Origin of the sequence: Streptomyces sp. NPDC050759, assembly GCF_044456945.1 — a bacterium.
Lineage (GTDB): Bacteria > Actinomycetota > Actinomycetes > Streptomycetales > Streptomycetaceae > Streptomyces.
Genome location: NZ_JBITGI010000019.1, coordinates 38,335 through 153,677, shown reverse-complemented (window position 1 = coordinate 153,677; position 115,343 = coordinate 38,335). Strand labels below are relative to the sequence as shown.

Here is a 115,343-nt window from a genome sequence, read left to right as displayed (position 1 = left end):
AGGTCGGTGCGTCCGGCCACCAGCTTGTCGACGGCGACCGCGCCGAGGAGGGACTGCACACTGCACACCAGCGTGGTGGTGAGCACGGCGGCGGCGAGGCCGAGCAGGGGCCCCTCGGGCAGCCCGGCCAGGGCGTGGCTGCTCCAGGACGGCAGATCGACCTTGGGCAGGGTCAGCCCGGCGAACGAGGCGGCGGCGGTGGCTCCGGCGACGGCCACGAGCGCGGCCGGGATCCTGCGCAGGAGTTGTCCTGCCCGGCCGGGGACGCGTGGCCAGAGAAGGAGCAGCGCCAGGGTCAGCACGCTCACCGACACCGCGGCGGGCTGCAGGCGCGCCAACTGTGCGGGCAGGCCCCGGAGGTTGTCGAGGACGGAGCTCTGCGGGGTGCCGCCGAGGACGATGTGCAGCTGGGCGACGGCGATGGTCACGCCGATGCCGGCGAGCATGCCGTGCACGATCGCCGGGCTGACGGCGAGCGCGGTGCGGGCCACGCGCAGGCAGCCGAGGCCGAGTTGGACCACTCCGGCAAGGACGGTGATGGCGCAGGTGGTTCGCCAGCCGTAGCGATGGATCAGGTCGGCGGTGACCACGGTGAGTCCGGCGGCGGGGCCGCTGACCTGCAGCGGGGATCCGCCGAGTCGGCCGGCGACGATCCCTCCGACGGCGGCGGCCACGAGGCCGGCCTGGAGAGGCGCGCCGGTGGCGAGGGCGATGCCGAGGGACAGGGGCAGGGCGATCAGGAAGACCGCGATCGAGGCCGACACGTCGGCGCCCGCGATGCGGAAGCGGCGCGGCGGGGTCGGTGGGGGGCTGTGAGGTGGGTGGACGCGCCTCGTTGGGTTCGAGTCGCTCGGGTCGGTGGCGCGGGTGGGAACACAGGCTGACATTTTCCCGTCTCCTCCGGGGCAGCGCGGTCGCGGAACAGGTGGTCCCCCGTCGATGGCGGGGGTCGGGTCGCGGCCGTGGGTCACGGCGTGCAGCGGCGGGATGATTCAACGCTTTGTAAATGGATCGTAATACAGAGTAAAGGACAGGCAAGAACTTTCCGGGCAAATGGGTTAACAAATCACCTAGACGGGTGAAGTGGCAATTTCATCGGCTTGTCGTACTAATTCCTTCTCGAGTCCATGCGAACTTGGCGGCGCTGTCGTTGGCCCCGAGAGAAGGAAGAAGGTGGGCGGAACATGGCCGCCACCCACAGGATTGCCGCGGGAGCCGTGGTCGCCGCGGTCTGCGCCGCCTCGCTCGCCGGTTGCGCGACCGGCACCGACGTCTCCGAGGGAGGCGCCGCCGGCCCGCAGAAGGCGAAGCCCGGACATGCCCCGCCCCACCGGGTGTTCCGCCTGATCGGCGACGGCTCCACCGCCTACACCGGAGCGCAGCCGCACCTGCCCAGAGCCGAGCGCCTCAAGCCCGGCGAAAAGCCCCCGCAGTTCGTGGTGTTCTCCTGGGACGGCGCCGGCGAGGACAGCCAGAAGCTGTTCTCCCACTTCCGTGAGGTCGCCAAGGCGAACCACGCGACGATGACGTACTTCCTGAGCGGCGTGTACATGCTGCCGGAGGACAAGCGCGACGAGTACAAGCCGCCGCAGCACTCCCCGGGCCGCTCCGACATCGGCTTCAACGACGAGCAGGGCATCGCCGACACCGTCAAGCAGTTGCGCCTGGCGTGGCTGGAGGGCAACGAGATCGGGACCCACTTCAACGGCCACTTCTGCGGCAGCGGCGGCGGGGTCGGCCAGTGGTCGGTGGCGGAGTGGAAGGACGAGATCGCCCAGGCGAAGAAGTTCGTGAAGTCCTGGAAGACCAACACCGGGATGACGAAGGCCTCCCCGCTGCCCTTCGACTACGACAAGGAGCTCATCGGCGCCCGCACCCCTTGCCTGGAGGGCCAGAAGAACTTCATGAAGGCCGCCCGCGAGCTGGGCTTCCGCTATGACACCAGCGGTGTCAACGACCAGGTCTGGCCGAAGAAGAAGCAGGGTCTGTGGGACCTGTCGATGCAGCTCGTGCCCTTCCCCGGGCACTCCTACGAGCAGCTCACGATGGACTACAACTTCATGGTCAACCAGTCCGGCACCGCGACCCAGGGCGACCCGGACAAGTACGAGTTCTGGGGCGACCAGATGCGTGACGGCCTGCTCAAGGGCTTCCACCGGGCCTACGACGGCAACCGCGCGCCTCTGATCATCGGCAACCACTTCGAGTCCTGGAACGGCGGCACCTACATGCGCGCCGTCAAGGAGACCGTCGAGCAGGTGTGCAACAAGCCCGACGTGCGCTGTGTCTCCTTCCGGCAGCTGGCCGACTGGCTGGACGCCCAGGACCCGAAGACCCTGGAGAAGCTGGGCACCCTCGGCGTCGGCGAGGCACCGAAGCAGGGCTGGCCGGCCTTCCTGTCGGGCCGGCCGGCCCCGGCACCGAAGGGTGTGCCGGGGGCGCCGGCGGCTACGGACAAGAAGCAGTAGCCGTCAGGCCGTGGCGGTCGTGGCCGCCACCGCACTCTCGCCGAGCACGAACGAGGGGTCGATCTGTGCCGCCAGGTCGGCCCCCGTGCGCTCATTGCCCCAGGACTGGGCGTTCTTCAGGTGGAAGTGCACCATCTGCCGGGTGTAGCGCTCCGCGTCACGCAGCTCGTACGTCGCGTCGACGGCCGTCCGCAGCTGGTGCAGGGCGCGGCGGTTGACGTCCTCCAGGAGCGCGAACCGGGGCGGCCGGCCCTTCTCCAGGGCACGTACCCAGTCGGAGTGCCCGACCGTCACCACCAGGTCGTCCCCGACTTCGGCGCGGAGGAAGTCGAGGTCGTCCCGGCCCTGCACCTTGTTGCCGACGACCTTCAGGACGACACCGAAGTCGCGGGCGTACTCCTTGTACTGGCGATAGACGGAGACCCCCTTCCGGGTCGGCTCGGCGACGAGGAACGTCATGTCGAAGCGGGTGAACATGCCGGAGGCGAAGGAGTCGGAGCCCGCCGTCATGTCCACCACGACGTACTCGCCCGGCCCGTCCACGAGGTGGTTCAGGCACAGCTCCACCGCTCCCGTCTTGGAGTGGTAGCAGGCGACCCCCAGGTCGGCGTCCGTAAAGGGGCCGGTGACCATCAAACGGACGATGTCGCCGTCGAGTTCCACCGCCCGTGCGCAGGCCTCGTAGACCGGGTTGTCCTCGCGCACCCGCAGCAGCCGCGAGCCCTCGCCGGGCGGAGTCGTCTTGATCATCTCCGCGGCCGAGGCGATCCGCGGGTTCGTGCCCCGCAGATACTCCTTGATCAGCGGCAGCCGCTCGCCCAGGGCGGGCAGCTCGGCCGCCCGGCCCTCGTCCAGGCCGAGCGCCGGCCCCAGGTGCTGGTTGATGTCGGCGTCGACGGCGATCACCGGTGCTCCGGTGGCCGCGAGATGGCGGATGAACAGGGAGGACAGGGTGGTCTTGCCGCTGCCGCCCTTCCCGACGAAAGCAATTTTCATGTTCACAAAGAGTAGTAGGTCGATAGCTGTATGTGGCAGGCGTCGTGAAGAAGACCACTCCATCGAGGGTCAGGCGGCTGGGTTGCGTAGGGTCGTACTCATGAGTACGACAGGCGCGAACGCCGATCCGCTGGCGGCCCTGGGCTCACTGCCCGGTGTGGCCGAGTCCGTGGAGTCCGTGCGCAAGTCCGTGGACCGGGTCTACGGGCACCGTGTCATGCGGCGCCGCAGCAATGAGATCACCTCCGAGGCGGCCCTGCGCGGCGCCCGCGGCTCGGCCGCGCTGTCCGGCGCGGACTGGGCCCTCGAAGAGGTGCGCCGGCGCTCCGACTTCGGCGTCGACGGCGAGGCGCGGATCATGGGTGCGGCGCTGCGGTTGACCGCCGAGGCCGGTCAACTGCTGTCCATCTGGCGGCAGTCACCCCTGCGGGTGCTGGCCCGGCTGCACCTGGTCGCCGCGGCGACCGATGGGGACGAGATCGGGCGTCCCCGTCAGGCCGGCGAGACCGTCGACGAGCCGCTCATCGAGCTGCCCCTGCCGGGTGCGTCCGAGGTCTCGGGCCGGCTGGAGGGCCTGTCCGAGCTGATCATCGCTGGCAGCTCGGCCCCCGCTCTGGTCTCGGCCGCCGTCGTGCAGGGAGAACTCCTCGCCCTCAGGCCCTTCGTGTCCCACAACGGCCTGGTCGCCCGCGCGGCCGCGCGGATCGTCCTGGTCGGCAGCGGACTCGACCCGAAGTCGGTCTGCCCGGCGGAAGTCGGTCACGCCGAACTGGGCCGTGCGGCCTATCTGGCGGCGCTCGACGGATACGTCTCCGGTACCCCCGAGGGCATGGCCGCCTGGATCGCCCACTGCGGCCGCGCGATCGAACTGGGTGCGCGCGAGTCGACGGCGGTGTGCGAGGCGCTCCAGCGCGGGGCGGCGTAAAACCCTGGAACAGGGTTGCGGCGGTACGAGGGCTCGTACCGCCGCTGGCATGTTCACCGGGTTACCAAGCGTCCTCGATGTATTGCCCATCAGGTCGGGACTTTGCCCGTCACCTGGTGCGGCTGGCCCGTAATCGACGGGTCGACGTCGCGTGGGTGCTCGGTGTCCATGCTCGGTCCGTGGGGCCAAATGCGTTTCTAAGGTGATCCTCTCGGATGTCCTTGGTCTCGCGGGCCGTTAACCCCTTTGTACTCCTGGACCGGAGCAAGCGGAACCCCTGGCCGCCGTTCTTTACTTTTATCCTCAAATAGGGGCCAAGTAGGTGGAATCGCCTCAGGCCACTGTCGCCCGCCGCCGATTCGCGTACCAGACGAGGCCTGCCGTCGCTGCCGCCGCTCCTATCGCGGCGACCGCGACGAGCGCCGGGCGGTGCGGTACGGCGAATCCGGGCAGCCGTTGCTTGAGCCGGACCGGCCGGTGGAAATCGAGAATCGGCCACCCGCGCGCGAGAGCCTCGCGGCGCAGTGTCCGGTCCGGATTGACGGCGTGCGCATGGCCCACGGCCTCGAGCATCGGCAGGTCGGTCGCCGAGTCGCTGTAGGCGTAGCAGCGCTCCAGGTCGTACCCCTCGGACTCCGCCAGTTCCTTGATCGCCTCGGCCTTGGTCGGGCCGTACGCGTAGTACTCCACCTCCCCGGTGAAGCAGCCGTCCTCGCCCACGACCATCCGGGTCGCCACCACCCGGTCGGCGCCCAGGAGTTCGCCGATCGGCTCGACGACCTCGGCGCCGGACGTGGAGACGATGACGACGTCGCGGCCGGCGGTGTGGTGCTCCTCGATCAAGGAGGCGGCCTCGTCGTAGATGATCGGGTCGATCAGTTCGTGGAGCGTTTCGGCCACGATCTCCTTGACCTGCTGGACGTTCCAGCCCCGCACGAGCGCGGACAGGTACTCGCGGGTGCGTTCCATCTGGTCGTGGTCCATACCGCCGACGAGGAAGACGAACTGGGCATATGCGGTCCGCAAGGCGGCTCTGCGGTTGATCAGCCCGCCTTGGTAGAACGACTTGCTGAACGTGAGTGTGCTCGACTTCGCAATGACCGTCTTGTCCAGGTCGAAGAAGGCTGCTGTGCGAGGCAAGGAGTGGTTTTCCACGAGCCCGAGCATAGGTGCAGCCCATTCGGCGTAAGGTGAGGCGCGTGGGTTTGCCTGAGAGGGCTCTCGGGTACACCATGGAAGTCACGGATCGTTCGCGACCGTGCTAACCCGGTCCGGCTCCTCCCCCCCCCGAGTCGGCCGTGGAGACGACCCCCACTCTCCCCCCCGGTGGGGGTCGTCGCATGTCCGGGTGGGTTTTTCCTCTTTCGTTCGCGGTCCCGCGACTGCCTCGAGGCGGCTTCGGCCGCCTCTTCCGTCTGCCCGTGATCCGTCACTGCGTGTAGTCGTCGCGCTGCTCTGCGGAAGTTTTGCACAGGCGCTGCGGGACTCACCGGTATGGGTGACGGCGATATTCACAACCGCCGAGTTGTCCACAGTTATCGACCAAGATCCACACGATTTCCGGGATCGCTGCACCGTGATTCCCACACGCCCCGCTCCAGCCGACTTCATGGCCGGTTCTGGTTAGTCGGGTGCGTTTGGCCGGTTCGTATCGGCCGTTCATATGGAGGCCGGTTGCCGGTTCTTCACATGTTTGGGAATCGCGGGGCCGAAGGGGCCGCGTGAGAGAGGCGCCGCGCGGGCCCTGTGAAGGACCTCGCGCGGCGCGGCGAAGGGGGATGGAGACCGTGACCGCAGCCGTCACACATGAGGGGCAGCCCGCCGCCGGAGGGCGACCGGGCCGACCGTTGATCGTCACGGAGGACGAGGACCTGCTCGACGACCTGCTGCGCCTGTGCGCGGCGGCCGGGGCGAAGGCCGAGGTGCATCACGGGGTGCCGGAGCCCAGAGGAAGCTGGGAGGCCGCCCCGCTCGTCCTGATCGGCGACGACGCGGCGCGGCGCGTGCGCGGGGCCGCACGCCGGCGCGGAGTGGTGCTCGTGGGCCGGGACCAGGACGACTCCGGGGTGTGGAAGCGGGCCGTCGAGATCGGCGCCGATCACGTCCTGATGCTGCCCGACGGTGAGCAGTGGCTGGTCGACCGCATCGCCGACGTCACCGAGGGCGTCGGCCGGCCCGCCCTCACCGTCGGCGTCATCGGCGGCTGCGGCGGGGCGGGAGCCTCCACGCTCGCGTGTGCCCTCGCCGTCACTTCCGCGCGTGAGGGCCTGCGCACCCTCCTCGTGGACGCCGATCCCCTGGGCGGCGGACTCGACGTACTCCTCGGCGGTGAGAGCACCGAGGGACTGCGCTGGCCCGCGTTCGCCGCCTCGCGCGGGCGGGTCGGGGGCGGTGCCTTGGAGGAGTCGCTGCCGCGGCTGCACTCACTGCGGGTGCTGAGCTGGGACCGCGGCGACCGCATCGCCGTCCCGCCCCAGGCCGTGCGGGCGGTGCTCGCCGCGGCCCGGCGCCGGGGCGGCACCGTCGTCGTCGACCTGCCCCGCCGCCTCGACGACGGCGTCGCCGAGGTCCTCTCCCAGCTCGACCTCGGGATCCTCGTGGTCCCCGCCGAACTGCGCGCCGTCGCCGCGGCCGGCCGCATGGCCTCCGCCGTCGGCATGGTCCTGCGCGACCTGCGGGTGGCGGTACGAGGCCCGTACGCACCCGGCCTCGACGACCGTGAGGTGGCCCGTCTGCTGGGACTGCCCCTGGTGGGCGAGGTACCGGTCGAGTCGGTGCTCCAGCGGCCGCGGGGAAGCGACTCACCTCCGGGGGCGGCCGTGCGGGGGCCGCTCGCGCGCTTCTGCAAGGAGTTCTGGGAGCGGGCGTTGGCGGAGGCGGGAGCGGCATGAACGTGTTCTCGGGATTCGAGCGGGCGGACGGCGCGGGGGACGGTTCTGCCGAGGTGTGGCGGCCGGGTCATCCGGTAGCCGGATCCATTGAGCGGTGGCGGTCGGGTGATTCGGTGGCGGGTTCTGTCGAGCGGCGGTGGTCGGGTGAGGTGCCGGTCGGTGCCATCGGGCTGCGGGCCGCCCCGGTGGTGGGTGCTCGTACGGCTTCCTCGACGCCCGGCGCGGACATGGCTCCCGGGCTGCTGGACGGCGTACGGCAGTGGCTGGCCGAGAGCGGGGCCGAACCGACGCCCGCGCGTGTGGCGCAGGCACTGCGGGAGCAGGGACGGGTCCTCGGGGACGCTGAAGTGCTGGGCGCGGCCGAGCGGTTGCGGTCCGAACTGGTCGGCAGCGGGCCCCTGGAGCCGCTGCTCGCCGACCCGTCGGTGACGGATGTCCTGGTGTCGGCGCCGGACCGGGTCTGGGTGGACCGGGGCGGCGGACTCGAACTGACCACCGTCTCCTTCCCGGACGCGGCCGCCGTACGGCGACTCGCGCAGCGGCTCGCCGCAGTGGCGGGGCGGCGCCTCGACGACGCGCGGCCCTGGGTGGACGCGCGGCTGCCGGACGGGACCCGGCTGCACGCGGTGCTTCCTCCGGTGGCCGTCGGCTGTGCCTGTCTGTCGCTGCGGGTCGTACGCCCGCGTGCGTTCACGCTGGACGAACTGGTCGCGGCCGGCACGGTGCCGCCGGGCGGAGACCGGGTTCTGCGGGCGCTGCTCGACGCGCGGCTGTCCTTCCTCATCAGCGGCGGGACCGGCACCGGAAAGACGACGCTGCTGAGTGCGCTGCTGGGGCTCGTCGGGCCGGGCGAGCGGATCGTGCTCGCGGAGGACTCGGCGGAGCTCAGGCCGGACCATCCGCACGTCGTACGGCTGGAGACGAGACCCGCCAACCAGGAGGGCGCAGGCCTCGTCACGCTCGAAAACCTGGTGCGACAGGCGCTGCGGATGCGGCCCGATCGGCTGGTCGTGGGTGAGGTGCGCGGGCCCGAAGTGGTGCATCTGCTCGCCGCCTTGAACACGGGCCATGAGGGCGGCTGCGGGACCGTGCACGCCAACGCGGCGGCCGATGTCCCGGCCCGTCTCGAGGCGCTGGGCACGGCGGCCGGGCTCGACAGGGCAGCGCTGCACAGCCAGTTGGCGGCCGCGCTGTCGGTCGTCCTGCATCTCGTGCGTGACCGGGCCGGGCGGCGGCGGATCGCCGAGGTGCGGGTGTTGGAGCGGGACTCCACGGGGCTGGTGCGGACTGTGCCGGCGCTGCGCTGGGGAGCGGAGGCGTTCGCGTACGAGCGGGGGTGGGAGCGGCTGCGAGGACTGCTCGGGGACGCGATGCGGGGGCCGTCGGGGGAGGGCGGGTGACTTGGGCGGGCGCGGAGCGGGAGGACGACGACGAGATGGCTCGGACGACGGGAGGACGTGGTGATCGGGATGGGGGAGATGTCGGTGGGGTCGACGGGTGTGGTCGTGGGGTGCCTCGGGGTGGCCGTGTGGCTGTGGGGCGGCCGGCGTTCCGGGGCACGGCGGGCGCAGGTGCTGCTGGCGAGCGGCGATGTGGTGGGGGTCGGGCCTCCGCCGTGGCGGCGACTGGTGGGGGAGCTGAGGCAGGTTCGTGGGCGACTCGGGTTCGAGTGGTGCGCGGCGGTCGCAGGGCTGGTGATCGCCGTGTTGGGGGCCTCGCTGCTGCCGGCCGTCGCGGGAGCCGCCGGGGTGCCGTTGCTGCGGCGGGTGCGGCTGGCCCGGACGGAGCGCCGGGTGCGTGAGCGGCGGGCGGACGAGGTGATCGCGCTGTGCGCGATGGTCGCCGGCGAGGTGAGGGCGGGGCGGCAGCCGGGGGAGGCGCTGGTGCGGGCTGTGCGGGATTTCGAGGGCCCGGGGGACGGTGGGGCCGGATCGGGTGGGTTCGGTCCTGGAGTGCCGGAGTTCGGTGGGCTGGGGGAGACGCAGGCCGCTGTGTTGGCGGCGGCCCGGTTCGGCGGGGATGTTCCGGGGGCGCTCGCGGCGGCGGCTCGGCGACCTGGGGCCGAAGGGCTGTTGGGGCTTGCCGCGTGCTGGCGGGTGGCCGTGGACCAGGGCGCGGGGCTCGCGGCCGGGCTCGATCGGCTCGAAGGCGCGCTGCGGGCCGATCGGGACCAACGAGCCGATCTCCGCGCCCAGTTGGCCGGAGCCCGGTCCACGGCGTGGATGCTCGCCGCGTTGCCGGTGCTGGGGCTGGGTCTCGGTGCCGCTCTCGGTGCCGACCCCCTGCACGTCCTTCTGCACACCGGCTCCGGGCTGGGCTGCCTGCTGGTCGGCGGCCTGCTGGAGGGCATCGGGATGTGGTGGGCGACGCGGATCGTACGGGGAGCCGAGGCGGCATGAGCGCGGAAGTTGTCCACAGGCTGGGGGCGGTTGTGGGGGCGGCACTGGTGATCGCCTGGCTCGCCCGGTGGGCCGCGGCCGCGCGGCATGAGCGCCGAGTGCGGCGGCGGCTCGGGGAGTTGCTGGCCGCTGCGCAGACCACGGCCGAGGGCCCGCGGTTCGAGGCTCGGGATCTCGTGCGGCGGTGGCTGCCCGTGGTCGGCGTCGGGTGTGCCGGGTGGGTGCTGGTCGGCGGATTCGCCGGTGTCGTGGTCGGGCTGGTCGTCGCGGCGGGCTTGTGGCGGTGGCGGCTACGGCAGACGGCCGGCGTGGGGGCCGAGGAGGCCGACGCGCGCCAAGCGGCCCGGCAACTGCCGCTCGCCGCCGACCTGCTGGCCGCCTGCATCGCGGCCGGCGCCGGTCCCGTGATCGCGGCACAGGCCGTGGGTGAGGCGCTGGGCGGTCCCGTGGGTGAGGGACTCGTGCGCGGGGCGGCGGAGGTAAGACTCGGCGGCGAACCGGGCGAGGCCTGGCGGAGGCTCGCCTCGACACCGGGCGCCGGGGCGCTGGCGCGGCTGCTGGAACGCGCCGATGTGACGGGGCTGCCTGCGGCCGGACCGGCTGCCGCGCTCGCGGCGGACGCTCGCGCCGACTGGGGACGCACCGCGACGGCACGGGCGCGGCGGGCGGCCGTGCTGGTCACCGCGCCGGTGGGGCTGTGTTTCCTGCCCGCGTTCATCGCCGTGGGCGTGCTGCCCATCGTGATCGGGCTCGCGGGTGGAGTGCTGGGAGGGGGTGGGCGATGACGGTCGGCGGCCGGTGACCCGGCGGACAAGTAAGTCAGGCGATTGTTCAACAGGACTGATCCTTACGGGGGTTGAGATGTACAAGGCGGTATGGGCGCGGGTGCGTGCCCTGGTGTCCAGGACGATGAGCGGGGCGCGGTCGATGCGCGAGGACAGGGGGATGGTGACGTCCGAGTACGCGATGGGGATCGTCGCGGCGGTGGCGTTCGCGGTGGTGCTCTACAAGGTGGTGACGAGCGGGACCGTCAGCGCGGAACTCCAGGCCATCGTGAAACGGGCGCTCGATGCGAAGGCGTGAACGAGCGGGAGACCAGGGGTTCGTGACGGCCGAGTCGGCCATGGTGCTGCCCGTGCTGGTGATGTTCGCGATGGCGCTGGTGTGGGGGCTGCTCGTGGTGGCCGCGCAGATCCAGTGCGTGGACGCCGCCAGGACCGGCGCCCGCGCGGCGGCCCGCCAGGACCCCGCCGAGGCGGTCGTCCGGGTGGCCCGGGACACGGCACCGCGCGACGCGCAGGTGACGGTCGCCCGGGAGGGTGACCGGGTCCGCGTGGTCGTCGTGGCCAAGCCGCTCGCGTTGCACGGCCTGCCCTTCGAGGTGCGGGAGGAGGCCGTGGCATGGGCGGAGGAGACGGTGGGTGAAGGAGGATGAGCGGCGGTTCGACGAGGAGCGGATCGGCGGAGCGCGGGGTTGCGGTTGCGCGGCCCCCCGCCGTGCGGTCGGCGAAAGGCCGGTTCGCGGAAGCCGGCCTCACCGGTGCCCGCCGTGCCGTCGCCCGGTTCGCGGAAGCCGGCCTCACCGGTGCCCGCCGCGCTGTCGCCCGGTTCGCGGAAGCCGGCCTCACCGGTGCCCGCCGCGCTGTCGCCCGGTTCGCCGGCGTCCACCTCACCGGCGCCCGCTCGGACCGTGGTTCCGCCACCGTCTGGAGTGTCGGTGCGATCGCGGTGCTGTGCGTGGTGTTCGGGGTCGTGCTGGCCCTCGGACAGGCCGTCGTCGTACGGCACCGGGCGGCCGGGGGCGCGGATCTCGCGGCGCTCGCGGCGGCGGACCACTGGGCCGACGGGCCCGTGGTGGCCTGCGCCCGGGCCGAGGGGGTGGCGCGGGACCAGGGCGCGCGGCTCGTGCGGTGCGCGATGGTCGGCGAGATCTCGGATGTGACGGCGGCTTCGGGGCGGGGGCCGTTCACGGCGGAGGTCAGGGCACGGGCGGGGCCCGCGGGCCCGGTTACGTCGCAGGCTCCGCTTCCGCCGGAGTCCCAGGGGGCGCCGCGGTCCGGCGGTCCGGCGGCTCCTGGAGCCCCCATCTCGGGATCCATAGGGGGCCAGACGCCGCTGGCTCCGGCGGCGCCCAGGTGAGGCGAAGGCTTGGGTTCTGTGTCGGGGTCCCGGTGAGGTCAGGGCTTGGTCCTCCCTCGGCCCCGCGGTGGCCCGGGCTCGGGACCTCCGTCGCCATCCCTGTGCGGCCCGGGCCCGGCTCCTCCGTCGGCGCCCCAGGTCTCCCCGCCGCCGTTCGCTCCATCGGCGCCCCGGTGAGGCCAGGCTAGGGCCTCTCCTTCGGCAGCCCGGGAGGCTCCTCTTCGGCCTGCTCCTTCGGCAGCCCGGGAGGCTCCTCTTCGGCCTGCTCCTTCGGCAGTCCGGGAAGCTCTGTTTCGGCCTCCTCCTCCGGCAGTCCGGGAAGCTCTGTTTCGGCCTGCTCCTTCGGCAGTCCGGGAAGCTCCGCTTCCGCCCCCTCCTCCGGCGCTCCCCGCAACAGCACCGTGAGCAGCCGGACCGCCCCCCTCTTGTGCAGCGGGTCGTTCCCGTTGCCGCACTTGGGGGACTGGATGCAGGACGGACAGCCGGCGTCGCACTCGCAGGAGGCGATGGCCTGGCGGGTGGCGGTGAGCCAGGCGCGGGCGGTGTGGAAGGCGCGCTCCGCGAAGCCCGCGCCGCCCGGGTGACCGTCGTAGACGAAGACCGTGGGGAGCAGCGTGTCGGGGTGGAGGGGGATCGACACGCCGCCGATGTCCCAGCGGTCGCAGGTCGCGAAGAGGGGCAGCAGGCCGATCGAGGCGTGTTCGGCGGCGTGCAGGGCGCCGCCGAGAATCTCCGGGTTGATCCGGGCCTCGTCGAGCTGGTCCTCGGTGACCGTCCACCACACCGCGCGCGTACGGAGCGTGCGGGGAGGGAGGTCGAGTTTCGTCTCGCCGAGCACTTCACCTGTGATCAGACGTCTGCGGAGGAAGGAGACCACCTGGTTGGTGACCTCGACGGAGCCGTAGCACAACCTGCCCTCGCCCCAGGGGACTTCGACGTCCGTCTCCAGGACGGCGATGGACGTCGTGTCGCGGGCCACCGTCGAATACGACGGGTTCGCCTCCTCGACCAGTGCCACCGAGTCCTCCAGGTCCAACGACCGGACCAGGTACGTACGGCCCTGATGGAGGTGGACCGCGCCCTCGTGGACGGTGGTGTGGGCGGAGCCCGCGTCGACCGTGCCGAGGAGGCGGCCGGTGCCCGACTCGACGATCTGGACGGGGCTGCCGCCCTCCCCGCGGATGTCGGTGAGGTCGGCGGCCCGCTCCCGGCGGGTCCAGTGCCAGGCCTTGGTGCGGCGGCGCAGCAGCTTCGCGGACTCCAGCTGCCCCAACAAGCTCTCGGTCTCCGGCCCGAACAACTCCATGTCCTCATCGGTCAACGGCAGTTCCGCCGCGGCCGCGCACAGGTGCGGGGCGAGGACGTACGGGTTGTCGGGGTCGAGGACGGTGGACTCCACAGGCTGGTCGAAGAGGGCTTCGGGGTGGTGGACGAGGAAGGTGTCCAGGGGGTCGTCGCGGGCCACCAGGATCGCCAGCGCCCCCTGGCCGGCTCGTCCGGCCCGGCCTGCCTGCTGCCACAGGGACGCGCGGGTGCCGGGGTAGCCGGAGATCAGTACGGCGTCCAGCCCCGAGACGTCGATGCCGAGTTCCAGGGCGGTCGTGGCGGCCAGGCCCAGCAGCTCTCCTGAGTGCAGGGCCTGTTCCAGGGCGCGGCGCTCCTCCGGGAGATAGCCGCCGCGGTACGCCGCCACACGGCGGGCCAAGGAGCGGTCGATCTCTGCCAGTCGCTCCTGGGCGATCACGGAGATCAGCTCGGCGCCGCGCCGGGAGCGGACGAAGGCGACCGAGCGCACGCCCTGTACGGCGAGATCCGTCAGGAGATCGGCCGTCTCGGCGGTGGCCGTACGGCGGACCGGGGCGCCCTTCTCGCCCTGCATCTCGGTGAGCGGGGGCTCCCAGAGGGCAAACACCAGTTCGCCGCGCGGTGAGGCGTCGTCGGCGACCTCGACCACGGGGAGGCCGGTGAGGCGGCGGGCGGCCACCGACGGCTCGGCGGCGGTCGCGGAGGCCAGCAGGAAGACGGGGGAGGCGCCGTAGCGGGCGCAGAGGCGGCGCAGACGGCGCAGCACCTGGGCGACGTGGGAGCCGAACACGCCTCGGTAGGTGTGGCACTCGTCGATGACGACGTACTTGAGTGCCTTCAGGAAGGAGGACCAGCGGGAGTGGGACGGGAGTATCCCGCGGTGCAGCATGTCGGGGTTGGTCAGCACGTAGTTGGCGTACTGGCGGATCCATTCACGTTCCTCGAACGGCGTGTCGCCGTCGTAGACCGCGGGGCGTACGGAATTGGCCAGCGGTTGTGAAAGTTCCTTCACCGAGCGGCACTGGTCCGCCGCCAGGGCCTTCGTCGGGGACACGTAGAGCGTGGTGGCGCCGCGGCCGTTCGGGGCCTCCGAGCCCTCCAGGAGGGTGGAGAGGACCGGCACGAGGTACGCCAGGGACTTGCCGGAGGCGGTGCCGGTGGCGACGACGACGGACTCGCCGTCCAGGGCGTGTTCGGCCGCGCGTGCCTGGTGGGCCCAGGGGTGCTCGATGCCGCAGGCCTGGACGGCTGCGATGACCTCCGAGCGGATCCGGTCGGGCCAGACGGCATGGCGACCCTCACGTGGGGGCAAGTGCTCCGTATGAGTGATGCGCGCAGCCCGGCTCGGCCCGGCGGCGAGCCGGTCCAGGACCGTGCTCGGCGTGGGGCGGGGACCGGCGTCCGTCGAGGGTCGATCGGATCGGAGATTCTTGGCCATCGGCACCGAGTGTGTCACTGGCGTGACGGACAATGGGACCAAGGCGTCGTGCACGCCTGCCGGTAAGTGATTGAATGCCATCGCGGCTGGCGAACCGTCCCGGGGGCTCTGCCGAGGTGTCCCGAGGGGCGACCGCTCGATAGCAAGGTGCTGGAGGATCCGTGGACCTGTCCCTGTCGACCGAGACCATCGGCGATCGCACGATCGTCAGGGTCGGTGGCGAAATCGACGTATATACCGCGCCCAAGCTGCGCGAGCAGCTGGTCGAGCTGGTGAACGACGGCAGTTTCCACCTTGTCGTCGACATGGAGGGCGTGGACTTCCTCGACTCCACCGGGCTCGGCGTACTGGTCGGCGGACTGAAGCGGGTGCGTGCCCATGAGGGCTCGCTGCGCCTGGTCTGCAACCAGGAGCGCATTCTCAAGATCTTTCGTATCACCGGCCTCACCAAGGTGTTCCCGATCCACACCTCGGTCGAGGAAGCGGTGGCGGCGACCGACTGACCCGTTCCCGGGCCCGTGCCCGGGGCGACAGCAGGACGCCGGCAGAAGCAAAAAGAAGGGGTCCGGGCTTTCGGCGGCCCGGTCCCCCGACAGCACGCCCGTAGTTCCGAGGGGGACGCATGGCCACCGTTGAACTCCGTTTCAGCGCGCTGCCCGAGCACGTCAGGACCGCCCGACTGGTGGCGGCAGCGGTGGCGCGCAGGTCCGGAGTGGACGAGGCCGTCCTCGACGAGGTCAGACTCGCTGTCGGCGAGGCCTGCACTCGTGCCGTCGGACTGCACCAGAGCGGCGGCATCACCGCGCCGGTCCAGGTGCTGCTGATCGACGAGGAGAAGCAGTTCTCCATCGAGGTCGGCGACGAGGCGCCGCGTTCGGCCCCGGGCGACCGGGCTCCGGGCGCCCTGGGTGAGGACCCCGACATGGAGACCGAGGAGGACGAGATGGGCCTCGCGGTCATCAGCGGCCTCGTCGACGATGTCGAGGTCACCGCGGGGGAGCACGGCGGACAGATCCGTATGACCTGGCCGACCACGCCGCCGGCCGCAGTGCTTCCCTGATTTTCACCCGTTCGCATCAGATTTCTGTTCGACATGCGGAAGGCCCCACCACACCGGTGGGGCCTTCCGCATGTCGGCGTGAGCTTCCTGTGCCTACAGTGGTCTGGTGCGATGCATATCGTGAATTGGTTCACGATCTAGATATCGGCCATGAATGCCCCCAGAGCATTACTGCTTTCAGGTTCTGTAAAAGGAGAATTCCGTTTACCGCGCCCTGTTTTGATCAGGACGGGGTACCTACAATCCGTCCACATCTTGAGCTCAGCCCAAGCGTCAAGGAGGACGAATGGCGGGGCCTTCTACCCCTGATCAGTTGGACCAGCCCACGACAACCCTCGCGGCCGCGGTGCTCACCGACGACAACCGGGTGCTGATCGCGGTCATCGCGGTCGTCGCCCTGGCGGCGCTCGTGGTGGCGGGGGTCCTGGTACGCCAGGTGCTCGCGGCCGGCGAGGGCACCGACAGCATGAAGAAGATCGCGAAGGCCATCCAGGAAGGCGCGAACGCCTATCTGGCACGCCAGTTGCGCACGCTCGGCGTATTCGCCGTCGTCGTGTTCTTCCTGCTCATGCTGCTGCCCGCGGACGACTGGAATCAGCGCGCAGGCCGATCCGTGTTCTTCTTGATCGGTGCCGCGTTCTCGGCGGCCACCGGCTATATCGGCATGTGGCTCGCGGTGCGCAGCAATGTGCGTGTGGCCGCGGCGGCGCGAGAAGCCACTCCGGCGGAAGGCGAGCCGGAAAAGGATCTCACCGCCGTCTCCCACAAAGCCATGAAGATCGCTTTCCGTACGGGCGGCGTGGTCGGCATGTTCACGGTGGGGCTCGGTCTGCTGGGCGCCTCCTGTGTGGTGCTGGTGTACGCGGCCGACGCGCCGAAGGTCCTGGAGGGCTTCGGTCTCGGCGCGGCGCTCATCGCGATGTTCATGAGGGTCGGCGGCGGCATCTTCACCAAGGCCGCCGACGTCGGCGCCGACCTGGTCGGCAAGGTCGAGCAGGGCATCCCGGAGGACGACCCGCGCAACGCCGCGACCATCGCCGACAACGTGGGCGACAACGTCGGCGACTGCGCGGGCATGGCGGCCGACCTCTTCGAGTCGTACGCCGTGACCCTGGTCGCCGCGCTGATCCTCGGCAAGGCGGCCTTCGGCGACGCCGGACTCGCCTTCCCGCTGCTCGTTCCGGCGATCGGCGTGATCACCGCGATGATCGGCATCTTCGCGGTCGCGCCGCGCCGCTCCGACCGCAGCGGCATGTCCGCGATCAACCGCGGGTTCTTCATCTCCGCGGTGATCTCGCTCGTGCTGGTCGCGATCGCCGTCTTCGTCTACCTCCCGGGGAAGTACGCCGACCTCGACGGCGTCACCGACCCGGCGATCAGCGGCAGGGACGGCGACCCGCGGATCCTCGCGCTCGTCGCGGTGGCGATCGGCATCCTGCTCGCCGCCGTCATCCAGCAGCTGACCGGCTACTTCACCGAGACCAACCGCCGCCCGGTCCAGGACATCGGCAAGACCTCGCTCACGGGGCCCGCCACCGTCGTCCTCGCCGGTATCTCGATCGGTCTCGAGTCGGCCGTCTACACCGCCCTGCTGATCGGCCTCGGCGTCTACGGGGCGTTCCTGCTCGGCGGCACCTCGATCATGCTGGCGCTGTTCGCGGTGGCGCTGGCCGGCACCGGCCTGCTCACCACGGTCGGTGTGATCGTCGCCATGGACACCTTCGGGCCGGTCTCCGACAACGCCCAGGGCATCGCCGAGATGTCCGGCGACGTCGAGGGCGCGGGCGCCCAGGTGCTCACCAACCTGGACGCGGTCGGCAACACCACCAAGGCCATCACCAAGGGCATCGCCATCGCCACCGCGGTCCTCGCGGCATCGGCGCTCTTCGGGTCGTACCGTGACGCGATCACGACCGGCGCGCAGGACGTCGGCGAGAAGCTCAGCGGCGAGGGCGCGCCGATGAGCCTGATGATGGACATCTCGCAGCCCAACAATCTCGTCGGCCTGATCGCCGGCGCGGCGGTCGTCTTCCTCTTCTCGGGGCTGGCGATCAACGCGGTGTCGAGGTCGGCGGGTTCCGTGGTGTACGAGGTGCGGCGGCAGTTCCGCGACCATCCCGGGATCATGGACTACAGCGAGGAGCCGGAGTACGGCAAGGTCGTTGACATCTGCACCAGGGACGCCCTGCGTGAACTCACCACACCCGGTCTGCTCGCCGTGCTGGCGCCGATCTTCATCGGGTTCACCCTCGGCGTCGGCGCGCTCGGCGCGTTCCTCGCGGGCGCGATCGGCGCGGGCACTCTGATGGCGGTCTTCCTGGCCAACTCCGGCGGTGCCTGGGACAACGCCAAGAAGCTCGTCGAGGACGGTCACCACGGCGGCAAGGGCAGTGAGGCCCATGCCGCGACGGTGATCGGCGACACCGTCGGCGACCCCTTCAAGGACACCGCGGGGCCCGCGATCAACCCGCTGCTGAAGGTGATGAACCTGGTGGCGCTGCTGATCGCCCCGGCGGTGATCAAGTTCAGTTACGGCGACGACAAGAACATCGGCGTACGGATCTTCATCGCGGTCGTCGCGTTCCTCGTGATCGCCGGCGCGGTCTACGTCTCCAAGCGGCGCGGCATCGCCGTGGGTGACGAAGACAACGAAAAGAAGGTGGCCAAGTCGGCGGATCCCGCGGTGGTTTCGTAGGTTCTGGCACGAGGCCCAGCTCAAGGGGCGGGGGGGGGGGGGGGGGGGGGCGGGCCCCCCCCCCCCCCCCCCCCCGCCCTGTGTCTGCGCGCCCCTCGGCCGTGAGGCTTCTCTCGCCTGGGGCGAACGGGGTCGAAAGGGGTCTATGTGTGATATTCGGTGCACGGGTGTGGTGCGTGTGCTGTGTAAGGTCCGGGGGCTGAGAGGCCACGGAAGGGACCGATCCGGTGAACAAGAAGCTCGCGGCCGCACTGTCCGGCAGTGCGGTACTGGTACTGGCGCTGACGGGATGCAGTGGCAGCGAGGACAACAAGGAACTCGACGCCTGGGCCAAGAAGGTCTGTGACCTGGTGCCGGCCCAGAACAAGAAGATCACGGCGGCCTACGACGCGATCACCAAGGCGGCCGAGGACACCGAGAGCACCCCGACGGAGCTCCAGAAGGCCGACTCCCAGGCCTTCCAGGACCTGTCCGACGGCTACAAGGCGCGCGCCACGGTCATCAGCAACGCCGGGGCGCCCCCCGGTGCCGAGGACGGCGAGAAGAAGCTCCAGACCGCCGTCAAGCAGCTCACGGCTCTCTCGGGCGCCTATGCCGATATGAAGACGCAGGTGGACGGGCTCAACACCAAGGACCAGGCGAAGTTCGCGACCGGCCTCAAGGACGTCTCGGCCGAGATGAAGAAGGTGGAGACGCAGCGCCAGACCGCGCTCGCCGCGCTGAAGGACCTGGAGTCGGGCGACACCAAGCAGGCATTGTCCGAGCAGTCGGGCTGCAAGCAGGCCTCGACGTCGCCGGGGGCGTCCGCGTCGGCGACGGACAGCTGAGCGCACTTCGGTTTGCCGACGACTGAGCGGGTCCCCGGGGCTACCGGTAGCTGAGCGGCCGCTGTGGCTGAGCGGCGCCGCGAGTGGCTCGGTGAGGCGTGCGGTGCGGCGGGCGCGGGCCACAATGGAGGGCGTGAGTACCTCCAGCCTGCCCACGCTGCCCGCCGTCCCCGCCTCCGGCCGTCCCGATGTCACCGCCCGGTTGCGGGAGGCCCTGATCGGGGCCTCCTTCACCGCCGACGGCCTGCTAGAGCTGCTCGGCGCGCCCGCGTATGCGGCGCTCGCGCGCAGCGAGACCGTGCCCGCGCTCCGGGCGACCCGTGGGGACACCCCGCTGGCGGTGCTCGTACGCCTGTTCCTCCTCCAGCAGCCGGTGCCCTACGCGCGCGTGGCGGACGTCGTGCCCGTGGACGCGTGTCTGGAGAGCGGCTGGCTGGTCCGTGTCGGCGGCGCTGAGGTGGCCGCGACGGTGGATGTACGGCCGTACGGCGGACCCGACGGCGAGGACTGGTTCATCGTGTCGGACCTCGGTTGTGCCGTCGGCGGCGCGGGCGGCATCGGCAGCCGTGACGAGGGTGTCGTCCTCGGGGTCGGCGGTGCCTCCACGACCCTGGCCGGTCTCACCGTCCGTACCCCTGTCGCCTCCGCCCTGGACCTCGGTACCGGCTCCGGGATCCAGGCCCTGCACGCCGTACAGCACGCCACGCGCGTGACGGCGACCGATCTCAACCCGCGCGCGCTGCACATCACCGCTCTCACGCTGGCGCTGTCCGGAGCCCCGGCGGCCGATCTGCGGGAGGGCTCGCTGTTCGAGCCGCTCAAGCAGGGCGAGACGTACGACCTGATCGTGTCGAACCCGCCCTTCGTGATCTCGCCGGGCGCGCGGCTGACGTATCGCGACGGCGGGATGGGCGGGGACGATCTGTGCCGCTCGGTCGTTCAGGGGGCGGGGGAGTTGCTGAACGAGGGCGGGTTCGCGCAGTTCCTCGCCAACTGGCAGCACGTCGAGGGGGAGGACTGGCAGGACAGGCTCAGGTCGTGGGTGCCGCGCGGGTGCGACGCGTGGGTCGTGCAGCGCGAGGTGCAGGACGTCACGCAGTACGCCGAGCTGTGGCTCAGGGACGCAGGTGACCACCGGGGCGACCCGGCCGAGTACCAGGCGCTCTACGACGCGTGGCTGGACGAGTTCGAGGCGCGCAAGGTGAGGGCCGTCGGCTTCGGCTGGATCACCCTGCGCAGGACCGGCTCCGCCATGCCCTCGGTCACCGTGGAGGAGTGGCCGCACCCGGTGGAGCAGCCCCTCGGCGACACCGTCAGGGCGCACTTCGAACGCCTCGACTACCTGCGCGCCAACGACGACGCGGCCCTGCTGGAGGCCCACTTCAGGCTGGCGCCCGAGATCATCCAGGAGCAGGTCGGGCTGCCCGGCGCGGAGGACCCCGAGCACGTGGTGCTGCGTCAGCACCGCGGGATGCGCCGGGCCACCAAGGTGGACACCGTCGGCGCGGGCTTCGCCGGTGTGTGCGACGGCTCGCTGAGCGCGGGCCGCATTCTCGACGCGATCGCCCAGCTCATGGGTGAGGACCCGGTCATGCTGCGCGACCGTACGCCCGCGCAGATCCGACTGTTGGTGGAGCAGGGATTCCTCGAGCCCGCGTGACCTGACGCCGACCGGCCGGCCACTGCTGAGGCAGGCTCGACCTCCTGAGGCCCCTGTGTCCGCTCTGGCGGGATTGCCCCGGAAAAGGGCTCCTGTCAGTGGCAGGTGCGAAGCTACCTTCGAGAGACAGAGCTGACGCGTTCTCGGGGGAGGCGCGCTGTCTCGGACCCGGTGCCCGGGTCCTGGGGGGAGGCGTGATGGCGGGGGAGACGCCGGATCAGGGCGAAGGCAGGACCATCAACGGCCGGTACCGGCTGCTGCGGACGCTCGGCGCGGGCGGCATGGGCCGTGTCTGGCTGGCCTACGACGAGGAGCTGGCCTGCGAGGTCGCGATGAAGGAGATCGCGCTTCCGGAGACGCCGATGGACGCGGGTGAAACGGCCCAGCGCATGGCCCGGGCCCGCAGCGAGGCCCGGCACGCCGCCCGGCTGCGCGGCCATCCCCATGTGGCGACGGTGCACGATGTGGTGGTCCACGAGGGGCTTCCGTGGATCGTCATGGAGCACGTGCCGGACGCGGTCGACCTCCAGGCGGTGGTACGGCGTTCGGGGCCGCTGTCGCCCGAGCAGGCGGCCCGCACCGGCCTCGCCGTCCTCGACGCCCTCACCGCGGGGCACCGCGTCGGCATCCTCCACAGGGATGTGAAACCGGCCAACATCCTTCTGGCGCCGGACGCTTCGGGCGACCCCTACGCGCGCGTGCTGCTCACCGACTACGGCATCGCCCTCCAGCCCGAGTCCCGCGAGCCCCGTCTCACCGCGACCGCCGGCATCCTCGGCACCCCGGGTTATCTCGCGCCGGAGCGCGCCCGCGGCGAACCGCCCACCCCGGCTGCCGACCTGTTCTCCCTGGGCGCCACGCTGTACGCCACCGTCGAGGGCCGCGGCCCCTTCGATCGCCACGGCGAGTTCGCCACGCTGACGGCCCTGCTGGGCGAGGACCCCACCCCGCCCGCCCGGGCCGGTGAACTCACGCCGGTGCTGATGGGGTTGCTGGTCAAGGATCCGGTGCGCAGGTTCTCGCCGGAGACGGTGAAGCGGGGGCTGGAGCGGGTCGTGCAGGGGGCTTGGGGCGCCGGGGGCGTGTCGGGGCCGGGATACGGCTCCTCGGCGGGAGGGTTCGGGCCGCCTGCCGGTGGCTGGGGGCCGGCGCCGGGGACTACGCAGACGCCGCACACTCCGGTGGACGCGGCGGGTGTCGGTTCCGCGGGAGGTGGCGGTCCTGCCGACGCGAGCCCTGCCGGAGCAGGTGCGGCCGACACGCGCCCGGGCTCCGGGGATCCGGCCACGCCGGGGGCGACACCCGGCTCGGCGCCGCCGTACAGCGCATGGCCGCCCGCGGGAGGGCAGGCGCCGGAACCGGGCAACCCCTATGCGCAGGGGGCGGGTTCGCCGTACGCAGGCGAGGAGGGCTCGGTCGGCCAACAGGTGCGGGAGGAGGCTTCGGCGGATTCGTATGCGCGTGGCGAAGCCAATGCGGGGCCGTATGCGAACGGGGGCTCCTCGTCACCGTACGGCGGCGGGGGTCCGGGCTCCCCGTACGGCGGCGCCGGCCCGGGCTCCCCCTACGGCGGTGGCGCTTCGGCGCCCTACCCGAGCGGTGGTTCCGCGCAGCCGTACGGGAGCGGGACGCCCGCCGGGTACGGCGGCCCGGGTGCGCCCGGCAGCCCCACCGTCGCCGGCGCACCCACGGCCTTCGGCGCACCCACGGCCTTCGGCGGACCCGTCGGTCCTGGCGGGCCCGGGGGCCAGGCGCCGTTCTCGTTCGCTCTGCCCCCGCCCCCGCCGCGGCGCCCCGCCGCCAAGAAGCGCCTCGCGCTCGTCGCTCTCGTCGTCGGTGTGCTCCTCGTCGTCGCGGGCGGTGTGTGGGGAGTCATGGCGCTGACCGGGGACGACGGCAGGAAGGACACGGCGACCAAGTCCTCGCCGAGCACGAGCGCGCGTTCGTCACAGGGGGCGTCGCCCACCGGGCCCGTGCTGCCGTACGGCGAGGTGGTCGGGCTCGACGAGCCCCTGGAGACCGGGGACTGCGTCCAGGCGGTCTGGTCGGGGACGCCGTTCAAGTCGGCGCCGAACCTGGGGGTCGTGGACTGCGCGGACGACTGGCCGGACGGCCAGGTGGTGGCCGTCGACACGGCCGCCGACTTCGCCGACGCCAAGGCCCAGGGCGCGAAACGCTGCGCGAACCTGAGCCGGGCCGTCGTGGACGCGCTGCCGGACGCGGCCGGGTACGCCGTCGTGCCGACCGAGGAGGGCTTCGGTGCGGCGGGCAGCGGTACGGCATGTCTCGTACTCGGCCGCCATGCCGCGATAGGCGGTGAGGTGGGCCGCTTCAGGGACCTGGGCACCGACTTGTGGGTGGGTCAGATGAGCGTCGGCGACTGCTGGGTCTACCAGCAGCTCGAGGACGGCTACAAGGCTCCGCTCACCGACTGCTCGAAAGCCCACACCGACCAGGTGATCGGCACCGTTCAGGCCCCGGCCGAAATGAGCTACAAGAAGGGCACCGACAACGCGACCAAGTTGTGCGGCAACAAATTCGAGTCGACCTGGGCGCCTGCCCAGGAGCGTCTCGTGTACGGCTGGGTGGCCGACGAGGACGACTGGAAGAAGGGATTCAACAAGATCGTGTGCACGGTCAGCCTGACCGACAACAAGAAGTCGAGCGGGAAGATACCCCCGCCCGGAGCGGTCTGAATCCGGTCGGTTTCCGCGCCGAATCCGGTCGCGCCCCCTCGGAGAAGCGCGGGATCCGGGTGAGAACCGAGCGAGAACCGGACGGGATCCGTGGGCGACCGCGGTGGCCCGTGGGACGGCCGGGGTGGCGATCCGGCGGTCGTCCGGTGACCGGTCCGGGGGATTCCGCGGTCGTGTCGGTGCGGCGTTCACCCGGGGTTCGTCTGTCCGCCGCCCGCGCGTGCCAGTCTCCATCGAAGGTGCACGCGCGGGCAGGAGAAAAGGGGCACGGGGAGCCATGGAGAGCGGACCGGCGATCTTCGCGGGAATGGTGTTCGCCCTGTTCGGAGGAGGGCTGCTGGTGTGGACCGCGGCCCGGGTGCGCCATCGCGAACCCGTCGCCCACGGTGTGAGTCCCGTCGCATCCGCGACCGTCGCGACCCTCGCCGCGCTCCTCACGCTGGGCCTCGCCGCATGGTGCTTCACCCGCCTCTAGGACGGCTCCCGGGACGTCTGCGCGAGCGGGTCGACCAGTAAGGGGGAGATCACCCTCCGGATGAGCCCGAAAAGGCCGGTGGGCACTCGAGGCGGCAGGAATGGCGGTAGTCGGGTTACCGTTCGAGTGGCCGTTGCGGGCTTTTCCCGTTTGACACGGGGGCGGGATGTACCGTCACACTCCGCAGCGTCAGCATGACCCGACCCCGGGAAACCAAGGCCTGGGGAGACCCCAGCGTCGACCGGAGAGAAGAGCGAAGTTGTCCCCGACCAGCGAGACCGCAAAGGGCGGCCGCCGACTCGTCATCGTCGAGTCGCCTGCCAAGGCGAAGACGATCAAGGGCTATCTCGGCCCCGGATACGTCGTCGAGGCGAGCGTCGGGCACATCCGCGACCTCCCCAACGGCGCCGCGGAGGTGCCCGAGAAGTACACCGGCGAGGTCCGCCGCCTCGGCGTGGACGTCGAGCACGACTTCGAGCCGATCTATGTCGTCAACGCCGACAAGCGGGCCCAGGTCAAGAAGCTCAAGGATCTGCTGAAGGACTCCGACGAGCTCTTCCTCGCCACCGATGAGGACCGCGAGGGCGAGGCGATCGCCTGGCACCTCCAGGAGGTGCTCAAGCCCAAGGTCCCGGTCAAGCGGATGGTCTTCCACGAGATCACCAAGGCCGCGATCCAGGCCGCCGTCGCCAACCCGCGCGAGCTGAACCAGAAGCTGGTCGACGCCCAGGAGACCCGCCGCATCCTGGACCGCCTCTACGGCTACGAGGTTTCGCCGGTCCTGTGGAAGAAGGTCATGCCGCGCCTGTCGGCCGGCCGTGTCCAGTCGGTCGCGACCCGGCTCGTGGTGGAGCGGGAACGCGAGCGCATCGCGTTTCGTTCTGCCGAGTACTGGGACCTGACGGGCACCTTCGCGACCGGCCGCGCGGGGGACTCCTCGGATCCGTCGTCGCTGGTCGCCCGCCTTCAGACCGTCGACGGCAGGCGGGTCGCGCAGGGCCGCGACTTCGACTCCGTGGGACAACTGAAGAGCGCGAACACCCTTCACCTCGACGAGGCGAACGCCCGCGCCCTGGCCGCGGCCCTGGAGCAGACGCGGTTCGCGGTCCGCTCGGTCGAGTCCAAGCCGTACCGCCGCTCGCCGTACGCCCCGTTCCGTACGACGACCCTCCAGCAGGAGGCCTCGCGCAAGCTCGGCTTCGGCGCGAAGGCGACCATGCAGGTGGCCCAGAAGCTGTACGAGAACGGCTTCATCACCTATATGCGTACGGACTCCACCACCCTGAGCGACACCGCCATCACGGCGGCCCGCGCCCAGGTCACGCAGTTGTACGGCGCCGACTACCTGCCGTCGTCCCCGCGCACCTACGCCGGGAAGGTCAAGAACGCGCAGGAGGCGCACGAGGCGATCCGCCCCTCGGGTGATCGTTTCCGTACGCCCGCCGAGACCGGCCTGACCGGCGACCAGTTCAGGCTCTACGAGCTGATCTGGAAGCGCACGGTCGCCTCGCAGATGAAGGACGCGACCGGCAACAGCGTGACCGTGAAGATCGGTGGCACCGCCGCCGACGGGCGGGACGTCGAGTTCAGCGCTTCCGGCAAGACGATCACCTTCCACGGCTTCCTGAAGGCCTACGTCGAAGGTGCCGACGACCCGAACGCCGAGCTGGACGACCGCGAGCGCCGGCTGCCCCAGGTCGCCGAGGGCGACGCCCTGAGTGCCGAGGAGATCACGGTCGACGGGCACGCCACCAAGCCCCCGGCCCGCTACACCGAGGCCAGCCTGGTCAAGGAGCTCGAGGAGCGCGAGATCGGCCGCCCGTCGACGTACGCGTCGATCATCGGCACGATCCTCGACCGCGGCTATGTGTTCAAGAAGGGCACGGCCCTGGTGCCGTCCTTCCTGTCCTTCGCCGTGGTCAACCTCCTGGAGAAGCACTTCGGCCGCCTCGTCGACTACGACTTCACCGCCCGCATGGAGGACGACCTCGACCGCATCGCCCGCGGTGAGGCACAGGCCGTGCCGTGGCTCAAGCGCTTCTACTTCGGCGAGGGCTCGGGCAACGGCGGCGCGGCGGAGGCCGGCAACGGCGACGGGGACCACCTCGGCGGTCTCAAGGAGCTGGTGACCGACCTCGGCGCCATCGACGCGCGCGAGGTGTCGTCCTTCCCGGTGGGCAACGACATCGTGCTCAGGGTCGGCCGCTACGGCCCGTACATCGAGCGCGGCGAGAAGGACTCCGAGAACCACCAGCGGGCGGACGTCCCCGAGGACCTGGCGCCCGACGAGCTGTCCGTGGAGCTCGCGGAGGAACTGCTGGCCAAGCCGAGCGGTGACTTCGAGCTCGGCGCCGACCCGGTGACGGGTCACCAGATCATCGCCCGCGACGGCCGCTACGGCCCGTACGTCACCGAGGTGCTCCCCGAGGGCACCCCGAAGACCGGCAAGAACGCCGTGAAGCCGCGTACGGCCTCGCTGTTCAAGTCGATGTCGCTGGACACGGTGACCCTCGAGGACGCCCTGAAGCTGATGTCGCTGCCGCGTGTCGTCGGCAAGGACGCCGAGGGCCAGGAGATCACCGCGCAGAACGGCCGCTACGGGCCGTATCTGAAGAAGGGCACGGACTCGCGCTCGCTGCAGACCGAGGACCAGCTCTTCACGATCACCCTCGAAGAGGCGCTGGCGATCTACGCCCAGCCGAAGCAGCGTGGCCGGGCCGCCGCCAAGCCGCCGCTGAAGGAGCTGGGCACCGACCCGGTCAGCGAGAAGCCGGTCGTGGTCAAGGACGGCCGCTTCGGACCGTACGTGACCGACGGGGAGACCAACGCGACCCTGCGCTCCGGCGACAGCGTCGAGGAGATCACCCCGGAGCGCGGTTACGAACTGCTCGCCGAGAAGCGGGCGAAGGCGCCCGCCAAGAAGACGGCGAAGAAGGCGCCCGCCAAGAAGGCCCCGGCCAAGAAGACCGCGGCGAAGAAGACGACCACGGCCGCGAAGAAGACGACGGCGAAGAAGACCACCGCGAAGAAGGCGACGGCTTCCAAGACGGCGTCCGAGGACTGAGTTCGGTCCTCTCCGGCCGTGTCCGGCTCTCTTTCGGGTCGGGATTCGTCCCCTGAGGCTTCGCCATGCGAACGCCCCGGCATCACTTTGGTGTCGGGGCGTGCGCACCTGCGGACGCGCTCGCCGGGCTGTCGGTGGCTCCCGATAGGCTGAATGCATGACGCGTGCCGAGCAGCCAACGGCCCTTGACCCGGCCCCCGACGACGCCCTGGTCGCGGACTCCCGCGAGCGCGCCGTCCGCGCCCTGCTGCGCAGGCCCCAGCTCAAACGCCTGTGGAGCGCCCAGCTCGTCGGCGGGATCGGCGACACCCTCGCGCTTCTGGTGCTGGTACTGCTGGCCCTTCAGGCCGCCATCGCCCAGGGCTCGTTCGGCGGCGGCTACCGGGGCGTGGCGTTCGCAGTGGCGACCGTCTTCGGTACGCGCATCCTGGCGACGCTGCTCTTCGGCGCCGTCCTGCTCGGCCCGCTGACCTCGCTCACTTCGCACGAGGGGCCGCTCGACCGCCGGTGGACCATGGTCGGCGCGGACGGAGTCAGGCTCGCCCTGCTCATCGTCGCGCCGCTGTGGATCGACTGGACGCCGGACAACGCCCTCGCGATGCTCCTGGTGACCGCCTTCGTGACCGGGGTCGCCGAGCGCTTCTGGACCGTGTGCCGCGAGAGCGCGGCGCCCGCCCTGCTGCCCGAACCTCCCCCGGAGGGGGCGACGGTACGGCCGCTGCCGGACCACCTGGACGCACTGCGCCGGCTGTCGCTGCGGACGACCTTCGTGGCGATCCCGCTGGCCGGTGCCGCGCTCGTCGTCGCCGGCCTGCTCAACAACCTGCTGGGTTCCGGCCTCGACTGGTTCGGCCAGCACCAGGCGGCCCTCGCGTCGTACGTCGCGGCCGGTCTGTTCGCCGCGTCCCTGTCCGTGCTGACCTTCCTGGAACTGCCCGGCACGCGCACCCCGCGCGCGCGTTCGCCGCTGGAGGGGCTGCGCCGGCCCAAGACGGGCACAGGCGTCGAGAAGGGCCGTACCGGCGCGATTCCGCTGCTGGTGGCGGCCTGCGCGGCCGTCGCCGGAGCGATCGCGGCCGCCGTGGCCGTCGCCGTGCTGCACGCCAAGGACCTGGGCGGCGGCCCGGTGATGTACGGCCTGATGGTGGCCGCGCTGACCGGCGGTGTCGTGGCCGGTGTCCGTACGGCACCCAAGGTGCTGGTCTCGCTGTCGCGGCGCCGGCTGCTCGCGCTGGCGATCGCCTTCACCGGCATCGCCCTGCTGGCCGCCGGGCTCGTCCCGGACGTCACCACCGTGCTGCTGATCGACGTGCTGGCCGGTGTCGGCGCGGGTGTGGCCGCCAACACCGGGCACACCCTGCTCGACCAGGAGACCGAGGAGTACCGGCGGACGCGGACCACCGAACATCTGCACGCGGTCGTGCGGGTCGGCGTGGCGCTCGGCGCGCTGGTCGCCCCCGTGGTGGCCGCGGCGATCGGTCCTCACCGGCTGGTGAACGGCAAGTTCGTGTTCGCGCACGGCGGCGCCGCGTTCACCCTGATGCTGGTCGGCGCGCTGCTGCTGCCGGTCGCCGCGCTGGTGCTGGCCAAGGTCGACGACCGGTCCGGCGTCCCCCTGCGACACGACCTGCGGGACGCGCTGCTCGGCGGCGACGACCCGGTGACCGTGCCCGCCGACAATGGCTTCTTCATCGCGCTGGAGGGCGGCGACGGGGCCGGGAAGTCCACCCAGGCCGAGGCGCTCGCCGAATGGATCCGGGCCAAGGGCCACGAGGTCGTGGTGACGCGCGAGCCGGGGGCGACCCCGGTCGGCAAGCGACTGCGGTCGATCCTGTTGGACGTGTCGAGCGCCGGGCTCTCGCACCGGGCGGAGGCACTGCTGTACGCGGCGGACCGCGCGGAACACGTGGACACCGTGGTCAGGCCCGCGCTGGAACGCGGTGCGGTCGTCATCTCCGACCGCTACATCGACTCCTCCGTGGCCTACCAGGGCGCCGGACGCGACCTGTCCCCGACGGAGATCGCCCGCATCAACCGCTGGGCGACGGACGGTCTGGTGCCTCATCTGACCGTTCTGCTGGACGTGTCCCCGGAGATCGCCCGCGAGCGGTTCACCGAGGCGCCGGACCGGCTGGAGTCGGAGCCGGCGGAGTTCCACGCGCGCGTGCGGTCCGGCTTCCTCACGCTGGCCGCCGCCGACCCCGGGCGGTACCTGGTCGTGGACGCGGGACAGGAACCGGAGGCCGTCACCACCGTCGTACGGCATCGGCTCGACCAGATGCTGCCGCTGTCCGAGCAGGAGATCCGGGAGCAGGAGGAGGCCCGGCGCAAGGCCGAGGAGGAAGCGCGCCGCAAGGCCGAGGAAGAGGCCGCGCGCAAGGCCGAGGAGGAGCGCCTGGAGCGTGAGCGCCAGGAGCAGCTGGCCCGGCTGAAGGCCGAGGAGGAGGAGCGCAAGCGGCGCGAGCTGGAGGAGGCCCAGCGCCGCGAGGCCGAGCGGCAGGCGGAGGAGGCCCGGCTGCGGGCCGAGGAAGCGCGCAGGCGGGCCGAGGAGGAGCGGGTACGCCTCCTCGCCGAGGAGAAGGCGCGCGCCGAGGAAGAAGCACGGCGCAAGGCCCAGGAAGAGGCCGCCCGCAAGCGGACCGAGGAGGAGGCGCGACTGCGTGCCGAGGCCGAGGAGCGGCGGCTGGAGAAGCAGCGCAAGGCCGAGGAGGCGTTGCTGCGGGCGGAGGAGGCCCGACGGCTCGCCGAGTCCGCGGCCGCGGCGGCGGAGGCGGGGCCCAAGCAGGCCGCCGCTCCCGCGGCGGGGATGGACGCGGCGACCGTGCCCACGCCTGTGGTGACGCCGACGAACGCGTCGGGCGGGCCGGTGGACGAGACGGCTGTGCTGCCCCGGGTGCCCATGGAGAAGGACGACGAGGATGCGTCCGCAGACGGGACCTCCGGTGGGTCCACCTCCGACGCCGAGGTGACGGCCGAGCTGCCGCAGCCGCCGGTGCCTCCGGGTGCGGCGGACGAGACCGCGGTGCTGCCGCCGGTGCCTCCGGGTTCCGCCGACGAGACGGCCGTGCTGCCCCCTGTCCCGCCGGGGGCTGCCGATGAGACCGCGGTGCTGCCGCCGGTGCCTCCGGGTTCCGCCGACGAGACGGCCGTGCTGCCCCCTGTGCCGGGGGACGGGCCCTCGGATCGGGTGCCGCCGGGGTACTTCCGCGACGAGGAGCGGACCCGGGAGCTGCCGCAGGTCGACGAGACGGGGACGCCTCGGCGGAGGGCGCGGTCGGACTGGGCCGAGGAGACGCCGCTGGACGATCTGCCCACGCTCGCCGATGAGCTGCTCGGACCGCATGACGACGAGTACGGGGATGATCGCGGCCGGCGTCGGGGGCGGTAGCGGTCGTTCTGTGGGTGCGGGTGCGGGTGCGGGTGCGGGTGCGGGTGCGGGTGTGGGTGCGGGTGCGTCGTGGCTGGTCGCGCAGTTCCCCGCGCCCCCAGGTGGGTTCAGCCGGCCATGCTTCGGCTGCATCCACTCAGGGGCGCGGGGCTGGATCCATATGCGGCTCCGCCGCGTGGGCGCGACCAGCCCCCACCGGCCCGCAGCCGACAACCGACCGTCGGTCCGTTGTCAGTGGTCGCCCCCACAATGGATCCCGTAGCGCGGAACATGACGAAAGGGTGGCGTGACCCATGACCGTATGGGACGACCTGGTCGGCCAGGAAAGGGTGAGCGAGCAGCTCGCGGCCGCCGCTCGGGACGCCGACGCCCAGGTCACCGCCGCCACCACCGGCACCCGGCCCCCCGAGGCGTCGAAGATGACGCATGCCTGGCTGTTCACGGGACCGCCCGGAGCGGGCCGGAACCAGACGGCGAGGGCCTTCGCGGCCGCGCTGCAGTGCGTCAGTCCGGACCGCGCTCTCGGAGGAATCCCCGGCTGCGGATTCTGCGACGGATGTCATACGGCACTCATCGGCACCCACGCCGACGTCACCTCTGTGGCCGCCGTCGGCACCCAGATCCTCGCCGACGACATGCGGGACACCGTCCGGAAGTCGTTCACCTCGCCGGCGACCGGCCGCTGGCAGATCATCCTGGTCGAGGACGCCGAGCGGCTGAACGAGAAGTCGGCCAACGCGGTCCTCAAGGCCGTGGAGGAGCCCGCCCCCCGTACCGTCTGGCTGCTGTGCGCGCCGTCCATCGAGGACGTCCTGCCGACGATCCGCTCCCGCTGCCGCCACCTGAACCTCAGCACCCCCTCCGTGGAAGCCGTCGCCGACATGCTCGTGCGCCGGGAGGGCGTCGAGCCCGCCGTTGCGATGGCCGCCGCCCGTGCCACCCAGGGCCACGTCGACCGGGCCCGCCGCCTCGCCACCGACCCGGCCGCTCGCGAGCGCCGCGCCGCCGTGCTGAAGCTGCCCCTGCGCGTCGAGGACGTCGGCGGCTGCCTCAGGGCGGCGCAGGAACTCGTCGACGCGGCGGCCGACGACGCCAAGCAGCTCGCCGAGGAGATGGACGGCAAGGAGACCGAGGAGCTGAAGGCGGCGATGGGCGCCTCCCAGGGCGGCCGGATGCCCCGCGGCACGGCGGGCGTGATGAAGGACCTGGAGGACCGACAGAAGCGCCGCCGCACCCGCACCCAGCGCGACAGCCTCGACCTGGCCCTGACCGACCTCACCGCCTTCTACCGCGATGTCCTCGCCCTCCAGCTCGGCTCACGGGTGGCGATCGCCAACGCGGACGCCGAGGACGCCCTGGAGCGGCTCGCCCGCGGCAGCTCCCCGGAGACCACGCTCCGCCGTATAGAGGCGATCGGCGCCTGCCGTGAGGCTCTCGACCGCAATGTGGCCCCGCTGCTCGCGGTGGAGGCGATGACAATGGCGCTCAGAGCGGGTTGACCACGTCACTCGTACGAGGCTTTGTTTACACGGATTGTCATCAGTAAACTGCACAGAGTTACTCTCGCCTGATGTACACCAGGCGCAGCTCCCGCTTCCTCCGCACCGGCGGCACTCTTCTGGCTGCCGCGCTGCTCACCTCCGCCTGCTCCGCGGGTGCTTCGACGAATGCGGCCACCTCGGCCGCCGACGTGGCGCTGGCCGCACTGCCACGCTCGACACCGGCCGCCCTCACGCCGTACTACGGACAGAAGGCGCGCTGGCACAGCTGCGAGGTCCCCGGTTTCGAGTGCGCCACGCTGAAGGTGCCGCTCGACTACGACAGGACGGCCGGCGGGGACGTCCGGCTCGCCGTCGCCCGCAAGAAGGCCACCGGGCCGGGCAAGCGCCTCGGGTCACTGTTCGTGAACCCGGGCGGACCGGGCGCCTCGGCGATCGGCTACCTCCAGGCGTACGCCGGGATCGGCTACCCCGCCGCGGTGCGGGCCCGCTACGACATGGTCGCGGTGGATCCGCGCGGGGTCGCCCGCAGTGAACCCGTCAAGTGCCTCGACGGGCGGGACATGGACACGTACGCCCAGACGGACATCACCCCCGACGACGCGCGCGAGACCACCGAACTCGTCGATGCCTACAAGAAGTTCGCGGAAGGGTGCGGCGGGCACTCGGCGAAGCTGCTGCGGCACGTGTCGACGGTCGAGTCGGCCCGGGACATGGACATCGTGCGGGCGGCACTCGGCGACCCGAAGCTGAACTACGTGGGGGCGTCGTACGGGACGTTCCTCGGGGCGACCTACGCGGGACTGTTCCCCGGCCGCTCGGGGCGGCTGGTGCTGGACGGCGCGATGGACCCCTCGCTGTCCGCGCGCCGGCTGAACCTCGACCAGACGGCGGGCTTCGAGACGGCGTTCCAGTCGTTCGCGAAGGACTGTGTGCAGCAGCCGGACTGCCCGCTCGGCACGAAGACCACGACGACCGCGCAGGCCGGCCAGAACCTCAGGACCTTCTTCGCCGAGCTGGACGCGCACCCGGTCCCCACCGGTGATGCGGACCGCCGCAACCTCGGCGAGGCCCTCGCCACGACCGGCGTGATCGCGGCGATGTACGACGAGAGCTCCTGGGCCCAGCTGCGGGAGGCGCTCGGCTCGGCCATGAAGGAGAACGACGGAGCCGGGCTGCTGGTCCTCGCCGACAGCTACTACGCGCGGGGCGCCGATGGCCGCTACGGCAACCTGATGTCCGCCAACGCGGCCGTGAACTGCCTCGACCTCCCTCCCGCCTACGACAGTCCGGAGGCGGTCGAGAAGGCCGTCCCGACCTTCGAGAAGGCGTCCCCCGTCTTCGGCGAGGGCCTCGCCTGGGCCTCCCTCAACTGCGCGTACTGGCCGGTCGGGCCCACGGGTGAGCCGCACCGCATCAAGGCGGAGGGCGCCGCCCCGATCGTCGTGGTCGGCACCACCCGCGACCCGGCCACCCCCTACCGCTGGGCCCGCGCCCTGGCCGCCCAGCTCTCCTCGGCCCGCCTGCTCACCTACGACGGCGACGGCCACACCGCCTACGGCCGCGGCAGCACCTGCATCGACTCCGCGATCGACGCGTATCTGCTCCGCGGCACCCCTCCGGTGGACGGGAAACGCTGCTCCTAGCCCTGGTCGCAGGACCGTCCGGGGGGCCCCGGGGGCTGGTGCGGAGCACCCCCGGAAACTGTGTAGACTTACCGACGTTGCTGACCGCACCATGGTGCGGACGGCGTGCCGCCTTAGCTCAGATGGCCAGAGCAACGCACTCGTAATGCGTAGGTCTCGGGTTCGAATCCCGAAGGCGGCTCTATGGTGAACCCCAGGTCGGGCCTTTGACCTGGGGTTTTTATTTCAGATGACCTTGGAACCTCGACAAATCAGGCACTGTCCGCCCGTGCATCGTAATGCGTAGGTCTCGGGTTCCAATCCCGAAGCGGCTCCGAGAAACTCCAGGACTCACTCGCCGGGACCTGTGGTTTTCCTTTTCTGCCGATATTCAGGGGCCTCCGGTGGCCGAGCGGTGGCCATTCGTGCAGCGGGCGTGCTGCGGTGGTGGCCGGGCTGCGTGTGGAGCGGTCCGAGATGCTGTCGGGTTCCTGTAAAGCGCCCGACGAGAGTAGTGCTCACCCAGTTGTGTGCCGTCACTGGTTGTCATGGTGATCTGGGCGTAGATGACAGGGACCTTCAGGTCGTCGAGCCGGGTCGGGCGGGAGCCGTCCGGCAGGACGGCGAGCGCGCCCGAGCGGCGGTGAAGGGGCTATCCCGAACCCGCCGGATCGGTGGAGATGGCGGCCGATCCGGTCGGGCCGCCCTTTCGCTGAGCCTCCACGGATTTTGCCAAACTATGTTCAGTATCACATCCAGCAAGAGTATTTTGCCTGATATGCCGCATTGATTTCAATGGATCTTCACCTAGTTCTTACTTAGCCTCCTTCTTGACCATCTTTCTCAGTGTTTTCTCACTGAATCCTTGTTGGAAGTGTGAATGCGGGGGCGCGTGCTGACGCGAAGACATGGCCGGACACTGACCTTGGCGCTGACGCTGGTAACGGCAGTGGGGGTGATGCCGGCGACAGCAGCTGTCGTCGGCACCCCAACGGCTCCGTTACGGGCGGCCTCGGCGGCCGGGCAAGGAAACGACCCAGGGGCGGCGACGACCACGGAAGATGCTCTGGCCGAGGCGAAACGGTCCGGCAAGAGCGTCGAGGTTGTATCGCTCCGGGCGGAGAGCAGCGACGTCTATGCGACGTCCGACGGGAACCTGGAGGCGCGTGAGTATCTGCGCCCCGTGCGGGCCCGAGTCGGGGGCGAGTGGAAGCCGGTCGACACCGACCTGGCGAAGACCTCGGAGGGGACGGTGGCCCCGGGCGCGACCACCATCGGGCTGGAGTTCTCCGCGGGTGGGGACGCGCCCCTGGTGCGGATGGAGAAGGCAGGGCGTGAACTGGCCTTGTCCTGGCCGGGCAAGCTGCCCGCTCCAGTCCTCGTCGGCGCCACGGCGACCTACCGGGATGTGCTTCCGGACGTTGACCTGCGGATGGAAGCCCAGGAGGACGGCTTCACCCAACTGCTCGTCGTCAAGTCCGCCGAGGCTGCGGCGAGCGAGGAGCTGACTCGGTTGCGGCTGAAGCTCTCCGCCGACGGCCTGGACGTCCGTGAGACGTCCGAGGGCGGCCTGGAAGCGGTCGACGAGGGCGCCGGGAGCGCGGTGTTCGAAGCGCCCACGCCCGTGATGTGGGACTCCAGTACGACTGTGGGGTCCAAGGAGACCGCAGCACCGAAGCAGCCGGCGTCGGCGAAGTCGCTGTCGGCCGCGGCGACCGAGGACGGCCAGGTGGAGACCTCGAGCGCCGGTCCGCGGGCCGCCGTCTCCGGCGACGAGCCCGCGGCCGGGGAGTCCGCGAAACTGGCCCCGGTCGGGGTGGACATTCCCTCAGACGGCAAGGAGGTGGTCCTGACCCCGGACACGAACGTGCTGAAGGGCAAGGACACCGTCTACCCGGTGTTCATCGACCCGCAGTGGTACTCCCCGCGTGCCTCCGCGTGGACGATGGCGTCGAAGTACTGGGCGTCGTCGCCGCAGTGGAAGTTCAACGGCGAGAGCAACGCCGGCCTGGGCTACTGCAACTGGTCCTACTGCCAGCCGAACGACACGAAGCGGCTCTTCTACCGCATCCCGGTGTCCAAGTTCGCGGGCAAGACCATCCTCCAAGCCGAATTCGTCGTACGGAACGAGTGGTCGGCGTCGTGCGGTGCACGCAGCGTGGAGCTGTGGCGGACGAAGGACATCTCCTCGTCGACGACCTGGGACTCGCAGAACGAGAGGGGCTTCTGGATCGATCATCTGAAGACAGAGTCCTTCGCCTACGGATACACCGGCTGCGCCGCGAAGGACGCGGAGTTCGACGTGAAGTCGGCGGTGCAGTCGGCGGCCACGGCCAAGTCGGCGACGATGACGTTCGGCATGCAGGCCGCCAGCGAAACCGATGCCTATGGGTGGAAGCGGTTCTCCGACAAGGCGTATCTGCGGGTGAAGTACAACCGGCCGCCGTCGCAGATCAGGATGTCGCAGCTCACCATGGAGTACGGCGGCACCTGCAAGAGGCCGGCCGACGCACCGCGCGTGCGCACCCTCGGCAAGATCTACGCCAACGGCGTCACCGACCCGGACGGCGACACCGTCGCCGTGCAGGTCGAGGCGGCCTGGGACACTGGTGACGGCAAGGGCGTGGTCGCCCGCTGGAAGCCCGCCCGGACCGGCTACAAGAAGTCCGGCTCCGGCTTCTCGCTTACCCTGCCCTCCTCCCTGCCGGAGAACAAGCAGATCAGCTGGTACGCGCGCAGCTACGACGGGGCGCAGTACTCGCCGTGGTCCAGCACGGGCGATCCGACGGGCTGTTACTTCAGCTACGACACGAAGGTGCCGAAGGCCCCTGCGGTCACGTCCGTCGAGTATCCGGCCTCGGACCCGGAAAACCCGGACGACCCGTGGTTCGACGGGGTCGGCAGATACGGCTCGTTCGAGCTCAAGGCCGCCGACACCGACGTGACGAAGTACTGGTTCGGCATCAACGGCGACCCCACCTCGAAGAACACGATCACCACCTCCGCGGGCGCGGCGAAGGTCGCGAAGATGCTGCCGGCCAAGCCCGGCCTCAACTTCGTCACCGCCCGGGCGTTTGACGCCGCGGGCAACGGTTCCGAGATCCGCACCTACCAGTTCCGGGTCAAGTCGGGGCAGCTGGAGCGTGCCCGGTGGTCGATGGACGAGGCGGCGGGGGCCACTCAGGCGGCGGGTGGCGCGCCCGAGGAGCCCGCGACCCTGCACGGCGGAGCGACGCCGGGCGTGGAGGGCAGGTTCGGCAAGGCGGTGCGGTTCGACGGCGTCGACGACTACGCCAGCACCGACCTGGCCACCGTCAACACCGACGTCAGTTTCTCGGTGTCGGCATGGGTGAAGCTGTCGGCGATGCCGTCGGAGGCGGCGATCGTGGCCTCCCAGCGCGGCAACAATCAGCCGGGCTTCGAGCTGTACTACTCCAAGGGGTACGACCGCTGGGTGTTCAACCAGTACAGCTCCGACACCGCGTCCGGCACCCCCGTGCGGGCCATGCAGGCCGCCGCGGGCGGGGTCAGGGTCGACGAGTGGACCCATCTGGCCGGCGTCTACTCCGCAGGCGAGAAGGCGCTGAAACTGTATGTCAACGGGACGCTGGCCGGGACCACGGCTTACACCACACCGTGGAACGGCCGACGCGGCATGCTCATCGGTGCCAGCACCCCGGGCGGCACGCCCGCGGCGTTCTTCCCCGGGGCCATCGACGAGGTGAAGACCTTCGAGAAGTCCCTGTCGGCGGCTGAGGTGTCGAGCCTCCACACATCGAACACGAGCGGCGGCCGTCCGGCCCGGATGGTTTTCCACCTGGACGACCCCGCCGACGCGACCGAGCTGAGCGCGCGAGCCGACGTGAGCCCCGCGATCCTCAAGGGCGGCGCCACGACGGGCGCGGCCGGTGTGGACGGCAACGCGCTGACCCTGGACGGGACCGACGACTACGCCACCACGGGTGGCCCGCACATCAACACCTCGTACAGCTACGCCGTCTCGGCCTGGGTGAAGCTGCCGAAGACCAAACCGACGCACGCCGCGAGCGTCGCGTCGCAGATCGGCGCCACGGTGACGGGGCCGGAGTTGTACTACTCCAGTTCCTACGACCGCTGGGTGTTCAACCAGCACAGCGCCGACACCGGCGACTCCACGGTGGTGCGGGCCATGCAGCCCGAGGGCACCACCGCGTACGGCGGTGAGTGGACGCATCTGGTCGGCGTGCAGGACACCGTGGCCGACACGCTCTCGCTGTACGTCAACGGGACCCTGGCCGGCACCACTGCCACGACCTCGACCTGGTACGCCGGGGGCGCGGTACAGATCGGCGCCAGCGCGTTCGAAGGCGTGCCCACCTCGTTCTTCCCCGGCCAGATCGACGACGTACGCCTCTTCGACCGGCCGGTGTCCGCCGACGAGGTGCAGCAGCTGTTCAAGCAGCGCGCGCTGCTCAACGCCCGCTGGAAGCTGGACGGCGTCAGCGGCATCGCCTCGCCGGACGACGCGGGCCGGGCGGCCGCCCTGTCCCTGCAGGGCGGCGCGAAGATCGGGGCCGGGTTCATGGAGGGCGGCCTGGAGCTGGACGGCAAGGCCGGCTATGCCACCGTCCCGGCGGTGCCCGTCGACACGAGCGCCAGCTTCACCGTCACCGCCTGGGCCCAGGCCGCCTCGATCCCCACGCAGAACGCGTCGGTGGTCAGCGCGGAGGGAACCAGCCAGAGTCCTTTCGCGGTGCGCTACGTCCCGGACCCGACGGATCCGGAGGGCCTGGGCAGCTGGGAGATCGCGCTGCCGAACAAGGATGCCGCGGACGGCACGACGGCACGCCTGGCCAACACCGAGTTCAGCGGCGTGACCGCCTGGAACCACCTGGCCCTGGTCTACGACGGCTTCGCCAAGCAGGCCCGCCTGTACGTCAACGGCATCCTCCAAGAGGCCCCGTGCGAGGACGCTGACGGTACGGCGGACGACGCCTCCTGCGAGGACCTGATCGCCTGGGGCGAGAACGTGCTCACCACCAAGGCAGGCAAGTCGCTCCAGGTCGGGCGGACGAAGGTCGGTACGACAGGTGCCGAGTACTTCCCCGGCGTGATCGACGACGTCTGGTTCTTCCAGGGAGCGCTCGACGACAGCCAGGTGGGCGAACTAGCCGGTTCCTGGTTCGACGTGCCCACCCAGGTTCCGGCCGGCAGCTGACGCCCGCCACGGGCGGTGCGCCGGGACGACCCGCCCGCACCGCCCGTTCTCCCCAGCTCACTCTGCCCTTTCAACAGCGGCGCCGCCGTCCCGCCGTACGCGGGACCGGCGCCACGCAGCGATGGACGGCATACGCATGAGACGCAAACCCCCACGTTTCTCTCCCACAGCCCTGCACCGGCCGGTGTCCCTGGTCGTGTCGACCCTGATGCTCGGCGGACTGATCCAGGCCGCCGCCTCTCCCGCCGTGGCCGCCGGCGGCCACCCCCTGCCCGGTGTACCCAAGGCCGACAAGACGGTCTCCGGTACGAACGGTCTCAAGGCCAAGCCTCGTACCCTCACCAAGACCCCCAAGACGCCGGGCAAGTCGCCGAAGGGCGCCTGGCCCAAGGTCGGCACCGCCACGGTGGAGCTGCCCGAACGCGCCACGAAGGTTCCCACCGCGGAGCGGGCCGGTGCGCTGCCTCTGGCGATCGCCCCGGTGAAGAAGGCGCAGGAAGCCGCTCAGGGGACGGTCGAGGCCGGCGTGCGAGGCCGTGACCAGGCCCAACGCGCCGGGATCGACGGCCTGTTGTTCACCCTGGAGGCCAAGGACCGCCCCAACGGCGTCACCGGGGCCGACACTGTGTCGACCGCCGCCGGCAAGGTCGCCGTCACCGTCGACTACGCGGACTTCGCGGAGGCTTACGGCGGCGGTTACGCTTCCCGCCTGCACCTCGTGCAGCTGCCCGCCTGTGCCCTCACGACCCCCGCCAAGGAGGCGTGCCGCAAGGCCGCCCCGGTCGCCGCCCGCAACGACACCGCCGGGCAGACCCTCACCGCGAACGCGGTGAGCCTGCGCTCGGGCGGGCTGACCGTCCTGGCGGCCGCCGCCGAGACCGGTGGCGAGAAGGGCGATTTCAAGGCCACCTCCCTCTCCCCGTCGGCGACCTGGACCACCAACCTCAACACTGGTGACTTCACCTGGTCGTACGACATGCCGGTGCCCGACGTGCCCGGCGACCTCACCCCCGAGGTGGGCCTGGACTACTCCTCGGGCTCGATCGACGGCCGCACCGGGGGCACCAACAACCAGGGCTCCTGGGTGGGCGACGGCTTCGACCTGTCGCCCGGCTTCATCGAGCGCCGCTACAAGCCCTGCGCCGAGGACGGCGAGAAGCACGCCGACGGCAACAAGCCGGGCGACCTGTGCTGGTCCTACGACAACGCGTACATCTCCTTCAACGGCAAGGGCGGCGAGCTCGTCCCGGCCGGCAAGGACGAGTTCAGGCTCAAGCAGGACGACGGCACCCGCATCGTCCGGCTGGCCGACACCGCCCGCGGCAACGGGGACGACGACGGCGAGTACTGGCGGCTGACCACCCCCGACGGCACCGCCTACTACTTCGGCTACCACCGTCTGCCCGGCTGGACGAGCGGCAAGGAGACCACCGACTCCACCTGGACCGTGCCGGTCTACGGGAACAACACAGGCGAGCCGTGCCATGCCTCCGACTTCGCCGCGTCCTGGTGCCAGCAGGCCTGGCGGTGGAACCTCGACTACGTCGTGGACACCCACGGCAACGCAATGGGCTACCACTATGTCAAGGAGACCAACTCCTACGGCCGCAACCTCAAGGCCGACGACGACACCCCGTACACCCGCGGCGGCTACCTCGAGCGCATCGACTACGGTCTGCGCTCCTCCCGGATGTTCGCGGACAAGCCGTCGGCCCAGGTCGTCTTCGACAATGCCGAGCGGTGCCTGCCGCAGGACGGCGTCACCTGCGCCGCGGACACCATCGACACCAAGTCGTCCTACTGGTACGACACGCCGTGGGACCTCAACTGCAAGGCCGACGCCAAGTGCGACAACGGCCGCCTTTCGCCCTCCTTCTGGACGCGCAAGCGGCTGACCGGGGTCACCACCCAGCTCCTGAAGTCCGACGGCACCTACGGCAAGGTCGACTCCTGGGCGCTCGGACACCGCTGGGGGATGGCCGACACCGACTATCAGCTGCTCCTCGACAGCGTGCAGCACACCGGCCACACCGGTTCCACGCCGATCACCCTGCCGAAGACCACCTTCGCCTACACCCAGCTCGCCAACCGGCTCGACAGGATTGGCGACGGCTACGCCCCCTTCATCAAGGCGCGGCTGTCCACCGTGGCCGACGAGTCCGGCGGCCAGATCGACGCCAACTACTCGGCGCCCGCCTGTGACGGGGACGCCCTGCCGACCCCGCAGAACAACACCACTCGCTGCTTCCCGCAGTACATCGGCGGCGACAGCACCGACGCCCCCGACCTCGAGTGGTTCAACAAGTACGTCGTCAGCTCCGTCGTCGCGACCGACCGCACCGGCGGCGCCCCGGACCAGGTGACCGCTTACGAGTACCTCGACGGCGCCGCCTGGCACTTCGACGACGACGATGGCCTCACCAAGGAGAAGTACAAGACCTGGTCCCAGTGGCGCGGCTACGGCCACGTCCGGGTCAAGAACGGCGGCCAGGGTGGCGCCGCCGCCATGAAGTCGCAGGAGGATCACTACTTCCTTCGTGGCATGGACGGCGACCGCAAGGACACAACGGGCGGTGCCAAGTCCGTGGCCGTCTCCCTCGACTCCGGTGAGGGCGACCCGATCGTCGACCACGCGTCGGCTGCGGGCCTCGAGTACAAGACCGTCACCTTCGACCGGCCTGACGGCAAGGTGATCGGCAAGACCGTCAACCGCCCCTGGCACCACGAGACGGCCAGGAAGACCCGCGACTGGGGCACCGTCACCGCCGACTTCACCGGCGTCTCCGACAGCCAGGCGTGGACCTCCCTGGACGACGGCGCCGACGCCAAGTGGCGCACCACCTCCAGCTCCGTCACCCACGACACCGTCGCCGGCCGGGTCACCCAGGTCGACGACCGCGGCGACACCGCCACGGCGACCGACAACCAGTGCACCCGCACCACGTACGCCACCAACACCGACCGGAACATCCTGATCCTGCCGTCCCGGGTGGAGACCGTCGCCAACGCCTGTGACGCTGCGGTCGACCGGAGCAAGGACGTCATCGACGACATCCGCACCGCCTACGACGGCGGCGCCTATGGCGCGGTGCCGACCAAGGGGGACGCGACGGCCACCGCACCCCTGAAAAGCCACAACGGCACCAAGGCGGCCTATGTGGAGGCCGGCGCCACCTACGACGACTACGGACGCGAGCTGGCGGTCACCGACCTGACGGCCGACGTCACCGTCACCGGCGACGCCGCCCCCGTGCGCACCGTGCGCACCGACGGCCGTACCACCACGACGGCCTTCGTCCCGACCACCGGACTGCCTACCCAGACCAAGACCACCACGCCGCCGGCGAACCCGGCCGATCCCACCACGGCCCAAACCGTTGTCAAGGACCTCGACCCGCTGCGCGGACTGCTCCTGAAGCAGACCGACACCAACGGCAACGTCACCAACTACGCCTACGACGCGCTCGGCCGCTCCACCAAGGTCTGGCTCGCCGACCGTGCCACCAGCGGCGTGCCGACGTACGAGTACGCCTACACGGTCACCGAGGGCAAGCCGGTCACAGTCGCCACCAAGCTGCTCAACAACGAGGGCGGCCAGATCACGTCGTACAAGCTCTACGACGGCTTCCTGCGGGAGCGCCAGTCGCAGGCCCCGGGCCCGGACGGCGGGCGGATCATCTCCGACCTCTTCTACGACGAACGAGGCCTGATCGCCAAGACGTTCGCCCCGTACTACACCACCGGCAGCCCCGTCACCGAGCTGTTCAAGCCCGCCGACGCGCTGTCCGTGGAGACCCAGACCCGCACCGCCTACGACGGTCTGGGGCGCGCGATCGAGGAGAAGCAGATCGCCGGGAACGGCGACGGCGGCACCGTTCTGAACGCCACCAAGACGATCTACGCCGGTGACCGCACCACGGTGATCCCGCCGGTCGGCGACACCACCGTCACCACCCTCACCAACGCCCGCGGCAACGTCACCGAACTGCGCCAGCACCACGACCGGGCACCCGAGTCGGCCTACGACACGACCACCTACGACCACACTCCGTCGGGCGAACTGCTGAAAGTCACCGACCCGGCCGGCAACAGCTGGAGCCACACCTACGACCAGCGCGGCAACCAGCTCTCCATCACCGACCCCGACAAGGGGCGCACCGACACCAAGTACGACGACCGCAACCAGGTGATCTCGAGCACCGACGCCGGCGGCACCAGCCTCTTCAACAGCTACGACGGCCTGGGCCGCAAGACCGAGCTGCGCGAGGGCTCCGCCACGGGCAGGCTGCGGGTCAAGTGGACCTACGACACCGTTGCCGGAGCCAAGGGCCAGCTCGCCGGCTCCACGCGTTATGTCGGGGACGCCGCGTACACGACCTCGGTCACCGCGTACGACAAGCTGTACCGGGCCACCAAGACGGCGACCGTGATCCCGGCGGACGAGGGCGCGCTGGCCGGCACCTACCAGTCCGGCACCGCCTACAAGCCCTCCGGCCTGGTCGCCTCGCTCAGCTACTCCGCAGCCGGCTCCCTGCCGGGCGGCTCGGTCAGCTACACCTACGAGGACCAGACCCTGCGGCCGATCTCGGTGTTCGGCCAGGGCATGACCTCCTCGGCCACCTACAGCCAGACCGGCAAACCGCTGGTGTACGGCTTCGGCTTGACCAGCGGCGGCAAGAAGACGCAGGTCACCAACACCTACGAGTACGGCACCCAGCGCCTGGCGACCTCCCGCGTCGACCGTGAGGAACAGCCCGGAGTCGACCAGTACGTCACCTTCCGCTACGACCAGGCTGGCAACGTCCTCTCCCTGAACGACGTTTCTCGCACCGGCAGCGACAACCAGTGCTTCACCTACGACTACCTGCGCCGACTGACCGAGGCGTGGACGCAGGGCGACCAGACCTGTGCTGCTGCCCCATCCGGCGCCAAGCTCGGCGGCCCGGCCCCGTACTGGCAGTCGTACACCTATGACAAGGCCGGCAACCGGCTGACCGACACCCAGCACCACACCGCAGGCGACACCGCCAAGGACGTCAAGCGCACGTACGAGTACCCGGCCCCCGGTACGCCCAAGGCCCACACGCTGACCTCGGTGACCACCCAGGGGCCGGCCGGGACGAGCAGGACGGACTACAAGTACGACCTGACCGGCAACACCACCGACCGTGGCAAGCAGCACCTGGACTGGGACGCCGAGGGACTCCTCGCCAAGGTCACCGAGCCCGTCGAGGGCAAGCCGGACAACGTCACCGAGTACCTGTACGACGCCAATGGCAATCGGCTGATCTCCCGCACCGGTGCCCGCACCACCCTGCACCTCGGCCACACGGACGTCACCCTGGACAAGGGCGCGGCCAAGGCCAAGGCGACGCGCTACATCGACCTCGGCAGCGGCCACCAGGCTGTCCGTGCCGACGACGGCACCTTCACCTTCACCCTCGCCGACCACCACGGCACCGGCCTGCTGGCCGTCGCCGCGGCGGACCTGGCCCTCACCCAGCGCAGGGTCCTCCCGTTCGGCGGTGCCCGAGGCACGGCTCCGGCCGCCTGGCCGAGCACGAGAGGCTTCGTCGGCGGCATCGACGACGCCAAGGACACCGGGCTCACCCACCTGGGCGCCCGTGAGTACGACCCGCAGACCGGCCGGTTCCTCTCCGTCGACCCGGTGATGAACCTGTCCGACCCGCAGCAGATGAACGGGTACACCTACGGCAACAACAACCCGCTGGTGTACGCCGACCCGGACGGCAAGTTCTTCGGCTTCCTCAGCCTCGTCAAGGCGCTGCAGAAGGCCGTCGCCAAGCTTTTCAACAGAGTTCCCAACAAAAACCCGGGATTCATGCAGCGGCGGGTGGGAGCTCCGTCGGTGAGCAACGGAAAGCTGCGCGGGGCGCTTCAACAGATCTACCCCAAGGCACGTGCGAAAGAAGTCTTCGGCAACGGAAAGATGTCGACGGCGATCATCCACGAGTTCAACACCGGTAAGAGCCTTGAGGGCAAGACACAACTGCACGTTCAAAAGGGTTGGGAGACGATGCAGTCCCTCTCGGACGTCCTGGACAACGACCGTAAGGCAAGGGAGACGGGGAAGAACACCAAGAAGTGGCTCCTGTCGGACAAGGATCTGGCGGTCGCCAAGGCCGAGGCCCGGGAGCTGTGGGACGCGCTGAACTCGCGCGACGTCACGGGCAACATCAAGAAGAGGATGGACGCCGACGCGAGCATGAAATCCGCCATCAAGACGAACTTCGACGCTGTAATGAAGACGCCCGCCGTCAAGGACCTCACGGGTCAGGACTTCACGCCGCCCACGAAATTCAAGGGGCCCGCCCCCGTCGGCCAGCCCACCCGCCTGCGCGGCTTCTCCCGCACCCTGGGCGTCGCCGGTGGCGTCCTGTACGCGGCCCAGGCTCCCTCCTACGCCCATGAGTACGGCGTGGGCGGAGGCGCCTGGGAGATGTTCAAGGACATCATCGACCCGGTCGGAGCCCATGACGCCATAGTCGACCCATTCGTCGACCAGGGCGGAGGATCATCGGTCTGCGACCCGTCGAGCGGCAACTGTGCCTGACCGTTCGCCGAGCTGACCATGGGGGCCTGTTGCGCACTGCGTGTGGCAGGCCCCCCATGCCTGTACGGCACGCCATAACCACCAGACACCGAACCGGGAAAGACATGAGTGAAATCCCCGTCCGTGACGTCCCCGCCCTCCTGCTGCACACGGTGCCTGAATCGGCGCGGTTCATTGCCGAGAAGTACGGTCTGCCGGCGGAGCAGGCAGTACTGACTGAGGACGCAATCGTGGGCCTGTACAGACTACTGGCCGAGTGCTTCACGGAACCGGTGCTGATGTCCCAGTTGCAGAGCTCAGCCCCCGACACGGAACTCCTCCAGCGATGCTGGGGCTTCGTGGAGTCGATTGTGGACCATTCCTCGGAACACGTGGGAGGCGCTGTCTACTTCGAGGTACTCGAACAGCTCCTGAACCCTGGGACACTGATCGAGGACTCCTGGCCGTACATGAAGGAGCGGACGCGCGCACGGACCGTCAGGATGCTGGATTCCTACGGCGTCTACCTGCCCGGCATCAACCGACGGTAGGACTCGCAGCCGCACGATGACCAGGGCCGTGTCGTCGGTATGCCGCGGGCGGCTCCCTCCGTCAGAACGGACCCGAGGGACGCTCTGGGGAACAGCCAACCGGCGAGGTCTGCACCGGCCACGCTGGAAGGAGCCATCTCTGGAGCGACCCGAGGGAGACCTGGCACGCGTACGAAGGGATTGTGAGAGGCCGACAATCTCAGTGACCCTGCTTCCTGTCACCAGTGGTGGCCTTGCCGGTGGCCAGCCGGTGGCCGGACGCTTTTGGACGGTGCGGCATCGGGTGGCACGGGTCAACCTGCTGCACATGCTGTGATCAGGCGGAACGTCACTCAGCAGCACGACCAGGCACTACACAACCCGATCACTCATGGTCTCGTAATGCGTAGGTCTCGGGTTCGAATCCCGAAGGCGGCTCCATGGTGAACCCAGGTCGGGCCTTTGACCTGGGGTTTCTTGTTTGGTGCGTTTCTGAGTGGCCCCGGACGCCGCCCGACAGCGCGCCACCTTCCCCTTGGTCGCGGTGGTGCACGCCGGTGGGCGCGTACCACCGCGACGACACCTCAGCCGGCTTGTGCTCCAACCGGACGGTTGGCCCTCACGCTCCAGCGTCCGTCGACGCGGGTGAGGCGGATGGGGTGGTCGAAGCACTTGCTGATCTGGTCGCTGGTCAGGACCTCGTCGGCGGGGCCCGAGGCCAGACAGCGCCCGTCACGCAGCAGCATCACGTGGGTCGTCCCTGGAGGGAGCTCCTCCAGGTGGTGGGTGACCAGGACTGACGCGAGATCTGTGTAGGTGTGCTGCAGTGTGTCGATCCGTTCGATGAGCTGTTCGCGGCCTGCGACGTCCAGACCGGTCGCGGGTTCGTCGAGCAGCAGGAGTTTCGGACTGGGCATGAGGGCCCGGGCGATGAGTGCACGGCCCCGTTCCCCCTGGGACAGGGTCGGCCACCGCGCCCCGTGGCGATCGCTGAGGCCGAGCAGTTCGATGAGACGGTCCGCCCTCGCGAACTGTTCGGGTGTCGGGTTCCAGCGCGGAACACGCTCGATGGTGTTGGTCAGCCCGGTCAGGACGACGTCCTGGACCTTGAGGGGGGAGCGCAGATCGTGCCGTGGGTTGACGTGGCCGACGTAGGAGCGCAGTTGGCGCATGTCGACCCGTCCCAGCTGGTGGCCCAGCACCTCGACAGTGCCGCGGGTGGGGTGCGCGAGCGCGCCGAGAAGACTGAGCAGGGTGCTCTTGCCCGCCCCGTTGGCGCCGAGCAACGCCCAGTGCTCGCCGGCTCGTACGGTCAGTGACACGTCGCGCAGAATCCGATCGCCGTCGCGGACGACGTCCACGTCTTCCACGCGGAGTACCGGGTTTGCGTTCACGAGGAGGCCCGTCCGGAACGGTTGACGGCAGCCATGACGGAGTGGACCGATGCGGTCAGGACCGAGGTGTCCCAGCCCGCACCCCAGCAAGTGACGTCGTCCACGCGGCACTCGGCGTAAGCGATTGCGGGACTGCCTGGTCCTGTGGCGGTGGCGTGCTCGGTGTAGCTGAGGATGTCGACGGTGATGCCGACGGTACGGAGGGCATCGGCGAGGGCGGACAGCGGTCCGTTGCCGGTGCCCCGGCAGGAGTGTTCCTGCCCGTCGGCGTGCAGCGTGCAGGTGAACCGGTGCTCGCCGGGTACGGGCTCAGTGGTGTTCCAGGCGGCCAGGGTGACCGGGCCGTCCAGGGCAGGGGTGACGTAGGTGGTTCGGAAGAGTTCCCACAGTTCCTTGGGCGAGAGCTCCGAGCCGGTGGCGTCGGTGAGGTGCTGCACCGCTTGGGAGAAGTCCGGGCGCATCGCCCGGGGCAGATCCAGGCCGTGGTGGGTGTGGAGGAGGTGCGCGATGCCTCCCTTGCCGGACTGGGAGTTGATGCGGATGACTTCCTCGTACGTGCGGCCGATGTCGCCCGGGTCGATGGGCAGATACGGCACCGCCCACGGGGCCTCTTCGGCGGGGACGCCCTGCTCGGCGGCGTGCTGGGCGTGGTGGGCCATGCCCTTGGCGATGGCGTCCTGGTGGGTGCCGGAGAAGGCCGTGTGCACGAGGTCGCCGCCGTAGGGGTGGCGCGGGTGGACGGGCAGCCGGTTGCAGTGCTCCACCACCTCGCGCACCGCGTCGATGTCGGAGAAGTCGATCATCGGGTTTACGCCCTGCGCGTACAGGTTCAGGGCCAGGGTCACCAGGTCGACGTTCCCGGTGCGCTCGCCGTTGCCGAACAGACAGCCCTCCACGCGCTGCGCCCCTGCCAGGACGGCGAGTTCGGCACAGGCGACGCCGGTGCCGCGGTCGTTGTGCGGATGGACCGACAGGATCACGGACTCACGGCGCGCCAAGTGGCGGTCCATGTACTCGATCTGATCCGCGTACACATTGGGGGTGGCGATCTCCACCGTCGCCGGCAGGTTGTGGACCACCGGCCGGTCCGGGCTCGCCTCCCACAGCTCGGTCAGGCTGTTGCACACCTCCAGGACGAAGTCCGGCTCCGTGAGGTTGAAGACCTCCGGCGAGAACTCGAACCGGATGTCGGCACGTGGCCGTTCTTCGGCACAACGCAGCAGGTAGGTCGCGGCGTCCCGGATGAGTTCGTGAACTTCGGCGCGGGAGCGGCCCAGGACGACGTCCCGCCATGTGGGCGCGGTCGCGGTGTAGAGGTGCACGAGGGTGCGGGGGAGCCCTTCGACGGAGGCAATGGTCCGGTCGATCAGGTCCCGTCGGGCCGCGGTGAAAACGGAGACGGTCACGTCGTCGGGAACGGCGCCGCTGCTGGCCAGGTGCCGTACGAAGTCGAAATCGGTCTGGCTGGCGGAGGGGTAACCTACCTCGATCTCCTTGAAACCCATGGTGACCAGGAGGTCGAACATCCGGCGCTTGCGCTCGGTGTCCATCGGCTCGGCCAGCGCCTGGTTGCCGTCGCGCAGGTCGACCGGCACCCACAGCGGGGCCTGCTCGATCCGGCGCGAGGGCCAGGTCCGGTCGGTCAGTGGCAGGGCGACTCGCTGGTGTGCGGGCTGGTAGCGGTGATGCGGCATCGCGCTCGGACGCTGGGGGTTCCAACGCGGGGCATCCACCGGGACATCACCGGAGGGGGTGCGCAGGGTGGGGAACATCGTGTTCTGGAAGGAGGAAGCCATCGTGCGGAACTTCTTTCAGTCGGCCATCCGAATGACCGGCGCAGCCCGGCACCCCGCTGCGGGGTGCCGGTCATGTCAGGCCCCGCAGCGGCAGCCGAGGAGAAGGAGCTCGTGCAGCAGCATGGGGGTACGGTAACGACAACTCAGCTCCTCAGACAACCTGAGAGGTGTGGTGTAGGAAGGTGAACCGCACATGCCACTAGGTGCCTTGCGGCCGTCCCCCTTGGTCGAGCAGGCCACTGAACACCTGCGCGAGCAGATCACCGGCGGTGAGTGGGCCGTGGGAGCGAAGCTCCCCGGCGAGACCGCCCTCGCCAAGACCCTCGGCGTGGGGCGCTCTACCGTCCGTGAGGCCCTCCGCGCACTGGCCGGCGCCGGGCTGGTGCAGGCGCGCCAGGGATCCGGAGTCTTCGTCATCGCGACCAAGCCCAAGGAGGACTGGTCCACCCGGCTCCGCCAGGCGGTCATCACCGATGTCTACGAAGTCCGGATGCTCGTCGAGGTGGAAGCAGCGCGGTTGGCCGCGCAGCGCCGAACCGAAGAGGACATCGTCGCCCTCCATGAGGCCCTGGCCGGGCGCCGTGCCGCCGCGAACGCCGGCAACGCCGAGTTCGTCGAGGCCGACATCGCCCTGCACGAGGCCGTGGTCGCCTCGGCACACAACCCGGTGCTCACCGGCTTGTTCACCGAGTTCGTACCCGTGCTGCAACGACGGCTGCTGGATCTGGTCGAACTGCTCGGCCTCCGCTCCGACAATCCGAACCATGGCGACGAGGGACACGCCGTACTGGTGAACGCCGTTGTGCAGGGAGACGCCGAGGCCGCCGGACGCGCGCTGAGGGACGAGCTCGAGCAGACACTCGCACAGCTCCACTCCCTCTGACCCGCGTCGTTCTTTCGGAGAAAGTCGGAGAAAGTCGGAGAAGGGCGGTAGCCATGCTCGATGCCGAACCGGGTCACAGCCTGGGGACGGCGGTGGCCACCTCATGGCGCACAGCCGCTGCCGCCCCGGAGCCAACCCTCGCCGTTTGTGAGAAGACGACAACCCCGGTGCCCCGGGCTCTTTGCCGGCCGAGGCGCCCTTCCCAACCTGTTGGAGGTCCTCGCGGTGTGCCGGGAGGCGGCAGGGCTTGAACGGAGGACGCAGCATGAGCGACGCGAAACTGATCACCGGCGGAGGAGTGAGCTTAGGCGCCGCAGCGCTCGCGCCGTGGAAAGCACTCGGTAAGCGCACGGGCGGAGCAGTCATTCCCAGCCAAGATGGCGCCGCCGTCGGCGTGGGTGTGATCGTCTTTCTCTCCGTCCTGGAGATCGTCCTGGTCGACCTGCTGTTGTCCGCGCCGTGGGCCCGCTTGGTGGCCCTCCTCGCCGGGCTGACGGTGGGATACCTGATGACGGGGTTCGCCGTGGCACTCAGCGCGTATCCGCACCGAGTGGCGGGCGAGACGCTGACGGTGTCCTACGGCGCCTCCTTCCACGCCCGGGTGCCGTTGAGCCTCATCCGTGACGTGACGGTGCGGCGTGCCCTGTCCGACCAGCAGCGGACAGCGGTCGTCAACGAAGGCGTCCTCTCGGTCCCGGTCATGTCCACCACCAACCTGGTGCTGGAACTCCGTGAGCCCGCCCGGGTCGAAGCGGGCCGGACCGTCGGCGAGGTGCGGGAGATCCGCATCCACGCGGCGGATCCGAGCAGCGCCGTGGCCTCGGTTCGCGAGGCCCTGGAGGGAAGGACAGCTAGGGAGGACGCCGTAGAACCCCCGGCCAAGGCGCCGAGCCAGGTGCCGACGTGGCTGCGCCGACTGCGGTGGGCCGGACTCCTCGTACTGCTGATCGAGATCCTGCTGGTGACCACGGGGCTGCTGGACTGGCGCGTCGCCGCAGGCATCCTGGTCGTGACCGAAGGCACCCTGTCGGTGCTGGGGCTGCTGTTCGGCGCGGCGTTCGTCAGCCAGTACCGCAGGCTCCGCCGTGCCGGACGAGGACGGCGGGCGGCCCTCAGCGAGGCGTTCTCCTCCCTCCTGCCCCCTCCCATCGCGGAGATGGTGCGCCACGAGCTGTCCGTGTGGGGGATCATCGCGCTGGTCGTCACCTTCCGCAGCCAGGCCCGGCCCGGCGACAAGGCCCTGGGGCGGACCGGCGTCGACCGGCGGTCGGGTGTCCTGGCCCTCCTGCTCGTGGCGGGCGCGGTCACGCTGCCCGCCCTGGCGGGGGTGAGTCCGCTCACCGTCGTCGGGACCCTCGTGCTGCTGTATGCGGCCGCCGTGGCCGCCGCCTTCGCCACGGCGGGCAGGGTGCGGCCGCACACCTTGGGCCCCGAGGACGTCGTCCTGCGGTGGGGCCTGCACCACAGCGCGCGGATCCCCCTCACGGTCATCGATCAGGTACATGCCGCGGGTCGCCCTGACGGCCTCTCGGCCGAGGACGGTTTCCGGGTGCCGGGCCGGGCATCGAGCGCCCTCGCGCTCCACCTCGACGAACCCGTCGAAGTCCCTTTCCGCATGGGCGTTCTGCGGCAGGTCACCACCATCCTGGTGCCCCTCGCCGACGCCACGGCCGCTCGCGCCCTCATCGAGGGCCGTCACAGTGAGAAGGCCCAGTGAGAAGGCCCAGTGAGAAGGCACAGTGAATGCCATAGTCCCTGCCGGCGAATCCGGCAGGGACGCTTACGCCCGCTCCTTCACACGTCCACCGGACGAGCGGCGCCCGTCGGGGTCGCACCCCGCACACCTGTCAGCACCCGCAGCGGCGAAGTGTGCACCGGCGGGTCGTACGAGGGCAGTGGGAGTGGGTCGAGCAGCGCCGGCGCCGTGGGCTCGGGTATCCCCATGACGTCGTAGAAGATGCGGCGCAGACGGGCGGCTGCCTCACCCGGGGCAGAGGTCGTGAACTCGGCAGAGCCGCTCATGGGTCGGTGCGTGGCCGGCAGAGCATCCAACTGCGGTCGCAACGGCGCGTACGGGTCCAGTCGTGGTGCCTTCCGTACGAAGTCGGCTACCGGCGAATCGGCGGCCAGCCCTGCGAGGGCACCAGGGCCATGGTCATGCCAAATATGGGGATGCAGTACTGCTGCGATCCGGTGCTCGTCCGCAGCGAGTTCGGCCGTCAACTTCGGCAGCAGAAGCGGCAGTACGTCGTCGTCGCCGCTGTCCCGTAACCGGCACCGCACCCCCGCCCAGGACATCGCGTTGGCGGGGCGGTCAAGGTCTCGGCGGGCAAGGGCCGGCGGGCGGGGAGTCCGGCCGGCGCCTACGTTCGAGCGGTACGCCGGGCTCGGGCGACCCGCTCAACTCGGTCGGCGGCCCCGCTCCGCCCCGCCGTCGAACACATGCCGCACCAGTACCCCGTCCTTCTTCGGCACCGCGAGGTCGTACGTCCCCGTGCCCGTGACGGGTTGCTTCCGTCCCAGAGTCGTGTCGTCGCCCCGGCGCTCAAGGATGACGTTCGTCCGCCGTCTCGCCCGGGGCCGGGGCGGGAGCGTCCCGCAGTTCCTCCTCGATCTGCTGGATGAGCGGGTGGTCCGTGGGATGCACCCGCAGGTAGATGTCCCGTGCCGTGGTCAGGTCCTCGCGCCAGCGGAGCGGCTGGTCCCCGCTGCCCTTGCGGATCAGGGCCCGGCGGTGGCGGGCCTCGGCCACGTAGGGGTGCTGGGAGCCGTACTTCTCGGTGTAGATCCGGATGGCGTTCTTGACCTCCGTCAACGCCGCCTCGCTGTTGCCCTGGTCGTGGAGGAGATGCGAGTAGCGGACCAGGGCGCAGGCCCGGTCGGGATGGTCCCGGTCCCCGTCCATGTGGGGAGCGGACAGCACCTGGTCGAAGATCCGTTTCGCCTCGGCGAGGAGACGCTCGGCTTCCCGTTCCCCCGGCGAGGAACGCTCACGCGCGGGGGAGCGCCGGTCGTCCCGTCCCCGGTAGCGCGCCGCCCGCCGCCTGAGCGTCTCGCCCAGGTGCACGGACGAGGAGAGCACGATCGGATGGCTCACCGCGTACCCGGCGCACTCCAGGACCTCCAGCGCGCTCCTGAGGTGCTGCTCGGCACCCTCCAGGTCCTCGGAGTCCAACAGGGCGAGCCCGAGCGCCTGGTGGACGAACGCCGTGCGGTTGCGTCGCGCGGGCTCGCCGTCTCCCGGTGCCCGCTCCAGCAGCTGCAGTGCCTCCCGGTGCAGGTTCAGTGCCTCACCGAGCCGCCCCTGCCGCCAGCGGACGAGGCCGAGGTCGCACAGGCCGTCGGCGATCTTCACCGGGTCGGTCTCGGACAGTCTCCGCAGGCGCAGCAGCGTCTGGTCCGCGGCCTCGGACGCCCCGTCGAAGTCACCGAGTTCGCGCAGGACCCGCCCCAGTTGCATACGGCTCTCCAGCGTGCGCGGGTCGCGGTCGCCGTCGAGGCGCAGCCGTATCTTGAGCGCGTCCTCGGCGAAACTGCGCGCCTCGGGCAGCTCGGCACTCAGCACCTTGAGCCGGCTGAGGGACACCAGGGTGTTGGCGACGAGCGAGTTCTGGCGGCCCCAGAGATTCTCCCGCTGGCGGAGGGCGTCCATCAGGAGCCGCTCCGCCTCGGTGCGGTCGCCCTGCACCCGGAAGTACTCGCCCATGCTCTGCAGCAGGGTCGAGGTGTTCTCGTCGACGACCCCCAGCCTTCCGCAGTGGTCGAGCACCACCCGGGCGTGCGGCAGCAGTTCGACGCACTGGGGCCAGGTGCTCTCCTGCTCCGGGTCCTCCGGGAACCAGCCGTTGACCAGGCACGCCGCGGCGGCCGCGTGGAAGGTCTGTTCCGCGTCCGGCATCTCCTCGCGGATCACGGCCTGCACCTGGGTGTGCATCACCAGCTTCGCCTCACCCGTGAGCAGCGAGGAGTTCCTGGCCGTGTCCTTGATACGGCGGTCGCGCGACGGCTGTTTCACCCCCTCGGCGAGCGGTCTCGGCAGGAGGTCGGTGCGCTGTCTGTCGGCTTCGAAGAAGTAGCTGGGTATGCCCTGCGGCGCGAGGAAGGCGCACAGACGCAGCAGCAGCCCCGCCAGCGCGTCCTTCGTCTCGGCCTGGTTGAAGGAGTGGATCCAGGCCGGGGCACCGCTCGGGCTCGTCTCCGCACGGGCGGACTGATCGACCTGCGAGGGCAGGTCCAGGGCCTGGAGGTAGGCGTCTATGTCGGGCTCGTCGCGCAGGGAGGCAGCCGCGGGTTCCAGGGCCAGGGGCAGCCGTCCCAGCCGGTCGACGATCTTCGCCAGTCCGGCTTCGTCGTCGATCCCGCTCTCGTTGCGGAGGAAGGACACGGCCTCCTGCGCGGTGAACGCTTCCAGGGCGATGCGGTGGTGCGGAGCACTGCGCTGCCACACCGGGTTGACGGAGGTGATCAGGACCTGGCCGCCGTTTCCGGTGTCGGGCAGCAACGGCCGGATGGTGGAGTCGTCCTCCGCCCCGTCGTAGATCAACAGCGCCCTGATCCTGGGTAACTCGTTGGACAGCAGGTGCTGGAGCGTCTGTTCGGGATCGCGGTCCTCGTGCTGCGCCCGCGTACCCGTCTGCTGGTCGCGCAGGTCCTGGAGCCGGTGCGCCAGGGCGAGGAGACTCGCGCGGGCGGTGGGGGCATGGGCGGCCTCGACCCGCCAGATGACGTCGAACAGGTCCTCGTACCGGCGGGCGTACTCCAGGGCCAGCCGTGTCTTGCCGATTCCGCTGAGGCCGTGGATCGCGCAGGTGCGCCCGCCGCCCGAGACGTTCACCGTGCCGAGGACGGCGCGCAGCAGGGCGAGTTCCTCGCGCCGGGCCGCGAAGTGCGACACCGCCCGTCTGTCGAAGTTGGTGACCAGGGGGCCGAGGGCCGGATAGCGCGGTTCGACCTCGCCGACCACGTGGGAGGCCGTGTACTCCGGCAGGGGGACCGCGCCGGCCTGGTGCAGCCGCGCGTCGATGGTGGCCGCCGCGTCATCGGCCGTACGGCCGGCCAGCGTCAACACCTCACAACCGGCCCAGCGCGTCAACGGGGGATCGTGGTGCGTGGTCACCAGGGCGAGTACGGACTTGCCGCGAGCGCGGGCCACACGCGTGTGCTCGGTCGGGTGAGGCGTGTCGTCCAACGCCCGCGACACCATGATGAGTTCGTGATCGGGAGCGACCTCCGGGGGAGGCGGCACCAGCTGCTCCGCCGGCGCCCACGGCCGGGTGGAGGTGAGATACCCGATCCGCCTCAGCCGCCAGGCCAGCCAGTGCGCCCAGGGTTCGTCGCCGTGCGGATGGCTGATCAGCACCTGTGGCGGAGTACCCGCGGCACGCGCCCGTAAGGAGTTCCCCGAGTAGGCGCCGAGACCGGTGCCCGCGGCCAGCAGGCAGATCACCAGGAACTGCGCCCATCCGCCGACGAACTTGACCCCGGCGAGGGCGCCCGCGGCCACGGCCGCGCCTATGACGGCCAGCACCTGGTCCAGACGTCGCCTGCCCCGACTGTTACGGCGCATGGGATCCCCCCGCCCGACACCGTTCCCCCATGTGAGGCACCAATTATGGGGCGAAGAAGCGCTTTTGGCGCCCCCGTTGCACAACTCACCCACCGGTGGCTCGCCCGACCTCGCATGATGGCTGCGGCGGCGGCCAGCCGTTATCGTGACTCCCCATCAAGCGGCTGCCTCGGGTGTGTTCTCCGACGACCGCCCTCGCCGCTTGCGAGGATGCGACGACTGCCCGACGGGCCGGACCGGCATGGTCGCAGTGGGCCTCGCGGCGCTTTGGAAAGGTACTTCAGTGAACGACTCCGCCTCCCCTCAGACGGGCCGTCAGCCGTTTCTGGACGATACGGTCATCTGCCTGTCCGCGCCGTCGTTCGCGATGTCGTCCGAGGACGGACAGCTGCGGGGAACCGGGGTCGACGGCTTCTACGACCAGGACCGAAGGCTGCTGCACACGCTCAGGCTGCTCGTCGACGGCCAGGAGCCGGAACACGTCGCCCACCGTCCGGAGGGCTCCCGGGAAGCGCTGTTCAGGGCGGTGTGCCGGTCCTCGGAGGACCCGACGTCGGCTCCCTGGCTGCTGGTCGCGCGGGAGCGCGCCGTACGGCGTCCGCACCAGGGCGAGCCGGGCGATGTCGTCGTGGTGCAGAACGTCAGCGGCCGGACGGCCCGGTGCACCGTCTCGGTGGTGGCCGCCACCGATCTCGCCGACGTCGCCACGATCAAGGCGGGCCTGCCGGTCGACGACGTTCCCTGCGAGCAGGTGGAGGGTGTCGTCCCGGCGGTGCGGTGGCACAGCCCGCACGACAACAGCGAGGTCGTGCTGCGGATCGAGCCCGTACGGCCGGCCGAGGGCGGGCCGCTGCCGCGGATCACGCAGGTGGAAGGCCGGCCCGGGCAGGTGGAGTTCCGCTGGGAGCTGCTGCTGCGGCCGGACGAGGAATGGTCCGTACACCTGCTGGTGCAGGGCAAGACCACGACCGTGGCGGGCTATCCGGTGCCGCCACGGCAGGACACCCCCTGGCAGCGGGCGGAGGTGCACGGGCACGAGCGCATGGCCGCGCTGCTGGAGCGGGCTCTGGCCGATCTGGAGGCGTTGCGGCTCGCCGATCGGAACAGCTCCGCCGAAGAACGCGAGGATCAGTTCGTGGCCGCCGGATGCCCCTGGTTCCTGGGCCTGTTCGGCCGGGACAGCATCTGGGCGGCCCGCATGATGCTCCCGTTCGGGACCGGGCTGGCCCGCGGCACGCTCTGGGCCCTGGCCAGGCGCCAGGGCACACGCCACGATTCGTTCACGGACGAGGCTCCGGGCAGGATCCTGCACGAGTTGCGGCCCGCGGAGACGCGCCACGGGGACGGCATGGTGCTGCCCGCCCGCTACTACGCCTCGGTGGACGCGACTCCGCTGTTCGTCGTGCTCCTGCACGAGGCATGGAAATGGGGCCTCGCCGAGGAGGACGTCAGGTCGTTGCTGCCGTATGCCCGGGCCGCGATGGGCTGGGTCGAGCAGGCGATGGGCGCCGATGACCTGATCAGCTACGGCAAAGGCCGGGCGGACGGGCTGCTCCACCAGGGCTGGAAGGACTCGCCCGACGCGATCCGTGACGCGGAGGGACGGCGTGTCGACCCGCCCATCGCCCTGTGCGAGGTGCAGGGATACGCGTATCAGGCCGCCATGGGATACGCCGAACTCCTCACCGCGCTCGCGGGAGAGGAGAAGGAGGCCGAACGGTGGCGGGAACGGGCGGGGCGGCTGCGCGCCGCCTTCCACCGGTTCTTCTGGGTCGACGGTCCGGACGGCCGACGTTATCCGGCCATCGCCGTCGACGGGAGCGGGCAGCCCGTCACCGGCCCGGCCTCCAACATGGGGCACCTGCTGAACTCCGGCATTCTCCAGGACGACAAGGAACACCGGTGGGTGGCCGAGGCGCTCATGTCGGACGAACTGCGGACGCCCTGGGGAATCCGCACCCGTTCCGCGCAGCTGGCCGGATTCAATCCGTTCAGCTACCACGGCGGATCGGTCTGGGCGCACGACTCCGCCATCGCCGTGCACGGGCTCGCCACTACGGGTTTCGTCGAGGAGGCCGCGACGCTGCTGGGCGGCATGCTCGACGCGGCCGAACACTTCGACTACCGGCTGCCCGAGCTCTACGCGGCCTACCCGTCGTCCCGGTTCGGGCAGCCGGCGCCGTATCCCCCCTCCTGCCGGCCGCAGGCCTGGGCGGCGGCGTCCGCGGCACTGCTCTGTTCCGCGATGCTTCGGGTGGACGCCGACGTTCCCGGCCGACGACTGACGCTACGGCCGATCGCGCCCTCACTCATGGCACTGAATTCCCCCTACGCTGTTCGGGGATTGAGGCTCGGCGAACGCTCGGTCGACGTGAGTGTGGACCTCCACGGCGGCACGGAAGTGCTGGGTGTCGACGACGGGGAGTGGCGTATCGACGTATCCGGGTTCCGCACGACCTGACGCAGAACGGTCCCCGACGAGAGGGAGATACGTGACAGGCGGTGGGCCAACAGAAGCGCGGTGCTCCATAGCCCTCGTGCACTGGGCCTTTCCGCCTACGGTCGGAGGCGTCGAGTCACATCTGGCCGACTACGCCGCCCTGTTGGCGCGCAGGGGCTACCGGGTGACCCTGCTCACCGGCGAGCCCCGGCCCCAGGCGGTCGACCAGGTCGACATCCTCACCCACCCCCTGCTGCGGCTGGCCGAGTACCACCGCACCGCCCGGGACCGGGGACGGAAGCGGTTGACGCCGCTCGAACAGCGTCAGGCCGCGGAACTGCTGGACTGGCTCACGCGGACCGTGGACAGCCGTGGCATACAGCTCGTGCACGGACACAACCTGCACCACTTCTCGCCCGTACCGGCTCTGGCGCTGAGCCGGCTGCGGGAGCGTACCGGCACGCCGTTGCTGCACACGTACCACAGCATCTGGCCCGAGGATCCCTGGACCGCTCAGTTCTGCCGGTCGTGGGACGGCCACTACGTGGTGTCGGACTACCTCGCGTTCGCCTGCCGTACGCATCTGGGCATCCGCGCCCGGCGCACCTATCTGGGGATCGCCACCAGCCGCTTCCGCGATCTGCCGCCGGCCCGCGACAGCGGCTCCAGCACCGTGCTGCTGCCCGCTCGTCTCATTCCGGACAAGGGCGCGGAGCTGGCCGTCCGCATGGTGGGCCGCCTCCGGCAGACGGGCCTGTCCGTCCGCCTCGTGCTGACCAGCCCGCACGAGGTCGTGGACTGGCACGAGGAACAGCAGGGCTTCCTGCTGCGGCTCAACCGGCTGATCGACGATCTGAACCTGCGTTCCCATGTGGATCTGGTGCCTACCCCCAAGGAGCTCATGCCACGGCTCTACGCACAGTCCCACGTGGTCGTGTACCCGTCCGACTACCCCGAGCCGCTCGGGCTGGCCCCGCTGGAGGCGATGTCCGCCGGACGGCCCGTCGTCGTCACCGCGACGGGTGGTCTGCCGGAGGCCGTCATCCACGGCGGGACGGGGTACGTCGTGACGCCCGGGGATCTCGATCAGCTGGGTGAGCGGGTGCGGAGCCTGATCCTCGACCCGGAGCTCTCCAGCCGGCTGGGGCAGCAGGGGCGCAGGCATGTGGAGCGTCAGTTCAACCTCCACACCTACGTCGACAAGATGTCCACGCAGTACTCGGCCTTGGTGGAGGACCGCGTCGAGGGCCTGCCCCGGAGCGGGTAGGTCATCCGATGTCGTGGCCAGGAGGGGCGGGCCAGACGCCTGCCGCTGTTTACGCGTTACCGCCAATAACCGCCCGCCCGCTTTGGCGGTCCGCTGCCCTGCGCCGCCGATCGGGACCCGGCTAACGTCCCGGCATGAGGCGACGCAAGCGCATCGGAACAAGCCGTGCCGTGTCCTTACGACGCGTGCGGGACAGGACGATCCAGCGCCGGGAGGACCGCCGGTCCGGCGGCTGGCGCAGACGGTTCGGGCGCCGGGCCGAGCAGGCCCGGCCCTGGCTCCAGTTCCTCGCGGATCTCGCCACGCTGCTCGCGCGGGTGGTGCGGTAACCGGTTCGGGGACGCCTGGTCCGTGACGCCGTGTCCGCACGGACATCCTCCGCCCCGGCCGTCACCATGGGGTGGACGGGGCTGGACCAGTGCGCGGAGGAGCCGTATGTCAGGAACCGGACCGGCGGGCGGCTACTCCGCCACGCCCCTCGCCAAGAAGCTCGGCATCAAGGCGGGGCACCGGGTACGGCTCGACGGCGCGCCCGACGGGTGGGACATCCCCGGGCTGCCCGACGACTGCGAGGTCGCCGCCGGCGGTTCGCACGGCGCGGATGTCGTCCTCACCTTCCATCGCGAGTACGCGCGGCTCGCGGCCGAGGCGGACGGACTGGTCGCCGGCCTCGCGGACGACGCCGCGCTGTGGGTCGCCTGGCCGCGCAGGGCCGCCGGGCACGTCAGTGACATCACCGAGAACGCCCTGCGGGAGGTCTTCCTTCCGCTCGGTGTCGTCGATGTGAAGGTCGCGGCGCTGGGGGAGGACTGGTCGGGGCTGAAGTTCGTGCGGCGGAGGGAGAACCGGCGGGGGTGAGACACGGGCTGTTCGAGGGTCTCCCATACCTGAGAAGTCCTTACCGTGAACGGCTAGCATCGCGCCGGTTGATGCCCGTCGGACGAGGGGACGAGGTGGGGACATGGGCGCGCCGAGGATCGCCGTCGCCGTGGTGACCATGGGGAACCGGCCCGACGAGGTCGACGCCCTGCTGCGGTCCGTGGCCAAGCAGGACATCGCCCCGGCCCGGATCGTGATCGTGGGCAACGGCTGCCGGCTGCCCGAGTTCGCCGAGCGGCTCTCCCTGCCCGGCGAGGTCACCACCCTCGACATCGAGGAGAACCTCGGCTGCCCCGGCGGCCGGAACGTGGCGCTCGCCCGGCTGCGCGACTTCGGCGACGTGGACGTCGTAGTGGAACTCGACGACGACGGCCTGCTCGTGGACGCCGATGTGCTGCGCCGCGTACAGGAGTTGTTCGCGGGCGACGACCGTCTCGGCATCGTCGGCTTCCGTATCGCCGACGAGAGCGGCGAGACCCAGCAGCGGCACGTGCCCCGTGTCGGCGCCTCCGATCCGATGCGGGGCGGCTATGTGACCGGGTTCCTGGGCGGCGGGCACGCCTTCCGCATGGCCATGCTCGCCGAGACCGGGGACTGGCCCGCCGAGTTCTTTTTCGCCCACGAGGAGATCGACCTGGCCTGGCGGGCCGCCGACCGCGGCTGGCACATCCTGTACGCGCCCGAACTGCTGCTGCAGCACCCGAAAACCTCACCGGCCCGGCACGCCATCTACTACCGGGTCAACGCCCGCAACCGCGTCTGGCTGGTGCGCCGCCGGCTGCCCCTGCCGCTCATCCCGCTGCACCTCGGTGTGTGGACGGCGCTCACCCTGCTGCGGACCCGGTCGGCGAGTGGACTGCGCGCCTGGTTCGGTGGGTTCGTCGAGGGCCTGCGGGAACCGGCAGGCGAACGGCGGCCGATGCGGTGGCGAACGGTGTGGCACCTCACCCGGCTGGGACGCCCGCCCGTGATCTGAGGGCTCACGGTCCCGCGCATAGGACGAGGGTCCCGGTCGTTCACCTCCGCCGACCGGGACCCTCTCGCGTCCCACGGATCCGGCCGCGACGGCGACACTCCCCCGAGTTGCGCGTCGTACGCGCGCGCCCTCGGGCCAGATCCGATGTAGTGATCACATCAGGTTGCGCCAACAAATCGCTAACATTGGCCAATGCATCAACGTTTTGTGGTTCGCCGGTTGGCGTGAAGTAGACGGCAGCGATGGGGAACTGACTGTGTGCAGGGCCGGGAGCGGTAGCGGATTCCGGCAGCGGCCTGCGTCGGACGGCTGGCGGGAAACCGCCGTGGAGAGGGCGGAAATCCGCCAGAAGTGGGCGGCGTGATGGGGCGCGGATCGCAGTCGGGGCTGCGGTTCGGACTGCTCGGACCACCGATCCTGTACGACGGCCACGGCGGGGTGCGTGTCGTCGGCAGTCGCAAGCAGCGGATCCTCCTTGCCGCGCTGCTCCTCGAAGCCGGCCGGGTCGTCTCCGCCGAGGCCCTCAAGGACGCCCTGTGGGGCGGCACCCCGCCGGCCTCGGCGAAGGCCTCCCTGCACAATCACGTCTCCCGGCTGCGCCGGCTGCTCGACGACCCCGAGCGGCTGCAGGCGATGGCCCCCGGCTATCTGCTGCGCGTCGCGCCGGGCGAGCTCGACGTCCAGGTCTTCGAGAGCCACGCCGCCCGGGCCCGCGGCGCGCACGCCGACGGGAACTGGACCGACACCGTCCAGGCGTGCGCGGCGGCGCTCGCGCTGTGGCGGGGCGCGCCGCTCAGCGGGGTCCCGTCCGAACTCGCCGGATACGCCCTGGTGCAGCGCCTGGAGGAGGCCCGACTGCTCCTCCTGGAGTGGCACTACGACGCCGAACTCGCCCTCGCCGACACCCGCCCTGCCGCCCTCGTCCCCGAACTCTCCGCGCTCGCCGCCGAACACCCCCTGCGCGAGTCCTACCACCGCCAGCTGATGCTCGCCCTCCACCGCACCGGCCGCCAGGCCGAGGCCCTCGCCGTCCACCGCGACCTGCGCACCCACCTGGTCGAGGAACTCGGCGTGGAGCCGGGCCCGGCGGTCCGCGCGGCACATGTGGAGGTGCTGCGCGGGGGAGACGGCGGCGGGAGGGCCGAGGCCGGTACGCGGGGTGTGGGTGCTGTTCGGGACGACGGGGCTGACCGGACGGGAGGCGAGGGCGCGGCAGGCGCTACGCGCGAAGATGCTCCGCCCGGCCTCCATCCGTCGCACCTCGCCGCCCATCCGTCGCACCCTGCCGCCGAACCGCCGTCTTCCACCCGCGAGGCCGAGGCCCCCCTCCCTCTGCCCCGCCCCGCCCAACTCCCCCCACCCCCCGGACACTTCACCGGCCGCACCGCCGCCCGCGACGACCTCCGCGATGTCCTCACCCTCGGCGGCGGCCCAGCAGTCGGTGTCATCAGCGGCATGGCGGGCGTCGGCAAGAGCGCGCTCGCACTGCACGTCGCCCATGAACTGCGGGAACGTTTCCCCGACGGCCAGCTCTACGTCAATCTCCAGGGCGCCACCCCGGGAATGACCCCCCTCACTCCGGCCCAGGCCCTCACCGCACTGCTCCGCGACCTCGGCGCAGACCCGCGCAGCATCCCCGAACACCCGGACGCGGCAGCCGCGTTGCTGCGGTCACTGCTCGCGCCCACCCGCACGCTCATGGTGCTCGACGACGCCGCGAGCGCCGCGCAGGTACGGCCGCTGCTGCCGGCCGGCGCCGGCTGCGCGGTGATCGTCACCAGCCGTTCCCCCCTGACCGCCCTCGACGACGCCCACCGCTTCCCGCTCACCCCGCTCTCGGCCGAGGAGAGCGCGGAGCTGCTGCGCGCGGTGTCGGGCCGGGACGGCCGGGGAAGCCCCGGCGCCGACGGCGACCCCGCTGACCGCTTCACCCCCGTCACCTCCGATGCCGTCACTCCCTCTACGCCCATAGACGCCACCCACCCCCTCATCGAGCTCACCGGCCGCCTCCCCCTGGCCCTCCGCGTCGTAGCCGCGCGTCTGGCCGCCCGTCAGGCCCTCACCCCGGACGTCCTCGCCGACCAACTGGCCGCCACCGAGGACCGGTTGCGGCACCTGGAGTACGACGACCTCTCCGTCCGCCGCTCCCTGGCCGTCGCCCACGAAGCCCTCGCCGCCTCCGGTCGCCGCTCCGACCGCGACGCCGCCCTCGCCCTGTGCCGCATCGGCGCCCTGGACCTGCCCACCTACGGCGTCCCCCTCGTCGCCCGCCTCCTCGGCACCGACGGCACCGACCAGACCCGTGCCGAGGACGCGCTCGACCGCCTCGTCGACGTGGCCCTCCTGGAGGAGACGGCGTACGGCCGCTACGCCCCGCACGGCCTGGTCCGCGACTTCGCGCGGGAGCTCGCGGGCACCGAACACGCCCCCGACATCGCCCGCACCGCCCTGCGCTGGTACGCGGCCGTCGCCGAACGCGCCCTCACCGCGATCGTCGAACCCGGCCTCGACCTGGAGGACCGCCGCCGCCCAACCGCCGCGCAGCCGCCGGAGCACGCGGCCCATGTGCTGGCCATCCCGCCGTTCCCGTCCTCCGAGAAGGCCTTCGCCTGGGGCGAGTCGGAGCTGGAGAACATCGTCGTCCTGGTCGAACGGCACACGGACACCCCCGACGAGCGCACCGCCGCCCATGTCTCCACCCTGCTGCGCCTGCTCTCGCCCTTCCTCCAGCGCAGCGGCCGGGTGGCCGAGACGGAGGTCCTCGGCCGGGCCGCCCTCACGGTGGCGCGGCGGCTCGGCGACGAGGCCGCCGAGGCATGCGCCCTGGGCGACCTCGCCGGACTGCACTTCCTGACCGGCCGGCACAGCGAGGCCCTGGCCCTCAACGACCACGCCCTCGCGATCTGGCGGCGGCTCGGCGCGGACTCCTGGACCCGCCGCTGCCTCAACAACCGGGGTCTCCTGCTGGAAGGCCTGGGCCGATACGCCGAGTCGGGCGAGGCACTGCGGCAGAGCCTCGCCTACTCACGGCAGTTGAACGACCCCTTCGGCGAGGCGGTGACCCACAGCAACCTGGGCAACCTGTACGAGCACACGGACCCGCGCGCCGCCATCGAGCAGCACCGGCGTTCGCTCGCCATCGGCGAGGAGACCGGCAGCGTGGTCGTCCGGCACTCGGCACACTGCAACATCGGCTACGCCCACCTCACTCTCGGCGAACCGGCCGCCGCGATGGCGCACTTCGAGGAGAGCCTGCGCATCCTCGGCAGCCCCGGCGACTGGCACGGCGAGTCGCAGAGCCGCCTCGGCCTGGTCCGGGCCCTGCGCCTGATCGGCCACGGCGAACGCGCCGCCGCCGAGTGCGCGGAACTGCTGCGCCGCGCGGACGCCCGCGCCGACCGCTACACCGGCGCCCTCGCCCGCCACCAGCACGGACTCCTGCTGCGTGAACGGGGGAGAGCGGAGGAGGCCCACGAGCAGTGGCGGGCCGCTCTCGACGCGCTGGACGGGACGGACGAGAAGACGGTGCTCCAGGAGCTCATCGCGCTGCTCGACGACTCCGGCCTACGGTGATCACTTGGCGTCCGCATAGCACTCCACCACCGCCGTCGTGAACGGAAACCGCACCGGCGTCTCGCCGAAGGTCAGCCGCCCGGCCAGCTCGGACGCCTCCCGGATCGCCGCCACGACCGCCTCGGTCTCCTCCTCGGGACAGTGCACGATGACCTCGTCGTGCTGGAAGAAGACCAGTTCGGCCGCCATCCCCGCACACGCCTGCCGCAGCGCGGCGAGCAGCAGCAGGGCCCAGTCGGCGGCGCTGCCCTGCACCACGAAGTTCCGGGCGAACCGGCCGCGGGCGCGGGTGTTGGTGGAGGCGTACCCGGGCCCCCAGCCGTCTTCCACAGGGCGCTGGACCGGGTCGTCCTGGGGGATGCCCGCCTCCTCCGCGTCGCCCGCACCGGCCGCAGGCGGGCACGTCCGCCCCAGCCAGGTCCGCACCAGCCGGCCCTCCTCGCCCGCCCGGGCCGCGTCGTCGACGTACGCCACCGCCTTCGGGAAGCGGCGTCTGAGCGCGGCGAGGTTCTTGAGGCCGTCGCCGGAGGTCTGGCCGTAGACCGCGCCGAGTACGGCGAGCTTGGCCTGGCCGCGGTCGCCGGAGAAGGCCCGGTCCGAGACGGCCTGGTAGAGGTCGCTCTCGCGTCCCGCCACCTCCATGAGCCCGGGGTCGCGGGAGATGGCCGCCAGCACCCGCGGCTCCATCTGGTCGGCGTCGGCGACGACGAGCCGCCAGCCGGGGTCGGCGACCACCGCACGCCGGATGACCTTGGGAATCTGAAGGGCACCGCCGCCGTTGGTGACCCATCTGCCCGTGACGGTGCCGCCCGCATGGAACTCGGGCCGGAACCGCCCGTCCCGTACCCAGTCCTGGAGCCAGGACCAGCCGTGGGCGACCCAGATGCGGTACAGCTTCTTGTACTCGACCAGCGGCTTCACGGCCGGATGGTCGAGGGACTCGATCTCCCACCGGCGGGTCGACTTCACCTTGATGCCGGCCTGCGCGAACGCCTTGACGACATCGGCGGGCAGATCGGGCCGCACCCGGCGCCCGAAGGCCTCTGACACCTCGTCGGCGAGCTCGGCGAGACGCCGGGGCTCGCCGCCGCCGGCGTACCGCTCGCCGAGCAGTTCGTGCAGCACCCGGCGGTGGGTCTCGGCGCTCCACGGCAGCCCGGCGCGGTTCATCTCGGCGGCCACCAGCATCCCCGCCGACTCGGCGGCGGTCAGCAGGCGCATCCGGTCGGGGTGCGCGGTGGTGTCGTGCCGCCGCTGCTGGTCGGCGTAGACCTCGACGAGGTCGGTCAGCGGCAGATGGACGCTCTGCGGCTCGAACAGGGGCGACTGCGAGCCCGGTTCGGCCGCGCGCTGGGGTGGGTCGGGCGGTACGGGGCCGCCGCGCAGCCGGGCCAGGGCGGCGGCGGCCGAGCGGGGCTCGCCGTATCGCCCCGCGTGGCCGAGCAGGAGGGTCTCGGCGTCCTCGATGTCGTAGCACCGCTCCACCCGCACCCCCGCGGCGAGCAGACGCGGATAGACCTCGGCGGTGGACCGCCACACCCACCGCGCCACCTCCGGCCGCCCCCGCACGGCCCCAGCCAGATCCGCCTCCCACCGCACCGGCCCGGCGGGCAGCCCGTCGGGACCGAGGGCGGCGACCTCCACACCACCGTCCTCGGCCGGAGCGAGAGCCCAGCGGTCGGTCATGGTGGCGAGTGTGGCAGGAGGGTCTGACAACGGACCTTCCAACGAACCGGGTCCCTCAGCCCTGCTCCCCCTGCGGCTTCAGGTACCCCTCCAGCTCCTGGGCGAGGGCAGCCTCCACCGGGCCTTTCCCGATGCCGAGAGCGGACAGGACCCCCGTGCCGTTTTCGAACTCCAGCAGGGCCAGCAGGATGTGCTCGGTGCCGATGTAGTTGTGGCCCAGCCGGAGTGCCTCGCGGAAGGTGAGTTCCAGGACCTTCTTGGCGTCGGAGCCGTAGGGGACGAGCTCGGGGACCTCGTCGGCGGCCGGCGGGAGCGCCTCGGTCGCGGCCTGGCGGACGGCGTCGAGGGTGACCCCCTGCGCGACGAGCGCCTTGGCGGCGAGGCCCTCCGGTTCGGCCAGCAGGCCGAGGACGAGGTGCTCGGGACGGCCCTCGGGGTTGCGGGCGGTGATGGCCGCGTTGTGGGCCGACATCACGACGTTGCGGGCCCGCAGGGTGTACCGACTGAAGCCCTGGTCGGCCGCCAGGTCCGCCGACTCCTTGGGCACGAACCGCTTCTGCGCCGCCTGCCGGGTGACTCCCATGCTCCGTCCGATGTCCGTCCAGGACGAGAGGCATCCACGCGCGCGTGCTGCCGCCGCCGCTACTTCGGGGTGGACACCACCAACCGCACCGCCAGCCCCGTGAACACCGACCCGCTGAAGATGTTGAGCCCGCGCGCCACCCGCCGACTGCGCCGCAGCAGCGCCGAGAGCTTCCCGGAGAGCAGCCCGGTCAGGCCGTCCACGACGACGCCCATCACGGTGATCGTGAGCCCGAGCACCAGGAACTGCCCCCACACGTGGCCCATCTCCGGTGCCACGAACTGGGGCAGGAACGCCACGTTGAACAGGATCACCTTGGGGTTCAGCAGATTGGTGACGGCACCCTGCCAGAAGGCCCGCCGCATTCCGGGACCGGCCGGCTCCCCGTCCTCACCCGGCACCGAACGGTCCCGGAACGCCTTCACCGCGAGGTACAGCAGATAGGCCGCGCCCGCCCAGCGCAGCACGTGGTACAGCGTCGGCAGGGCCTGGAACAGTGCCGAAAGACCGAGCGCCGCCGCAAGCGTGTGCACGAACATCGCCGAGGCCACCCCGAACGCCGCCATCACCCCCGCGGCGGGCCCGCCCCGGCCGCCCATCGCCACGATGAACATCATGTCGGGACCCGGAGTGACACAGAGCGCGAAGGCGGCGACGAGAAAGGCCGCGTAGAGAGACATGTCCACCATGCCGCCATGCTCGGAGCGGCACGCGCGCGTGGGCGACCGATTTTCGGGGAGTGAGACGATCGCCCCGTGAGCAGCAGTGAGAGCAGCAGTAAGGGCGACAGCGCGAGCGACAGCCCGAGTGGCACCGTCGACCGCGCCTTCCGGGCCGCCCTCTATGCCGACGACGACACCGCTCTGGACACCGGCGCCTCCGTCCTCGCCGCCGATCCCGAGGCGGACGCCGAACTGGCCCGGCGTGGCACCGAGTTCGTGGCGCAGGCCTGGCGGCGTGGCTGGCAGCCCGCCGATGTCGTACGGATCGTGCGACGCGAACTGGACGACCCGCATGTACGCCTCGCCACGGCCCTGATCAGGGCGCAGGCCCCGGACGACCGCCCGCGCGGCCACCGCTGGGCCGCTCAGCTGGCCCAGCTGGAAGAGGCCGACGAGAACACCCCCCGCCCCGACCGCTTCACGCACGCCACCGCCGTACTCGAGCTGTACCGCCTGCTGCTGCGGCTGCCCGCGCTGGAACCGCTGGAGGAGCCCCGGCGGGCGCACGACGGCGACGACCGCATGCTGGGCCGTATCCGTGCCCTGCTCGCCAAGGCGGAAGCGACCGGCTACCCCGAGGAGGCGGAGGCCCTCACCGCCAAGGCGCAGGAGCTGATGGCCCGGCACAGCGTCGACGAGGCGCTGCTCGACGCCCGGGCGCCCGCGAAGGACGCCCCCGGTGCCTGCCGGATCGGGGTCGAGGCGCCGTACGAGCAGGCGAAGGCGGTGCTGCTCGACGCGGTCGCCACTGCCAACCACTGCCGGGCCGTGTGGAACGAACCGTTCGCCTTCTCCACGGTCGTCGGCTTCGAGGGCGACCTGGCGGCCGTCGAACTCCTGTACACCTCGCTACTCGTGCAGGCGCAGTCCGCGATGGCGAAGGCGGAAGCGGCCCAGCGTGCGGGCGGCCGGGCGCGTACAAAGACCTTCCGGCAGTCCTTCCTCGCGGCCTACGCCCACCGCGTCGGCGACCGCCTGCGCACCGCCGCCGAGGCCCCGGTGACCGACGACCTGCTGCCGGTCCTCGCCTCCCGCGAAGTCGCCGTCACCGACCGCTTGGACCGGATGTTCCCGCAGACCACCACGACCCGTCTGCGCGGTGTCAGCGACGAGGCGGGCTGGACGGAGGGCGCCCGGGCGGCCGACCGGGCGCAGGTCGGAAACCGGCCCCGGCTCAGTCCCCGACCGGGGAGAAGGCGCTGACCGAGGCGTTCGGGTCACCCGGGTTGTCGCTCCGGCCCTGGACGGGGCCGTAGGACCACTTGTAGCTCTTCGCGGTCCCGGATCCCGGCAGGGCGATGTTCAGCGTCTTCACGTCGAGGCTCGCCTTGGCGCCGGCCTCGCCGCGGGTGTACGTGAGGGTGAAGGTGGCGGCCGTGCCCTTGGCCAGGGTGAGCTTCGTGGACTTCGCGCCTTCCGCGGGCGAGAGGCTCGCCGACGAGTCCGTGGCGTTCAGGTCGATGCCGGGGAAGCCGTCCAGCGTGCACTCGGCGCTCTGGTTGGTGAGCGTGACGGGGATGTTGCCGGTGTCCCCGGCGGCGGGGGCCACGTTGGCGGGTCCGACCTCCACGTCCATGGCGCCGATCTTGCACGTGGTGCGGTTGCTCGGGCTCGCGGAGGCGCTGCCACCGCCGGAGACGGAGCTGTCGCTGGAGCAGCCGGTCAGGAGCAGGGCCGCGGCGAGGGCGGTGACGGCGAGGGGGGCGGCGCGCATGTGAAGTCCTCTGATGTGAGCGATCCGGTGCATGGATCATCACGCATGCCGGGACGCCACGGTTGCCCGCCCCCACCGACGCTTTCCGCTACGACCCCGAGGTCGTCGTCGGGAACCCGCTCGGCAGCTTGCCGCCGTCGGCCCGGGTGTAGGTCTCGGCGCCGATGCCGCCCTCCCAGTTCACCTTGAGGGTGTCCTTGCCGACCGACTGGACCGTCCCGTCCGCCCGGTCCTTGCTGCCGTCCGTGCACTTGAGGCGGATCTTGTCGGCACTCGCGGAGCCGCTGCACACCGTGCCGCCGGTGACGAAGAGCCCGGACTGGTCGCCGTTGACCAGCAGCACCACGGCCTTGCCGCCCGTGGTCGCCAGCCAGCTGCCCGTCACCTCGCCGGACGCGGACGAGGAGGACGTACCGCCGGTCCCGCCGGAAGCGGAGGCCGAGGCGGACGCCGACGGCGAGTCGGCCGTACTGGAGCTCGGCGACGGTTCGTCGTCCGAGCCTCCGCCGCTGCACGCGGTCAGGACGAGCGCGCCCACCAGTCCCGCGGCCGCGAGCCCGGCGCGCCGACGCGACGCAGTGCGCGAGATGATCGCCGTAGTCACCGGAGGCTCCAAGCTGTAGCGGTCGGCCGGACGGACCGCAGCAAGCTACCAGCACCACCCGTGAGTGTTACCAGGAGGATGTGCGGACACCTGGCAGATATCCCGCGTGGGCCTGTTCCCGCAGCCCCACCCGGGACAGCCCGAAGGCCCGGAAGTAGCCGCGCGGCCGCCCGTCCACCTGGTCGCGGTTGCGCACGCGCGTGGCACTCGCGTCCCGTGGCTGCCGTCGCAACTCCTCCTGTGCGGCCAGCCGTTCGGCGTCCGTGGAGGAGGGCCGGCGGAGGATCTCCTTCAGCTCGGCCCGCCGCTCGGCGTACCGCGCGACGGTCTCCTGGCGCTTCTCGTTCTTCGCGATCTTGCTCTTCTTCGCCATACCGGTCTCCCCTCAGATCCGCACACCGCGCGCACGGATCCGCGCCACGGCCGCCTCGACGCCGATCGTGTCGACGGTCTTGATGCCCTTCGTGCTCAGCCGCAGCCGCACATGCCGCCCCTCACCGGGCAGCCAGTAGCGCTTGGACTGGATGTTGGGGTCGAAGCGGCGCGAAGTGCGCCGGTGGGAGCGGGAGATGCGGTTGCCGAAGCCCGGCTGGGCTCCGGTCAGCATGCAGTGGGCGGACACGGGTGATGCACCTCTCTCGACGTGGATGTGTAAATGGAATTCATTTTCAGTAAGATAGCAGCATGGCACGCAACGAACTCCGCCCGGTCACCAAGCTCCGGTCCACCGCCGGGACCGGCTTCACCTATGTGACCCGCAAGAACCGCCGCAACGACCCGGACCGTATGACCCTGCGGAAGTACGACCCGGTCGTCGGCCGTCACGTCGACTTCCGAGAGGAGCGCTGATCCTCGTGCGCCAGGGAATCCACCCCGCCTACGGCCCCGTCGTCTTCCGCGACCGGGCCGCGAACTATGCCTTCCTGACCCGCTCGACTCTCTCGGCGACTGCGGGCGGGAAGACGGTCGACTGGGAGGACGGCCACACCTACCCGGTCGTCGACGTCGAGATCTCGAACGTCAGCCACCCCTTCTACACCGGCACGGCCCGGGTCCTGGACACCGCCGGCCGTGTGGAGCGCTTCGAGCGCCGGTACGGAAAGAAGGGCTGATGCTGTCCGTCGTGATCGTCGGCGGGCTGCACGCCGACGCCCGCAAGGCGGCCGTCGGGCAGCTGCTCGCCGACGTGCCGGGCAGTGTCGTCCTCCACCACGACCTGGCGACGGCCCCGGCCGGCACCGTCGTGCGGACGATCCGTGACACCACCGGCATCCTGTCCGCCGGCGAGACCCCCCTGGTCAACGACTGCGCGTGCTGCGCGCTCCGGGAGGACCTGGTCCCGGAGCTGCGCCGCCTGGACGCGGCCGGGACGCTCCGCCTCGCGGTCGTCGAGCTGTGGGACTCCGTCGAGCCCCAGGCGATGGCCGAGGTGGTCGCGGCCGGCGGTCTCACGGTCACCGGCGTGATCACCGCGGTCGACCCGGCACTCGTCCTGCCCTACCTGGGCAACGGCGACGACCTCGCCGAGCGCGGACTCGCCGCCGCGGCCACCGACCAGCGCACGGTCGCCGACACCTTCGCCCGCCAGCTGGAGTACGCCCCCGTCCTCGCCGTTCTCGACTCCCCGGAGGCCGACGAGGAGGACCGCGAGCTGCTCGCCCAGCTCCATCCGACGGCCCGCCGGGTCCCGATCGGGAGCGCCAGGACGACGGACCAGGCGGGCACCCGTTATCCCGTACGACAGTCCGCGCACTCTCCGCTGGCCCGGGCCGCCCTCGCCGGATTCGACGTGGAGTCCGCCGCGGCGGCCCAGCACCCCGCCTGCGCCCTGCTGCCCGCCGAGGCCGACGCGCACGGTGTGTCCACGCTCGTCTGGCACCGTCGTCGGCCCTTCCACCCGGAGCGGCTGTACGAGGCCCTGGAGGGCATCACCTGCGCGGCCGCACGCAGCCGGGGCCGGTTCTGGCTCGCCGACAAGCCGGACGTGCTGCTGCACTGGGACGCGGCCGGCGGTGCCCTGTGTGTGGAGAGCGTGGGCCCCTGGCTCGCCTCGCTGCCGGACGCGGCCTGGGAGATGGTCCCGCCGGTGCGCCGGGCGGCCGCCGCGATGGACTGGCACCCCGAGCACGGCGACTGCTGCCAGCACCTCGTCTTCACCTCGCCCGGTCTCGACCGCGACGGACTCGAACGGCTCCTGGAGTCCTGCCTGCTGACCGACGCCGAGTACTCCGCGGGGCGCGACGCCTGGAAACGGCTCCCGCCCGCCTTCGACACCCTCCTGGAGGTCTGATGCCTCGCAAGCCCGAGCGGGGGCCCGTCAAGAACCGGCCCAACCCGCTGGACGCGGCCAAGGTCACGTACATCGACTACAAGGACACCGACCTGCTGAGGAAGTTCATCTCCGACCGGGGCAAGATCCGCAGCCGCCGCGTCACCCGTGTGTCGGCCCAGCAACAGCGACTGCTCGCCCGCGCGATCAAGAACGCCCGCGAGATGGCACTGCTGCCCTACTCCACCAGGTGACGCCCTATAGGTAGGACTTTGCCTACGGTTGACTCGTAGGGAAAGCCCTACCTATTCTCTCTGCATGACCATCACCCACGCCTCCTTCGTCACGCTTCCCGTCTCCGACCAGGACCGCGCGCTGCGCTTCTACACCGACGTCCTCGGTCTGACCGTCACCGCCGACCGGGACCTGCCCCAGGGGCGCTGGCTCCAGGTCGCCCCCGAGGGCGCGCAGACCGTCTTCACGCTCTCCGGTCCGGGCATGGGCGGCTTCGAGCCCGGCTCGGCCCGGGGGATCATGTTGGTCACGACCGATGTCGACGCGGACTGTGCGCGGCTCACGGAGGCCGGGACCCCCGTTCAGGGACCCGACGAGCTCCCGTGGGGCCGCATGGCCTCCTTCACGGACCCCGACGGCAACGGTCTGATGCTGCTGACGGAGGCACACCAGTAGGAAGGCCGGCATGACCGCATCAGGGGCCGTCGAGGCCGGGACCACCGAGGCCGATGCCGACCGCGTCTTCGCCGCGCTGGCGAGCGCCGTGCGCCGCGAGGTGCTGCGGCTGCTGCGCGACGGCGGGCCGCAGCCGGTCCAGGCCCTGGCCGACCATTTCGACATGCGGCGACCGAGTCTGTCCGAACATCTGAGAGTGCTGCGGGAGGCGGGCCTCGTCACCGAGCAGCGCTCCGGCCGGCAGCGCATCTACCGGCTTGAGGCGGCCCCGCTCGCCGAGGTGCAGGACTGGCTCCATCCGTACGAGCGGTTCTGGCGCGGCCGGCTGAAGGACCTGGGCGCGCTGCTGGACCGTATGCCCGACGATGACGTGACATGAGCAACGCACCCGACGAGGACCTCACGGTCATCCGCGTCGACCAGTTCTTCCCGCACCCGCCGGCCAAGGTCTGGCGCGCCCTCACCGAGCCCGAACTGCTCGTGCAGTGGCAGATGCAGGGGGCGGAGGCGTTCCGGCTCGAGGTCGGACACCGGTACACCATGACCTCCGTCCCGCGGTCGAACTCGAACTTCTCCGGCACCGTCGAGGTGGAGGTTCTCGCGTTCGAGCCGCAGCGGATGCTGAGCCTCCGGTGGACCGACGCCGATCCGGCCAACTCCGCGGACTGGACCGTCACATGGAAGGTGGAACAGGAAGGGCGCGGAACGCGTCTCTTTCTAGTGCACGAGGGTTTCGATCCCGACGATCCCGCTCAGCCGATGGCCCGGACGATCATGGACGGGGGCTGGCGGACGCATGTGATGCGGGCTCTGGGGCACACGATGGAACGTATCTAGCGTCCCACACGTCACATCTGTAACCGCAGGAACACCCCTCGTGCACGTGCATCTGCTCATGCATCTGCACGTGAACAGAGCTATGATCCGGACCAGTTGACCGCTGCATCACTGGCCACAAGGCCACCGCACCACCGGGGAGCGACCTGTGGACCTCGACGTGTACAACGGCATGACGGCCACGGCTCTGCGCGGGGTGGCCTGGCAGAAGAGCCGGCACAGCAACTCGCAGGGTTCCTGCGTGGAGTTCGCGCGCCTGCCCGACGGAGGAGTTGCGGTTCGCAACTCCCGTTTCCCGGACGGCCCCGCGCTCGTCTACACGCGCGCGGAGATCGAGGCGATGCTCCTCGGCATCAAGGACGGCGAGTTCGACCACCTGATAGCGGGCTGATCCCCGGTCACCTGTGGGTGACCGGGGGTAACTGCGCCAGCGCACCGTGTAACGCGCGTAGAACCGTGGCCTCGTAAAAGGCCGCCAGGTATCACTCGGTGGAAGCCGCGGCCGGACCGGCGTGCGGCTGGAGCCGGAACAGCGCCCAGACCATCTTGCCGCTCAGAGTCCCCGCCATCGGATGCCAGCCCCAGCTGTCGCTGAAGGAGTCGACGAGGAACAGACCGCGCCCGGACTCCGCCGAGAAGTCGTCGGAGTCACGTGCGACCGGACTGTCCTGGCTGGGGTCGCGCACCGCGCACACCAGTCGCTCGGTCCACCGCATCAAGTGCAGCCGCACGGGCGGACTCTGCTCCCCGGTGTGCACGCCGTTCACCGGGACCGCGTGCCGCAGTGCGTTGGTGACCAGCTCGGAGACCACGAGACAGATGTCGTCGAAGTGGTCGCCCAGCTCCCACTGGTCGAGCGTTCTGCGGGTGAACCTGCGTGCGTCGCCCACCGCTTCGTAGCGGGCGGGCAGAGAACAGGCGGCGGCGTCGGACGCGGCCGCAGGATCCAGCGGCGGAAGGCCCTGCCGTAACGGCTCGAGCATGGTCGATCCATTCATCCCCATGCGAGGCACTCCCGGGAACTCGCGGTCGTTGCGATGCAGCGGTTGCGCGAGACCATGGTTTCGGATGAGCGATGCAGATGCAAGGTGCAGATGCACGTGCAGGTGACCGAATTGGGCCCACCCGTACCGCTTGTTGGCCATTTTTTCCGCCATCTTCTCCACTACTTCTTTCCTCTTCCTCCTCTCTACGCGTCTCGGCCCTGTGCAGAATCTTTGGCTTCTTTCCATATCTGTAATCGGACGAGTACTGCTCGGAGTGTTTTAGTGGCAGACTTCGGCCCCTGAAGACGTTGGGGAGGCTGGCGAACGTGAGCGCGGGAGAGCCCGGATCGGTGGTGCGGCGGATGCTGCTCGGCTCGCAACTCAGGCGACTGCGGGAAGCGCGGGGCATCTCGCGCGAGGCGGCGGGCTACTCGATCCGCGCGTCCGAGTCGAAGATCAGCCGGATGGAGTTGGGCCGGGTGAGCTTCAAGACGCGTGATGTGGAGGACCTGCTGACGCTCTACGGCATCACGGACGAGCAGGAGCGGAAATCGCTCCTGTCCCTCGCCCGCGAGGCCAACGTCGCGGGCTGGTGGCACAGTTACTCCGACGTCCTGCCGAGCTGGTTCCCCACCTATGTGGGCCTGGAGGGCGCCGCCTCCCTCATCCGCGCCTACGAAGTCCAGTTCATCCACGGCCTGTTGCAGACCGAAGCGTATGCACGTGCAGTCGTGCGGCGCGGAATGAAGGGCGCGAGCGAGGCGGACGTCGAGAAGCGCGTGGCGCTGCGCCTGGAGCGGCAGAAGTACCTCGCCGATGACAGCGGTCCCGAGTTCCATGTGGTGCTCGACGAGGCGTCCCTGCGCCGGCCGTACGGCGACCGCCAGGTGATGCGCGGACAGCTCCAGCACCTCATCGAGGTCTCCGAACGCCCCAACATCCGGCTGCAGATCATGCCGTTCGGCTTCGGCGGCCACTCCGGTGAGAGCGGCGCCTTCACGATCCTCAGCTTCACGGAGTCCGACCTGACGGACGTCGTCTACCTGGAGCAGCTCACCAGCGCGCTCTACCTTGACAAGCGCGAGGACGTCGCGCAGTACGAGAAGGCCCTGAAGGAACTCCAGCAGGACAGTCCGGGCCCGGACGAGAGCCGGGATCTGCTGCGCGGCCTCCTCCAACTGTCCTGACGAGCGGGATCTCCGCCCACACTCCCAGGGTTATCCCCAGAAGATTGCTCAGCGTGCCCAACTGGCGTGTCCCGCCAGTACGATGACGTGTGATCAGACCGTGACGTTGATCGTGTGTCTGCTAGTGATTTGGGGATCACATGTCGTCGTACTTCACCGACCTGGCCCAGCAGTACATCGACGGTGAGTGGCGCCCGGGTACGGGTTCCTGGGACATCATCGACTTCAACCCGTACGACGACGAGAAGCTGGCGTCGATCACGATAGCCACGGTCGACGAGGTCGACGAGGCGTACCGGGCCGCCGCCCGCGCGCAGAAGAAGTGGGCCGAGACCAACCCCTACGCCCGCCGTGCGGTGTTCGAGAAGGCGCTCCGGCTGATCGAGGAGCGCGAGGGGGAGATCGCCGAGGCGATCATCGCGGAGCTCGGCGGCACCCGTCTGAAGGCCGGCTTCGAACTCCACCTCGCCAAGGAGTTCCTGCGCGAGGCGATCAACCTGTCGCTGCGTCCCGAAGGCAAGATCATCCCCTCGCCGGTGGACGGCAAGGAGAACCGCGTCTACCGGGTGCCGGTCGGTGTCGTGGGCGTGATCAGCCCCTTCAACTTCCCCTTCCTGCTGTCGCTCAAGTCGGTCGCCCCCGCGCTCGCACTCGGCAACGCCGTCGTCCTCAAGCCGCACCAGAACACGCCGATCGTCGGCGGCTCCCTGGTCGCGAAGATCTTCGAGGACGCGGGGCTGCCCGGTGGTCTGCTCAACGTCGTCATCACCGACATCGCCGAGATCGGCGACGCCTTCCTCGAGCACCCGGTCCCGAAGGTCATCTCCTTCACCGGCTCCGACAAGGTCGGCCGCCACGTGGCCACCGTCTGCGCCTCGCACTTCAAGCGCTCGGTCCTCGAACTGGGCGGCAACAGCGCCCTGGTGGTCCTCGACGACGCCGACCTCGACTACGCGGTCGACGCCGCCGTCTTCAGCCGCTACGTCCACCAGGGCCAGGTCTGCATGGCCGCCAACCGCGTCCTCGTGGACCGGTCGGTCGCCGAGGAGTTCACGGAGAAGTTCGTCGCCAAGGTGCGGACGCTGAAGGCCGGCGACCCGCGCGACCCCGAGACGGTCATCGGCCCGGTCATCAACTCCTCGCAGGCGGACGCCATTTCGGGCGCCGTCGAGCAGGCGCTCGCCGAGGGCGCGACGGCCCTGGTGCACGGCAGCAGGACGGACAACCTGGTCGAGCCCTCCGTCCTGACGGACCTGCCCGCGAACTCGCCCCTCCTCAAGCAGGAGCTCTTCGGCCCGGTCGCCCTCCTCGTCACCTTCGACGGAGAGGAGGAGGCCGTCCGTCTGGTCAACGACACCCCGTACGGCCTCAGCGGCGCCGTCCACACCGAGAACATCGAGCGCGGTGTCGCCTTCGCCAAGCGGATCGACACCGGCATGTTCCACGTCAACGACGGCACCGTCCACGACGAGCCGATCGTCCCCTTCGGCGGCGAGAAGCACTCCGGCATCGGCCGCCTGAACGGCGACACCATGCTGGACTCCTTCACCACCACCAAGTGGATCTCGGTCCAGCACGGCCGGAGCGGCTTCCCGTTCTGAACCGGTTCGCTTTTCACGGGCCCTGGCGCGTCCTCTACCGCCTCGATCCGGAGACGCGCACGCTGGTGGCGTTCGCCGTGAAGTGAGGCCATAACCTGGACCGCATGTCAGCGATCCGTCTTCTCGTGCTCGGCGCGGTGCGCCAGCACGGGCGGGCCCACGGCTACCAGGTGCGCAACGACCTGGAGTACTGGGGCGCGCACGAGTGGTCCAACGCCAAGCCCGGTTCGATCTACCACGCCCTGAAGCAGATGGCGAAGCAAGGGCTGCTGATCGAGCACGAGACGGCGCCGTCCACCGCGGGCGGTCCGCCGCGCACGGAGTACGAGATCACCGAGGCCGGCACCGAGGAGTGCTTCAGGCTGGTGCGCGAGGCGCTGACCTCGTACGACCAGAAGATGGACGTCAAGTCGGCGGCGATCGGGTTCATCGTCGAACTGCCGCGCGCCGAGGCCGTGGCGCTGCTGAAGGAGCGGATCCGCGGGATCGAGGCGTGGCGTTCCTCCGTCACCGAGCACTACGTGCCCGAGGACGGTCCGGAGCAGCTCGGCCACATCGGCGAGATCATGAACCTCTGGATCCACACGGCCGACGCCGAGGCGGAGTGGACCCAGGGGCTCATCGCCCGTATCGAGGGCGGGGCGTACACGTTCGCGGGGGAGGGCGCCCCGTTCGTCGGTGTCCTCGCCGAGGGTGAGGAGAACCCGTACGCGACGGGGGAGCGGCACCCCGGGGACGCTCGCTAATCAAGTTTGACGAGTGTGGCCATCGGCGCTACTTTGAATGGGTAGTCAAGTTTGACTACAGCTGATCCTGGAGGGTGCCTCGATGACCGACGTGATCGTCGCGGAAGGCCTGCGGAAGCGGTACGGCGACCAGGCCGCCCTGGACGGGCTCGACCTGAGGGTCGCGCGCGGCAGCGTCCACGGCGTGCTCGGCCCCAACGGCGCGGGAAAGACCACCCTGGTCCGCGTCCTGTCCACCCTGTTGCGCCCGGACGAGGGCCGCGCCGAGGTGGCGGGCCACGACGTGGAGTGCGACGCCTATGACGTACGGCTGCGGATCGGCCTGCTCGGCCAGCACGCGGCCCTCGACGAGGAGCTCGGAGGCCGCCAGAACCTGGAGATGTTCGGCCGCCTCTACCACCTGAGCGCCCGCCACGCGCGCGTGCGCGCCGACGAACTCCTGGAGCGCTTCGGCCTGACCGACACCGGACGCAAGCCGGTCCGCGCCTACAGCGGCGGCATGCGGCGCCGCCTCGACCTGGCCGCTTCCCTCATCCGCGACCCGGAGGTGCTGTTCCTGGACGAACCCACGACCGGCCTCGATCCCCGCGGCCGCGCCGAGGTGTGGGCCGCGGTCCGCTCCCTGGTCGGCGGCGGTACGACGGTCCTGCTGACCACGCAGTACCTGGAGGAGGCCGACCAGCTCGCCGACCGCATCTCCCTCGTCGACCGGGGCCGGGTCGTCGCCGACGGCACGGCGGACGAGCTGAAGGCGCGAACCGGCGGCGACCGCATCGACGTGGTCCTGCGGGACGGCGGCCAACTGGGCGCGGCCGTCGCCCTGTTGCCTCTCGACGCGTCCGGGGTCTCGGTCGACCCCGACCGCCGGCTGCTCAGCGCCCCGGTCACCGACCGGATGGCGGCGCTCTCCGGTGTCGTACGGGCCCTGGAGGCGGCCGGAATCGAGGCGGAGGACGTGGTCCTGCGCCGGCCCACGCTGGACGAGGTGTTCCTGCACCTCACCGGTGACGACCACCGAGTGAAGGAGGCCGTGTGAGCACCTACGCGCTGACCGATTCCTGGACCATGACCCGGCGCGAACTCGCCCACTGGGCACGGCAGCCGGTGCGGGTCCTCGTCGGGCTGGTCTTCCCCGTGATGCTGCTGCTGATGTTCGGCTATCTCGTCGGCGGCGGCCGGGGCGTCGAGGGGGAGTACGTCGACTATCTGGTCCCGGGGATGCTCGCGCTGACCATGGCGTTCGGGCTGGAGGCGACCATGATCGCCGTCACCCAGGACCTCAACAAGGGCGTGATCGACCGCTTCCGGTCCATGCCGATGGCCAACGGGGCCGTTCTGGTGGGCCGTTCGGCCGCCGACATGCTCCAGTCCGTACTGAGCCTGGCCGCGATGATCGGCGTCGGGTACGCGATCGGCTGGCGGGTCCACGGAGGTGCCGGCGGACTTCTGGCGGCGGTGGGCCTGTTGCTGCTCTTCCGGTTCGCGATGCTCTGGATCGGCATCCAACTGGCGATGGTCGCCGGGAAGCCGGAGATGGTGCAGGCCGTGCAGATCCTGGTCTGGCCGGTCGGCTTCCTGTCCAACGCCTTCGCGACCCCGGACTCCATGCCCGGCTGGCTGGGCACGGTCGTCGACTGGAACCCGATGTCCCAGACGGCGACGGCGGTACGGGACCTGGTGGGCGGCTCCGGCGGCGAACCAGGACACGTAGGGGCCGCCGTCCTGTGGCCGCTGGCCCTGCTGACGGTGTTCTTCCCGCTGGCCCTACGGCGGTTCGCGCGCCTGAGCCGCTAGAGCCTCACCGGAGGATCGGCCCGGCCGCGCGGAGAGTGCTGCGGATGCTGGTCATGCTCACCGCGACCGGGGTGACAGTGGGTCTGGTGGTGTGGAAGGTGCCCGGGCACGCAGGTCCCGATCCGGCCACCACCGGTCTGGATACTCCCGTGCGCTGCTGTGAGCTGCACGTGCTGTGGCGCAACCTGCCGGACGCACTGGGATGGGCCGGTACTCGGTAGCGCGGGCCCGGGTCGCCGGGGCGGCGGATGCCTGCTGCGCGGTGTCCTGGGCCAGGGCTCACGATAAGCGGACAGAACAGACTGGACCCGGAGATGTTCCTGCCGGGCTTGCACCTCACGTGGCGTGAGGAGTCACCGTGGAGCGCGTACCGAGAAGGGAGCGGACGAAGTGAGCTACTCCGTGGGACAGGTCGCGGGCTTCGCCGGCGTCACCGTGCGCACGCTGCACCACTACGACGACATCGGCCTGCTCGTGCCCAGCGAGCGCAGCCACGCGGGCCACCGGCGCTACAGCGACGCCGACCTCGACCGGCTGCAGCAGATCCTGTTCTACCGCGAGCTCGGCTTCCCGCTCGACGAGGTCGCCGCCCTGCTCGACGACCCGGCCGCGGACCCGCGCGCGCATCTGCGCCGCCAGCACGAGCTGCTGACCGCCCGGATCGAGAAGCTGCAGAAGATGGCGGCGGCCGTGGAGCACGCCATGGAGGCACGCACGATGGGGATCAATCTCACGCCGGAGGAGAGGTTCGAGGTGTTCGGGGACAAGGACCCCGAGCAGTACGCCGAGGAGGCGGAACAGCGGTGGAGCGGCACGGAGATCTACGCCGAGTCGCAGCGCCGCGCGGCCCGCTACACCAAGGAGGACTGGAAGCGCATCACCGCCGCGGTGAACGACTGGGAGGAGCGCTACACGGCACTGATGGCCGCCGGTGAGCCCCCGACGGGCGAGCGCGCCATGGACATGGCCGAGGAACACCGTCGGCACATCAGCACGTGGTACTTCGAGTGCCCGTACGAGATGCACACGTGTCTCGCCGAGATGTACGTCTCCGACGAGCGTTTCAAGGCGTACTACGACTCGATGCACGAGGGACTGGCCGAGCACCTCAAGGACGCGATCCTCACCAACGCAGCCCGGCACAGCTAGTGACCGTCCTGGCCCGGGACCCCGTACGGGTCACTCCCGGGTCAGGACCACCGCCGTGCCGTAGGCGCACACCTCCGTGCCGACGTCCGCCGCCTCCGTCACATCGAAGCGGAACATCAGCACGGCGTTCGCCCCACGCGCGCGTGCCTGCTCGACGAGCCGCTCCATGGCCTGGTTGCGGGTCTGCACCAGCGTCTTCGTGAGCCCTTTGAGCTCGCCGCCGATCATCGACTTCAGCCCCGCACCGATCTGGCTGCCGAGGTGCCGGGAGCGCACGGTCAACCCGAACACCTCGCCCAGGACTTCCTGGACCCGGTGGCCGGGTACGTCGTTCGTCGTCACCACGAGCACGTCGGGCTGGGGCCCCTGGCCACCGCCGTATTCGTCAATACCCATGGCTCACAGCTTTGCCCCGGAGAGAGCACAGTGCATCCTGGGGAGCCGGATGGAACCTGGGCCACCACGGCTGCGTTGATACGTTTGGGCAGCCAGTCCCAGCCCGCACCCACACGCAGGAGCCACAATCCCGTGACCACGCTCGCGCTCGGCCCCGAGTGGCTCAGCCCCGACTATCTGATCGAGACGTTCAGCCTGCCAGGCATCCTCCTGATCGTCTTCGCCGAGTCGGGCCTCTTCGCGTTCCTGCCGGGTGACTCCCTGCTGTTCACGGCGGGCCTGTTCGTGGCCGAGGGGAACTTCATCAGCCAGCCCCTGTGGCTGGTCTGCGCGCTCATCGTGCTGGCCGCCGTCCTCGGCGACCAGGTCGGCTACATGATCGGCAAGTTCTTCGGGCCGAGGCTCTTCAGCCGCCCCAACTCCAAGCTCTTCAAGCAGGAGAACCTGGAGAAGGCCCACGAGTTCATGGAGAAGTTCGGCCCCAAGGCCATCGTCCTGGCCCGCTTCGTCCCGATCGTGCGCACCTTCGCCCCCATCGTGGCCGGCGCCGGCCGGATGAAGTACCGCACCTTCCTGACGTACAACCTGATCGGCGGCGTGGCCTGGGGCACGGGCGTCACCCTCGCCGGCTACTGGCTCGGCCAGATCGACGCCATCAAGAAGAACGTCGAGGCCATCCTCGTCCTGATCGTCCTGGTCTCGGTGGTCCCGATCGCCATCGAGTACCTCCGGGAGCGCGGAAAGAAGAAGCGGGCGGCGGCCCAGGCCCCGCCCCAGCAGCCGTACCAGCCCATGGACGACGCGACGACCCAGCTCCGCCGCATCCCGTCGGACGACCAGCAGCAGCCCCCTCAGCCCCCTCAGCAGCAGAACGGCTACGACCAGTACTACGGCCAGCAGCAGCCGCAGCAGCAGCCGTATGCCCAGCAGTACCCGCAGAACTACGGCAACCAGCAGTACGGCGGGCAGAACCAGCAGAACCCCTACAACGACCAGGGGTACTGAGCTCTGCCGGGGGCGCGGGTCAGAACCCCCGCGTCCTCTTGGCGGCCCGCCGCTTCCCCGCGGAACCGACCCTCAGGAACAACCGGGAGATCTCGGAGCCCAGGTTGACCCCGATGGCGATGGCCATGGCGAGCGCCGCCGCCTTGGACAGCGACACCAATCCTTCGTCGACCTTGTTCCCGGCGATCGACAACAACCCGAAGTACGTGGCGGAACCCGGCAGCAGGGGCCCGATCGCCGCTGTCGTGTACGGCAGCGCGGACGCGAACCGGTACCGGGACAGCAACTGCCCGAACAGACCGACGAGCCCCGCCGCGACGGCCGTGGAGGCGACCGGGGAGAACTCGCCGGTGTAGCGCATCGCGCCGTAGACACACCAGGCCACACCGCCGTTCAACGTGACGGCCAGCACGGTGGATCGTTCCTGCTGCAGCAGCACGGCGAAGGTCAGGGACAGCAGCATCGACGCCGCGATCTGCCACAGCGGCCGCGAGTCCGTCGACAGCGCCTCGTCGGGATTGAGATGCGCCCCGAGCTGCACGCCGACGTAGAGCATCACCAGCACGCCGACCACGATGCCCACGAAGAAGTACATGACCTCGAGGAGCCGGGCCGACGCGGTGATGTAGAAGCCGGTCAGCCCGTCCTGGACGCCCGCCACCAGCGCCCGCCCGGGCAGCAGCGCGAACAGCCCACCGGTGATGACCGCGGACGCCTTCACGTCCACGTGGGCCAGCGTCAGCGCGATCCCGATCGCGGCGGGCGGCATCGCGGCGACCGTGAACTGATAGAACTCCGGCAGCCCGCGCCCCGCGCACAGCCACGCCAGCCGGTCGCCGAGCATCGCGCCCAGCATGGCCGCGACGAACACGAGCAGGTCACCGCCGACCAGCACGGAGGCCGCCCCCGCGAGCAGCCCGCTCGCCGAGGTGAGCACCCAGGTCGGATAGGGGTGCCGGTTGCGGCGGATCTCCGCGAGCCGCCGGTAGGCCTCCTCCAGGGAGATGGCCGTCTCGGGGTCGCTGAGGTCGTCCACGAGCTGGAACACGGCCGCCAGGCGCGTGTAGTCGGTGCCGCGCCGTCGTACGGTCCTGGAGGCCGTCACGGGATCGTCCACGAGCGACGGCTGGTAGGTGATCGACAGCAGGGTGAAGGTGACGTTCGGCTCGCAGCGGTCCAGGCCGTAGGACCGGCAGACGGCGAACATCGCCGCCTCCACGTCCTCCGCGCCCTCACCGCCCGCGAGCAGCAACTCGCCGATACGCAGGGTCAGGTCGAGCACGCGCGGGACGGCCGGACCGGCGTCGTCCTCGGACTTGTGCACCGGCTCCGGCGCGGGCCGCTCGGCCACCGGCATCCGCAACATCGTGCGCATCCGGTCCTGCCAGGGCACGTCCTTGGTGAGGCTGACCACCGGAATGCCGGTCGGCGGGGTGAACGCGGGTGGCGCGTCCTTCGCGCTGTAGGTGCGGGGCGCGGTGAACGCCGACCCCTCGGGTTCCGCGGCCGGCTGCTGCGGGACGTCCAGCCCCTTCGGCAGCGCGAACTCGGACGTGGTCTCCGGCTCGCCGCCGACGGTTCTGGGCATGGCGAGCCCGTCGGGAACGGCGAACTCGGACGTGATCTCGGAGTCGTAGAAACTCCTCGCCTCGTCCGACTGCGGCTTGCGGTGCTCCGCCTCCGTCACTCCGTAACGCTCCCTGAACGACACATTCCGTAGGCCTCAGTATGCGCGGGCACACTGACGGGCCGCACGCGTGCGCGTGCGGCCCGTCAGAAGTACAGGGCTCAGTGGCCGCCCGAGTCCTTGAAGCGCTTGTAGGACCGCTCGATCTCGGCCTCGGCGTCGACGCGGCCGACCCAGTCGGCGCCCTCGACGGACTTGCCGGGCTCCAGGTCCTTGTAGACCTCAAAGAAGTGCTGGATCTCCAGGCGGTCGAACTCGGAGACGTGGTGGATGTCGCGCAGGTGCTCCACCCGCGGGTCCGTCGCCGGGACGCACAGCAGCTTGTCGTCACCGCCGGCCTCGTCCGTCATGCGGAACATGCCGATCGCACGGCACTTGATGAGGCAGCCCGGGAACGTCGGCTCGTCAAGAATGACCAGCGCGTCCAGCGGGTCGCCGTCCTCGCCGAGGGTGTTCTCGACGAAGCCGTAGTCGGTCGGGTAGGCGGTCGAGGTGAAGAGTCGACGGTCCAGGCGGATCCGACCGGTCTCGTGGTCCACCTCGTACTTGTTCCGCGAACCCTTCGGGATCTCGATCGTGACGTCGAACTCCACCGGTGGCTCCTCCATGATCAACACATAGTTCTGGTGGTTAAGTGTCCCTCACGCTGGTGTGTGATCGCGAAAGGGGCTGTTGGTCGTGCCTGAACTGAGGCCTTGGCGGACTGCGAGACCGCATGTGACGCGGTTCGCGAACGCCGTACGACCGCGTCTGGCACGCGCCGCGGGCGCCGTACGTCCAGGACTGACCCGGGCCAAGGACGCCGTACAGCCGTATCTCCTACGGACCGTCGCCGCCGTGAAACCGCAGGTCACACGGCTTGCACGGATTCCTCGCCCGGAAGCCGTCAGGACCTGGCAGTACACCGCGGGCGCCGCCACCGCCGGTCTGGCGCTGGCCGCCACCGTGGCGACCGCCGCCGGTCCGTGGGACTCCTCGGGTCAGCGTACGGCCGAGCGGGACCGGGCGGTCGCCCTCGAGCGGACGGGTGGCACAGATCACGGAGGTGCTTCCGGTACGACGGCCGCCGGGCCGCGCCCCGCTCCGAGCGCCCCGTCCGTGCTCACCGCACTGGGCGGCGGGGCCAACACGGTGAAGTCCGCCCCGACCGGCCAAGCGCTTGCCACGGTCCTCGGCCCGCTCCTCGGCAACACCGCACTCGGCACCCGCCACACGGCGGCCGTCGTGGACGTCGCCACCGGCAAGCGGCTCTACGGCGCCGGTGCCGGCACGGCGCTGACCCCGGCCTCCACCACGAAGATCGCCACCGCCGTCGCCGCTCTGTCCGCCCTCGGCGACGACCACCGCATCGTCACGCGCGCGGCCCTGGAGGCCGACACCAAGGAGCTCGTCCTCGTCGGCGGCGGCGACCCCACGCTCACCGCCCGCGCGGACGCCGGGGGCTGGGCGAGCCTGCGCGAACTGGCCGACGAGACCGCCACGGCCCTGAAGAAGCGGGGCATCACGACGGTCACGCTGTCCTACGACAAGACCCTCTACGCGGGCTCCGAGATCCACCCGATCGGGGTCAACGACAACCTCGCCCCCGTCAGCGCCCTGATGGTGGACGAGGCCCGCACCGACGACACGGCCAGTGGACCGGCGCCGCGCACGACGGACCCGGCGGCGGACGCGACCCGCACGTTCGCCCGGTTCCTGTCGGACCACGGCATCAGGACCACGTCACCCGGCCCCTCCAAGGCGACCGGCCGCGCCGAGAACCTCGCCGAGGTCCTCTCGCCGCCCCTGTCCGCCCTGGTCGAACGCATGCTGACCAACAGCGACAACGACATCGCCGAGGCCCTCGCCCGCCAGACCGCCGTGGCGGACGGGCAGCGCGCCGACTTCGCGGGCGGCGGCAGGGCGATCCGTGCCCAGCTGAAGAAACTCGGACTCCCGCTCGCCGGCGCCGCCTTCCACGACGGCAGCGGACTCGACCGCGCCGACCGGCTCACCGCGGACCTGCTGACGTCCCTGCTGGTGAAGGCGGGCGACCCGGCCCACCCGAACCTGCGACCCGTCCTCACCGGCCTCCCGGTGGCCGGCTTCACCGGCACCCTGACCAGCCGTTACACGGACGGCGCGGCAGGTGTCGTACGAGCGAAGACGGGCACCCTGACCGGGGTGAACACCCTGGCCGGGACGGTCGTGGACCGGGACGGCCAACTGCTGGCCTTCGCGTTCCTGACCTCGGACACGACGGACCCGGGAGCGGCGCAGAGCGCGCTGGACCGCACCGCCTCGGCGCTGGCGGCCTGCGGCTGCGGCTGACCCGGCGACCGCCTCGCCCTGCCGCGCGGCCTGCCCCAAGTGGGACCGCTCACGTACGGTTGACGCATGACGAGCATCGGTGGTGCCGAGATGGTCGACTGGAATCTCGCGGTGGCGACCGCGACCCGGCTCGTGCGGCCGGGCCCCGACGTGAGCCGCGACGAGGCCCGGGCCGTCGTCGCGGAACTGCGCCGGCACGCCAAGGCCTCGGAGGAACACGTCCGCGGCTTCACCCGGATGGGGACGGAAGGCGTCCACGACACTCCCGTACTCGTCGTCGACCGGCCCGGCTGGGTCCGGGCGAACGTCGCCGGGTTCAGGGAGATCCTCAAACCGCTCCTGGAGAAGATGCAGGAACGGCGCGGCAACACCCCCGGCGGCGCGGTCCTCGGGGCCGTCGGCGGCAAGGTGACGGGCGTCGAGCTCGGGATGCTCCTGTCGTTCCTGTCCTCCCGCGTCCTCGGCCAGTACGAGACCTTCGCCCCGGCCACCCGCGAACTCCCGGCCGGGGAGAACGGCGGCGGCCGGCTCCTGCTGGTCGCCCCGAACATCGTGCACGTGGAGCGCGAACTCGACGTCCAGCCCCACGACTTCCGCCTCTGGGTGTGCCTTCACGAGGAGACGCACCGCACGCAGTTCACGGCCGTGCCCTGGTTGCGTGACCATCTGGAGGGCGAAATCCAGTCGTTCCTCGGGGAGACCGAGGTCGACCCCATGACCGTCCTGGAGCGCATCCGGGAGGCCGCCCAGTCGCTGGCCGGCGGGCGTCCCGAGGGCGAGGAGGACGACGACGGCGGACGCTCCCTCGTGGAGATCGTGCAGACGCCGGCCCAGCGGGAGATCCTCGGCCGCCTCACCGCCGTGATGTCCCTCCTGGAGGGCCACGCCGACTTCGTCATGGACGGAGTGGGGCCGGCCGTCGTGCCGAGCGTCGCCGAGATCCGCGAGAAGTTCCAGCAGCGGCGGGCCAAGGGCGCCTCCCGCCTGGACATGGCCCTGCGCAAGCTGCTCGGTCTGGACGCCAAACTGCGGCAGTACCGCGACGGCGAACGCTTCGTGCGGGCCGTCGTCGACCAGGTCGGCATGGACGGCTTCAACCGCGTGTGGACCTCCCCCAACACGCTCCCGACCAAAACGGAGATCGCCAAACCGGCGGACTGGGTCGCGCGGGTGCACCGCAAGGCCGAGTCGTGAACCGTGTACGGACGTCGTGAGAGGAATCCGGCCGACGGCAGGCGAACGCCCCTTCAATCACCCGTCCGAGGGACCGTGAGCGGGGGGTAGGCGTGCAATGCTCGGGGAACGCCCCGGTTCTGTCACCATCTACACACTCTGAGTGACCGAATCTCGGGCTCACCCCCCGAAAACTTCATGAAGGGAACCGGACATGGGTCCCCATCCTGCGGTCGCGGCGATACGCCTGGCGGTCCGCCGCGTCCTCCACGACATCCTCAACGACCATCACGCCTCTGACGCCCATCATGCTTCTGCCGGGCAGAGCCCGCACGAGCGCCCGCCGTCGCCGCTCGTACTCGTCGCCTGCTCCGGCGGCGCCGACTCCATGGCCCTCGCCTCCGCCCTCGCCTTCGAGGCTCCCAGGCTCGGCATCCGCGCCGGCGGCGTCACCGTCGACCACGGCCTCCAGCCCGGCTCCGACCTGCGCGCCGAGGAAGTCGCCCTCAGGCTGCGCGAACTCGGCCTGGACCCCGTCGAGTCCACCGCCGTGACCGTCGGCCGCGAAGGCGGTCCCGAGGCCGCCGCGCGCGACGCCCGCTACGCCGCCCTCGACGCCGCGGCCGAACGCCACGGCGCCGCCGCCGTCCTGCTCGGCCACACCCGCGACGATCAGGCCGAAACCGTCCTGCTCGGCCTCGCCCGCGGCTCCGGCACCCGCTCCCTGTCCGGCATGGCAGCTGTTTCCGGGGGCCCGGGGGCCGCCCGCCGTTATCGCCGGCCCTTCCTCGAACTCGACCGGCAGATCGCCCGCAAGGCCTGCATGGTCCAGTCCCTGCCCGTCTGGGACGACCCGCACAACACCGACCCCGCCTACACGCGCTCCCGGCTGCGCCACGAAGGCCTGCCCGCCCTGGAGAAGGCGCTCGGCAAAGGAGTCGTCGAGGCCCTTGCCCGTACGGCCCAGCTCTCCCGCGACGACGCCGACGCCCTCGACGCCTGGGCCCGCCAGGCCGAGGCCTCCGTACGCGACGCCGCCGGACTCCTGGAGTGCGCCAAGCTCTACGCCCTGCCGCCCGCCGTGCGCCGCCGCGTCCTGCGCCGGGCGGCGATCGAGGCAGGCGCCCCGGCCGGTTCGCTCTTCGCCCGTCACATCGAGGAAGTCGACCGTCTGATCACCGGCTGGCGCGGCCAGGGAGCCATCAATCTCCCGGGCAAGGTCGTCGCCCGGCGGCAGGGTGGCAGACTGGTGATTCGGCAAGGCTGAACCCTTTGCTCCCTCGGGGAGTGACGGACGGCTCGTGGGACGACCGAAAGTGATGCGGTGGACGCGAAAGACATGGGTGCCGACCTCAAAGAGGTACTCATCACCAAGGAAGAGATCGACGCGAAGCTCGTGGAGCTCGCCGCGAAGATCGACGCGGAGTACGCGGGCAAGGACCTGCTGATCGTCGGCGTCCTCAAGGGCGCGGTGATGGTCATGGCGGACCTCGCGCGGGCGCTGTCCACCCCTGTCACCATGGACTGGATGGCCGTGTCGTCCTACGGCGCGGGCACCCAGTCCTCCGGCGTGGTGCGGATCCTCAAGGACCTCGACACCGACATCAAGGGCAAGCACGTCCTGATCGTCGAGGACATCATCGACTCCGGTCTGACGCTGTCCTGGCTGCTGTCCAACCTGGGCTCCCGCGAGCCGGAGTCGCTCAAGGTGTGCACCCTGCTGCGCAAGCCGGACGCCGCCAAGGTCGCCATCGACGTCGAGTGGGTCGGCTTCGACATCCCCAACGAGTTCGTCGTCGGATACGGTCTCGACTACGCCGAGAAGTACCGCAACCTCCCGTTCGTCGGTACGCTCGCGCCCCACGTCTACGGCGGCTGAGCCAGACGGTTCAAGCCCTGTAGGACGATCGGGAACCCCAGCGGGTTTCGCGCCGTTGGAGCATGCAGACGGTTCGACAGCTCTCCCGTGCGGCTTCGGCCCACAATGCTGGGGTACCGTCAGAAGAACTGTCTTATCAAACTCACTATGGCAGGAGGGACGGGGCGGCACCGCTCCGTATGGATGGACGTGAAGCGATACTTCCGTGGGCCGGTCATGTGGATCGTGCTGGCCGTCCTTGCCGTGGTCGTGTTGATGCAGGTCGTCGGCTCGTCGGGCGGCTACAAGACGGTGGACACCGGCCAGGTCGTCCAGGCGATCAATGACAACAAGGTCGAATCAGCCAAGCTGACCACCGGCGACGAGAACACCATCAAGGTGCAGCTCAAGGACGGCGAAAAGGTCGAGGGCAGCTCGAAGATCCAGGCGAGCTACATCGGCGACCAGGGCGTGACCATCGCCAACACGCTGCAGACCAAGTACCAGGACAAGCAGATCCCCGACGGGTACACCGTCTCGCCGACGAAGCAGAACGCCTTCGTCGGGATCCTGCTCTCCCTGCTCCCCTTCGTCCTCATCGTGGTCGTCTTCCTGTTCCTGATGAATCAGATGCAGGGCGGCGGCTCCCGGGTCATGAACTTCGGGAAGTCCAAGGCGAAGCTCATCACCAAGGACACCCCGAAGACGACGTTCTCGGACGTCGCAGGCTCGGACGAGGCGGTCGAGGAGCTCCACGAGATCAAGGAGTTCCTCCAGGAACCGGCGAAGTTCCAGGCGGTCGGGGCCAAGATCCCCAAGGGCGTACTGCTGTACGGCCCTCCCGGCACCGGCAAGACCCTGCTCGCGCGCGCCGTCGCGGGCGAGGCCGGTGTCCCCTTCTACTCGATCTCGGGTTCCGACTTCGTCGAGATGTTCGTCGGTGTCGGTGCCTCCCGGGTCCGTGACCTCTTCGAGCAGGCCAAGGCGAACGCCCCGGCGATCGTCTTCGTCGACGAGATCGACGCGGTCGGCCGCCATCGCGGCGCCGGCCTCGGCGGTGGTCACGACGAGCGCGAGCAGACGCTGAACCAGCTGCTCGTCGAGATGGACGGCTTCGACGTCAAGGGCGGTGTGATTCTCATCGCCGCGACGAACCGGCCCGACATCCTCGACCCGGCCCTCCTGCGCCCCGGCCGCTTCGACCGCCAGATCGCGGTCGACCGCCCGGACATGCAGGGCCGTCTGGAGATCCTCAAGGTCCACCAGAAGGGCAAGCCGGTCGCTCCGGACGTCGACCTCTCGGCCGTCGCCCGCCGCACCCCGGGCTTCACCGGCGCGGACCTGTCGAACGTGCTGAACGAAGCGGCGCTCCTCACGGCGCGCAGCAACAAGAAGCTCATCGACAACCACATGCTGGACGAGGCGATCGACCGCGTCGTGGCGGGCCCGCAGAAGCGGACCCGGATCATGTCGGACAAGGAAAAGAAGATCACCGCGTACCACGAGGGCGGACACGCCCTGGTCGCGGCGGCCTCTCCGAACTCCGACCCGGTCCACAAGATCACGATCCTCTCGAGAGGCCGTGCTCTGGGCTACACGATGGTCCTGCCGGACGAGGACAAGTACTCGACCACGCGCAACGAGATGCTCGACCAGCTCGCCTACATGCTGGGCGGCCGCGCTGCCGAGGAACTGGTCTTCCACGACCCGACCACCGGCGCCGCGAACGACATCGAGAAGGCCACGGCGACAGCCCGCGCGATGGTCACGCAGTACGGCATGACCGAGCGTCTCGGAGCCATCAAGTTCGGTGGCGACAACACCGAGCCGTTCCTGGGCCGGGAGATGTCGCACCCGCGTGACTACTCGGAAGAGGTCGCCGCGCTGGTCGACGAAGAGGTCAAGAAGCTCATCGAGACCGCGCACAACGAGGCCTGGGAGATCCTGGTCGAGAACCGCGACGTCCTCGACCAGCTGGTCCTTCAGTTGCTGGAGAAGGAGACGCTGAGCAAGGAGCAGATCGCCGAGATCTTCGCTCCCATCGTCAAGCGTCCCCCGCGGCCGGCCTGGACCGGCTCCTCCCGCCGCACACCGTCCACCCGTCCGCCGGTGCTCTCCCCCAGGGAGCTGGCACTGACGAACGGCGCCAACGGTGCGACGCCGGCGATCTCCACCGCCAAGGCCACCGCGTCGGAGCCGGTCACGGAAGCGGTACCCGAGGAGCGCCCCGAGAGCTGACGCTCACCCGTCCCGACCCGGTGACCTCACCGGACCCGGAATGGATGCCGTGCCCCCCAGGTTTTAGCCTGGGGGGCACGGCGTTTTTCGGCCGTGAGGGACTCTAGGAACGAGGCACCAGATGACCGACCCCGTGACGCTGGACGGCGAGGGCTCGATCGGCGAGTTCGACGAGAAGCGCGCCGAGAACGCCGTCCGCGAGCTGCTGATCGCGGTCGGCGAGGACCCGGACCGAGAGGGCCTGCGGGAGACTCCGGCGCGGGTGGCCCGGTCGTACAAGGAGATCTTCGCGGGGCTGTGGCAGAGGCCCGAGGACGTGCTGACCACGACGTTCGACCTGGGGCACGACGAGATGGTGCTCGTGAAGGACATCGAGGTGTACTCGACCTGTGAGCATCACCTGGTGCCGTTCCGGGGCGTCGCCCATGTCGGGTACATCCCGGCCACCACGGGCAAGATCACGGGGCTGTCGAAACTGGCGCGGCTCGTGGACGTCTATGCCCGCCGGCCGCAGGTGCAGGAACGACTCACCACGCAGATAGCGGACTCCCTGATGGAGATCCTGGAGCCGCGTGGCGTGATCGTCGTCGTGGAGTGCGAGCACATGTGCATGTCGATGCGGGGCATCCGCAAGCCCGGTGCGAAGACGCTCACGTCGGCCGTGCGCGGTCAGCTGCGGGACGCGGCGACGCGCAACGAGGCGATGAGCCTCATCATGGCGCGCTGACCGGCCGGGCTGTTCTCGGACCGTCCGTCGACTTCGGGCCTCACGCGGTCGACGCGGCGCCCGTGTTCCGGTCGTCGTCCTCCGGAAGCTTGCACACACGCTCCAGGAAGATGGCCGCCGCTATCACCGCGATCCCTGCCAGGACCGAGAAGCCGGCGTAGATGGCCTGGTCGCGGCGGGCGGGGATGTCGAGGGATTCCAGGAGGAAGACGCCGGTGCCGCCGTACATGCCGGAGACGAGGGCGGCGACCAGGGCGCTGGCCTGGCCGAAGACGACCGCGCGGGCGGCCATCAGCGGGTCGACGCCCTTCGCCTCGGGGACCCGCTCGCGCTGGGCCTTCAGGCGGGAGCGGATGGAGAGCGCCGTGGCCATGAGCACCACGGCGATCAGGGCGAGGACGATGGGGGCGGCCAGCGGGACGCTGGGCAGGGTTCCGATCGAATTCCACAGGCGGGCGCCCGCCCAGGACAGGATCCCGGCCACGGCGAAGACGCCGGCCAGCAGCCTGATGCGCAGCTCTCTCACGGTGCCCCTTCAGCTCCCCCGAGGTCCTTGGGTGTCCCACGGACAGTGGTCGTCTTGACCTTAACGGCTATTGGGGCAGCTGGAGTTCCAGGTCCTTGCGGGCTTCCACGCCGTTTCGCGGGACGGTGTCGAGGAGTTCGGCGACCGGGCCGCGGCCCGGCAGCTGGGCCTCGGGTTCCACGTCGTGCCAGGGGACGAGCACGAACGCGCGCTCATGGGCGCGGGGGTGGGGCAGGGTGAGGACAGGATCGTCGGAGACCACCTCGGCGTACGCGACGATGTCGACGTCGAGGGTGCGCGGGCCCCAGCGCTCGTCCCGCACCCGGTTGAAGGCCTCCTCGACCGCGTGCGCCCGCTCCAGCAGGGAGGACGGGGGGAGCGTGGTCTTCAGTACGACAACCGCGTTGAAGTACGACGGCTGGCTGTCGGCCGGCACGCCCCACGGCTGCGTCTCGTAGACGGGGGAGACGGCCTTGATGCGCACGCCGGGCGTGTCCTCCAGGGCGTCGATGGCCCCCTGGAGGGTCTCCAGGCGGTTGCCGAGGTTGGAACCGAGGGAGAGCACGGCCCGCTTCGGGTTGTGGAGGGTGGTGTCGGCGGCGTCCACCTGCTGCACGACGGAGGCGGGCACCGGCTGTACGGTCGGGTCGCTGTGACCCGCGGCGAAGGACGCGGTCATACTCGGCTCCGGGTGATGGTGACGGTCACGTCGTCGAAGGGCACGGTGATCGGCGCGTCGGGTTTGTGGACCCTGACCTCGACCTCCTCTACCCCCTCGTGCTTCAGACAGGCCTGGGCGATGCGCTCGGCGAGCGTCTCGATGAGGTTGACGGGTTCGCCCTCGACGACGGCCACGACCTCCTCCGCCACGATGCCGTAGTGCACGGTCTTCGTCAGGTCGTCGTCGGCGGCGGCCGGGCGGGTGTCCAGTCCCAGGACGATGTCCACGATGAAGGTCTGGCCCTCGTCGCGTTCCTTGGGGAACACACCGTGGTGTCCGCGAGCCTTCAGGCCGCGCAGCGCGACACGATCCACGCGAATCACTCCTGCAATCGTCGGTGACGGCCGGTCCGTACCGTGTGCGGGCGATACCACCGGCCTCGAACGAATCTACCTGCGAACACTGACAGCGCCGGGCCACGGGGGCGCGCGCCGATGCCGGGGTCCGGAGGTTTCACCGGACGTTTCCCCTGGGGAACCCGGCGGCTCACGGGTTGGTAGCCGCCCCTACCCAGGGGTTCGTGATTCCAACCACTTCCTGGTCCCGACGGGTCAAGGGGTTTCCCCGTCCTCGTCCTCGTCGTTCTCGGCCAGCACCGGAGAGGCGTGGTGGGACCACATCTTCCAGCCCTCGGGGGTGCGGCGGAACACGTTCGTGGCGACCACCAGCTGGCCGACGAGCGGGCCGAGCTCCTCGCCGCCCTCGGGTGCCGGGCCGCCGCTGAGGATGTTCTCGGTGCACGTCACCAGAGCGGTGTCGCCGGTCACGGAGACGTGCACGTCCGTGAGGAAGAACTGGATGTAGTCCGTGTTCGCCATGATCAGCGCGTACGACCTGAGGACCTCGCCGCGGCCGGTCAGCACGGGCCAGCCGGGGTGCACGCAGGAGACCACGCCGACGTCGGCCGGGTCGTGGTACTCCTCGTCGACGCCCAGGTCGGCAGGGGTGAGCCAGAACGAGGACAGCTCCTCGAAGTCACCGCGCTCCAGCGCCTCGTAGAAGGCGGTGTTGGCGGCTTCCACCTGTTCCACGTCGGTGTGAGGGGCGCTCACCGGGCTCCTTCCGCGCCGTTGTCCGTCGTACGCGCTCCTTCCACGGCGCGGGCGACCCGTACCGCGTCCGCCGTCGCGCGCACCTCGTGCACGCGCACCGCCCACGCGCCGGCGTGAGCAGCGAGGGCGGAGACGGCGGCCGTGGCGGCGTCGCGCTCGCGCGCGGGCGGCGGGGCGCCTTCCGGACCGGCGAGGACACGGCCGAGGAACCGCTTGCGGGAGGCGGCGACGAGGAGGGGGTGGCCGAGGCCGAGGAGGCGGTCGAGGTGGGAGAGGAGGACCAGGTCGTGCTCGGCGTCCTTGGAGAAACCGAGGCCCGGGTCGACGACGACCCGGTCGGCAGAGATGCCGCCCGCGAGGACGGCGTCCACGCGCGCGTGGAGCTCGTCGACGACCTCGGCGACGACGTCGGCGTAGACGCCCTTGACGTTGCCGCCCTCCAGGAAGCCGCGCCAGTGCATGACGACGAAGGGGGCGCCCGCGTCGGCGACGACCGGGATCATCGCGGGGTCGGCGAGGCCGCCGCTGACGTCGTTGACGAGGGCCGCGCCGGCGGCGAGGGCCTGTTCGGCGACGGAGGCGCGCATGGTGTCGACCGAGACGGTGACCCCTTCGGAGGCGAGGCCGCGGACGACGGGGATGACGCGCCGGAGCTCCTCGTCCTCGTCCACCCGGGTGGCTCCGGGACGGGTGGACTCGCCGCCGACGTCGACGAGGTCGGCGCCCTCCTCGACGAGGGCGAGGCCGTGCTTGACGGCGGCCGCCGTGTCGAACCAGCGGCCGCCGTCGGAGAAGGAGTCGGGGGTGACGTTCACGACTCCCATGACCGCGCAGCGGTCCCATTCCGGAAGCCCGGCGACGCGCCCGCGTCCGCTCTGCTTGCTCATGCGTTCAGCCTAGGCCCAGCGTGGCGCGGCGGGGCCGCGCGGCCGGTGGCTCAGGCCGCTCTGACGTCCCGCTCCGCGACCGCGTGGGCACACGCGCGTGCGGTGTGCGAGCGGCGGCGCAGGAAGCGCGGCAACGGCAGGGCGAGGTTGACGAAGCCCTCCGCCTGCATGGCGGCGAAACCGATGCGCGGGAGGTCGCCCGAGGCCCGGTAGACGACGAAACGGGGTTCCCAGCGGGGTTGGAACTTGGCGTTGAACTTGTACAGGGACTCGATCTGGAACCAGCGGGACAGGAAGACCAGCAGGCCCCGCCAGGCGCGCAGCACCGGCCCCGCGCCGATCTTCTCGCCGCGCGCGAGTGCCGCGCGGAACATCGCGAAGTTGAGCGACACGCGCGTGATGTCGAGTTTCGGGGCGGCCTGGAGGGCTGCCACGATCAGCAGTTCGTTCATGCCGGGGTCCGCCGAGCGGTCCCGCCGCATCAGGTCCAGGGAAACGCCGTCCGTTCCCCACGGAACGAAGTGCAGGATCGCCTTGAGATCGCCGTAGGGACCGGGCCGGCCGTCGGCCTTGTGGGCGGTCGCGATGAGGCAGTCGCCGTCGGCCAGGTCGCCGATGCGGCCCAGGGCCATGGAGAAGCCGCGCTCGGTGTCGGTGCCGCGCCAGTCCTCGGCGGCCTGCCGGATCCGCTCCAGCTCGGTCTCCCCGAGGTCACGGACGCGCCGCACCCGGGTCTCGTAACCGGCCCGCTCGATGCGCTTGACCATCTGGCGCACATTGCGCATCGCGCGGCCGGCGAGCGAGAAATCCGCGACGTCCACCACCGCCTCGTCGCCCAGTTCGAGGGCGTCCAGGCCGGTCTCGCGGGTCCACACCTCGCCGCCGGTCTCCGAGCAGCCCATGACGGCGGGTGTCCAGGAGTGCGCCTGGGCCTCGTCCATGAAGCGCTCGATGGCGCCCGGCCAGGCCTCGACGTCGCCGATCGGGTCGCCGCTGGCGAGCATCACGCCGGAGACGACGCGGTAGGTCACGGCCGCCTTGCCGCTGGGGGAGAAGACGACGGCCTTGTCGCGGCGCAGCGCGAAGTGACCGAGCGAGTCGCGGCCGCCGTGCTTGGCCAGCAGGGCCCGCAGGCGGCTCTCGTCCTCCTCCGTGAGGTGGGCGGCCGGGTGCTCGGGGCGGAAGGCGAGGTAGATCGTGGTGATCGCGGTGAGCAGGCCCAGGGCGCCCAGGGAGGCGCCGACGGTCCACGAGGTGTCGCCCTGGTAGTCGACGGGGCCCTCGAAGCCGAAGAGGCCGTACAGGACGTGCGTGATGCGATCGGCCAGGCTCGGGTTTCCGACCATGCGGTTCGGGTGGGCGCTGACGATGATCAGCCCGAGGGTGAGGGAACCGGCGCCCATGAGTACGAAGTTGGCGAGCGCGCGCCAGCGGCTGCGCGGGTCGGGCAGCGCCCTGAACTGGTCGCGGTGGCGCAGCAGCGGCGCGAGCAGGGCGAGCGAGATGGCCGCCCCGACGAGTGAGTGACGGTACGTGAACTGCGCCAGCGCGCCCGCCGGCAGCAGTGCCACGGCCGCCCGCCAGGCCCGGCGCTTGCGGCGCCTGAGGCCGTGCGCGAGCAGCAGCAACAGCACGCCGGTGCTGAGCGAGAGCGCGGCCGCGAACGGGCCGAGCGCGCCGGGCAGTACCTCGGCCATGGTGTGCATACGGCTGTGCCGGAAGCGCGGAAAGACGCCGGCGGCGATGTCCAGAAGGCCTACGAGGGCGCAGGCTCTGGCGACGAGGACGGGGACGGCCTCGGGGCGCGGTCCGTGCAGTGCACGCCGCAGCCGTGTTGATCGGATCGGAACCCCGCCCGACATTTCCTCATCTGTCCTGACAGACATCGCATCCCATGGTTCTGCGAGTGACTCTGGATCCGGAGCCCCGATTCGGGCATCCGGCGACATTGCGCCCTCTAGGACGGTGTCTCGTGAGGAGAGGTTCACTCATCTCCTCAAAGCCGTTTCAAAGGCCGAGGAAAGCGAAAGCAAGCAATGGGTCTCACGAGCAACAACACGCTGGTGCTGACGGTCCTGGCCGCCGTGGCGCTGTTCGCCGGCACGGTGTGGCTCTGGCCGCGTCTGGCACTGCGTGGCTGGCGGCCCGTCAGCGGCCGCATCGGGCTGCTGTTCGCGACGCAGCTCTCGCTCTTCGTGTCGCTGGGGCTCGCCGCCAACCACGCCTACGGCTTCTACGCCTCCTGGGCCGACCTGTTCGGCCGGGAGACCGACCAGGGTGTGGTGGTCGACCACACCCCGGGCGACCGTTCGCGCGGGCCCCTGAAGGTGACCGAGATCGGGGCCGTGCCCGGCAGGGTCGGCTTTCGGTCGTCGTCGGTCGGGCAGGTTCAGAAGGTCGACATCGTCGGCCCCACGTCACACATCGCCAGCCCCGCGTACGTCTATCTGCCGCCGGAGTATTTCCAGGAGCGCTATCGCGCGCGTACCTTCCCCGCGGCCGTCGTGCTCACCGGTTATCCGGGCACCGCGCGAGCGCTGGTGGACAAACTCCACTATCCGCGCACCGCTCTGGAACTGACCAAGGACGGCCGTATGCGTCCGATGATCCTGGTGATGCTGCGGCCGACGGTGGCACCGCCGCGGGACACCGAGTGCGCGGACGTTCCGGATGGCCCGCAGACCGAGACGTTCTTCGCGAAGGACCTGCCGGAAGCGGTGACCGCGCACTACCGGGTGGGAAGGGAACCGGGGAGTTGGGGGATCATCGGCGACTCCACGGGCGGCTACTGCGCGCTGAAACTCGCCATGCACCATCCCAAGGTGTACGCCGCGGGGGCGGGCCTCTCCCCGTACTACAACGCGCCCGTCGACCCCACCACGGGCGATCTCTTCCAGGGCGACAAGGCGCTGCGCGACCGCGCGAACCTGTGGTGGTGCCTCACACACCTGCCCGCGCCCGACACCTCACTGCTCGTCAGCAGCAGCAAGGTGGGCGAGACGAACTACAAGGACACGTTGAAGTTCATAGAGCGGGTGAAGGCCACGGAAACGACGCGGATCTCGTCGATCATCCTGGAAAGCGGCGGGCACAACTTCAACACCTGGCGACGGGAGATCCCGGCGACCTTGCAGTGGGTCAGCGAGCGGCTGAACGATCGATAGGTGATCGATGAGTGATCAATACGCCGAATTCGGCGGCCGTTCCGATTCCTGATGTCGGGTGAAGGCAACGGGGTGGCTGTGTTTTTACGGGGCGGGGCACCACGATTCGCCTACGCGCGGTAAGTTTCTGGCCATGCCACGTGGACGTCACCGCCATTCCCCGCCCTTGCACAGGCTGCTGCCTCCGTCGGCGATCGCTGGCGTCTCCCTCGTCTGTGCCTTCGGCCCCTGGGTGTTCTCGCAAGAGGCCGTGCTGCGCGTGATAGCCGCGTTCGCCGCGGCGGTCGCGGTCGTGGGGGCGGCCGTCATGCGCCGTTGGGACGCGCAGGCCGGCAAGCAGGTCGCGGACCTCACGCGCGCGCGTGCCGGCGACGAGTGGCGGCACGAGGAGCGGGTCGCCGAACTCGAGACCGATCTCGAGGAGTCGCGCGAGCTGCGCGTCAAGCTGGAGCAGCGGCTGCGGGCCAAGCGCGCGGAGCTGGCGGGGCTGCGCAATGAACACGCGGCACTGCTGCGGCGGTACGCCACGGCGGAGACCGAGCGGGCGAGCGCCCTGGAGGGCCGCCGGCTGCTGGAGATAGAGGCCGCCCCGGCGCGTGCGCTGCCGGCGGCGCAGTCCGACGCGGAGGCCGTGGCGGTGGCTGCCGAGGACGGGCCCGAGGGCGCGGTCGAGGGGGAGACCGAGCTGGAGACCGAGGTCTCCGAGGCTTCGGAGACCTCGCAGGAGACCCCGGAGCGGCCCGCGATCTTCTCCCCGGAGGGGTCCCGGCTGTTCTTGCGGGCGAACGCGGCGCTGAAGAGGCTGGACCAGGACGGCGCCGGGGCCACGAGGACCAAGGTCGGGTCAGGGGCCGGGCCGGAGGACGAGCCAGAGGCGAAGGCCGCGACCGCCAAGCCCAAGGCCGAGCCGAAGGGCGCCGCGAAGAGCGATCCCAAGGCCGGTCCCAAGGCCGGGGCCGACCCCGAGGGGCAGCCGGTGAACGCGGCTTCCGGCGCGGCGGACGGCGTCGGCACCGAGGCGGAGGCCGCGCCGGAGGACGAGGCGCGGGGGAAGCCCGAGGCGGTCGACGGGCATGAGCGCGCGGCCGCCGCCACCACGGGCAGAGCCGCCCAGCCGCAGCAGCAGCCCGCCGGGCACTTCATCGCGCCGACCGCGGTCGCGGTCGTGCCCGCGGGCCCCGCGCGGCGCCCGCGGATCGAGGGCGGGTTCGACTTCTTCGGCACGAAGGCGGGTACCTCGCGGGACGCCCTGGAGGCCGTGCAGAACGAGGACCTGGCCGACGTCGTCGGCCAGGAGGCGCTCGCCCTGCACAAGGCCGAGTCGGAGGCGGAGTTCAAGCCGGCCGACGAGGAGTCGCGGGGCGTCGGCCAGGTCATCGACCTGACGGCCCACGACGAGACGGAACAGATCGACCTGAAGGGCCTGCGCAGCGCGGTCTCCTGACGGACGCACAGGTGCTCACCAGGGGCACGGTCAGACCATCCAGCGGTCGGGCCGTGCCCCTCTCCGTCCCGTCCGCGACCTCTCCGCCTGCGACGTGAGCAGCTCCGCGGCCTCCTGGGCGTCCCTCAGGCGGGCCGTGACGGTCTTGTTCGCTCCCGTGTCCACATGGACGTCGGCGACCCGCCACAGCCGCTCCCAGGGCCCTTGTGCGAGCCGTACGCTCTGGACCTTCGCGTGCGGGACGAGTGCCAGGCTCCGCCGCAGCAGCCCCTGCCGCGCCGCGAACACCGAGTCGGTGACGGCGAGTCCGTAGCCGCGCCACCACACGGGCACGCACCGGCCGGCCCGCCGCGGGGGCCGCGACAGCGCCGACAGCGGCGGCACGGTCACGCCGGGCAGCACGCGCGCGACGACCGCCTCGGCGACCTCGCGGGGAGCGACCGGCACCAGCACGGAGTTGGACGAACCGGCCACGTCCAGCTCGACCCGGACCCAGCCGCGCCGCCGCCACAGCAACGGCTCCACGATCCGTACGGTCTGCACCCGCCCCGGCGGCACCGTCTCGTGGGTGCGGTCCAGGAGCCCGTGGTCGATGCGCAGCCCGTCGGGGGACTCGCCGACCGTCCAGTCGTACTCGGTGACGAACCGCCCCACGCTGCTCGCCCCCGCCGCGCCGAGCAGCGGCAGGGCGGTCGCGAGGACCGTCCAGACGCTGTGGGTGGCCATCCACAGCAGCGGCGGTACGACGAGGGCGGCGACCAGGCTGCCCCAGGTGGCGCCCGTCAGCACGAGGGAGAGCGCGAGATCGCGCGGAGGCGTGTGCAGCAGCACGCGCGCCGGTGCCTCGCCCACCTCGTGCGCGGTCTCGGGAGCGAACCCGGCGGCGCGCGCGAGCAGTTCCGCGCGCAGGGCCCGCGCTTCGCGCTCCCCGAGGAAGGCCAGTTCGTCCTTCTTGTCGGTGCCCACGACATCGAGCCTGAGCTTCGCGACGCCCGCCACGCGCGCGAGGAGAGGCTGGGTGACGTCGACCGCCTGGATCCGCTCGAGCCGGATGTGCGCGGTACGCCGGAACAACAGGCCGGTCCGGATGCGCAGTTCCGTGTCGGTCACCGCGAAGTGGGTGAACCACCAGGTGAGAAAGCCGTACAGGGCGGCGGCCGGGACGATGACGGCGAGCGCGATCAGCAGCGTGGTGGTGGTCAGCCGGGTCAGCTGGCGCTGCGTCTGGTCGGGGTCGTGCACGGCCCACCCGATGACGACGGCGACCGGCGCCCACGCCCGCCTGAGGGGCGTTATGGGATGCAGCCGCCGCTCGGTGACGGGTTCCTTCTCCGGCTTCTCCTCTATGGCGTCGTCGACGCCCTGCGCGGTCACAGGCCCGCCGATCGGGCCTCGCCGAGTTCGGTGAGCCGGTCGCGCAGCCGCTCCGCCTCGGCCGGGTCGAGACCCGGGATGGTCGCGTCGGTCGCCGCGGCCGCCGTGTGCAGCTGGACGCTGGCCAGCCCGAAGTGCCGTTCCACGGGCCCGGAGGTGACCTCCACCAGCTGCATGCGGCCGTACGGCACGACGGTCTCCTCGCGCCACAGGACGCCCCGGCTGATCAGCAGGTCGTCGGCGCGCTCGGCGTAGCGCCAGGACCGCCAGTTGCGGCCGATCATCACCCAGCCCCAGCCGATGAGGGCGAGCGGCAGCAGCGCGAAGGCCGCCCACGCCGGCCCGCACAGCAGCCCCAGCAGCAGCCCCAGGGCCACGGCGAGCAGTCCCAGCCACACCACCAGCAACAGCCGTCGCATCCGCAGCAGCCCCGGCGGCAGCCCGGTCCACACCGGTTCGTCGCCGGCGACCTCAGTGTTCTGCCCGCTCCCCGTCTCCATGGGGCCAGCGTACGTAGGAGAGACTGTGTCCATGACTCCTACGACGGAGACCACGGTCGGCATCGGCGGCGCCGCGGAGAGCACCGACATGGTGCTCAACATCGGACCGCAGCACCCGTCCACCCATGGTGTGCTGCGCCTGAGGCTCGTCCTGGACGGCGAGCGCATCATGAGCGCGGAGCCGGTGATCGGCTATATGCACCGCGGCGCGGAGAAGCTCTTCGAGGCGCGCGACTACCGCCAGATCATCATGCTCGCCAACCGCCACGACTGGCTGTCGGCCTTCTCCAACGAGCTGGGCGTGGTTCTCGCCGTGGAGCGGATGCTCGGCATGGAGGTCCCCACGCGCGCGGTGTGGACGCGCACGCTGCTCGCCGAGCTCAACCGGGTGCTGAACCACCTGATGTTCCTGGGCTCGTATCCGCTGGAGCTCGGCGGCATCACCCCGGTCTTCTACGCGTTCCGGGAGCGGGAGGTCCTCCAGAACGTCATGGAGGAGGTCTCCGGCGGCCGGATGCACTACATGTTCAACCGCGTCGGCGGCCTCAAGGAGGACCTGCCGGCCGGCTGGTCCACACGCGCGCGCGGCGCCGTCTCCGCCGTGCGCTCGCGCATGGACCGCTTCGACGACCTGGTCGTCGGCAACGAGATCTTCCGGGGCCGCACCCGGGGCGTGGGCGTCCTCGCGCCCCGGGCCGTCCACGCGTACGGCGTCAGCGGGCCCATCGCGCGGGCCTCGGGCGTCGACTTCGACCTGCGCCGCGACGAGCCGTACCTCGGCTACGGAGAGCTCCAGGACACGCTGAAGGTGGTCACGCGCGAGGAGGGCGACTGCCTCGCCCGCTTCGAGGTCCTCCTGGAGCAGACCCACAACGCCCTCGACCTCGCCGACGCCTGCCTGGACCGGCTCGCCGAGCTGCCGCCCGGACCGATCAACCAGCGGCTGCCCAAGGTCCTGAAGGCACCCGAGGGGCACACGTACGCGTGGACCGAGAACCCGCTCGGCATCAACGGCTACTACCTCGTCAGCAAGGGCGAGAAGACCCCGTACCGGCTGAAGCTGCGCTCGGCCTCGTACAACAACATCCAGGCCCTGGTCGAGCTGTTGCCGGGCACGCTGGTCGCGGACATGGTGGCGATCCTGGGCTCACTGTTCTTCGTGGTCGGGGACATCGACAAGTAGGTCGGCGAGCGGCCCGCCGAGGGGCGCGTCCGGAATTCCGGCAGACAGGCCCACGGGCTGGAGCAGCCAGCCGAAGTCGCCGAGGCCGCCCGCCGCGGTGAGCTCGGCGGCCTCTCCGGCACGCGCGAGGGCGCGTACGTACTCCGCGGGCCGCGTGGACGCGAGCGTGAGCGGGGGGCGTGCGCCGACGAGGCCCAGGGTGCGCAGCGCGTCGCGTTGGGTCAGCACACGCCCTCCGGGGAGCGCGCACGCGTCCAACGCCACATGGGCCGTGAGGTCGCACGACCCGTCCGGTACGGGGGCCGTCTCGCGCCCTTCACGGAAACCGGTGAGCGTCCCGAACAGGGGGCGTGAGGATGCCGTGTGCGCGTAGTCGACGGCGACCGCGAGCCCCCGCTCCAGCGCGGCGACCGCCGATGCCCACGCCTTGTCCCGGGGCAGGCCGATCTCGGCCCGCAGCCCCTCCTCGGGCGGCAGCGGCCACCACCGGCCCAGCCACTCGGCCTCCGCACCGGCGACCTGTTCCCCGAGACGCTCGCGACCGTCCCGCCGTACGAGCACCCGTCGTGGGACGCCCGAGGGGTCCGTCTCGGCGATCTCCACGGGTATGTTGTCCAGCCATTCGTTGGCGAACAGCAGCCCGGTGATGTTCTCGGGGGGCCCGGTCAGCCACTCGATCCGGTGATCGAGGGCCTCGGGGCGGCCGGCGATCTCGACGGCGTACGCGCGCGTGCGGGCGGCCACGTCGGCGGGCAGGGCGGCGAGGACGCCGGTGGCCAACTCGCCGCGCCCCGCGGCCATGTCGACGAAGTCGAGCCGTGCGGGCCGCCCCAGCGCCTCGTCGATGCGGCACAGCAGCCGGGCCACGGCCTCGGCGAACACCGGCGAGGCGTGCACGGACGTACGGAAGTGCCCGGCAGGGCCCTCCGGCCTGCGGTAGAAGCCGTCAGGACCGTAGAGGGCGGCCTCGGTGGCGGCCCGCCAGCCGCTCCAGTCGTCCGTCGGCCCGGCCGTCGTGTCATCGCTCACGTCGTCAGGCTAGGCGCCCAGGCGAAGGGGGCCTCCACCTTGGGGAGTACGCGCGGACGGTACGGATCGGTCCTCCGGTTGACCCCTGCACACATCACGCTTCCCTACGCTGGGTTACGTGCAGCGCCTCTATGACTTCCTCCGCAGGCACCCGACAGGGGTCGACGTCTTCTGGGCCGTCGTCCTGCTCGGGATCTCGCTCGCGAGCGAAACCGCCCGGGGGGAGTCCCAAGGGGCCGAGCCCCCGTTGGCGATCATTCCGATTGTCCTGCTGTTGTGCCTGGTGACAGCGTTGCGCAGGCGCATGCCGGAGCGCATGCTGCTGCTGGCCATCGGGCTCGGCGTGGTGCAACTCGCGCTGGACGTGGAGACCACGAGCGCCGACTTCGCCTTCCTGGTGATCGTCTACACGGTGGCCGCCACGGGCGCCCGCTGGGCCTCCCGGCTGGCGCTGACGGTCGGCCTGTGCGCGGCTCCCGTGGCGCAGATGCGCTGGTGGAACGAGAACACCAGCGGCCTCGGCAATGTCGCCCTCATGATCTTCCAGACCGTGCCGTTCGCCCTGGCCTGGGTGCTCGGCGACTCGATCCGCACCCGGCGCGCCTATTTCGCGCAGCTGGAGGAGCGCAATGCGCGCCTGGAGAAGGAGCGCGAGGCGCAGGCGAAGGTGGCCGTCGCCGCCGAGCGCGCCCGGATCGCCCGCGAGCTGCACGATGTCGTCGCCCACAACGTGTCCGTCATGGTCGTCCAGGCCGACGGCGCCGCCTATGTCCTCGACGCCGCGCCCGACCAGGCCAAGAAGGCCCTGGAGACCATCTCCTCCACCGGCCGCCAGGCCCTCGCCGAGATGCGCCGCCTGCTGGGCGTGCTGCGTACCGGCGAGCACCAGGAGGGCGGCGAGTACGTCCCGCAGCCCGACGTCGAGCAGATCGAGGACCTCGTCGAGCAGTGCCGCGGCTCCGGCCTCCCCGTCGACTTCAAGATCGAGGGCACTCCGCGCCCGCTGCCCAGCGGCGTCGAACTCACGGCGTACCGCATCGTGCAGGAGGCGCTCACCAACACGCGCAAGCACGGCGGCCCGAACGCGGGCGCGAGCGTGCGCCTGGTCTACTTCGACGACGGCCTCGGCCTGCTCGTCGAGGACGACGGCAAGGGCGCTCCGCACGAGCTGTACGAGGAGGGCGGCGCCGACGGCGCGGGCCACGGACTGATCGGCATGCGCGAGCGCGTCGGCATGGTCGGCGGCACCCTGGACGCGGGTCCCCGCCCCGGCGGAGGATTCCGCATCAGTGCGCTGCTGCCGCTCAAACCAGCGCACTGACACCGACGCACGCCCCCTGTTGACACCTGTCACGCCCCCTGGCGACCTGCCGTACGACCCCGAGGAAACGGAAGAGGCCCGATGACGATCCGCGTGATGCTCGTCGATGACCAGGTGCTGCTGCGCACCGGGTTCCGGATGGTGCTCGCAGCCCAGCCGGACATGGAGGTCGTCGCGGAGGCGGGGGACGGCGTGGAGGCACTCCAGGTGCTGCGCGCGACCGCCGTGGACGTCGTCCTGATGGACGTCCGCATGCCGAAGCTCGACGGTGTGGAGGCCACCCGCCGCATCTGTTCGGAGCCCGAACCGCCGAAGGTGCTGATCCTGACCACCTTCGACCTGGACGAGTACGCCTTCTCCGGGCTGAAGGCGGGCGCCTCCGGCTTCATGCTCAAGGACGTGCCGCCCGGCGAACTGCTCACCGCGATCCGTTCCGTGCACAGCGGCGACGCCGTGGTCGCCCCCTCGACGACCCGGCGCCTGCTCGACCGGTTCGCGCCCATGCTGCCCGCCACCGGCAAGGAGCCCCAGCACAAGGAGCTGGAGCGGCTCACCGGTCGCGAGCGTGAGGTCATGGTGCTGGTCGCCCAGGGGCTCTCCAACGGCGAGATCGCGGCCCGGCTGGTGCTGTCCGAGGCGACGGTGAAGACCCATGTCGGCCGCATCCTGACCAAGCTGGGTCTCAGGGACCGGGTGCAGGTGGTGGTCCTCGCCTACGAGACGGGGCTGGTGCGCGCGGGCGGGCACGGCTGAGCCACGGCCCGGCCGGGGGCTACCTCAATATCCCTTCCAGGAAGTCGCTGCCGAGCCGCGCCACCACGGTGACGTCCAGCTGGTGCAGGACGTACCGGCCGCGGCGGCGGGTGGTGATCAGGCCCGCCTTCTTCAGGACGCTCAGGTGCCGGGATATCTCCGGGGCGGTCATGCCGTGCACCTGGGCGAGCTCGCTCGTGGTGTAGGCGCTGCGGGCCAGATGGCGGCACAGTCGCATCCGGACGGGGTGGGAGAGCGCGGTGAGCCGCAGCGTCAGCTGCTCGACCGAGGGCGGGGAGGCGAGCTCGGGGGAGCCGACGGGGTAGTGCAGGGCGGGCTGCCAGCCGTACCGGTGCAGGACGCTCAGGTGCGGCCAGCCCAGGCTCGTGGGGATCAGCAGCAGACCGCCCTCCGCTGTGGCGCTGTGTCCGATGCCGAGCTTGTCGACCGTGATGCGGCCCTCCGCCTCGTCGAGCGTGACCGCCGACGACACCGCGGTGAGCGCCTCCGCGAGGCCCTTGCGGCGCAGCAGGTCCGTCTTGTGGCGGGCGTCCGCCGCGAGCTGGTGGCGCAGTCGCGACCAGGTGTCCGCGAAGAACGCCTCGTCGCAGTCCTGGACGAACTGCCGGAACCAGGCCCGGATCCGCGGCGGGTCGGCCAGCAGCCGCTCGGCGAACCGCACCTGTCGCGGTCCGCGCGACGCGGCCAGTTCCAGGGCACGCCGGTGCAACGCGCCGTCGGAGAGCGCACTCGGGCCGTGCGAGCAATACGGCAACGCGCAGGTGAACTCCAGGGCCGCGTCCACGAACTGCTCGTCCGTCAGCTTGTCGAGCAGGTCCAGATCCTCGGCGATGGAGGCCCCGGGGAGCGTGGTCCGGCCCGCGATGCCGGCGAAGGGCATGAACAGGTCCGAGAACGTCGTCCGCCACAGGAAGTCCGCCTCGCACATCCGGTCGGCCAGATGCGGGTCGAGCCGGGCGGTCACGCCGGTCACCCAGGCCTGCAGTCCCGGATGGTGCCCCGGTTCGGCCAGCGCGTGCAGCGCCATGCCGAGCTCGGCCAACGGCGAGGGCACGACGGCGACCCTCTCCGGCCGCAGCCCCGCGATGTCGATGCGCACGCTCATGTCCACATGGTGCACGCCGCCACTGACAACGCCGTCCTCGATTGACGGCGACCGTCAACCGACGCGACGCGGCTGTCGCTTGCGGCGCGGCCCGGGGTATCGGCAGCCCCGTCCCGCCGGGCGCCCGGCGCCCGGCGCCCGGCGCGAGGGCCGTGCGGGCCGTGCGGGTCGCGCGCGAACTGTGCGAACACCGCCGGTTCCCGGCGGTCCTGGCGGGGCGGCCGACCCGGGGGCGGATACGGCACGCACTGCGCCGGTGGCTGCACCGCCGGCCCTGACCCAGCCGTCGAGCCGCTGGCCCTGACCCAGCCACCGAGGCGTCGAGCCGCTGGCTGCTGGCCTGACCCAGCCACCGAGGCGTCGAGCCGCTGGCTGCTGGCCTGACCCAGCCGCCCAGCCGCCCAGCCGCCCGGCCGCCCGGCCACCGAGCCGTCGAGCCGCTGGCCGCCGGCCATGACCCGGACGCCCGGCCGTCGACCCACTAGCCGCTGACCTCCCGCAGCCGGGCGACGAAGTCTGCGGCCGCCGTCTTCACGTCCGTCGCCGTCCACTCCAGGGCCGCGCCACGGACGTAGACCTCGGTCATGGACAGGCCGGGGCCCTTCTCGTCCCAGGGGTGGATGAACAGGGCCGTCCCCGTCTCCTCCGACTGTCGGATCGCCGCCTCGGAGAGCTCGTCGACGCCGTACGGCAGCCAGACCTGGAAGTCGAAGGTGTGCGGCACCTCGGGGTGGATCCGCGCCCACGGCACCCCGGCCTCCGCGAGCCCCTCGCGCAGCGCGGCGGCCACCACGCGCGCGTGGGTGACGTACTCGGGCAGCCTGGGCAGCTCCCGCTCCAGTCCGGCGAGGGCCGACAGGACGGTCGGGAACTGCTGGAAGACCGCGCCGCCGTACCGGTGCCGCCAGGTCTTCGCCTCGTCGATCAGGGTCTTCGGGCCGGCGAGTGCGGCCCCGCCGAAGGCTTCGAGGGACTTGTAGAACGACACGTACACGCTGTCCGCGAGGTCCGCGATCTCGGCCAGGGGGCGGCCGAAGTGGACGGTGGTCTCCCACAGGCGCGCCCCGTCGAAGTGCACCACGGCGTCGCGCTCACGAGCCGCCTCCACGACCTCGGTGAGCTCATCCCAGGTGGGCAGCACGAAACCGGCGTCCCTCAGGGGCAGTTCCAGCATCAGCGCCCCGAAGGGTTCCTCGAATCCGCGTATCTCCTCGGCCGTGGGCTGCCGCGGCTCGCTCGTCACATGGACCGGGCGCAGACCGGAGACCTCCCGGAAGGCGTCGCGCTCGTGCACCTCGGGATGGGCCAGGGCGTGCAGGGCGACGGTGGGGTTGCCGGTGCGGCCCGCCCAGCAGCGCAGCGCCACCTGCTGGGCCATCGTGCCGGTCGGGAAGAACGCGGCGGCCTCCTTGCCGAGGAGTCCCGCGACCTTCTCCTCCAGGGCCTCGACGATGCCGTTCCCGTAGAGGTCGGACGGCTCGTCCAGGTCGTAGACCGCGTCCGCCCCGTCGAGCAGCGACATGCGCTCGCGGAGGGGTGCGAGCAACCCCTGGCGCGCCAGCGTGCGCTTCGCGCTCCGGTACGCGCTGATGCGCCGTGCGCGGCGGCGCAGAAGCCGTTCCGCCTCCGTGGGCTGCTCCGGTTGCGCCCCGTCGGTGCCCTGCTCCGGTCGTGCCTCGTCCGCCGCCTGCCCCGCGCTCTGCTCCGCTGCGTCGCTCATGCCCGGATCATCTCGTGCGCCCCGGGTACGGGCACACGGATTTCCGCACTCCCCGGCCCACACGGAACCCCACAGCCTGTGGACAACCGGACGCCCCTCGAACCGATCGCGTTAACATGACGAGAAATCGTCCGGTACCCAGATGCGGACTGGAACGGGAAGGCCGCCGTCGCGTGACTACAGCCCAACAGCCAGACCACAAGGACCGCCCCGCGCGGCTCACCGTCGGTGTCGTCGGCGCCGGCCGGGTGGGGCCGACGCTCGCCGCGTCCCTCCAACTCGCCGGGCACCGGCCGGTGGCCGTCTCCGGGGTCTCCGACGCCTCCCGGCGGCGGGCCGCGCTGATGCTCCCGGACGTCCCGGTCGTCACCCCCGAGGACGTCCTGCAGCGCGCCGACCTGGTGCTGCTGACCGTCCCCGACGACACCCTGCCCGGTCTCGTCGAGGGACTCGCCGAGACCGGTGCCGTGCGGCCGGGGCAGCTGCTCGTGCACACCTCCGGACGGTACGGCGCGAAGGTCCTGAACCCCGCCCTGCGTGCGGGCGCGCTGCCGCTGGCCCTGCACCCGGCGATGACCTTCACGGGCACCCCCGTGGACGTCCAGCGCCTGGCCGGCTGCTCCTTCGGCGTCACCGCCCCCGAGGAGCTGCGGCTGGCCGCCGAGGCCCTCGTCATCGAGATGGGCGGCGAGCCCGAGTGGATCGACGAGGAGAAACGGCCGCTGTACCACGCGGCCCTCGCCCTCGGCGCCAACCACCTGGTCACGCTGGTCGCCCAGGCCATGGAGCTGCTGCGCTCGGCCGGCGTCGCGGCCCCGGACCGGATGCTCGGCCCGCTGCTCGGCGCCGCCCTCGACAACGCCCTGCGCTCCGGCGACGCGGCCCTCACCGGACCCGTCGCGCGCGGGGACGCCGGCACGGTCGCCGCGCACGTCACGGAGCTGCGCAGGCACGCCCCGCAGACCGTCGCGGGCTATCTCGCGATGGCCCGCGCGACCGCCGACCGGGCGCTCGCCCACGGACTGCTGAAGCCGGAGCTCGCCGAGGACCTCCTCGGGGTACTCGCCACGGGGACCAACGGCTCCGAGGGAGACGCCCGATGACCACGACCCTGCTGCGCACCGCCGGTGAGCTGCACGCACGCGCACGCGTGGGCCGCCGCGCCGTCGTGATGACCATGGGCGCCCTGCACGAGGGGCACGCCACCCTCGTCCGCACCGCGCGCGAGATCGCCGGACCCGACGGCGAGGTCGTCGTCACCGTCTTCGTGAACCCCCTCCAGTTCGGCGCGGGCGAGGACCTCGACCGCTACCCGCGCACCCTGGACGCCGACCTCAAGATCGCCGAGGACTCCGGCGCGGACGCCGTCTTCGCACCCTCCGTCGACGAGGTCTACCCCGGCGGCGAGCCCCAGGTGCGCATCAGCGCGGGCCCGATGGGAGAGCGCCTGGAGGGCGCCTCGCGTCCCGGCCACTTCGACGGCATGCTCACCGTCGTCGCCAAGCTGCTGCACCTCACCCGCCCCGACATCGCCCTCTACGGCCAGAAGGACGCCCAGCAGCTCGCTCTGATCCGCCGGATGGTGCGCGACCTGAACTTCGGCGTCGAGATCGTCGGCGTGCCCACCGTGCGCGAGGACGACGGCCTGGCCCTGTCCAGCCGCAACCGCTACCTCGGCCCGCAGGAACGGCGCACGGCACTCGCGCTCTCCCGCGCCCTGTTCGCCGGCCGCGACCGGCACGCGGCACAGGAGGCGCTGCGCGCCCGGGCCCGCGAAGTGCCCGCCACACACGCGCGTGCCGAGGCTCTGAGCGCCCTCGGCGAGTCCCGCGCGGCCGCCGACGCGCACGCCGTCGCCAAAGCACTCCCCGGTGCGCCCTCGGCCGTCCGCGCGGCCGCCCGCCTGATCCTCGACGACGCCGCGCGCCAGGACCCGCCGCTGGCCCTGGACTACCTCGCGCTCGTCGACCCGTCCGACTTCACCGAGATCGAGGACGACTTCACCGGCGAGGCCGTCCTCGCCGTCGCCGCCCGGGTGGGGACGACCCGGCTGATCGACAACATCCCCCTGACCTTCGGAGCCGCCTCGTGACCAGCACAGGCATACGACTGCACGCGCCCGCGCCCGGGTGGTCCATCGACGCGGACGTCGTGGTCGTCGGCTCCGGCGTCGCCGGCCTCACCGCGGCCCTGCGCTGCGAGGCCGAGGGCCTCAGGACCGTCGTCGTCACCAAGGCCCGCCTCGACGACGGCTCCACCCGCTGGGCGCAGGGCGGCATCGCCGCGGCCCTCGGCGAGGGCGACACCCCCGAACAGCACCTGGACGACACGCTGGTGGCGGGCGCGGGCCTGTGCGACGAGGAAGCCGTACGGATCCTCGTCACCGAGGGACCCGACGCCGTACGCCGCCTGATCGCGACCGGCGCGCACTTCGACGAGTCCGAAGAGGGCGACCTGGCGCTCACCCGGGAGGGCGGCCACCACCGCCGCCGGATCGCGCATGCGGGCGGTGACGCCACCGGCGCGGAGATCTCCCGGGCGCTCGTCGAGGCCGTACGCGCGCGGGGACTGCGCACCATCGAGAACGCGCTCGTGCTCGACCTGCTGACGGACGCGCACGGCCGGACGGCGGGCGTCACCCTGCACGTCATGGGCGAGGGCCAGCACGACGGCGTGGGCGCCGTGCACGCCCCCGCGGTCGTCCTCGCCACCGGCGGCATGGGCCAGGTGTTCTCCGCGACCACCAACCCGTCCGTGTCGACCGGCGACGGCGTGGCGCTCGCCCTGCGGGCCGGTGCAGAGGTCTCGGACCTCGAATTCGTCCAGTTCCACCCGACCGTGCTGTTCCTGGGTGCGGACGCGGAAGGTCAGCAGCCCCTGGTCTCCGAGGCGGTACGCGGCGAGGGCGCCCACCTGGTCGACGCGGACGGCGTGCGCTTCATGGTCGGCCAGCACGAACTGGCCGAACTCGCGCCCCGCGACATCGTCGCCAAGGGCATCACGCGGCGCATGCAGGAGCAGGACGCCGAGCACATGTTCCTCGACGCCCGGCACTTCGGCGCCGACATGTGGGAGCACCGCTTCCCGACGATCCTCGCCGCCTGCCGCGCCCACGGCATCGACCCGATCGCCGAGCCCATCCCGATCGCGCCGGCCGCCCACTACGCCTCCGGCGGCGTGCGCACCGACTCCCAGGGGCGTACGACCGTCCCGGGCCTGTACGCGTGCGGCGAGGTCGCCTGCACCGGCGTGCACGGCGCGAACCGGCTCGCCTCCAACTCCCTCCTGGAGGGACTGGTCTACGCCGAGCGCATCGCCGTCGACATCGTGGCGAGCCGCGCCGGGCTCCACGCGCGCGTGCCCGCCCCCGTCGAGCGCCCCGAGAGGCCCGCGCATCCCCTGCTCGCGCCCGAGGCGCGGTTCGCGATCCAGCGGATCATGACCCAGGGCGCGGGAGTGCTGCGCTCGGCCGAGTCCCTGTCCAAGGCCGCCGACCTCCTGCAGCAGCTGCACTCCGACGCCCGTGACGCCCTCGCCGAGAACGGCAAGACGGCCGAGCCCGGGGTCGACACCTGGGAGGCCACCAACCTCCTGTGCGTGGCCCGTGTCCTGGTCGCCGCCGCCCTGCTGCGCGAGGAGACGCGCGGCTGCCACTGGCGCGAGGACGAGCCCGACCGGGACGACACGGCATGGCGCCGCCACATCGTCGTACGGCTCAATCCCGACCGGACCCTCGCCGTACACACCACCGATACCGCAGACTTCCCCCCGACCCGGCAGCCCCTTCAGGAGCAGTGACAGCAGTGAGCACCGACGACCTTCCCCTCGCCTCGTCCGGCGGCTGCGGCGACGGCTGCGCCTGTGGCGCCGCCTCCGACGTACCCGACGAGGAATACCTGGAGTGCGGGCTCGACCCCGCGCTCGCGCAGCTCCTGGCCGACGCCGGACTCGACCCCGTGGAGGTCGAGGACATCGCCAACGTCGCCATCCAGGAGGACCTCGACCACGGCGTGGACGTGACGACCGTCGCGACCATCCCCGAGGACGCCGTCGCCACCGCCGACTTCGTCGCGCGGGAGGCGGGCGTCGTGGCCGGCCTCAGGGTCGCCGAGGCGGTCGTCTCGGTGGTCTGCGAGGACGAGTTCGAGGTCGAGCGGCACGTGGAGGACGGCGACCGGGTGGAGGCCGGACAGAAGCTCCTGTCGGTCACCACACGCACGCGTGACCTCCTCACCGCCGAGCGCAGCGCGCTCAACCTGCTGTGCCGGCTCTCGGGCATCGCGACCGCCACGCGCGCGTGGGCGGACGCACTGGAGGGCACCAAGGCACGCGTGCGTGACACCAGGAAGACGACTCCGGGGCTCAGGTCGCTGGAGAAGTTCGCCGTGCGGTGCGGGGGCGGGGTCAACCATCGGATGTCGCTGTCCGACGCGGCGCTGGTGAAGGACAACCACGTGGTCGCCGCCGGTGGCGTCGCATCGGCCTTCAAGGCGGTACGGGAGGCCTTCCCGGACGTTCCGATCGAGGTCGAGGTCGACACGCTGCACCAGCTGCGGGAGGTCGTGGACGCGGGCGCCGATCTGATCCTGCTGGACAACTTCACGCCCGGGGAGTGCGAGGAGGCGGTCGCGGTCGTGCACGGGCGGGCCGCGCTGGAGGCCTCCGGGCGGCTGACGCTGGACAACGCGCGCGCGTACGCCGACACCGGCGTCGACTACCTCGCGGTCGGGGCGCTCACCCACTCCTCGCCGATCCTCGACATCGGCCTCGATCTGCGCGAGGCGGAGTAGTCGCGATGCTCCTCACGATCGACGTAGGCAACACGCACACCGTCCTCGGGCTGTTCGACGGCGAGGACATCGTCGAGCACTGGCGGATCTCCACGGACGCGCGCCGGACGGCGGACGAGCTGGCGGTACTGCTGCAGGGGCTGATGGGCATGCATCCGCTCCTCGGCGACGAACTGGGTGACGGGATCGACGGGATCGCGATCTGCGCGACCGTGCCGTCCGTGCTGCACGAGCTGCGTGAGGTGACGCGGCGGTACTACGGCGACGTGCCGGCCGTGCTGGTCGAGCCCGGGGTGAAGACGGGGGTGCCGATCCTCACCGACAACCCCAAGGAGGTCGGGGCGGACCGGATCATCAACGCGGTGGCCGCCGTCGAGCTGTTCGGCGGGCCGGCGATCGTCGTGGACTTCGGCACGGCAACGACGTTCGACGCGGTGTCCGCGCGCGGGGAGTACGTCGGCGGGGTCATCGCGCCCGGTATCGAGATCTCCGTGGAGGCGCTCGGCGTGAAGGGGGCACAGCTGCGGAAGATTGAGGTGGCCCGGCCCCGGAGCGTGATCGGCAAGAACACGGTCGAGGCGATGCAGTCCGGGATCGTGTACGGCTTCGCCGGGCAGGTCGACGGGGTCGTGAGCCGGATGGCCCGGGAGCTCGCGGACGATCCGGACGAGGTGACGGTGATCGCCACGGGTGGACTGGCGCCGATGGTGCTGGGGGAGTCGTCGGTGATCGACGAGCATGAGCCGTGGTTGACGCTGGTGGGGTTGCGGCTGGTGTATGAGCGAAACGTGTCACGGATGTGACTTCCCCTCCGGGCTCCGGGGCTCCCGGCCCCGGCCTCCGGGCCCCGACCTCCCGGCCCCGGCCTCCGGGCTCCCGCCTCCGGGCTCCCGCCTCCGGGCTCCGGGCTCCCGCCTCCGGGCTCCGGGCTCCCGCCTCCGGGCTCCCGCCTCCGGGCTCCCGCCTCCGGGCTCCGGGCTCCCGCCTCCGGGCCCCGGCCTCCGGCCTCCCGGCCCCGACCTCCCGGCCTCCGGGCTCCGGGCTCCCGCCTCCGGGCTCCGGGCTCCCGCCTCCGGGCCCCGGCCTCCGGCCCTCCGGGCCCCGGCCTCCGGCCCTCCGGGCCCCGGCCTCCGGCCCTCCGGGCCCCGGCCTCCGGCCCTCCGGGCCCCGGCCTCCGGCCCTCCGGG

Annotated in this window: 93 protein-coding genes, 1 tRNA gene and 1 pseudogene (1 of these 95 running past the window's edge); 65 read left to right on the top strand and 30 right to left on the bottom strand. The window is 71.0% G+C overall.

Translation table 11 applies throughout. The features are described 5' to 3' along the window. On the bottom strand, positions 1 to 887 hold the 5' portion of the coding sequence (locus ACIBJB_RS39700) for a SulP family inorganic anion transporter (RefSeq protein ID WP_398938455.1). It extends 1,525 nt beyond the left edge of the window; 887 of the gene's 2,412 nt are visible here — the first part of the coding sequence; the start codon lies at positions 885 to 887; its stop codon lies beyond the left edge, outside the window. A 297-nt stretch (positions 888 to 1,184) separates the two neighbouring features. On the opposite strand from ACIBJB_RS39700, the gene ACIBJB_RS39695 reads away from it, so the two are divergent. Further along, a complete protein-coding gene (locus ACIBJB_RS39695; protein ID WP_398938453.1) occupies positions 1,185 to 2,468 on the top strand; it encodes a hypothetical protein in 1,284 nt (427 codons plus the stop codon). 3 nt (positions 2,469 to 2,471) lie between these two features. On the opposite strand, the gene ACIBJB_RS39690 is transcribed toward ACIBJB_RS39695, so the two are convergent. Then, positions 2,472 to 3,464 (bottom strand): ATP-binding protein, encoded by a 993-nt coding sequence (locus ACIBJB_RS39690; protein WP_398938451.1) that lies wholly within the window; start codon positions 3,462 to 3,464, stop codon positions 2,472 to 2,474. A gap of 100 nt (positions 3,465 to 3,564) precedes the next feature. On the opposite strand from ACIBJB_RS39690, the gene ACIBJB_RS39685 reads away from it, so the two are divergent. Next, positions 3,565 to 4,389 carry an oxidoreductase gene (locus ACIBJB_RS39685; RefSeq protein ID WP_398938449.1) on the top strand — a complete coding sequence of 275 codons (825 nt, stop codon included), beginning with the start codon at positions 3,565 to 3,567 and terminating at the stop codon, positions 4,387 to 4,389. 333 nt (positions 4,390 to 4,722) lie between these two features. Here the strand turns inward: ACIBJB_RS39685 and ACIBJB_RS39680 are convergent, their stop codons facing one another. Further along, entirely contained in the window at positions 4,723 to 5,556 is an 834-nt protein-coding gene (locus ACIBJB_RS39680) for an HAD family hydrolase (RefSeq protein WP_398938447.1), read from the bottom strand. 611 nt (positions 5,557 to 6,167) lie between these two features. Here ACIBJB_RS39680 and ssd point away from each other — a divergent pair. The 7 genes from ssd (at position 6,168) to ACIBJB_RS39645 (ending at position 11,818) form a co-directional block, all read left to right on the top strand. Next, positions 6,168 to 7,280, top strand: coding sequence for a septum site-determining protein Ssd (gene ssd, locus ACIBJB_RS39675; RefSeq protein ID WP_398938445.1), 1,113 nt, complete (start codon positions 6,168 to 6,170; stop codon positions 7,278 to 7,280). Between the two features lie 227 nt (positions 7,281 to 7,507). After that, positions 7,508 to 8,680: a TadA family conjugal transfer-associated ATPase gene (locus tag ACIBJB_RS39670; RefSeq protein ID WP_398938479.1), complete on the top strand. Its 1,173-nt coding sequence runs from the start codon at positions 7,508 to 7,510 to the stop codon at positions 8,678 to 8,680. A 69-nt stretch (positions 8,681 to 8,749) separates the two neighbouring features. Further along, positions 8,750 to 9,679 (top strand): type II secretion system F family protein, encoded by a 930-nt coding sequence (locus ACIBJB_RS39665; RefSeq protein ID WP_398938443.1) that lies wholly within the window; start codon positions 8,750 to 8,752, stop codon positions 9,677 to 9,679. Beyond that, the gene (locus ACIBJB_RS39660) at positions 9,676 to 10,464 is read left to right on the top strand and encodes a type II secretion system F family protein (protein WP_398938441.1); all 789 of its coding nucleotides are present in this window, start codon (positions 9,676 to 9,678) and stop codon (positions 10,462 to 10,464) included. Before ACIBJB_RS39665 ends, ACIBJB_RS39660 begins: the two co-directional genes overlap by 4 nt. Positions 10,465 to 10,540: 76 nt before the next feature. Continuing rightward, positions 10,541 to 10,762 carry a DUF4244 domain-containing protein gene (locus tag ACIBJB_RS39655; RefSeq protein ID WP_398938439.1) on the top strand — a complete coding sequence of 74 codons (222 nt, stop codon included), beginning with the start codon at positions 10,541 to 10,543 and terminating at the stop codon, positions 10,760 to 10,762. Then, positions 10,749 to 11,114: a TadE family type IV pilus minor pilin gene (locus tag ACIBJB_RS39650; protein ID WP_398938437.1), complete on the top strand. Its 366-nt coding sequence runs from the start codon at positions 10,749 to 10,751 to the stop codon at positions 11,112 to 11,114. Before ACIBJB_RS39655 ends, ACIBJB_RS39650 begins: the two co-directional genes overlap by 14 nt. Continuing rightward, positions 11,111 to 11,818, top strand: a complete 708-nt coding sequence (locus ACIBJB_RS39645) for an Rv3654c family TadE-like protein (protein ID WP_398938434.1) — start codon at positions 11,111 to 11,113, stop codon at positions 11,816 to 11,818. The genes ACIBJB_RS39650 and ACIBJB_RS39645 overlap by 4 nt, the downstream gene beginning before the upstream one ends. A gap of 184 nt (positions 11,819 to 12,002) precedes the next feature. Here the strand turns inward: ACIBJB_RS39645 and ACIBJB_RS39640 are convergent, their stop codons facing one another. Next, positions 12,003 to 14,642, bottom strand: a complete 2,640-nt coding sequence (locus ACIBJB_RS39640) for a DEAD/DEAH box helicase (RefSeq protein ID WP_398938432.1) — start codon at positions 14,640 to 14,642, stop codon at positions 12,003 to 12,005. 80 nt (positions 14,643 to 14,722) lie between these two features. On the opposite strand from ACIBJB_RS39640, the gene bldG reads away from it, so the two are divergent. The 15 genes from bldG (at position 14,723) to ACIBJB_RS39565 (ending at position 45,851) form a co-directional block, all read left to right on the top strand. After that, positions 14,723 to 15,064, top strand: a complete 342-nt coding sequence (gene bldG, locus ACIBJB_RS39635; protein WP_024885807.1) for an anti-sigma factor antagonist BldG — start codon at positions 14,723 to 14,725, stop codon at positions 15,062 to 15,064. A 119-nt stretch (positions 15,065 to 15,183) separates the two neighbouring features. Next, entirely contained in the window at positions 15,184 to 15,621 is a 438-nt protein-coding gene (locus ACIBJB_RS39630; RefSeq protein ID WP_069764581.1) for an ATP-binding protein, read from the top strand. A 286-nt stretch (positions 15,622 to 15,907) separates the two neighbouring features. After that, positions 15,908 to 18,316, top strand: a complete 2,409-nt coding sequence (locus ACIBJB_RS39625; protein WP_398938429.1) for a sodium-translocating pyrophosphatase — start codon at positions 15,908 to 15,910, stop codon at positions 18,314 to 18,316. Between the two features lie 227 nt (positions 18,317 to 18,543). Beyond that, positions 18,544 to 19,143, top strand: a complete 600-nt coding sequence (locus ACIBJB_RS39620; protein WP_398938427.1) for a small secreted protein — start codon at positions 18,544 to 18,546, stop codon at positions 19,141 to 19,143. 124 nt (positions 19,144 to 19,267) lie between these two features. Further along, a complete protein-coding gene (locus ACIBJB_RS39615; RefSeq protein ID WP_398938425.1) occupies positions 19,268 to 20,803 on the top strand; it encodes a methyltransferase in 1,536 nt (511 codons plus the stop codon). Positions 20,804 to 21,000: 197 nt separating this feature from the next. After that, a complete protein-coding gene (locus ACIBJB_RS39610; RefSeq protein ID WP_398938423.1) occupies positions 21,001 to 23,499 on the top strand; it encodes a serine/threonine-protein kinase in 2,499 nt (832 codons plus the stop codon). A gap of 277 nt (positions 23,500 to 23,776) precedes the next feature. Next, the gene (locus ACIBJB_RS39605; protein WP_398938421.1) at positions 23,777 to 23,974 is read left to right on the top strand and encodes a hypothetical protein; all 198 of its coding nucleotides are present in this window, start codon (positions 23,777 to 23,779) and stop codon (positions 23,972 to 23,974) included. 259 nt (positions 23,975 to 24,233) lie between these two features. After that, positions 24,234 to 27,038: a type I DNA topoisomerase gene (gene topA / locus ACIBJB_RS39600; protein ID WP_398938419.1), complete on the top strand. Its 2,805-nt coding sequence runs from the start codon at positions 24,234 to 24,236 to the stop codon at positions 27,036 to 27,038. 157 nt (positions 27,039 to 27,195) lie between these two features. Continuing rightward, entirely contained in the window at positions 27,196 to 30,426 is a 3,231-nt protein-coding gene (gene tmk / locus ACIBJB_RS39595) for a dTMP kinase (RefSeq protein WP_398938417.1), read from the top strand. Between the two features lie 293 nt (positions 30,427 to 30,719). Further along, positions 30,720 to 31,925: a DNA polymerase III subunit delta' gene (locus ACIBJB_RS39590; RefSeq protein ID WP_398938415.1), complete on the top strand. Its 1,206-nt coding sequence runs from the start codon at positions 30,720 to 30,722 to the stop codon at positions 31,923 to 31,925. Positions 31,926 to 31,996: 71 nt separating this feature from the next. Then, complete coding sequence (locus ACIBJB_RS39585; protein ID WP_398938413.1) at positions 31,997 to 33,571, top strand: alpha/beta hydrolase; 1,575 nt, start codon at positions 31,997 to 31,999, stop codon at positions 33,569 to 33,571. A 107-nt stretch (positions 33,572 to 33,678) separates the two neighbouring features. After that, positions 33,679 to 33,752, top strand: a tRNA-Thr gene (locus ACIBJB_RS39580). 756 nt (positions 33,753 to 34,508) lie between these two features. Continuing rightward, positions 34,509 to 38,747, top strand: coding sequence for a LamG-like jellyroll fold domain-containing protein (locus ACIBJB_RS39575; RefSeq protein ID WP_398938411.1), 4,239 nt, complete (start codon positions 34,509 to 34,511; stop codon positions 38,745 to 38,747). A 136-nt stretch (positions 38,748 to 38,883) separates the two neighbouring features. Next, positions 38,884 to 45,321, top strand: coding sequence for an RHS repeat-associated core domain-containing protein (locus ACIBJB_RS39570; RefSeq protein ID WP_398938408.1), 6,438 nt, complete (start codon positions 38,884 to 38,886; stop codon positions 45,319 to 45,321). A 104-nt stretch (positions 45,322 to 45,425) separates the two neighbouring features. After that, positions 45,426 to 45,851 (top strand): hypothetical protein, encoded by a 426-nt coding sequence (locus ACIBJB_RS39565; RefSeq protein WP_398938405.1) that lies wholly within the window; start codon positions 45,426 to 45,428, stop codon positions 45,849 to 45,851. Between the two features lie 563 nt (positions 45,852 to 46,414). Here the strand turns inward: ACIBJB_RS39565 and ACIBJB_RS39560 are convergent. Then, positions 46,415 to 47,200 (bottom strand): ABC transporter ATP-binding protein, encoded by a 786-nt coding sequence (locus ACIBJB_RS39560; RefSeq protein ID WP_398938403.1) that lies wholly within the window; start codon positions 47,198 to 47,200, stop codon positions 46,415 to 46,417. A gap of 20 nt (positions 47,201 to 47,220) precedes the next feature. Then, positions 47,221 to 49,020 (bottom strand): 2-isopropylmalate synthase, encoded by a 1,800-nt coding sequence (gene leuA, locus ACIBJB_RS39555; RefSeq protein WP_398938400.1) that lies wholly within the window; start codon positions 49,018 to 49,020, stop codon positions 47,221 to 47,223. Positions 49,021 to 49,213: 193 nt separating this feature from the next. Between leuA and ACIBJB_RS39550 the strand changes: the two genes are divergently transcribed. Next, positions 49,214 to 49,903, top strand: coding sequence for a FadR/GntR family transcriptional regulator (locus ACIBJB_RS39550; RefSeq protein WP_398938398.1), 690 nt, complete (start codon positions 49,214 to 49,216; stop codon positions 49,901 to 49,903). Between the two features lie 265 nt (positions 49,904 to 50,168). Then, positions 50,169 to 51,620 (top strand): hypothetical protein, encoded by a 1,452-nt coding sequence (locus tag ACIBJB_RS39545; RefSeq protein WP_398938396.1) that lies wholly within the window; start codon positions 50,169 to 50,171, stop codon positions 51,618 to 51,620. Positions 51,621 to 51,697: 77 nt separating this feature from the next. Here the strand turns inward: ACIBJB_RS39545 and ACIBJB_RS39540 are convergent, their stop codons facing one another. Then, complete coding sequence (locus ACIBJB_RS39540; protein WP_398938394.1) at positions 51,698 to 51,925, bottom strand: hypothetical protein; 228 nt, start codon at positions 51,923 to 51,925, stop codon at positions 51,698 to 51,700. Between the two features lie 523 nt (positions 51,926 to 52,448). After that, the gene (fxsT, locus tag ACIBJB_RS39535) at positions 52,449 to 55,469 is read right to left on the bottom strand and encodes an FxSxx-COOH system tetratricopeptide repeat protein (protein ID WP_398938392.1); all 3,021 of its coding nucleotides are present in this window, start codon (positions 55,467 to 55,469) and stop codon (positions 52,449 to 52,451) included. A gap of 283 nt (positions 55,470 to 55,752) precedes the next feature. On the opposite strand from fxsT, the gene ACIBJB_RS39530 reads away from it, so the two are divergent. The 6 genes from ACIBJB_RS39530 to ACIBJB_RS39505 all read left to right on the top strand — a co-directional run bounded on the left by ACIBJB_RS39530 (position 55,753) and on the right by ACIBJB_RS39505 (position 64,604). Continuing rightward, the gene (locus ACIBJB_RS39530; RefSeq protein ID WP_398938389.1) at positions 55,753 to 57,930 is read left to right on the top strand and encodes a glycogen debranching N-terminal domain-containing protein; all 2,178 of its coding nucleotides are present in this window, start codon (positions 55,753 to 55,755) and stop codon (positions 57,928 to 57,930) included. A 76-nt stretch (positions 57,931 to 58,006) separates the two neighbouring features. Next, a complete protein-coding gene (locus ACIBJB_RS39525) occupies positions 58,007 to 59,176 on the top strand; it encodes a glycosyltransferase family 4 protein (protein ID WP_398938387.1) in 1,170 nt (389 codons plus the stop codon). Between the two features lie 134 nt (positions 59,177 to 59,310). Further along, on the top strand, positions 59,311 to 59,505 hold the full coding sequence (locus ACIBJB_RS39520; RefSeq protein ID WP_398938385.1) for a hypothetical protein: 195 nt from the start codon (positions 59,311 to 59,313) through the stop codon (positions 59,503 to 59,505). A gap of 106 nt (positions 59,506 to 59,611) precedes the next feature. Next, a complete protein-coding gene (locus ACIBJB_RS39515; RefSeq protein ID WP_356253474.1) occupies positions 59,612 to 60,034 on the top strand; it encodes a DUF3052 domain-containing protein in 423 nt (140 codons plus the stop codon). A gap of 103 nt (positions 60,035 to 60,137) precedes the next feature. After that, a complete protein-coding gene (locus tag ACIBJB_RS39510) occupies positions 60,138 to 61,031 on the top strand; it encodes a glycosyltransferase family 2 protein (protein WP_398938383.1) in 894 nt (297 codons plus the stop codon). A gap of 363 nt (positions 61,032 to 61,394) precedes the next feature. Next, positions 61,395 to 64,604: a BTAD domain-containing putative transcriptional regulator gene (locus tag ACIBJB_RS39505; protein WP_398938381.1), complete on the top strand. Its 3,210-nt coding sequence runs from the start codon at positions 61,395 to 61,397 to the stop codon at positions 64,602 to 64,604. On the opposite strand, the gene ACIBJB_RS39500 is transcribed toward ACIBJB_RS39505, so the two are convergent. The 3 genes and pseudogenes from ACIBJB_RS39500 to ACIBJB_RS39490 all read right to left on the bottom strand — a co-directional run bounded on the left by ACIBJB_RS39500 (position 64,605) and on the right by ACIBJB_RS39490 (position 67,562). Continuing rightward, entirely contained in the window at positions 64,605 to 66,290 is a 1,686-nt protein-coding gene (locus ACIBJB_RS39500) for a bifunctional 3'-5' exonuclease/DNA polymerase (RefSeq protein ID WP_398938379.1), read from the bottom strand. It lies immediately after the preceding gene. A 55-nt stretch (positions 66,291 to 66,345) separates the two neighbouring features. Next, positions 66,346 to 67,002 (bottom strand): annotated as a pseudogene (locus tag ACIBJB_RS39495) (Clp protease N-terminal domain-containing protein); the annotation flags it as partial. Continuing rightward, complete coding sequence (locus tag ACIBJB_RS39490) at positions 66,933 to 67,562, bottom strand: LysE family translocator (RefSeq protein ID WP_398938377.1); 630 nt, start codon at positions 67,560 to 67,562, stop codon at positions 66,933 to 66,935. The gene ACIBJB_RS39490 and the pseudogene ACIBJB_RS39495, both read right to left, overlap by 70 nt. Before the next feature lie 66 nt (positions 67,563 to 67,628). Here ACIBJB_RS39490 and ACIBJB_RS39485 point away from each other — a divergent pair, with 66 nt between their 5' ends. Further along, on the top strand, positions 67,629 to 68,798 hold the full coding sequence (locus ACIBJB_RS39485; RefSeq protein WP_398938375.1) for a DUF2786 domain-containing protein: 1,170 nt from the start codon (positions 67,629 to 67,631) through the stop codon (positions 68,796 to 68,798). On the opposite strand, the gene ACIBJB_RS39480 is transcribed toward ACIBJB_RS39485, so the two are convergent. From ACIBJB_RS39480 to rpmB, 4 genes are all read right to left on the bottom strand, one after another. Next, entirely contained in the window at positions 68,770 to 69,309 is a 540-nt protein-coding gene (locus ACIBJB_RS39480) for a DUF4232 domain-containing protein (RefSeq protein WP_398938373.1), read from the bottom strand. The genes ACIBJB_RS39485 and ACIBJB_RS39480 overlap by 29 nt on opposite strands. 88 nt (positions 69,310 to 69,397) lie before the next feature. Next, a complete protein-coding gene (locus tag ACIBJB_RS39475; protein WP_398938371.1) occupies positions 69,398 to 69,913 on the bottom strand; it encodes a hypothetical protein in 516 nt (171 codons plus the stop codon). 67 nt (positions 69,914 to 69,980) lie between these two features. After that, positions 69,981 to 70,286 carry a 30S ribosomal protein S14 gene (gene rpsN, locus ACIBJB_RS39470; RefSeq protein ID WP_398938369.1) on the bottom strand — a complete coding sequence of 102 codons (306 nt, stop codon included), beginning with the start codon at positions 70,284 to 70,286 and terminating at the stop codon, positions 69,981 to 69,983. A 12-nt stretch (positions 70,287 to 70,298) separates the two neighbouring features. After that, a complete protein-coding gene (rpmB, locus tag ACIBJB_RS39465; RefSeq protein ID WP_398938367.1) occupies positions 70,299 to 70,535 on the bottom strand; it encodes a 50S ribosomal protein L28 in 237 nt (78 codons plus the stop codon). 62 nt (positions 70,536 to 70,597) lie between these two features. Between rpmB and rpmG the strand changes: the two genes are divergently transcribed. The 8 genes from rpmG (at position 70,598) to ACIBJB_RS39425 (ending at position 74,100) form a co-directional block, all read left to right on the top strand. Then, complete coding sequence (rpmG, locus tag ACIBJB_RS39460; protein WP_398938365.1) at positions 70,598 to 70,762, top strand: 50S ribosomal protein L33; 165 nt, start codon at positions 70,598 to 70,600, stop codon at positions 70,760 to 70,762. A 5-nt stretch (positions 70,763 to 70,767) separates the two neighbouring features. Next, the gene (locus tag ACIBJB_RS39455) at positions 70,768 to 71,025 is read left to right on the top strand and encodes a type B 50S ribosomal protein L31 (protein ID WP_398938363.1); all 258 of its coding nucleotides are present in this window, start codon (positions 70,768 to 70,770) and stop codon (positions 71,023 to 71,025) included. After that, on the top strand, positions 71,025 to 72,203 hold the full coding sequence (locus tag ACIBJB_RS39450) for a CobW family GTP-binding protein (protein WP_398938360.1): 1,179 nt from the start codon (positions 71,025 to 71,027) through the stop codon (positions 72,201 to 72,203). The genes ACIBJB_RS39455 and ACIBJB_RS39450 overlap by 1 nt, the downstream gene beginning before the upstream one ends. Further along, positions 72,203 to 72,436 (top strand): 30S ribosomal protein S18, encoded by a 234-nt coding sequence (rpsR, locus tag ACIBJB_RS39445; RefSeq protein WP_398938358.1) that lies wholly within the window; start codon positions 72,203 to 72,205, stop codon positions 72,434 to 72,436. Before ACIBJB_RS39450 ends, rpsR begins: the two co-directional genes overlap by 1 nt. 64 nt (positions 72,437 to 72,500) lie before the next feature. Then, positions 72,501 to 72,872, top strand: a complete 372-nt coding sequence (locus tag ACIBJB_RS39440) for a VOC family protein (RefSeq protein WP_057612401.1) — start codon at positions 72,501 to 72,503, stop codon at positions 72,870 to 72,872. A 10-nt stretch (positions 72,873 to 72,882) separates the two neighbouring features. Further along, on the top strand, positions 72,883 to 73,251 hold the full coding sequence (locus tag ACIBJB_RS39435; protein ID WP_398938355.1) for an ArsR/SmtB family transcription factor: 369 nt from the start codon (positions 72,883 to 72,885) through the stop codon (positions 73,249 to 73,251). Next, a complete protein-coding gene (locus ACIBJB_RS39430; protein WP_398938353.1) occupies positions 73,248 to 73,709 on the top strand; it encodes an SRPBCC domain-containing protein in 462 nt (153 codons plus the stop codon). Before ACIBJB_RS39435 ends, ACIBJB_RS39430 begins: the two co-directional genes overlap by 4 nt. 148 nt (positions 73,710 to 73,857) lie before the next feature. Continuing rightward, entirely contained in the window at positions 73,858 to 74,100 is a 243-nt protein-coding gene (locus ACIBJB_RS39425) for a DUF397 domain-containing protein (protein ID WP_176742548.1), read from the top strand. A gap of 91 nt (positions 74,101 to 74,191) precedes the next feature. Here ACIBJB_RS39425 and ACIBJB_RS39420 read toward each other — a convergent pair whose 3' ends face one another. Then, complete coding sequence (locus tag ACIBJB_RS39420; RefSeq protein WP_398938351.1) at positions 74,192 to 74,692, bottom strand: ATP-binding protein; 501 nt, start codon at positions 74,690 to 74,692, stop codon at positions 74,192 to 74,194. Between the two features lie 365 nt (positions 74,693 to 75,057). Between ACIBJB_RS39420 and ACIBJB_RS39415 the strand changes: the two genes are divergently transcribed. The 7 genes from ACIBJB_RS39415 (at position 75,058) to ACIBJB_RS39385 (ending at position 81,172) form a co-directional block, all read left to right on the top strand. Continuing rightward, a complete protein-coding gene (locus ACIBJB_RS39415; RefSeq protein ID WP_398938478.1) occupies positions 75,058 to 75,882 on the top strand; it encodes a helix-turn-helix domain-containing protein in 825 nt (274 codons plus the stop codon). 140 nt (positions 75,883 to 76,022) lie between these two features. Continuing rightward, positions 76,023 to 77,483, top strand: coding sequence for an aldehyde dehydrogenase family protein (locus tag ACIBJB_RS39410; RefSeq protein ID WP_398938349.1), 1,461 nt, complete (start codon positions 76,023 to 76,025; stop codon positions 77,481 to 77,483). 104 nt (positions 77,484 to 77,587) lie between these two features. Next, positions 77,588 to 78,229 (top strand): PadR family transcriptional regulator, encoded by a 642-nt coding sequence (locus ACIBJB_RS39405; protein ID WP_306978090.1) that lies wholly within the window; start codon positions 77,588 to 77,590, stop codon positions 78,227 to 78,229. An 82-nt stretch (positions 78,230 to 78,311) separates the two neighbouring features. Next, positions 78,312 to 79,265: an ATP-binding cassette domain-containing protein gene (locus ACIBJB_RS39400; protein ID WP_398938347.1), complete on the top strand. Its 954-nt coding sequence runs from the start codon at positions 78,312 to 78,314 to the stop codon at positions 79,263 to 79,265. Then, positions 79,262 to 80,023 (top strand): ABC transporter permease, encoded by a 762-nt coding sequence (locus tag ACIBJB_RS39395; protein WP_398938345.1) that lies wholly within the window; start codon positions 79,262 to 79,264, stop codon positions 80,021 to 80,023. The genes ACIBJB_RS39400 and ACIBJB_RS39395 overlap by 4 nt, the downstream gene beginning before the upstream one ends. 44 nt (positions 80,024 to 80,067) lie before the next feature. After that, positions 80,068 to 80,244: a hypothetical protein gene (locus tag ACIBJB_RS39390; protein ID WP_398938481.1), complete on the top strand. Its 177-nt coding sequence runs from the start codon at positions 80,068 to 80,070 to the stop codon at positions 80,242 to 80,244. Positions 80,245 to 80,413: 169 nt separating this feature from the next. After that, positions 80,414 to 81,172 carry a MerR family transcriptional regulator gene (locus ACIBJB_RS39385; RefSeq protein WP_398938344.1) on the top strand — a complete coding sequence of 253 codons (759 nt, stop codon included), beginning with the start codon at positions 80,414 to 80,416 and terminating at the stop codon, positions 81,170 to 81,172. A gap of 30 nt (positions 81,173 to 81,202) precedes the next feature. On the opposite strand, the gene ACIBJB_RS39380 is transcribed toward ACIBJB_RS39385, so the two are convergent. Beyond that, positions 81,203 to 81,568 carry a YbjQ family protein gene (locus ACIBJB_RS39380; RefSeq protein ID WP_389102927.1) on the bottom strand — a complete coding sequence of 122 codons (366 nt, stop codon included), beginning with the start codon at positions 81,566 to 81,568 and terminating at the stop codon, positions 81,203 to 81,205. A 132-nt stretch (positions 81,569 to 81,700) separates the two neighbouring features. Between ACIBJB_RS39380 and ACIBJB_RS39375 the strand changes: the two genes are divergently transcribed. Next, a complete protein-coding gene (locus tag ACIBJB_RS39375) occupies positions 81,701 to 82,573 on the top strand; it encodes a DedA family protein (protein WP_398938341.1) in 873 nt (290 codons plus the stop codon). Positions 82,574 to 82,592: 19 nt separating this feature from the next. Here the strand turns inward: ACIBJB_RS39375 and ACIBJB_RS39370 are convergent, their stop codons facing one another. Further along, on the bottom strand, positions 82,593 to 84,260 hold the full coding sequence (locus tag ACIBJB_RS39370) for a threonine/serine exporter ThrE family protein (protein WP_398938339.1): 1,668 nt from the start codon (positions 84,258 to 84,260) through the stop codon (positions 82,593 to 82,595). 101 nt (positions 84,261 to 84,361) lie between these two features. Next, the gene (locus ACIBJB_RS39365) at positions 84,362 to 84,853 is read right to left on the bottom strand and encodes an inorganic diphosphatase (protein WP_059209164.1); all 492 of its coding nucleotides are present in this window, start codon (positions 84,851 to 84,853) and stop codon (positions 84,362 to 84,364) included. A 124-nt stretch (positions 84,854 to 84,977) separates the two neighbouring features. On the opposite strand from ACIBJB_RS39365, the gene dacB reads away from it, so the two are divergent. The 6 genes from dacB to folE all read left to right on the top strand — a co-directional run bounded on the left by dacB (position 84,978) and on the right by folE (position 92,566). Next, complete coding sequence (gene dacB, locus ACIBJB_RS39360; protein WP_398938337.1) at positions 84,978 to 86,570, top strand: D-alanyl-D-alanine carboxypeptidase/D-alanyl-D-alanine-endopeptidase; 1,593 nt, start codon at positions 84,978 to 84,980, stop codon at positions 86,568 to 86,570. A 66-nt stretch (positions 86,571 to 86,636) separates the two neighbouring features. Then, positions 86,637 to 87,764 (top strand): zinc-dependent metalloprotease, encoded by a 1,128-nt coding sequence (locus ACIBJB_RS39355; protein WP_266515601.1) that lies wholly within the window; start codon positions 86,637 to 86,639, stop codon positions 87,762 to 87,764. A gap of 193 nt (positions 87,765 to 87,957) precedes the next feature. Next, positions 87,958 to 89,010, top strand: a complete 1,053-nt coding sequence (gene tilS, locus ACIBJB_RS39350) for a tRNA lysidine(34) synthetase TilS (protein ID WP_398938335.1) — start codon at positions 87,958 to 87,960, stop codon at positions 89,008 to 89,010. A 72-nt stretch (positions 89,011 to 89,082) separates the two neighbouring features. Next, positions 89,083 to 89,622 (top strand): hypoxanthine phosphoribosyltransferase, encoded by a 540-nt coding sequence (gene hpt / locus ACIBJB_RS39345; protein WP_266518604.1) that lies wholly within the window; start codon positions 89,083 to 89,085, stop codon positions 89,620 to 89,622. A 183-nt stretch (positions 89,623 to 89,805) separates the two neighbouring features. Next, positions 89,806 to 91,839: an ATP-dependent zinc metalloprotease FtsH gene (gene ftsH / locus ACIBJB_RS39340; protein WP_398938477.1), complete on the top strand. Its 2,034-nt coding sequence runs from the start codon at positions 89,806 to 89,808 to the stop codon at positions 91,837 to 91,839. Positions 91,840 to 91,960: 121 nt separating this feature from the next. Beyond that, the gene (folE, locus tag ACIBJB_RS39335; RefSeq protein ID WP_062051750.1) at positions 91,961 to 92,566 is read left to right on the top strand and encodes a GTP cyclohydrolase I FolE; all 606 of its coding nucleotides are present in this window, start codon (positions 91,961 to 91,963) and stop codon (positions 92,564 to 92,566) included. A gap of 40 nt (positions 92,567 to 92,606) precedes the next feature. Here folE and ACIBJB_RS39330 read toward each other — a convergent pair whose 3' ends face one another. The 6 genes from ACIBJB_RS39330 to ACIBJB_RS39305 form a co-directional block, all read right to left on the bottom strand. Then, the gene (locus ACIBJB_RS39330; RefSeq protein ID WP_398938332.1) at positions 92,607 to 93,092 is read right to left on the bottom strand and encodes a DUF3180 domain-containing protein; all 486 of its coding nucleotides are present in this window, start codon (positions 93,090 to 93,092) and stop codon (positions 92,607 to 92,609) included. 67 nt (positions 93,093 to 93,159) lie between these two features. Next, positions 93,160 to 93,771, bottom strand: a complete 612-nt coding sequence (gene folK, locus ACIBJB_RS39325) for a 2-amino-4-hydroxy-6-hydroxymethyldihydropteridine diphosphokinase (protein ID WP_398938330.1) — start codon at positions 93,769 to 93,771, stop codon at positions 93,160 to 93,162. Then, positions 93,768 to 94,127: a dihydroneopterin aldolase gene (folB, locus tag ACIBJB_RS39320; protein ID WP_398938328.1), complete on the bottom strand. Its 360-nt coding sequence runs from the start codon at positions 94,125 to 94,127 to the stop codon at positions 93,768 to 93,770. Before folB ends, folK begins: the two co-directional genes overlap by 4 nt. A 237-nt stretch (positions 94,128 to 94,364) precedes the next feature. After that, complete coding sequence (locus tag ACIBJB_RS39315) at positions 94,365 to 94,865, bottom strand: nuclear transport factor 2 family protein (RefSeq protein ID WP_398938326.1); 501 nt, start codon at positions 94,863 to 94,865, stop codon at positions 94,365 to 94,367. Then, positions 94,862 to 95,752: a dihydropteroate synthase gene (folP, locus tag ACIBJB_RS39310; RefSeq protein ID WP_398938324.1), complete on the bottom strand. Its 891-nt coding sequence runs from the start codon at positions 95,750 to 95,752 to the stop codon at positions 94,862 to 94,864. Before folP ends, ACIBJB_RS39315 begins: the two co-directional genes overlap by 4 nt. A 50-nt stretch (positions 95,753 to 95,802) precedes the next feature. Then, positions 95,803 to 97,614, bottom strand: coding sequence for a phosphatidylglycerol lysyltransferase domain-containing protein (locus ACIBJB_RS39305; RefSeq protein WP_398938322.1), 1,812 nt, complete (start codon positions 97,612 to 97,614; stop codon positions 95,803 to 95,805). Between the two features lie 174 nt (positions 97,615 to 97,788). Here ACIBJB_RS39305 and ACIBJB_RS39300 point away from each other — a divergent pair, with 174 nt between their 5' ends. Next, positions 97,789 to 98,916 carry an alpha/beta hydrolase gene (locus ACIBJB_RS39300; protein ID WP_398938320.1) on the top strand — a complete coding sequence of 376 codons (1,128 nt, stop codon included), beginning with the start codon at positions 97,789 to 97,791 and terminating at the stop codon, positions 98,914 to 98,916. A 133-nt stretch (positions 98,917 to 99,049) separates the two neighbouring features. Next, positions 99,050 to 100,360: a hypothetical protein gene (locus tag ACIBJB_RS39295; protein WP_398938318.1), complete on the top strand. Its 1,311-nt coding sequence runs from the start codon at positions 99,050 to 99,052 to the stop codon at positions 100,358 to 100,360. Between the two features lie 30 nt (positions 100,361 to 100,390). On the opposite strand, the gene ACIBJB_RS39290 is transcribed toward ACIBJB_RS39295, so the two are convergent. Together ACIBJB_RS39290 and ACIBJB_RS39285 are read right to left on the bottom strand one after the other, a co-directional pair. Further along, on the bottom strand, positions 100,391 to 101,734 hold the full coding sequence (locus ACIBJB_RS39290) for a PH domain-containing protein (RefSeq protein WP_398938315.1): 1,344 nt from the start codon (positions 101,732 to 101,734) through the stop codon (positions 100,391 to 100,393). Next, the gene (locus ACIBJB_RS39285; protein ID WP_355746727.1) at positions 101,731 to 102,234 is read right to left on the bottom strand and encodes a PH domain-containing protein; all 504 of its coding nucleotides are present in this window, start codon (positions 102,232 to 102,234) and stop codon (positions 101,731 to 101,733) included. Before ACIBJB_RS39285 ends, ACIBJB_RS39290 begins: the two co-directional genes overlap by 4 nt. A 31-nt stretch (positions 102,235 to 102,265) precedes the next feature. Between ACIBJB_RS39285 and ACIBJB_RS39280 the strand changes: the two genes are divergently transcribed. After that, the gene (locus tag ACIBJB_RS39280) at positions 102,266 to 103,417 is read left to right on the top strand and encodes an NADH-quinone oxidoreductase subunit D (RefSeq protein ID WP_398938313.1); all 1,152 of its coding nucleotides are present in this window, start codon (positions 102,266 to 102,268) and stop codon (positions 103,415 to 103,417) included. Here ACIBJB_RS39280 and ACIBJB_RS39275 read toward each other — a convergent pair. Beyond that, positions 103,382 to 104,446, bottom strand: coding sequence for an SAM-dependent methyltransferase (locus tag ACIBJB_RS39275; RefSeq protein WP_398938311.1), 1,065 nt, complete (start codon positions 104,444 to 104,446; stop codon positions 103,382 to 103,384). The two genes, ACIBJB_RS39280 and ACIBJB_RS39275, sit on opposite strands and share 36 nt — an antisense overlap. Before the next feature lie 118 nt (positions 104,447 to 104,564). Between ACIBJB_RS39275 and ACIBJB_RS39270 the strand changes: the two genes are divergently transcribed. Further along, the gene (locus tag ACIBJB_RS39270; protein WP_398938309.1) at positions 104,565 to 105,767 is read left to right on the top strand and encodes a sensor histidine kinase; all 1,203 of its coding nucleotides are present in this window, start codon (positions 104,565 to 104,567) and stop codon (positions 105,765 to 105,767) included. Positions 105,768 to 105,848: 81 nt separating this feature from the next. Continuing rightward, positions 105,849 to 106,520 (top strand): response regulator transcription factor, encoded by a 672-nt coding sequence (locus tag ACIBJB_RS39265; protein ID WP_359384789.1) that lies wholly within the window; start codon positions 105,849 to 105,851, stop codon positions 106,518 to 106,520. A gap of 19 nt (positions 106,521 to 106,539) precedes the next feature. Here ACIBJB_RS39265 and ACIBJB_RS39260 read toward each other — a convergent pair whose 3' ends face one another. Beyond that, positions 106,540 to 107,646: a DUF5937 family protein gene (locus ACIBJB_RS39260; RefSeq protein ID WP_398938307.1), complete on the bottom strand. Its 1,107-nt coding sequence runs from the start codon at positions 107,644 to 107,646 to the stop codon at positions 106,540 to 106,542. Positions 107,647 to 108,127: 481 nt separating this feature from the next. Then, complete coding sequence (locus ACIBJB_RS39255; protein WP_398938305.1) at positions 108,128 to 109,366, bottom strand: threonine aldolase family protein; 1,239 nt, start codon at positions 109,364 to 109,366, stop codon at positions 108,128 to 108,130. 173 nt (positions 109,367 to 109,539) lie between these two features. Here ACIBJB_RS39255 and ACIBJB_RS39250 point away from each other — a divergent pair, with 173 nt between their 5' ends. Genes ACIBJB_RS39250 through ACIBJB_RS39230 form a run of 5 tightly spaced genes read left to right on the top strand, consistent with a single transcriptional unit; the run spans position 109,540 to position 114,959 of the window. Beyond that, positions 109,540 to 110,469 carry a Rossmann-like and DUF2520 domain-containing protein gene (locus ACIBJB_RS39250; RefSeq protein WP_398938303.1) on the top strand — a complete coding sequence of 310 codons (930 nt, stop codon included), beginning with the start codon at positions 109,540 to 109,542 and terminating at the stop codon, positions 110,467 to 110,469. Further along, positions 110,466 to 111,458 carry a pantoate--beta-alanine ligase gene (gene panC, locus ACIBJB_RS39245; RefSeq protein WP_398938301.1) on the top strand — a complete coding sequence of 331 codons (993 nt, stop codon included), beginning with the start codon at positions 110,466 to 110,468 and terminating at the stop codon, positions 111,456 to 111,458. The genes ACIBJB_RS39250 and panC overlap by 4 nt, the downstream gene beginning before the upstream one ends. After that, the gene (locus tag ACIBJB_RS39240; RefSeq protein WP_398938299.1) at positions 111,455 to 113,164 is read left to right on the top strand and encodes an L-aspartate oxidase; all 1,710 of its coding nucleotides are present in this window, start codon (positions 111,455 to 111,457) and stop codon (positions 113,162 to 113,164) included. Before panC ends, ACIBJB_RS39240 begins: the two co-directional genes overlap by 4 nt. Positions 113,165 to 113,169: 5 nt before the next feature. After that, entirely contained in the window at positions 113,170 to 114,156 is a 987-nt protein-coding gene (nadC, locus tag ACIBJB_RS39235) for a carboxylating nicotinate-nucleotide diphosphorylase (RefSeq protein WP_398938297.1), read from the top strand. 5 nt (positions 114,157 to 114,161) lie between these two features. After that, the gene (locus ACIBJB_RS39230) at positions 114,162 to 114,959 is read left to right on the top strand and encodes a type III pantothenate kinase (protein WP_307077806.1); all 798 of its coding nucleotides are present in this window, start codon (positions 114,162 to 114,164) and stop codon (positions 114,957 to 114,959) included. Positions 114,960 to 115,343 lie beyond the last annotated feature (384 nt).

Coding starts and splice junctions, on each gene's coding strand:
- ACIBJB_RS39415 (WP_398938478.1), top strand. CDS start 75,058: ATGCTGCTCGGCTCGCAACTCAGGCGACTGCGGGAAGCGCGGGGCATC.
- ACIBJB_RS39490 (WP_398938377.1), bottom strand. CDS start 67,562: ATGGTGGACATGTCTCTCTACGCGGCCTTTCTCGTCGCCGCCTTCGCG.
- ACIBJB_RS39540 (WP_398938394.1), bottom strand. CDS start 51,925: ATGAGCGGCTCTGCCGAGTTCACGACCTCTGCCCCGGGTGAGGCAGCC.
- folP (WP_398938324.1), bottom strand. CDS start 95,752: ATGAGCAAGCAGAGCGGACGCGGGCGCGTCGCCGGGCTTCCGGAATGG.
- ACIBJB_RS39440 (WP_057612401.1), top strand. CDS start 72,501: ATGACCATCACCCACGCCTCCTTCGTCACGCTTCCCGTCTCCGACCAG.
- rpmG (WP_398938365.1), top strand. CDS start 70,598: ATGGCACGCAACGAACTCCGCCCGGTCACCAAGCTCCGGTCCACCGCC.
- ACIBJB_RS39680 (WP_398938447.1), bottom strand. CDS start 5,556: ATGCTCGGGCTCGTGGAAAACCACTCCTTGCCTCGCACAGCAGCCTTC.
- ACIBJB_RS39300 (WP_398938320.1), top strand. CDS start 97,789: ATGGGTCTCACGAGCAACAACACGCTGGTGCTGACGGTCCTGGCCGCC.
- folK (WP_398938330.1), bottom strand. CDS start 93,771: ATGACCGCGTCCTTCGCCGCGGGTCACAGCGACCCGACCGTACAGCCG.
- ssd (WP_398938445.1), top strand. CDS start 6,168: ATGGAGACCGTGACCGCAGCCGTCACACATGAGGGGCAGCCCGCCGCC.
- ACIBJB_RS39400 (WP_398938347.1), top strand. CDS start 78,312: ATGACCGACGTGATCGTCGCGGAAGGCCTGCGGAAGCGGTACGGCGAC.
- ACIBJB_RS39690 (WP_398938451.1), bottom strand. CDS start 3,464: ATGAAAATTGCTTTCGTCGGGAAGGGCGGCAGCGGCAAGACCACCCTG.
- ACIBJB_RS39655 (WP_398938439.1), top strand. CDS start 10,541: ATGTACAAGGCGGTATGGGCGCGGGTGCGTGCCCTGGTGTCCAGGACG.
- tmk (WP_398938417.1), top strand. CDS start 27,196: ATGACGCGTGCCGAGCAGCCAACGGCCCTTGACCCGGCCCCCGACGAC.
- ACIBJB_RS39285 (WP_355746727.1), bottom strand. CDS start 102,234: ATGGAGACGGGGAGCGGGCAGAACACTGAGGTCGCCGGCGACGAACCG.
- ACIBJB_RS39665 (WP_398938443.1), top strand. CDS start 8,750: ATGGGGGAGATGTCGGTGGGGTCGACGGGTGTGGTCGTGGGGTGCCTC.
- hpt (WP_266518604.1), top strand. CDS start 89,083: ATGGGTGCCGACCTCAAAGAGGTACTCATCACCAAGGAAGAGATCGAC.
- ACIBJB_RS39500 (WP_398938379.1), bottom strand. CDS start 66,290: ATGACCGACCGCTGGGCTCTCGCTCCGGCCGAGGACGGTGGTGTGGAG.
- ACIBJB_RS39550 (WP_398938398.1), top strand. CDS start 49,214: ATGCCACTAGGTGCCTTGCGGCCGTCCCCCTTGGTCGAGCAGGCCACT.
- ACIBJB_RS39230 (WP_307077806.1), top strand. CDS start 114,162: ATGCTCCTCACGATCGACGTAGGCAACACGCACACCGTCCTCGGGCTG.
- leuA (WP_398938400.1), bottom strand. CDS start 49,020: ATGGCTTCCTCCTTCCAGAACACGATGTTCCCCACCCTGCGCACCCCC.
- ACIBJB_RS39260 (WP_398938307.1), bottom strand. CDS start 107,646: ATGAGCGTGCGCATCGACATCGCGGGGCTGCGGCCGGAGAGGGTCGCC.
- ACIBJB_RS39505 (WP_398938381.1), top strand. CDS start 61,395: ATGGGGCGCGGATCGCAGTCGGGGCTGCGGTTCGGACTGCTCGGACCA.
- rpsR (WP_398938358.1), top strand. CDS start 72,203: ATGCCTCGCAAGCCCGAGCGGGGGCCCGTCAAGAACCGGCCCAACCCG.
- ACIBJB_RS39625 (WP_398938429.1), top strand. CDS start 15,908: ATGGCGGGGCCTTCTACCCCTGATCAGTTGGACCAGCCCACGACAACC.
- ACIBJB_RS39695 (WP_398938453.1), top strand. CDS start 1,185: ATGGCCGCCACCCACAGGATTGCCGCGGGAGCCGTGGTCGCCGCGGTC.
- ACIBJB_RS39265 (WP_359384789.1), top strand. CDS start 105,849: ATGACGATCCGCGTGATGCTCGTCGATGACCAGGTGCTGCTGCGCACC.
- ACIBJB_RS39565 (WP_398938405.1), top strand. CDS start 45,426: ATGAGTGAAATCCCCGTCCGTGACGTCCCCGCCCTCCTGCTGCACACG.
- ACIBJB_RS39615 (WP_398938425.1), top strand. CDS start 19,268: ATGGAGGGCGTGAGTACCTCCAGCCTGCCCACGCTGCCCGCCGTCCCC.
- ACIBJB_RS39570 (WP_398938408.1), top strand. CDS start 38,884: ATGAGACGCAAACCCCCACGTTTCTCTCCCACAGCCCTGCACCGGCCG.
- ACIBJB_RS39510 (WP_398938383.1), top strand. CDS start 60,138: ATGGGCGCGCCGAGGATCGCCGTCGCCGTGGTGACCATGGGGAACCGG.
- ftsH (WP_398938477.1), top strand. CDS start 89,806: ATGGACGTGAAGCGATACTTCCGTGGGCCGGTCATGTGGATCGTGCTG.
- ACIBJB_RS39420 (WP_398938351.1), bottom strand. CDS start 74,692: ATGCTCGAGCCGTTACGGCAGGGCCTTCCGCCGCTGGATCCTGCGGCC.
- folE (WP_062051750.1), top strand. CDS start 91,961: ATGACCGACCCCGTGACGCTGGACGGCGAGGGCTCGATCGGCGAGTTC.
- ACIBJB_RS39590 (WP_398938415.1), top strand. CDS start 30,720: ATGACCGTATGGGACGACCTGGTCGGCCAGGAAAGGGTGAGCGAGCAG.
- ACIBJB_RS39380 (WP_389102927.1), bottom strand. CDS start 81,568: ATGGGTATTGACGAATACGGCGGTGGCCAGGGGCCCCAGCCCGACGTG.
- ACIBJB_RS39390 (WP_398938481.1), top strand. CDS start 80,068: ATGCTGGTCATGCTCACCGCGACCGGGGTGACAGTGGGTCTGGTGGTG.
- panC (WP_398938301.1), top strand. CDS start 110,466: ATGACCACGACCCTGCTGCGCACCGCCGGTGAGCTGCACGCACGCGCA.
- ACIBJB_RS39480 (WP_398938373.1), bottom strand. CDS start 69,309: ATGCGCGCCGCCCCCCTCGCCGTCACCGCCCTCGCCGCGGCCCTGCTC.
- rpsN (WP_398938369.1), bottom strand. CDS start 70,286: ATGGCGAAGAAGAGCAAGATCGCGAAGAACGAGAAGCGCCAGGAGACC.
- ACIBJB_RS39295 (WP_398938318.1), top strand. CDS start 99,050: ATGCCACGTGGACGTCACCGCCATTCCCCGCCCTTGCACAGGCTGCTG.
- ACIBJB_RS39520 (WP_398938385.1), top strand. CDS start 59,311: ATGAGGCGACGCAAGCGCATCGGAACAAGCCGTGCCGTGTCCTTACGA.
- ACIBJB_RS39450 (WP_398938360.1), top strand. CDS start 71,025: ATGCTGTCCGTCGTGATCGTCGGCGGGCTGCACGCCGACGCCCGCAAG.
- ACIBJB_RS39630 (WP_069764581.1), top strand. CDS start 15,184: ATGGCCACCGTTGAACTCCGTTTCAGCGCGCTGCCCGAGCACGTCAGG.
- ACIBJB_RS39430 (WP_398938353.1), top strand. CDS start 73,248: ATGAGCAACGCACCCGACGAGGACCTCACGGTCATCCGCGTCGACCAG.
- fxsT (WP_398938392.1), bottom strand. CDS start 55,469: ATGCGCCGTAACAGTCGGGGCAGGCGACGTCTGGACCAGGTGCTGGCC.
- ACIBJB_RS39685 (WP_398938449.1), top strand. CDS start 3,565: ATGAGTACGACAGGCGCGAACGCCGATCCGCTGGCGGCCCTGGGCTCA.
- ACIBJB_RS39670 (WP_398938479.1), top strand. CDS start 7,508: ATGGCTCCCGGGCTGCTGGACGGCGTACGGCAGTGGCTGGCCGAGAGC.
- ACIBJB_RS39305 (WP_398938322.1), bottom strand. CDS start 97,614: ATGTCGGGCGGGGTTCCGATCCGATCAACACGGCTGCGGCGTGCACTG.
- ACIBJB_RS39645 (WP_398938434.1), top strand. CDS start 11,111: ATGAGCGGCGGTTCGACGAGGAGCGGATCGGCGGAGCGCGGGGTTGCG.
- ACIBJB_RS39585 (WP_398938413.1), top strand. CDS start 31,997: ATGTACACCAGGCGCAGCTCCCGCTTCCTCCGCACCGGCGGCACTCTT.
- ACIBJB_RS39280 (WP_398938313.1), top strand. CDS start 102,266: ATGACTCCTACGACGGAGACCACGGTCGGCATCGGCGGCGCCGCGGAG.
- ACIBJB_RS39405 (WP_306978090.1), top strand. CDS start 77,588: ATGTCAGCGATCCGTCTTCTCGTGCTCGGCGCGGTGCGCCAGCACGGG.
- ACIBJB_RS39355 (WP_266515601.1), top strand. CDS start 86,637: ATGACGAGCATCGGTGGTGCCGAGATGGTCGACTGGAATCTCGCGGTG.
- ACIBJB_RS39515 (WP_356253474.1), top strand. CDS start 59,612: ATGTCAGGAACCGGACCGGCGGGCGGCTACTCCGCCACGCCCCTCGCC.
- ACIBJB_RS39575 (WP_398938411.1), top strand. CDS start 34,509: ATGCCGGCGACAGCAGCTGTCGTCGGCACCCCAACGGCTCCGTTACGG.
- ACIBJB_RS39605 (WP_398938421.1), top strand. CDS start 23,777: ATGGAGAGCGGACCGGCGATCTTCGCGGGAATGGTGTTCGCCCTGTTC.
- ACIBJB_RS39610 (WP_398938423.1), top strand. CDS start 21,001: ATGGCGGGGGAGACGCCGGATCAGGGCGAAGGCAGGACCATCAACGGC.
- tilS (WP_398938335.1), top strand. CDS start 87,958: ATGGGTCCCCATCCTGCGGTCGCGGCGATACGCCTGGCGGTCCGCCGC.
- ACIBJB_RS39545 (WP_398938396.1), top strand. CDS start 50,169: ATGAGCGACGCGAAACTGATCACCGGCGGAGGAGTGAGCTTAGGCGCC.
- ACIBJB_RS39410 (WP_398938349.1), top strand. CDS start 76,023: ATGTCGTCGTACTTCACCGACCTGGCCCAGCAGTACATCGACGGTGAG.
- ACIBJB_RS39660 (WP_398938441.1), top strand. CDS start 9,676: ATGAGCGCGGAAGTTGTCCACAGGCTGGGGGCGGTTGTGGGGGCGGCA.
- ACIBJB_RS39650 (WP_398938437.1), top strand. CDS start 10,749: ATGCGAAGGCGTGAACGAGCGGGAGACCAGGGGTTCGTGACGGCCGAG.
- ACIBJB_RS39255 (WP_398938305.1), bottom strand. CDS start 109,366: ATGAGCGACGCAGCGGAGCAGAGCGCGGGGCAGGCGGCGGACGAGGCA.
- ACIBJB_RS39640 (WP_398938432.1), bottom strand. CDS start 14,642: ATGGCATTCAATCACTTACCGGCAGGCGTGCACGACGCCTTGGTCCCA.
- ACIBJB_RS39435 (WP_398938355.1), top strand. CDS start 72,883: ATGACCGCATCAGGGGCCGTCGAGGCCGGGACCACCGAGGCCGATGCC.